Origin of the sequence: Cellulomonas endometrii (genome assembly GCF_949769265.1) — a bacterium.
GTDB classification, from domain to species: Bacteria; Actinomycetota; Actinomycetes; order Actinomycetales; family Cellulomonadaceae; genus Cellulomonas; species Cellulomonas endometrii.
The window spans coordinates 114,497-218,076 of the sequence record NZ_CATKPC010000006.1; the positions used below are offsets into that span (position 1 = coordinate 114,497).

A 103,580-nucleotide genomic window follows, 5' to 3' on the forward strand; every position below is an offset into this window, starting at 1 on the left:
GGGGTGCTCCGTCTGCTCGGTGGGATCGGTGTCGTTCCCATGCTCGACGTGCTCGATGGAGGGAGCCGCTCCTTGCGGGTGAAGGGTCGATGAAGCGATCTGGCGTGCTGTGGACAAGGCAACGCCACCGGCACGGGGGATGCACCGGTGGCGTTGCGGTCGTGGCGGTGTCACATCTCGGCGAGCAGCTGCTCCATCGTGTCGATCTCCGCGGTCTGGTCGGCGACGATCTTGCCGGCCAGCTCGAGGGCGTCCTGGTTGAGGCCGTTGGCCTGCTCCTCCTCGGACATGGTGATCGCGCCCTGGTGGTGCACGATCATCATCTCGAGGAACATGCGGTCGAACTCGGAGCCGGCGTCCTCCAGTTGCTGCATCTGGTCGTCGTCGGCCATGCCGGTGTGCCCACCGGAGTGGTCCATGCCGTCCATGTCGTCCTCGGCGCTGGGCGACTCCTCGCCCCAGGTCTCCAGCCACGACGTCATCAGGTCGATCTCGGGCTGATGCGCGAACTGGATGTCGCTGGCGAGCTGCTGCACCTCTTCGCTCTGCGCGCGGCCCTCGGCCAGGACGGCCATCTCCAGGGCGCCCTGGTGGTGCAGGATCATCATCTGCGCGAACTCGACGTCAGCGTCGTTGTGCTCCTCCGAGGTCGCGGCAGCGGACTCCGACTGGCTCGAGGTCGGCTGGTCCTCAGCTGTGTCTGCGCCGTTCGAGCAGGCGCTGAGCACGACTCCCAGAGCGAGCGACGCCGCCACGGCAGCGAACGCGCGGCTCTTCTTCGGGGACATGGGGTAACTCCTTTGGTCGGCTGTGATCGTCGCGACTCTCGTCAGGCGACGCTCTCGCTCGTCTCGGCGGCCGGGCTGGTCGTGGCGTCCTTGTCGTGGTCGGCGCACTGTTCTTGCCCGCCGCAGCAGTCCGTCATCTCGTCCTCGTCGGTCAGGGTGAACTGGCAGCACTGATCGCTCATGGTTGGTGTTCCTTCGGTTGGTCTTATGCGGGGAGGTTGGCCTGCGCCTGCTTGAGGAGCTCGTCGGGAGCGAGCCACATGGACGGGTAGTTGCCCGACCAGCGCCGGACCCCGTCGGCGTCGACGAGCACGAAGCTGTGGCCGGGAAGTCCTTCGTGCATCCCGGTGCCGAGGGTTCCGTACTGCTCGGACACGGTGCCGTCGTCCAGCAGGAACGGAGTCGTCACGCCGTAGGTGCTCATGTCCGCGGTGATCTGCTCGGCGGTGTTCATGACGATCGGCAGAACGGTGATGCCGGCCTCGGCGAACGCCGGGTCCTTCTCGATCTCGCCCATCTGCTGCAGGCAGGACCCGCACCCGGCGCCTTCGTTGAAGTAGAGGATGACCGGCGAGCCCTGGAAGTCGGAGAGGCGGACGGTGTCCCCGGCGGTGGTCTGCAGGGTGAAGTCGGGTGCGGGGCCGGCGTCCGTGGAGGTCACCTCGCGTGAGGTCAGCAGCGCCACGGTGACGACGGCAGCGACCAGGACGATCAGGAACGCGGAAGCGCTGGTCATGATGACCTTGCGTCGGCGTTCGTGCTGACGCTGGTCGTGGCGGACCTTGGCGAGGGCTGCGGCGCGCTGCTTACGGGCTGCCGTGGCGGACGTCATCGCGTTGCTCCTTCGTTGTGGTGCTCGTGGCAGCTCGCCTCGCTAGCGGGCGCACCGTCGGGCTCTGCTGCGTCGGGCCGCGCTCGGTGGGTGCGTCGACGCTCGGAGAGCGTCCCCCAGACGAACAGTGCTGCCACCGCCACCAGGGCGAGTCCGAGCAGCGGCTCGGGAACGGGCGCTGTCCAGTCCTCGAAGCGGGTGAAGATCTGCGTAAGGGTGCGCCCGATAGCCGCCTGCGCCTCGGTCCCGCGGGTCATGTCGGGGCTCCCGGCCAGGAGGATGACGGCGATGCCCATGACCGTGAACCCGATGGCAACAGCGATGTTCAGCGTGTTGGTGACCAGCGTCCGGCCGGCCACGCGCAGGCGCACGAGCCGCGGGTTCATCCACGTGCGGTCACGTAGGCGTGCCTTGTCCCAGACCAGCGCCATGACGAACAGGGGGAACACCATGCCGAAGACGTACGCGAGCCCGAGCAGCAGTCCCCCGGCGGCCGACCCGGAGAGCGCTGACAGGGTCATCACTCCAGCCAGGACGGGCGCGCAGCAGCTCGATGCGATCCCTGAGAACACGCCGAGCGCGAAGAAGCTGCCGGTGTCGCCACGTCGGGTGTCCGGTGTACGCAGTGCGCTGGGCAGCGACCACATGCGTCCTGACAGGGCGAGCGCCGCCAGACCCAGCATGAGCGCACCACCGGCGTAGTACAGCGGGGCGTGGTAGCGCGCGATTGCCCCGGCGACCATGCTGACGCCGAGCGTGATCGGGAGGAGCACGGTCGCCAGCCCGGCCGCGAACACGAACGTGAGGGGCAGGAGCCGCCAGCGCCGGTTCTTGACCGCTCCGGCGAGATAGCTGGGCGCGAGGAAGACGATGCAGCACGGCGCGAACAGCGCGACCCCGCCAGCGAAGAAGGCCGCGAGCACGCTTCCGGTGGTCAGGAGCTGCGAGCCCACGTCACTGCACCGCCACGAGCGGTACCACGACGCCTCTTTGGCGCAGGAGGTCGAGCAGGCGCCCCGCGCGCAACCGACCCGAGCTGACGAACTGCCCGTCCAGCAACACCAGCGGGCTCATCGGGGGCCGGTGTTCGGCGACCAAGCGCGCTCCTTCGTCGGAGCGGACCTCGAGGACGTCGATCGTCAGCGGCGTGTGCTCGCTGAGGCGCGCCAGGATCTGCAGAGCGTCGTCGCACAGGTGGCAAGCGGGAGATCGTACGACCGTGATGACGGGGAGGGCGTCGCTCAACGGGGCGCCGGGCGTGCTGGGCATGGTTCCACTTTCACGCCCGCTGCCTGCGCGATTGATCACGCGATCATGGAGTTTCGATGAAGTCCGGTCCGCTGGTCAGCCCTGGTGCAGTTCGGGCGGTGCGGCAGGCAGTGACACCGTGAACTGCGCCCCGCGGCCGGTGCCGTCGCTGCGCGCATGGATCGTGCCGCTGTGCGCCTGCACGAGGGCCCGGCAGATGGCGAGTCCCACACCGGATCCCCCGTGGCCCCGGTCACGGGCGCTGTCGACGCGGTAGAACCGCTCGAACACGTGGGGAAGGTGCTCGGCGGGGATGCCCTCGCCGGTGTCGCTGACGGTGAAGTCCACGGTCCCCGTCGGGGCGGTGGTAGCGCCGACGGTGACCTGCCCGTCGGGCGGGGTGTGTCGGATGGCGTTGACGATCAGGTTGTCGAGCACCTGGGCCATCCGGACCCGATCGACCCGTACTCGCGCTCGCTTGTGGACGTCGCCGGCCTGCAGGATGACGCCTGCCGCCTCGGCCTTCTCCCGTGCGGCGAGCACGGCAGCGTCGACGAGCTCGCCGGCGGCGACATCGGCTAGCTGCAGCTCCAGGTCGCCGCTCTCGGCGCGGGTGACCGCGGCCAGGTCTCGCGAGAGTCGGGTGAGCCGCTGGGCCTGATCGTTGAGGACCCCGATGGTCTCGGCGTCCATGACGCGCACGCCGTCCTCGATGGCCTCCATGTACGCCACGATCGTCGCGGCCGGGGTGCGCAGCTCGTGTGCGACGTCGGTCAGCAGCCGCTCGCGCAGGTGCGCGTCGCCTTCCAGGCGAGCGGCCATCGCGTTGAAGGAGTGCGCGAGCTCGTCGAACTCCACGCCGATCCCGGGCAGCGGGACTCGCGCGTCGAAGCGACCCGCCCCGACCTGGTGGGCTGCCCGGGACATCTGCGCGACCGATCGCCCGATCCTGCGGGTCAGTACGACGCTGACGGCCAGGGCGGTGATACCGGCGACAACCATGGCCAGCGCGAGCGCGATCGTACTGGCGGACTGGAACGCCTCCTCGATGTGCAGGTCCGCGAGCTCGTGGTCCTGGATGTTCGCGCGGACGAGGTGCTCGTGGAACAGGGCTGGCCCGACGACGGTCGCGACCACCCACGCGGTGGTGGCCGCGGCGACCAGGACCAGGACGATCGAGATCAGCAGACGTCGGCCGAGACTTCCCGGGCCGACGGTGTCGCGGGCCCTCATCCCGGACCCATGCGATAGCCGATGCCGCGAACTGTCCGTACGAATCGCTGCTGCTGGGCGGTGTCACCGAGCTTGCGCCGCACGTGAAGGACGTGGACGTCGACGAGGTGCTCGTCGCCCACCCAGCCCTCGCCCCACACGGCGCGGATCAGCGCCGCGCGCGAGAACACCACCCCGGGGCGGGACGCGAGCGCGGCGAGCACGTCGAACTCCAACCGGGTGAGCGAGATCGGCTCGCCGTCGACGTGGGCCTCGCGCGCGTCGAGGTTCAGGGTGAGACCGCCCACCACGACGGTGCGAGTCGCGTCGGGCACATCCGCGGGGACCGCCCCGGCCGAGCGCCGGGGTCGGCGCAGCATGACGCGGATGCGAGCCACGAGTTCGCGGGGGCTGAACGGCTTGGTCATGTAGTCGTCGGCTCCCACCGACAGCCCGATGAGCGTGTCGACCTCGTCGCTGCGCGCGGTGAGCATCACGACGTAGCAGTCGGAGAACGTGCGCAGCTGGCGGCAGACCTCGACACCGTCGATCCCGGGCAGGCCGAGGTCGAGGACGACGACGTCGGGGTCGACCTCCCGCAGCAGTGCAACGGCCGCGCTGCCATCGTGGCACAGAGCGACCTCGAAGCCCTCGCGTTCGAGGTACCCACCGACGACCGAGGCGAGCGCCTGCTCGTCGTCCACGACGACGGCGCGCAGAGCGACAGCGGGTGGGGTCATGCGGACATTGTGCGGAGTCGCAGACGACAGCACGAGCGTTCGACGTGCCACTTCATTGAATCTTGATCGTCGGTCGCGGCCTGAGTCGGCTGCTTCTTCACTGAACTGCAACGGGAGTCATGCGCCGCGCTTCATCCGCGGGCAGGACGCTGACCAGGCCGTCGACCGGCGGTGTCACTCGACGAACGGAACCGACGTGCGCCCCGTGCTGTTCAGCTTGTTCGGCATCGACGTGCAGACCTACGGGGTCAGCAAGGCCGGTGCCGCGCTGCTCGCCGCCCATCTCCTGGGACGCGAGTTCACGCGTCTGGGACTCAAGCGCGAGTCAGCACATGCCCTGGTGTTCTGGGCGACGGTGTGGGGATTCGTGGGCGCGAAGGTGTACTTCGTGCTGGAGAACCTCGACGACCTGACGTGGCACCACCTGGGTGGCATGGGGTTCACCTGGTATGGCGGTCTCATCGCCGGGGTGGTCGCTGCGCTCGTGGTGATCCGCCGCCACGGCCTTCCGCTCGGCACGACTGCCGGGGCTGCCGCCATCCCGCTCAGCGTGGCGTACGGCGTAGGTCGCCTCGGGTGCTTCTTCGCGGGGGACGGGACCTACGGCAAGCCGTCGGACCTGCCATGGGCGATGACGTTCGCTGACGGCGCGGTGCCCACGAACGTCCCGGTGCACCCGACCCAGCTGTACGAGACGGTCGCGGCATTCGTGGTCGCGGGTGTGCTGTGGTGGGCCCGCAAGCGCGTCCCGGGTTCAGCGTTGTTCGGGGCCTACCTGGTCCTGAGCGGGCTCGCGCGGTTCCAGGTCGAGTTTCTGCGGACCAACAGCCCGCTCGTCGCTTGGCTGACGCAGCCGCAGCTGTGGTCGCTGGCGAGCATCGGTGCAGGTCTGGTCGTCATCGTCCTCGTCGCCTCCCGACCACACGACGTCGGAGGGCACGAGATGTCCCCGGCGTCGTTCCCGAGCCGGACGGTCGACGCCTGAGCTCAGCCAGTCACACGCGCGTCAGGCGCCGTGGTGATGGCCGTGACCTCCGTACCTGTGCCGGGGGCGTGGCACACCGTCCCCGGTGGCCGTGACCATCACCACCGCGATCGCCGTCGTGAGGGGGATCGCGAGCACCAGGCCGATGGAGGAAACGGCCGTGCGGACGATCTCCGCGGCGAACTGGCCGCTCGTGAGCGTGGAAGCCAGCGGAAGTTGGTAGATCAGCAGCAGCAGCAGGACGGGCAGCGACGCGCCCGTGTAGGCGAACGCGATGGTGTACACGGTCGAGGCGATGTGGTCACGGCCGATGCGCATCCCGCCGCGGAACAGCTCGGTTCGCGTCGCGGCCGGGGAGGCTGCCCTCAGCTCCCACACGGCCGACGCCTGCGTGATCGTGACGTCGTTGAGAACGCCTACCCGGCGAGGACGAGTCCGGCGAGGAAGAGGCTCCTGAGCGACACCGCGCCCACATCTCCAAGCAGCTGGGCGAGTCTGTAGTCGTCCTCGGTGGTGACTCCCGACAGATGTGCCCAGCGGGCGCCGGCCGCGCCGAGACCCGTCGTGAGCGCGAGCCCGGCGAGCGTGCCGATCAGCGCGGTCGAGGTCCGTAGCGACAGGCCGTGAGCCAGGTACAGCACTGCGGTCATGATCACAGTGGAGGCGGCCAGCGCCACGACCACGGCGTTCTCACCAGCGAGCAACGCTGGAAGGACGTACAACCCGATCACGACGAACGCCGCCCCGAGCCCGACGAGAGCCCTGAGACCACGCCGGCCGGCGACGGCAACGATCGACGCGCCGAAAGCGAGTGCCAGCGCGCCAAGTGGGATAGTGCGCTGGAAGTCGTGCCATGCCCACACCTCGCGGTCTGCATCGGTAGCGGGATACCACTCGAGGACTACGCGCGTACCGGCACGCACCTCCGCTGGGGTCAACGTGGCGGTCGCCCACACCCGCACGGTGCGTCCGGCCTCGGAGCCGGTGGTGACGTCCACCGTGACACGCATGCAGGTGACCGTCTCCGGGATGCTGCCGTCCGAGCGTTGGTCCTCGACGGTCCCCTCGCACCGTTCCTGCGAAGTGCTGGTGACCACGCCAGAGGGGTACTGCACCTCGACGGGTTCGATGATGCGAGCGGTCGGACGCCGCTCAGTCGGCCAGGTGATGATCATCGCTGCGACGGCCAGCACGAGCATCGGAACGAGGGCGCCGGAGACGATGAACGTCAGCCGGCCAGGACGACGGCCCAACACGGGGATCCCTTGCTCCTAGCGGGTGCAGCGCCTCAGGGCGCGGCAGCCAGCGCGCGACCAGAGGGCGCGGCGGCGGGCACACGGTAGGAACCAGGAGATCGGGGGACCCCATGTCGTTGGTCCCGACCGCCCGTATCTTGATCGAAACTTCATCGTTCAACCGTGGAGACTTGACGCCCCGACCGCAGTCTTGACGTCATGCGAGGCGTCGAAGGCGGTCACCGGTTGAGGGGCTCATGGGCATGTGGTGCCAGATGAGCTCCGCCGGGTGGCTCTTCATGACTACCGCGTGGCTAGCGGTCATAGCCCTGGCCGTGTGGGGCGTCTCGCGGCTGTTCCCTGCCCGTCGCTCCAGCAGCCCGCGCGCCGCCCTGGACGAGTGGCTTGCCTCGGGTGACATCGACACCGACCTCTACCGCCGGCTGCGAGCCGACATGGATGCTGCCGCGTCGAATCCGTCGAGCGGCCCGTGGTGAGCACGGCCAGGCGGTGGTCGTGGGTCACGGCCGCACACTTGCCCATGCTTGCTGCGGCTTCCGCGGCGGCCCTTCTCGTCACGGTGATGGTCGGTCCGTCCCTGCCTGCAAAGGCCGATCCACTCGACGAGAAGGAGCAGGCGGCACAGCAACGGGCTGCAGAAGCACAGCGACAGTACGAGCTCGCTCAGGAGTCCGTCGAGGACCTGTCCGCCGACCTCGCCCAGGCGGTCCTCGCCCTGGAGGAGACCAAGGCCCGACTGCCCGCTGCCCAGGCCGCCCTCGACGCGGCGACCAGTGCAGCCGACGCCGCTCAACGTGACGCCGCCCGCGCGCAGTCGGAGCTGCAGGACGCGACCGATGTTCACGCGCAGCTCATCACCCGGATCGAGCAGGACTCCGCACGCGCCGACGACGTTCGCGCGACCGTGGCTCAGCTGGCGCGGGCGGCGTACCAGGGCGGGTCCCGTTCCACAGGTCTGGAGGTGGCCGTCGGCGCCTCGTCGATCGAGGACTTCATCGAGCGCGCGAGAACCGCTTCGACCGCGCAGCGGCTGCAGTCGCAGACGATGACCGAGCTGGCCGAGCTCGAGGCAGCCGGTCGCAGCAACGAGGTCAGGCTGGACTCGGTCGTCGCGTCGCTCGCCGAGCTGGAGGAGGCCGCAGCGGCAGAAGCCGAAGCCGCTCGAGTGGCCCTTGATGCTCAGCGTGAGCAGAGCGCGGCGCTGGAACGCGCTGTCGTCGAGCAGGCCGCTGCCACGCAGCGGATCGAGGGTCTGAAGGGCCAGGCACAGACCGAACAGGCGCAGGCGGATGCCGTGCGCGCCAGCGCGGATGCCGAGGTCGCGCGGATCGCAGCCGAACAAGAAGCTGCCGCCGCTCAGCAAGCTCGCCCCAGCAGCCCCGCCCAGCCCGCTCCTGCGGCGCCCGCACCTCCCGCTCCGGTCGCACCTCCGGCCGCGCCGCCGGCCGCGCCTCCAGCCGCACCAGCGAGCTCGTCCGGCGCGTTGTTCTCCAACCCGACGTCGATCCAGCCGATGTACGTCACGTCCAACTACGGCATGCGCCTGCACCCCATCCTCGGCTACTACCGGCTGCACGCCGGTATCGACCTGCGCACCTACTGCAACACCCCCCTCTACGCGCCCAGGGACGGCACCGTGCAGTGGTCGCAGTGGCGCAACGGATTCGGCAACCAGGTGATGCTCAACTACGGCACCGTCAACGGCCAGTCCCTCATGAGCTCCTCGAACCACCTGACGCGCTCGGTGGTGACCGCAGGGCAGGCCGTCACCCGAGGGCAGCTCATCGGGTACTCCGGGAACACCGGCCTGTCCGGCGCATGCCACCTGCACTTCGAGGTCTACGTCGGCGGGAAGACCGTCGACCCCGCACCGCTCCTGGGGCTGCGATGACCGCGGAACAGCCCAGTCCGCACTCACCAACACCGTCAGGAGGAACCATGGACGGCATCACCGGAACCACAGCCCGAATCGTGGAGATCCGCCAGCTCCTCGGCGGGTTCACCACCATGCGCACCGTCCCTTCCCAGGCCCGGTCCGGCGACGCGTTCGCCGCCGCGCTCGACGGCGCGGTCAACGAACTGGCACCGAAGAGCCCGACTGGCACCCGGAACGCGCAAGGCGTTCCCTCCGATCTGGCCGAGTACGGCAACGGCCAGATCCCCCCGGACGCGTTGCGGGAGATCGGCGACACCGGACACCGGCTCTGGGCGCCCGCCGGGCAGGCACTCGAGCGGCTCATGGCTGCCGCGGCGAGGGACGGCGTCGACTTCGGCATCACCGACTCCTACCGGTCCTATGAGGCGCAGGTCGACGTCGCGCGCCGCAAGGGCCTGTACTCCCAGGGTGGTCTGGCCGCCAAGCCCGGCACCAGCCCGCACGGGTGGGGAGTCGCCGTGGACCTGGACCTGGACGACACCGCCCAGGCGTGGATGCGCACGAACGCCGGACGTTTCGGATTCGTCGAGGACACGCCCCGCGAACCGTGGCACTGGGTCTACAAGTCGTGACTCACGACGACGCGATCGGTCAGGGGACCGGTCGAGGAGAGGAGGACTGACTCAGCCGTACCGCGAATTCTGTCGGCGCGGGCCTACGCCGCGCACGACCCTTCATCGCGCTCAGCCGCAACTGAGCGATCCGGGTGGACGCCGAGTCCTGCCACCACCCGGCTCTTCACCACACGTGGCAGGAACGGGGGAACCACCGATTGCGGGCACGTCAGTGCCCTTGGGGTGAAGCCGGTCTACGGACCGGCCGGGCGGCTCCCGCCCGAACCCGACAGCTCACCCCGCAGGCGGCAGGAGACATCCATGCCCACACGTCATGCGACCGTCGCGCGTCACCGTGCCGACGGCCCTGCACACACCGCGCTCACCGACGCGCGGATACTCGCATCCCACCAGATGGCGACCGCCGGCCGCCGGACCGGAGCGGTGTTCGCCACCTCCGGCCTCGCTGTGTCGTTGCTTGCAGCACCCGCGTACGCCGACCACGAGGGTCGCGTCGCCTCCGCGTCGGTGGACCTGTCCGCGCTGACCGAGGATGCGCGGGCCATCGTGGAGGCGGCACCGGTCGTCGCCGCACCCGCCGAGGCGACCTGGACGTTCGAGAACCCGGGCGTCACCGCGGTGACCCCGCCGCCGCCTCCGCCTGTCGTGGAGGAGGAGCCGGTCGCGGAGGAGCCGACCAGCAGGTCGCGCGCTTCCGAGCCGGAGACCGTGACGGAACCCGCACCCGAGCCGGTCGGTGCGCCCGCACCAGCCAGCGCGAACGGCAACGCCATCGTCGAGATCGCTTCCAGCCTCGTCGGTATCCCGTACGTCTGGGGTGGCACGACCCCCAGCGGCTTCGACTGCTCCGGCTTCACGGCGTACGTCTACGCCCAGGTCGGGATCTCTTTGCCGCGCACCTCCGGCGACCAGCGCTATGCCGGCGTCGAGGTTCCTCGCGACCAGGCCCAGCCGGGCGACCTGATCTGGTCACCCGGGCACATCTCGATCTACGCCGGCGGCAACCTCCAGGTGGACGCCCCCGTGCCAGGCAAGGCGATTCAGATCCGCGAGATCTGGCAGTCGAACCCGAAGTTCATCCGGGTCGGCTGAGACACCGCGGGCGAGGTCGTGACGACGTCATGGCCTCGCCCGCGGGGGTCCGCACCAGCGGACGCCGGCTGCGCCGCTCTCACGAGGCCACCTCCTCGGAATCGTCGGAAGTGTCGACCGGACGGCGGATCATCAGATCCGCCAGAGAAGACGGCAGCGCACGCGCTCCGGGGCCGCCGGCTTGAAGCCACTCGCCGAGCTTGGCCGTCGCAGCCGGACCTGCGAGCCTCTCAAACCACACGGGAGCAGCGCCCGCGGCACGGCAGACGGAGCTCGGGCGAGCAACAACCACATCCCCGCGCTCGCACTCGTCCAGACACTCCACAGTCGTCAGCCGTGCGAGCCCGGCGTTCGAGAGCCGGCGCAACCGCTCCAGCTGACCGCCAGCAAGTGGGTCCGCGCTGCCCAGCGTTTCGCCAGCGCACAAGGAACACGCTGTCAGCCCAGGGAGCGCGCTGATCTCATCGTTGGGCACCGGACGACGATACGGCGCCCGAGAGCACCCACCGGTGTCACTCTGCGCCCCAGATGCCGAGGCGTCCACCGGACGCTCCCTCGCTTGCGCTGCGCTGAAGTCGTGCACTTCGGATCAAGCGCGTGGCAGGCTCGCGGTTCCATCCGCCGGGTCCTGGGGCTCGACGTAAGGGAAGAACGATCTGGGCGAGACATGCAGAGCTGCGGCCAGCTGCCAGATCGTGGTGAGGGTGGGGTTGCGGACTCCGGTCTCCGCTTCCCCGATGTAGGTGCGTCCGACGCCGGCGGCGTGGCCGAGCTGCTCCTGGGTCAGACCCGCATCCGTTCTGATCAGCCGGAGCGTCGCACCGAAGGCGCGCAGCTGAGTCGCCTCGGGTTCCTGACGCTGCACCCGATCGACGCTATGAGGAAGCTGGCGCGGCTTCGACCCCCTATCAGTGGAGTCAACGGAGGCCCTCATTGTCTAGACGTTACAGCGTCCTGAACGCCGCCGCGGGCTTCCCGCGATGGAGCTCAGCCCTTGACGCCGGGCGACACATGTCTACTATGAGTGGAGTTAGCCACTGGTGCCGGCGCCGCCGACGATGCCAGTGACAGAGGCGTTCGCTCGATGCAGCGCCCTGGGTATGCGGGACGAGCCACGCCACCCAACGAGGGAAGGCAGCCATGCGAGACCTCGACTCTTCAGGCCGGGCACCGCGACCGTCGCGTCCGGCACGCGCCCAGGTGCGGTGGTGGGCCCCGACGTTCGCGATGGCCTCAGCCACGCTCGTCGGTGGCATCGCCTCGCTGCTCACCGGGGAGTTGATGGCGGTCCCGCTCGCGTGCTTCGCGATCGCCATCGTGGCGGTCTCGGGCGGGATCCGGGCGCGCGAGGAGTTCCGGCGCGGATGGCGCAGGGGATACGAGAGCGCCGTGCGCACCATGGTCGAGCACTCGGCGGGCCGGACGCCGGACGTGGAGGTCCGTGCAACCGTGCATGGCGACCCCACTCCTGAGCCGTGGGATGAGCACCGGCCGCTCGTGGTGCACAGGGGCGGGCGATGAGCGGCCTGCACGTCGACGAGCTCGTGCTTGCCGACGCGACCGGCGTCTGGGCGGTCCGCTCGGAGTCTCCGACGGCGTACTTCCTGGACCTGGACTCAGACCTGCTGCTGCGTGACCCGGGCCCCTGGTCTTCGTCGGGACCTGGCGACGGTCGGTGGGTGCCGCTGATGTCGGTCACGTCGCTCTTCCACGGCGACTCGGGCGTCATCAGGGTCGGCGACCGCCACAAGTACCTGTTCGACTGGGACCCCGGCGGCGCCGACTACGGGTTCTGGATCCAGCGACGCGTCAGGTCGATCGACTACGTCGAAGCCGAGGAGCTCGCCGGCCTGCCGGCCTTCCCGCAGGACGACCCGCTGTGACCGGCAACGACCGCCCGTGGTCGTTGCCGGTCCGGGTGGAGCTCGCTAGCGACGCGGTGATCCAGTTTGAGGAGACCGGCCCGGCCGGTCTCCGGTTCGCGGCGAGCCAGCTCGACCGGATGTTCGAGATCGGGCTGATGCAGCCACCGCGGACCGTCCCGCGGGAACCAGACGTGCTGGCGGGCGTCACGCTGAGCGGGGATGCCAGGTTCCTCGTGGGGCAGGTCGACCTCGGCGTCGAGCGCGGCATGGAGGTCCTCGTGCGCGGACTCGAGGCCGCGGTGGACGCGGCGACACGCGAGTACCGCGGCACGCTCGAGCCGATCGAGACCAACGACGACCGCGACGACGAGCCGATGGACGACGAGTCGATCGACGACGAGCCGTACGACGGCGAGCCCACGGGTGCGCGAGAGATCCAGATCCCCGTCGACCAGGCGGGCGACCGGATGCCCGAGCTGCTCGACGAGCTCGCACGCGGTGCACGAGTCGTGCTCGTCGATCAGGGGGTACGGGTCGCGGTCCTGACGACGTGGTCCTCGTACGTCGCGCTGCGCGAGAAGGTGGCCGCCGCCTCTGTCGCGTTCTGGACCGCGTGGCGCACCGGGGTGTTCGACGTAGCCGGCTACGCCACCGACATCATCTCGGTCCTCCACCGAGCCGACACTGCGCCGCAGAACCCCGATGACGAAGACACCGAAGAAGGTGACAGTGATGAGCCTGCGCCCTGACCCGACTCGCATCCTGGGGTGGGAGTCCGACGAGCACGTCCTGCCCGCCGACGCGGTCCTCAAGCAGTACGCCTTGGTGGCGCGCGACCTGACGGTCTGGAGGCCCGTCGTCCTCACCGATGCCGACGCCAGGGTCGCGGTGATCGTGGCGTGGAACTGGTGGGCAACCCAGCACGAACGGTACGTGTCGGCGGCCGCCGCCTGTTGGGCGCACTGGCGCACCGGGCAGTTCGACTCCACTGGATTCGCCCAAGACGTCTTGCGTGGACTGCGACCCCCGATGCACCCCACGGTCCACCCGAGCGCGGCAACCGGCTACGAAGCCGATGGCGATGACGACGCCGGTTGACCCGATGCGCCACCCCGGGCGATGGGTTATCACCACGAGCTCCGGTGCGCGGCACCTCATCGACTCCCTCGACATCGACCACGTCACCGTCACCCGCCTGACCGAGAGCACCGACCCGAGTCTGCCGGGGTTCCCGCTCGGAGCGCTGCGGCGCGACGATCAAGCTCTTCGGCTGTCCGGTGTGACGCACCTGGCCGGTTCCGCCATGACGGACGGGATCGTCGTCGGCGAGGACATGTACCTCGCCGTGGAGCCGCTCGGCCCGCGCGCGTACGCCACCGTCCGGCGCACAACGCCGGTCGTGGCGATCGACGTGCTCTCCGAGAAGGCGCCCGATGGTTGACGACGAAACCGGGCGCGGCGGTGCGGTTGCGAACTGTGACCGGGCCGAGGGGCGCCGACGCCTGCTCGACATGGACCCGTCCGGCGTGCGCGAGGACTGCGACGCGGCGGCACCGTGCGTGAGCGGTGGCCATCTCGGGAGAGTGTGCCCACGCCAGCTGACCGAACGGCAGGAATGCGCGGACGCGGTCACGAGCGGGTTCGAAGCGGCACAGATTGCCTACGCCCGGGTCCGCCACGCCAACGCCAGGGCGCTCGCGGAAGCCGCAGGCGACCTCGGCATCGACGCGCCCGAGGAACGCCGGGGCGCCCTGCGGGTCATCGTCGGGACGACCGACGGTCTCGACTTCGCGATCCACGAGCGGTGGGACATGTGCGGCATCACCGTGGACGACCCGACCGGCATTCCGGCTCAACCACTGGGTTCAGGGCCGAGAGCCGACCTGAGTCGACACGGGCAGGTCGACAACCGTCACGCGCTGTGGATCGTTGCGTCCGCGGTCCGTACGACCAGGCGTCGTAGCCGGTGCCCCCACGGGACGGCCGCCAGCGTGCGGTGCTGCGCGATCTGTGGTCAACCGCTCACCGACCCGGCGCTTCCGGATGATCCGGGTCAGCGATGAGCATCCACGACCACAGTCTCCATGAGCGCATGGTCACGGCGTGTCGGGCGTGGCTTGACTGGTGCGGTGAGCATCAGGTCGATCCGCTGGATCCTGGTGTCGCACAACTCCGTCGGGCCGCCGCGGACCTGAAGTCCGCGGGCGCGACCGGCGCACAGATCGTCGACATGGTGGACCAGGTGGGATTCATGACAGGCGTCTGGCGCACTACCGATTGGCTGGAACTGCGGCGCAGTATCTAGGCCACGCTCGCGCGCTAGGTCTCGATCTGCGCGCGGCAGGCCGGTCGTGTGCACGTCCCCGACGCGTCCCAGGAGCTCGACAGGGACATGGAGTGGACCGGCACGACGCTTGCGTAGGTCCGATACTGACGGCCCCGGCCGGCGGCACTCGGCCGGGCTACCGTCGGCTCACGCGGCGTGCGCCGGCTGTGGACGTGCGGGCCTGACGCCAGCGAGCTGGACCAGTGGACTCAGGGGCGCGCTCCCCGTCCGCGCGGGACCGAAGGGTCACAGTGGGGAATCATGTCGGTTTAATGTCGGTAACGACCCAGCGATCATCGTGTGCCAGTGTGATTAGCAATGATTGCCGAGTTGCATCACTCTCACTCACGACCCAGGCGGACATCATGTGCTGGGAGAGCGCGACCAAGTCGACTACACGCTCGCTGGGATCTCGCGGAGGGCGGCGAGGCTGACCGCCGGGTGCAACGGACGCGATCGGGCTGGACCATTCGTTTGGATCAGGAAGCGGGCGAGCGTTGCCGCGGCGTCGGCAAGTTCGGCGACCGCGTCGCCTCCGAGACTTCGCAACGTGTGCCGCACTATCCGGCCGGCGTAGTTACCGTCGATCCCGATGAGGCTCCCAGCATCGGCCCAGGTCGCCGCGCCGGCTAGGCGCGCGGTCGACAGGGACAACGTTGCCTGCCGCATCGGCAGCGCAGGCCGGCTGGTGGTGCGCCACCGCACGGGCAGGAGATCGGTCCCTGCGAGAGTCGGAATTTGTCGCGGGTCCAGCGCGATCTGAGCGAATGCATCCCGGTGCGCGCGAGCCAGTCGAGCGGACGGACGTCCGCTGCCATGCAGCCACCTCCATGCGACTGGAGCGAGTGGCGAGTGCGGTGGAAGGTGGTCCCAGACCCGAGCCTCGCCCCATCCGGGGACTCCGGCCAGCGCGTAGCCGAATGCGTCGGTGGCCGCGTCGATCGACGGGGCGAAGACGACTGGGCGCGACGCCTGAAGTGCTCCCGCGAGCTGTGCGCTGCGTGCGGGCGGCTTCAAGTACGGGCGTCGTGACCACGAGCTTTCTCGGTGAGCGGCGGCGTGCACGGCACTAGTGCCTCGTGCTGCCGCGAGGAAGACCCTGCCACCCACAGGACGTCCCCACAGTTCCGTTGCCTCATCCCGCGCCGCAGCCAGCACCTCGAACTGGTCCCAGGTCGTGAAACGGTCCGCCGGTGCGCCCTCAGATGCGTCCGCCCAGGGTGCGCCGCAGCGGCAGCGGATGTCCGCCGTGACGTCCTCCGGGTCGGAACGGCGCACGACTAGATCCGGTCGCCGGCCGCACGAGGGGCAGGAGTCCACGAGCAGCACGCGGTGGTCGGGGCATACGAACGCCCACGGCAGCTGCCAGTAGTTCCGCCAGACTGTGGCCTCCCGCAGACACTCCGGGCAGAATCGCGAGCCCGACATGAACAACCACTGCTCACGTTGGGCGTCGCGGTGCGCCGTACCCGCTCGCGATCCGGTCAGCATGCTGAGGTCGAGCGAGGTGAACGACTCCAGCAGCATCGCGCGGACCCTCGTCGGTGACAGCTCGAGCCCCCAGCTGACGCGCGCCATCGTGTGGTCGTCGAGAGTCAGCGGGATGTAGCGGAGCGTGTGGCCACCCGGACGTAGGCCGAGCCAGCTGTACAGCCGTCGCGGATGAGTCTCGAGCGTGTGGCTGGCGCGCATCAGGTAGCCCGGAAAAGACTCGCCACGCTCCGGCGGCAGGTCAACGAGCCGCACGGTTCCGGCCCTCCGGCGACCAGGTGTTCCACACGTGCTCGACAGGGGTCACTTCGGCGACGAGCCCGTCGATCCGCGGCCGAACGTCATGCATCGCAGTACGCCGCCCGGCGAGGCCGAGCGGCAACGTGGCGATGTACTGGCACGCCCAGCGTTCGAGCAGCCACTGGCGCAGGACGTCCTGCGCCTCGTTCGCCAGGGGCGGCCAAGAGCGCCGCGCGGCCGCCAGGGCTCCGTCGTCGCGAAGGACTCGCTCGGCGCGCGCTTCGAAGTCGATCTCGCGCGCGGTCATCCTGGCTCGGTACTCCTCGACCGCAGACCAGAACGCATCGGCGCGTTCCAGGTGATCGAGAAGCGAGACGAGGACGCTCGCTCGCCGGCCGAGCGACGTGGGGAGGCGAAGCGCCGCAGCGGTAGCACCCCATGCCGTGTTGTCCGGGGGCATCGCCGCGCAGATGGCGGTCAGTACCCTCCCGCGGTCGAGCGTGAGGAAGTCGACGTGACTGCGGAGGGGGGAGCCGAACTCGCTCAGCGGAATGACCTGTGGACGTCCGTGCTCACCGTCCTCGCGCAGAGACGCGGGAGACCGCCGGAGAGGGATCGGTCGCGACGTCGCGATCCGGTGTGCTGCGAGCACGCTGTCGACTTCCGCGCCGTACGGCGCGTACCGAGGGGGCGCTCCGCGGGCTGACGCTGACGTGGCCTGGCGGAGAACCGCGCGCACGACCTCCGGATCGCGAGCAGCGCGCTCTGGGGTCAGGTTCGTCAGCCGCAAGCTCGTGCCGATCAGCTCGGCGAGGTCAGGCCCTTCGCTGTTGACCATCCCGCCGGTCAGCAGTGAGGTGGCGTCTCCGTGACATCGGTGAATCCACTCGGCCCACCGCAGCACGTCTCGACAGCGGGCGGCTGCTGCGAAGCTTCCTCCGCTCGCTGCGGCGAGGAGCTCGTCGATCAGCGCCTGAACGCGGAGGTGGTCCGTGGACACGGCAACCGGGTAGGCGTCGAGGTGCACCGGGCAGCCCGAGACGCCGCTCTTGCCGTGGATGAGCAACCCTCTGGTGCGGCTCAAGTCCGCTGCCACGCTCTCGGGCGAGACGACGCGTGCGCATGATGGGCACCGGGCTCGCACGTACTCACGGTGCTTCACGCAGACGACCGAGAGTCCCGTGCGCCAGCGGACGTCCCAGTGGCGGTCGGCGACGCACGGGGCGCAGTACACGCCCCCGTTGATCAGGGATGGTGACCGGGGGTCGGCGCCGGCGGTGCCGGAATGACCGGGGCGGCCAAACAGTCCGGGTGGGAAGCGGTACATCGTCATCGCGCGTACTTCTGCGTCCGAGCACCCGAACACGCGCGTGACCGCCTCGATGACGTCGTCGTCCGGGAAGCCCGAAACATCCCGCAGGTCGCCAGGCATCGGTAGGTTGGTCCAGCGGGCGGTGGACTGCAGCAGAGCCTTGACCGACGACCACCACGCGTCGGCCACCCGCAGCAGGTAGCCCCCGAGCTGCTCCCACTCGCGCGGGTCCACGGTCTTGAGAGTCACTGGCTTCTCCATGGCCGCGAGCCGGTCTTCGGCTTGCGGATGACGGGGAGCCGGTTGATGGCATCGCCCAGAGCTGCTGCGAACCGCACGCTCGGGTCCTCGACGGCGTCGAGAGCTGCTTCCCGAAGCGCTTCGTAGGCGCTGCCGAGACGGCCGTCGGCACGCGCGTACATCTTGTCGCTTAGGTTCTCGTCCCTCAGCCAGACGGTCGGATCGCCGCGCAAGAGGTGCAGCTGGCTCGACATGGTGAACATCGCCTTGCCCCACTCGGCCCGACGCTGGGTTGTGTCCACGAAGACCTCCTCCGTGCTGAAGCGTCTCGCCCGGAGTTCGATCTGCTCGACCGCACTGATCGCCAGTGCCGACGCGCTCTCCTTCACCTTGAACAACGCGCTCTCGCTCATGGGAGCTTTGCCGAGCCAGATCAGGGTGAAGTTGAGCGAAGTGAGCAGATTCTTTAAACCGTCCGCAGTGCGCCCCGAGTCGTCCGGCTTGAGGAAATTTGCGTCGTCGATAATAAACGCGCGCAACCCGATGTGTGGTGCCCAGCAGTTGAGGTAGCCGATGATGGTCTGAGTGTTGTCACTGGCGGCGTATGTGACCTTCAGAAAATCGGCCATCGCGCGCACGATGGCGGGCTCCTTCCACAGGCGCCCGAGGGCCACGTAGCCGAACGGGTGAAACTTCGCGTCGACGCCCTTGGGGCGCGGTCCCGCCAGCGCCATGTGCCACATGTCCAGCACCTCGTACATCCCGGTGGTGGTCTTGCCGGCACCCGAGGGACCTTCGACGACAAGCGTTCTGCGGTCGGGTCCGGTTCCCTCGTTGTCTTCGAGCAGCCGCTCGATCTTGGCCCGCAGCTGGATGCTGAAGAGGCTCTCGAGTACCTGTGCGTGCCTCGTGCACTGCATCGCCTGGTGCGGGTCGGTGGTGTCGGGGTCGTCGAGGATGCACCATCCGGCATGGCCCGGTAGGTCGGGGCGACGCCAGCGCAAGGACAGGGCCTCGTGGTACTCCGGCCAACGATCGAGGTTGGTCCAGTCGAACATCACTGCCCCATGTCCCAGTGCGGCCGTCCGTCCGTCCGGTCCATCTCGTAGGCGACGTCGTCAAGTTCCCGGACCGCCTCACGGGCGAGCGCCTCGGGGTCCTGGAACCACTGCTCCTCGGTAGGCTCAGGCGCGAGCGGGTTGACGATCAGCTCGGCTCGGTCGTGCTGCGAGCGGACGAACCGATTGAACTCCAGGGCGAGCGAGCGCTCGGAGTCCTTGCTGCCGTTCCCGTCGCGCTGCTGGGTACCGTAGATGGCGGCCAGCACCCTGCTCTGATCGCCCTTGGCGAACGTCAGATCGAGGTCATGGTGCGCCCAGGCTGCGGCCTCGATGCCGTCCTGAAAGGGCACCCGCGAGTTCACAGCGAGGTCGTACGCCAGCAGTTCGTCCCAGCGCCGGGTGTACGGGTTCTCGAAGTAGATGCGCGTGGGGTCGTAGTCGTCCCACGCGATCTGGATGTCCGGCCCGGTCGGGCCGCGCCTGGTGTCCTTCAGGTTCCAGATGTTGCGGTCGTCGTAACGGACGCTTCCGTGCCTGTAGCCGAACTCCCCGAAGCGGACCAGGGCATTGCGCAGGAAGTCGTAGATCAGGTTCGGGCGCGACATGATCGACGGTGAACCGCCTCCCTGGAGAAAGCGCTCATACCGGGCTGTGGGGCTCTCGCGTTCACGAAGGTCGTTAGGATTGACGTTCCCGTCGTGTGGTCGGTTGTTGTAGTCGAAAGCCAGGCGTCGCGAGATGTCTCGCTCCAGGTCTGCGATGGAGAGCTCTGCCTGGTGCTCGGGATTCTTGCCGCGGTTGACGATATTGTTTCCTTTCGCGCCTGGGAATGCCTGAGCGTACGCGGAGAGCATGCCGTGCCACGGCTCGACGTGCGGCTTCTCGTTCCCTTGTCCGGGGTGGGTGAACTGAGAATGGATGCCCACGCGCGTGAGCTTCTCGCTGAGGTAGTAGCTGGTGAAATTGCCTCCGCGGTCCATACGCGCGGTGGATATGCCCCGCGGCGGCAATCGCCGGCCGGTGGCCGTGACGGCGCGAATCTCTTCGAACGACGGCAAGACGATCCTCCCCGGCGCGCCGTGCCAGAAGGCGCGGCCCGTCAGCGGCGTGCGGATCGCGGGGATAGGCACGTGCAGGGCCCGGAACAGGGCGAAGGAGAGGTCTCGTGCGGTCGCCGGATGGGGAACGAGCATGACCGCCATGAGGTACTTGTCGTAGATGTCGATGATGGAGATCGCGTCGACAGTGATGTACTTCGAAACGATCGATCGGGCGTAGACGTCGAGCGTCGCGACGTCCAGCTCGGCGACTTCCCCAGGCCGGGTGGCGGGGTAGGTCCCCTGTAGCCTCCCCTTCGGCCGGATGGACTGCGAGTTCCGCACCGACGCCGGCTTCTCGAGGTTCATGCCGGCCGTGGCGTACTCCCACGGCACTTGCAGGTCGTGGTCGGACAGCGCGTCGACGTCCAGGCCCTCGATCGTCGACAGGCGGACGCGGAACATGGCGAGCCGGAGTTTGAGCGGCTTCCTCGACATGCTGGGATCGCTGAGCTCCTCGCCGAGGCGTTTGGCGATCTCCAGGACCTTGGAGCCGTAGGCGGCGAGAGCGTTGATCGAGCTGAGCCTGTCGGCGGCGATGAAGCACTCGGCCCCGTCGGTCTGGAACTCGCGCACCTTCTTGTACCAGTGCTGCCACGTCCACTGCTTCACCAGGGGGTCCGGTGAGCGTTTCAGCTCTGCGACCTTCGTGAGTATCCGCCGGTGCGGGGAGGTCGTGACGTAAGGGTTGTACGGGTCATCGTCGTCGGGAACCCACTCCGGCCGGGGACCGTCGATCGAGCCGTCTTTGTCCCCGTGGATCACCTGGAGCATGTGCCCGGTCATCAGTTCGGCCACCTGCCGCTCGAGGGGGTCGACAAAGGGCAGCTTGGTCTGCCGGATGAAGTCCCGTCGTGTGTTGTTCGGCGGAGGCGGAACAGAATTCTGTGCGTGGTAGACGAACGAGTCGTACGACATGCGCTCCTGTTCGTCGCCCCGGACGACGACCGCGAACGTCTCGCCCGTCTTGCGGTCCTTGCTCATGTAGGCGTAGGTGACGGGCCCCTCGTCGTCCCTGAACACCATCCCGGGCTGGGGAACGAAGTTCTCGATCATCACGGCGCCGTCCACTCGCGGCGCGGAGGGGGGACCGGGGAGCCGACCCACACCTGGGAGTAGTCCTCGAGGTACTCGTCAGGGTCGAACGACATGTCGCGCGCCCAGAGTCGAGCGGCCGCGCGCTGCCCACCGAAGATGCCGCCGCCCTCGCGTCCGCGCAGGCCCCAGAACGATCGCGGCGGAGGACCGGTCACCGTGAACGGCGGCTCGTTCCTAAGCACGCCTCGGAACCCTTCGAGGTACCTGAGATTGCGCTGACGTGCCAGCGAGACGTCGTCGAGGCCGACTTCGTGGCGCCAACCCATGCGCTCGCACGTGAACGTCGTGAGGTCGAAGATCGCGTGCCGGCGATCCTGCAGCCAGTATCGGGCGGAGACGTTGATCAGGGTCATGACGCCGTCGACTCGCATGAGGAAGTCCGGGTAGTGGTAGAGGGCTCGCCCCGACGGCAGCGCCCACTCCAGCCGGACGACCTGGGAGTTGAGGTCGCGCACGCCTTCCCAGTCGAGCTCGCGGAGGTGCGTGCCTTCGAGGAGCGACTCGTGCCAGACCGCGTAGTACCCCGTGGGGTCGTGGACGACGTAGCGACCGACGTAGTGGCGCATGCCGCGCCAGCTGGACGGCCGGCGCACGGGAAGGAGCTCGCGCAGTGGCACATCTGCGAGGTCGACTGCGGGGACCTCGAGCGGCTCCCCGCGAAGCCGGACGACGAGCCGGGCCGTCGAGGCGATGGCGCGGAGGGCCGGGTACCGGTCCGGCCCGAGGAGAGCCTCGAACTCTGGCCATGAGCCTCGCATCGAAGGCTGCGGGACAAAGACGTTCCGCGCGCCCTTGCGGGAGACGATGAGGTCCGGTGGGTGATATACCCCCGCGTGGTCACACCATCCGAACTCGGCCATGTGCGTGCCACCGGTCCTCCACGGACGGGTCGGCGTGCAGAGTCTGCGTCCCGGGCTGTGGTGCTCCGGACGGGTGCGCCCCGATCAGGGGCGGGTAGGCCGCGGTGCGGGCCGGCCCGTTCGCGGGCCTCTCCGTGGCGTGCACTCCCTGTCCTACAGCGCGGCCAGGGCGGCGGTCAAGGGCGCGACGGACTGCGCTGTCCGCGATCTGCCGGGCCGTCGCACCGGCTCGCATCCACGCACCGTATAGACGTCGTGCGATCGGTTCGGGCGAGGTCCACTGTTCGTAGCGCGTAAACGGTGCTGCGTTACTGCAGGTCACGAATGCTTGCCGTCGTCTGGCGCGACGGTGGGACGCCCGAGGCTAGGTCGGCGTGTCTGTACGCGGTGGAGTCGTCGCCCCCTTAACGACCTCGGTCAGCGGCGCCCCGACGAGACCACCGTGTCCGCCGCCAAGGGCCAGACGTGTCGCGACCGTGGCGGAGCTCGCGCGGACGACGCGGGCTGTCGTCACGCCGGTGAGCCCATCACCGTCGCTGAACGCAGCAATGCCCACGTCTCGACCGTCTCCGACGGCATCGAGAGCAGCTTGCGTGGCTCTGTCATCGACGGCGAGCACGAGATCGACCTCCGCTGGGTCCGATTCGTCGCCCGCGAGCCGTCGTGCGACCGCGCCCGGATCGGTGCCCTCCAACAGCAAGACGTCGTCCTCGCCGATCACCACGCCGTACGTGGCGAACGCAGATCGGACGTCCGCCGCTCTCGAGCCCGCAGCGGCGTCTGCACCCACGACCACCGGGTGGCGGAACCCCGAGAAGTGGAGCACGTGGACGAGCGAGGTGATGGCCTCATGCTGCCCGTCGGTCACGACGCCGTAGGGCCCGAGTCGGTGGCCGAGCGTCGCGACGCCGCCTCCTGCGTCGGCGAAGTCCTGCAGCGCGCAGAGCACCGCGGTCTCGACATCTGCCGGTGCGCGTTCTCGGTAGTCGAGGACGACCGCGCGAGCTCGTTGGCGTTGCATCAACCGGATCAGGGGCGGGAGTCGCGAGTGCTCGCGCTGTGTCGAGGCGACAACGACGCCGAGCCGATGACTGTCGGCCTCCTTCACCATGCCGCCGTAGAGTTCGTCGGCCGCGGACAGGTCACTGACGATGAGGCCGATCAGCGCGGCGCGGCCGGCGGCCATCGCCTGGGCCGCGCCGTCGGTGACATAGCCGAGTTCCGCGGCTGCAGCGAGGACGCGGTCCTGAAGTTCTCGGCGAACCTTCCGTGTGGGACTGCCGTTGATCGCTCTGGAAGCGGTGCTCGGAGACACGCCGGCGGCAGCTGCGACGTCCGCCAGGCTCACCGCCCTCTCCATAGCGGCAGCCTACGCACGATGTTCTAGCGGCTTCGATGGGCAGGAGAGTCGAGCAGCATCACAGACATCGATCGTCTGGCCGCCGGAAGCGTCGAAGAGGTGAAGGCGCTGCTGGACCAGCTCCTAGACGACGCCAAGACAATGGGTTGGGCGACACAAGGAGCTCGGGTGTCTGCCTCGGTCGTCAACCGCCATCGCCCCGCCCGAAGAGGAGTGCGTGTGCTGTTGCGTCGTCACGCTGGTGCCAGCGGTCCTGCCGTCGATTCCCGGCGCGAGCCTCTTCCTGGGGGCGTTCTAGACCGCGGCCTCTGCCGTCGCCATTGCCGCGTCCTGACCGCCCGGTCAGCAGGTGCACTCCCAGGGTCGTGAGCGACAGCCGCCCTCGAGTCGACGAATCCGGTACCGTCCTGGAACTCGTCGGCCGCCCAGGACACGGCGTCGCTCATGCTCGCGCGCAGGTGCGGTCTTGGATCTGCCCGCCGCCGGTCAGGGCCATGGGGTACTCCCGTACCGAGCTGGCCCGAGCCGCGGCGAGCGGGTCCGCGCGGCGCAGTTCACAACGGGGTGGGCTCGGGCAGATCGTCGTCCCGGTCGTCCCGGTGGTCCCGGTGGTCCCGGTGGTCCCGGTGGTCCCGGTGGTCCCGGTGGTCCCGGTGGTCCCGGTGGTCCCGGTGGTCCCGGTGGTCCCGGTGGTCCCGGTGGTCCCGGTGGTCCCGGTGGTCCCGGTGGTCCCGGTGGTCCCGGTGGTCCCGGTCATCGCCGCGGCCCGCCGTCGCGGGCCGCGTCGCGGCTGGGCAATTCGACTCCGTGGTTCGTCAGCTCCTCGAGCAGCATCGTGACCTCAAGCGTGCCCGCGCGCCCGCGTCACCTGCGACGCTTCTGGTAGGCACGCGAGCGACGATGGCGGAGGGAGCCGATCTTGGGCCTGCGCAGCTTCATCCACCGGCTGAGCGCCCCGACGCCTGCACCCGAGTCATTTCCTAACAGGCGGCCACCGACCGGCGTCGACGTTGCTGGCGACACCGCGGCGTCGCTCGCGGCCGTCTTGTTCTCGCAGAAGCGCTGGCAGTTCCGCAAGGTCGAGAGTCGGCTCTTTCAAGAGGGCTCCTACTCGGTGACGCGTGTCTCGATCGACTGCGTCCCTCATGCGTTGCCCGGTCTGCGCTACCAACTGGACGACGTGGAACCGACCGGTCCGAACGACTCGCTCGTGCTTGTTCCGATCACGGTGATGCAGAAGGGCGCGTTGCGGAGCTTCGACATGCGTGATGGCGCGGGCAACGCCATGCCGGTGATCGGACGATCTGAGTACAGCGGACTGATGATCGAGACCCTGATCTTCGAGGTGGGCGATGCGGCGGTTGTCGGGTGCGACACCGGCGTCCTCCGCGAAGCGCTTCACGCCGTCGTCGACGCGGACCCGCACGAGGCCGGCGACGTAGCGGTCGATCTCGTCGTCGACGGCACTTATCGCGGCGTGCGATGCCTCAACCCTGAAGAGATGACCACCTATGCGGCCAACCTGATCCTGAGCTTGACCGACTCTTACGTCATGATCGCGCTGCTCCCGGAGCAGCAGGCCGGTCGCCGTCAGGTCATCAAGTACGGCCACCACTCGGTGGAGCACTTCGAACGTCCGACCTCACGCGACCATCGCTCGGGCCTGGCGCATGTGCTGCAGGTCCTGAAGGACAGGTTCGGCTTCACCACCGGACCCATCAAGCGGTTCCGTCTGGCTGCTGGCCTGGAAGCGATGAAGATCAAGTTCGATCTCAGTCATCCGGAAGGCTCGGCTTCCCATCACTTTGAGGTGGTCATCCCTGACGGCCTGCGGTGTGAACGCCTCAACATGCCCGCGGGTTACGCGCACGCAGACCGCAACACGGTCGACACCACGCCGACCGGGGTCGCGCACGCAGTCGCGGCCTACGACCGGAACCCAGACGACGGTGCGGTGGTGGAGTTCCGGGTGCCCCTGGAAGGGCTTCGCCAGACCGCCGCCGTCGTCTGTCTGATCACCAGCGCGATGTTGCTCCTGGGACTTCTGCTCCCCGGACCCCAGGACGCGCTCCTGAGCGCAAGTGATGGGGCAGCCGCGTTGCTGCTCGCGGTGCCGGCGGTCGTCTTCGCCCTCGCTGTCGGCGGAGGCGAGCACGAGATGGTCGCCTGGATGCTGCGGCCGCTTCGCTTCGTAGTCGTCGGGTGCGCCCTGCTGCTGCTGGCGTGCGCAGGCAGTATCGTCGGGGTTCTTCACGACTGGGCCCGGTATCCGATGTGGTGGGCGGGAGCGGTGGCCACGCTGGTCACCGGGATCACGCTCGCGTGGACAGCCGTCCGGGTTCTTGTCAGACGGCTGATGAAGAATCTCGGGTAGACGGCGAGAAGCAGGCGGGAGAGGTGGCATGAGCGGATCCAACGAACGCAAGGTCATCCGGGTCGAGCGACCCAGCGACCCCGGTCGCGTCGTGCTGCGGGTCTCGTCCGCCGAGGCGTCCGGTCAGCGACTGGTCGCCGGATGGCAGGGCAAAGACCGACGTCCTGACCGCATCCAGCTGTCCACCCCGCGCGTCGGCCGCTCGGCGGGCTGAGCCGGCATCCGAACCTGTGGTCCCCGCCCCCCTGAGCATCTGCCGGCGCCGAGGAACCGATCAGGCGCGCTGGCCGAGCCAAGTAGTAGGAGGCACGGCCGGTCGCCGTCGGATGCCAGACTTCGTCTCCTGCGCGTCGCCGGCGTGCCCGCTCAGCCTGCTGCTGCGCCGCGGGGGCGCGGCGCAGGCGACGCCTACCGCCGCCGGGCGCGGCTTCCTTCGGGCGCATCCGCGCCGGTAATGGCGCGGACCCGCTTCATGAACGCTTCGACGGGCGCCCTGTCATGGGGGAGGGCGAGAGCGTGGCGGCGTTCTGCCCACCCACGGTCAGCACGATCCGGGTGCGATCGCGGGCGACGTGAGCGACGAGCGCGCCAAGACTCCGCTGAGCGTGTCGCAGGTCGACGCGGTCGCCGAGCCGAACGAGGTGGTAATAGAGCTCGTTCTGCTTTCGCGCACGGCCCGTTCGTGCACGCAAGATGTCGTCGGCTCAAGGAGCGGGCCCCAGAGCCCTGACCGCCTGGCCAGCACGCTCGCCCCGGCACCCACGCGTGTTTAGGCTGACGGGTCGTACCGACGGGTTGCCACCGAGCGGCCCCAACCTCGAGGCGAAAGGCACGTGATGATCGTGGGTCGGGGGGCTGTCGCCACGGACGCCGGTGGCGCGCCGGAGAGTGCGAGCCCGACGAGCGTCGATGTCACTCAGGTCCTGAGCCGGTCCACGTTCCGGTCGCTCGCCGCCGCACAGCCCCGGCTGTCCGCCGCGCAGGCCCACGCCCTGTCGGTGTTCGCCGCTGCGGTGCCCAAGGCGACCGTCGCTGAGGTCTTCGACGCCGCGTACGCCGCGAGTGCTCGCGAGTACCGGACCGAGTACTACTACAAGAACCTGATCGTGAGCAGGATCGTCTTCGGACGCCACTCGCCCAGAACTGCGGCAGCTCTGGTCGAGCTCGGTGCCGGGGCGTCGATCGCCGACGTCGTCGTGGTCAACGGGACGACGACCGCGTATGAGATCAAGACCGACTTCGACGACTTCACGCGCCTCCCTGCCCAGCTGGGCGACTACCGTGCGTGCTTCGAGCGGACGTACGTCGTGGTGTCCGAGAGCCGCTCCGCCCGTGCCCTGATCGAGGTGCCCACCGAGTTCGGCGTGATCGCGGTCGGCGCCCGGGGGCGTCTGAGCGAGCGGCGACCAGCACGAGGGGGCCTGGACGGCCTGCGTCCCGGCGCGATGTTCCGGCTGCTTCATCAGCGCGAGGTCCTCGACGTGCTGGCGGACACGTCCGGCTACACCGTCGATGTCCCCCCGGCGAGGCTGTGGTCGCGGACCTTCGAAATCTTCTCGTCGCTCCCGGTCGACGTCGCGCACCACCACACGACCCGGCACCTGCGGCTCCGGGGGCAGCGAGCCGCAGAACTCGCGACCAAGGTCCCAGCTTCCCTGCGTGCTCGGGCGTATGACGTCCCGGTGAGCCGGGCGGCTGGCGGTAGGATCACCCGCCGACTGCAGGAAAAAGCCTCCACGCTGCTGGTATGAGTGTCCCGTCGGGATACCTACCAAGGGGGCAATCGGTGTACTTCCCTTACCTGTTCGCGCGGCAGCAGGAGCTGCTGGCTCTCCGAGCGCTCGCCGGTGAGCTGACCGGCTGGGACATCGTCCCCGTCCTCGAGCCGGCGAGCGTCGAACCGAAGGACCTGGCGCGCTGCCTGCAGGAACTCGCCACGCACGACGCCGCCTGCTACCTGGTCGTGAACCCGTCGGTGCACCGCTTCCCGGACCCGGCGCCGAGGTGGTCCGCGGCGATCGCCCCGTACCTCGCACCGCACGGCCCGGTGTACCCGGTGCACCAGATCTCGAACCCGCAGGACGTCCCGGCGCTCGCCGGTTTCCTCGCCTCCCACGGTGGCGGACGGACCGCCGTCTCGCTGCGTTCGGCGCTGATCTCGCCTCGAGCGCTAGCGGCAGCGGTGAGCGCGCTGGACTCCATTGTGTTCGTCCACGAGGGCGTCAACCACACCGCCTACCTCGACGCGCTGCCCACGGCGCAGGGCGTGCTCGTCGGGCACCGGCTGAACGTGCAGGCGCGCAACGCCGACTACGCCGGGGACGAGTGGTTCACGGACGCGAACCGCGCCTACCTCGCGGAGCGCCGCCCGGGGTACAGCGACTGCGGTCCGCTCGCACCGGACTTCAGCGAGCGAGGAGGACCGGCATCGGCGGTCGCGATCCACCTGACCTATGTCTCCGACGGCGACATCTGGGTCGAGCACTTCGTGTCCGACAGCGTGACCCTCAACGACGGAGACAACACGAGCAAGCTCGCCGAGGCGACGGCGAAGGTCGCGGCCCGGGTCGCTGCCGAGCCGACCAAGTTCGTCCGGTCGGCGGGCCTCGACATGTTCCTCCGGCAGCACGCCGCCCAGAAGCCGACGAACCTGCCCACGAGCAAGCGCCAGCAGCTGATGCATCACCTGCACACGGCCGCGGCCGCCCGCCCCGGTAGCGCCGCGGTGTCGATCGCCCCGACCGTGCCGTGACGCTCGCCTTCGACCCGTCGATGCTGATGGGTCGCCGCGCGGAGCAGTGGCTGCAGCGTGCTCGACCACGGGGGCTGTTGCCCGCGATCGCGGCGCCCGCGGCGATCCTCGCCCTCGGGTCGCATCCGACCTCGGTCCTGGGCGCGCCCGGGATGCGCCGGCGCGGCTGGCCCCAGCGTTCTGAGCCGCTGACGCGATTCGCGAGCGAGATGCGTCCGGTCGCCTACCAGGACCGGCATCCGCCGCTGCCCGAGGACAGCGACCTGCCTTGGCAGTCGCTAGCACTCGACGTGTGGGCGCTGATCGTCGACGGGTACACGGTCGCGGCCCGACGCGCGGACGTACTCGACCGGCTGATCCGGTGCGGAGCGATCGTCGAGGTGCGTTCGCTGCGCGACGAGCACCTCGCCGAGACGTGGGCAAGGACCTACGGTGAGCGCGACCTCGACCTGCTCGACGCGCTGCGTCGCCGGACGCGGCTGCTCGCGCGCGGTGCACCGGGGTCTGCGGGTGAACCACCTCGGATCCAGGTGTGGGACGACGGTCCGTACTGGGCCGGAGGGTGGCAGTAGCTCGCACCGTGCACGACTCGCGCCGGATGCGGGCGCACGTTCGGGCGCGGGGTCACACCGTCAGCGCCACCATGCGCGGCGGTACACGGTGCGGACGGGGATCTCGTTGGGGTCCATCGGTCGTTCGACGGTCACGCGGATCGTGAAGGGTGTGACCCGCTCGCGCTCGTGCTCATCGCCAAGCCGGTCGGCTTGTGCGCCGAGGCCGTGCGTGCGGAGCGTCCGTGCTGCTCCGGCGAGCAGCTCGTCGAGCCGCTGAATCTCCGCTTCGGCCGCGGTCAGCCGCTCGTGGAACGAGACAGCGCGGTGCCCGCACCACTGGCGCACGAGCTCGTGGACCGGGCGGTCGTGCTCGCAGTAGTACCGGTACTCCCATCCGGGGTCGCTGGTGTAACGGTTCCCCTGGAGGTCGGTGCGCTGCTTGCCGTTCTTGCTCGCGTCCCGTGCCTGGCGTTCGTCCTCGGTGACCCACTCCAGCACCGCTGCAGGACTCGTGCGGCACGCGGTTTCGGCGACGAGGAGTGCCGCTTCCGCGGACAACCACCAGGTGTTGTCGTGGTGGAAGCTCGGGACCGAGGCCGTGAAGTAGTCCAGAGGACGACCCGTGGTCTTCTCCAGGAGTGCGACGTCGTGGATGCCGACGCAGTTGCGCGCGTAGCCCTGGTCGACCGTGGCGGCGTCCTCGGGGACCAGCAGCTCGAAGACCACGCAGACGGCGAAGTCCCGACCCTGTCGAGTTCGTACTCTCCGATCCGCTGCCAGTCGGACATCCGCTGGTCGTATTCGGCGACCTCCACCCAGGGCCTCGGGAGCCGTTTGGGTGAGACGCTCGAGAGCTTCCCGGCCTTCTCTCCGTCGAGGAACTCGATCTCGATACGCGGCGGACGGCGCTCACGGTTGTCGGTCCTCACGAGGACGCGCTCCGACGGCGCGGCGTCTCGAGCCCGGTAGATCCACTCCTCGCCGGGCTTCACTCGTCTGCTCTCCTCGTCCTCAGCGCTCGGCGGCGAGCTCGTCGTGCAGGCGCGCCTGCGTGTCTCCCTTGGGCCCGTGCGGGTTCAGTGCCAGGTAGACGAAGCTCGGAGCCGGAAGAGACAGGTTGATCTCGGAGAGGGTCAGAGGTCGCGCCAGGCGGCGCGCGCCGCTACGTCTGCCAGGCTAACCGCCCCGTCCATACTCGGAGAGGTACGCACGGCCGGCCCCCCCGAGGTCGGTCGACGGGTTGTGAGCCGTTCTGGTGGCGCGCAGCGCGCGGCGTATGCAGATCACCCGGAAGGAGTACGTACGGCCTTCCGAGGGAGGTGACCCCTGAGGCTCCTGATGACCATGTGGCGTGTTTCGCACCTGGCGCGGGCGCGCTCTCGCATCCGGAGCGAACCCGCAGAGCGGTTTCGCCGCTGCGCGTTCGGTCAGCAGCAGGAGCGCTACGGCAACGTCTACGACATCACCGACGCGGAGGTGCGCGTGATCATCACCGTGCGTCCGCGGACGTTCACGGCGGTCGGTGGGGGCGCGGTCGTCGAGTGACGCCGCACGGGCGGTGCGGGAGGCGGGACTCGAACCCGCACGCCCTCTCGGGCACCAGGACCTAAACCTGGCGTGGCTGCCGTTTCACCACTCCCGCTCGTGCCCGTCACTCTGCCAGGAGCGGCGGGCGCGCGGTGCTCAGTCGATGCCGAGGTCCCGGCGCAGCTTCGCGACGTGACCGGTGGCCTTGACGTTGTACTGCGCGAGCTCGACGGTGCCCTCGGGGTCGACGACCACGGTCGACCGGATCACGCCGGTGACCGTCTTGCCGTACAGGGACTTCTCGCCCCACGCGCCCCATGCCTCCAGCACGGCCTTGTCGGTGTCGGACGCCAGCGGGAACGTGAGCGCCTCGGCCTCGGCGAACGCGGCCAGCTTGGCGACCGGGTCGGGGGAGACGCCCACGACGCGGTAGCCCCGGCCCTGCAGCGACGCGAGGGAGTCGCGGAAGTCGCACGCCTGCTTCGTGCAGCCCGGGGTGCCGGCGGCCGGGTAGAAGTACACGACGACGTGCTCGCCGCGCAGGTCGGACAGCGTCACGGAGCCGCCGTCGGCCGTGGGCAGCGTGAAGTCCGGGGCGGTGTCGCCGGCGGCGAGGCGGGGCATGGCGTCTCCTGCGTCTGCTGAGGTGCGGGGGCGGTTCGCGGGCGCGCGGGCCCGGCGCGGTCAGCGTACGACGGTACCGTCGGCCCTGTGACCGCACCGCGCCCCGAGACCCCTGCCGCCCGCCCGGAGCTCCCGATCCGGATGCTGAACGACCGGCTGCTCGTGCAGCTGGACGAGGACGCCGCCGAGCGCCGGTCGAACGCCGGCATCGTCATCCCCGCGACGGCGGTCGTCGGGAAGCGCCTCGCATGGGGCGTGGTGGTCGCCGTCGGGCAGCACGTGCGCCAGGTGACCGTCGGCGACCGCGTGCTGTTCGACCCGGAGGAGCGCGCGGAGGTCGAGCTCGCCGCCCGGACGTACCTGCTGCTCCGCGAGAAGGACGTGCACGCCGTCGGCACGCCGCACGAGGGCGGCCAGGGCACCGGCCTCTACCTCTGACGCCGCGGCGCCGCCTGACCCCCACCCCCGCGGCGAAGGCGCTTTCCCGCGCCGGCGTTCGCCCTCGGCGTGCTCTGTTGCGCAGCGTCTCGTGCGGGTGTTCCCATGGTCGCAGGAACGACCCGGGGGAGTGGCCGTGGTGGATGACGAGATGAAGACGGCCGAGCAGGGCGAGGCGCGTGGCACGCAGGAGGGCGCGACCGAGGTCGTGATGGACCTGCTGGCGGAGCACGTGCCGCTGACGCTGCTGGCGGACCTGGCGGTGGCGGAGCCGCGCTCCGAGGCGATCCTGGCGGCCGAGGGGCTGCCGGACGACGCCTGGTGGGAGGACGACGAGTCCCCGGGCGAGGGCGCGCCGACCGGTTCTGCCGGCACGGGCGCCGGTGCGCGGGGCCCGGAGGACGACCTGCCGGTCGACCCGGACGCCGTCGAGGACCCGCACCCGGCGTGACCTGCGCCACTGTTGGGGCGTAGAGCCGGATCTGGTTCGCGTCCCACCGCGGGAGGGTGCTAACGTTCTCAACCGCGCGCCATTAGCTCAATTGGCAGAGCAGCTGACTCTTAATCAGCGGGTTCGGGGTTCGAGTCCCTGATGGCGCACAGCAGAAGGCCCCCGATCGGCGGAGACGTCGAGCGGGGGCCTTCGTCGTCGCGGGGCGTGCGGGACGCGGGGCGCGCCGGGTGTCACGGGCCGCCGAGGTCGTCATCCACGGACGAGGTGGTCCGTCAGGAGTGACGACCTCGTGCCGCGGTGACGACCTCGTGCCGACGTGACGACCTCGTGCCGACGCGTCAGCTCGGGTCGGTGCCCGGACGGGGCGCGGCGGCGTGGGCGCGCACGTCGTCGGCGATCTGCTGGGCCTGCGCGTGGACCAGCAGGCGCAGGTCGTCGTAGCGGCGGTCGACCTCGGCGTCGGACGCGTCGCTGTCCCGAGTGGCGATCCACGCGCGCTTGGCGGCGCGGATGTCCGCGTCCGTCACGTCGATGCGCCACTCGTCCTCGGTCATGGGTCAAACGTCCCACCAGGGGCCGCCCCGCGACAGGCGAAAAGGGCGGTTTCACCCGCCTCGTGGGGGTTCGGAGGCCCGGATTCACCTGATAGCCCGCCGGGCGCCGATCCCTCAAGGACCACTGGAGTGAGGGCGGTCGCTCGCACCCGCACCTGTCGGACCACGTCCTGAGGGGCGACGATGGGTCGCGCCGCCCCACGCGGCGCACCCGAGGAACGGAGCAGGCACATGACCGAGCGGACCCAGCAGGACACCGGGGACGGCGCGTCGCAGACCGTCACGTACGACGTCGTGGTGATCGGGGCGGGCGCCGTGGGCGAGAACGTCGCCGACCGTGCCGGGCGGCTCGGGCTGTCCGTCGCCGTGGTCGAGCACGAGCTGGTCGGTGGCGAGTGCTCGTACTGGGCGTGCATGCCGTCGAAGGCCCTGCTGCGGCCCGGGTCCGTGCTCGCCGCCGCGCGGGCCGTGCCGGGTGCCGCGGAGCTCGTCGGCGGGACCCTGGACCCCGCGGCGGTGCTCGCGCGCCGGGACGAGTTCACGTCGCACTGGGACGACCACGGGCAGGTGGAGTGGCTCGACTCCGCCGGCATCGCGCTGCTGCGGGGGACCGCACGGTTCACCGGTCCCCGTGAGCTGGCCCTGGAGACCGACGACGGGGACGTCCGCGTGATCGCGCGGCACGCCGTGGTCGTGGCCACGGGCAGCGAGCCGGTGATCCCGGGGGTCCCCGGCCTGGCGGAGGCGCAGCCGTGGACGTCGCGCGAGGCGACGGCGGTCATGGAGGTGCCCGGGCGGCTCGCGATCCTGGGCGGCGGCGTCGTGGGCGTCGAGATGGCCGTGGCGTACCGGGACCTCGGCGCGGGGTGACGCTGCTGGTGCGCGGCGACCGGGTGCTGGCCGGCGCGGAGCCGTTCGCGGCGGACGAGGTCGCCGCGGGGCTGCAGGAGCTCGGGGTGGACCTGCGGTTCGGCACGTCCGCGACCCGGGTGGCGCGCGACGAGGACGGCGTGCACCTCACGGTCGAGGGACCGCAGGGCGCCGGCGAGGTGCACGCGGACGAGGTGCTCGTCGCCACGGGCCGCCGGCCGCGCACCGTCGACCTGGGCCTGGAGGCGATCGGGCTCGAGCCCGGCGGGCCGCTGGAGGTCGACGCGTCGCTGCAGGTGACCGAGGTACCGGACGGCTGGCTGTTCGCGACCGGCGACGTCACCGGGCGCACCGCGACGACGCACCAGGGCAAGTACGACGCCCGCGTGGCGGGGGACGTCGTCGCGGCGCGGTTCTCGCCGGACGACGACGGCGCCGGTCACGCCGCGGCCGAGCGGGACGCGGCGCCGTGGAGCCGCTACCGCGCGTCCGCGGACGACGTGGCGGTGCCGCAGGTCGTGTTCACGCGGCCCGAGGTGTCGTGGGTCGGGCGCACCGAGCAGCAGGCGCGGGACGCGGGGCTGGACGTGCGGGCGGTGCAGTACGCGATCGGGTCGGTCGCGGGGGCGTCCGTCGCGGCCGACGGCTACTCCGGCACCGCGCAGATCGTGGTCGACCAGGCGCGCGGCGTGATCGTCGGCGCCACCTTCACCGGCCCGGACGCCGCGGAGCTGCTGCAGGCGGCGACGATCGCGATCGTCGGCGAGGTCCCGCTCGACCGGCTGTGGCACGCGGTGCCGGCGTACCCGACGGTCAGCGAGGTGTGGCTGCGGCTGCTGGAGACCGCGGGGCTCTGAGCCTCGGCGGCCGCGACGACACGAGGGGCAGGCCCGCGGACGGGCCTGCCCCTCGTGCGTGCGTGCTGCGGGGTGCTGCGGTGGCGTCAGCTCGCGAGCGAGCCGTCGCTCGACAGCACCAGGCCGATCGAGGCCTCGCCCTGCCGGACGGCGTCGCCGATCAGGCCGAAGTCGTACGAGCGGAACTCCGTGACGGTCAGGCCGTAGGTCTCCTCGAGGCCGATCTGGCAGAACGGCCGCTCGGGGCACTCCGCGGGGCCGGCCAGCACCACGCCGCCGTCGCAGGCGGTGGCGAGGTCGGACAGGGTCGTGACGTCGTGCTCCTCGGCGAACGCGGTCGTGACCGCGAACGCGTTCTGGTCCTGGGCCGCCGACACCGCCCCGAACGTGAGGCCGGCGGCCTCGCCGAGCGTGGTCAGCGCGGCCACCGTCGCGTCGGGGTCGCCGCTCGCGACGGGCTCGGCGTCCGCGCCGTTGGCGGAGGTGTTGAGGAACTCCGCGAGCGTCGCGGCGTACTCGGGCGTCAGGGTGATCTGGCCGCTCTGGAGCGCCGGGAGGTAGGTCTCCCGGTTGCCGATGGTCTGCACCTCGGCGGTGTAGCCCGCCGAGCGGAGGACGGCGGCGTAGATCTCGGACAGCGTGGCGCTCTCCGAGAAGTTGGCGGCGCCGATGACGACGCTCTTCCCGCTGCCCACCGAGGCGTCGGCGGCCGCGAGGCCCTCGTCCTCGACGAACTGCGCGGCGACCTCCGAGGACGTCTGGCGGTCGATGTCGACGGCCTTGTTCAGCTGGATCAGCGTGTCCGTGTCGAGGGCGGCGGAGACCGAGTCGAGCAGCGGGACGAGCCCGGGGTCGGCCTGCGCCGCTGCGGCGTTCACGGCGGGGATCACGTTGTCGGCGTTCTGCAGGCCCTCGTCGTCCTCGAGCACCACGAGCTGGTCGCCCGCCACCGGCTCGCAGACGGTGCCCGACGCGTCGCCGCCCGCGGTCGGGTCGGCGGAGCCGCCGCCCGAACCGGGGTCGCCGCAGGCCGCGAGCAGGAGCAGCAGGCCCGCCGTGGCGGCGGGCAGAGCGGACCGGGCGGGTCGGCGAGGGGTGGATCGACGTGCGTTCATGTGCGGGTCCTCTGTTCTCGGGGGTGTGCGCACGGTGTTCGGTGCGGGGCGCGGATCGGATGACGCCGACGGCGCGGCGGTCCGGGATGGTCGGCCCGGCGCGGTCGCCTGCCGACGGTCGGGAGCCGTCACGAGGTGCTCGCGACGGGCTCCGGGGACGGGGAGCGGGCGGCACGGCGCCGCCGCCGGCCGGGGGAGGCCCGCATGGGTGCGGGCGTGAGCGCGCGCTGCACGAGCGCGAGCACGCCCTCGACGAGCAGGCACAGCCCGGCGACGAGCACGGCGCCGGCCACGACCTGGCCGTACCGCTGCAGGGCCATGCCCTCGACGATGATCGAGCCCAGGCTCCGGCCGCCGACCAGCGCCGCGAGCGGCACGGTGGCGAGCACCTGGGTGGTGGCGGTGCGCAGCCCTGCGCCGATCAGCGGCAGGGCGAGCGGGAGCTCCACGACGGCGAGCGAGCGCGCGCCGGACATGCCCACCCCGCGGGCGGCGTCGCGCACGTCGGCGTCGACCTCCGTCAGCCCGGTCACGGTGTTCCCGAGGATCGGCGGCAGGGCGAACACCGCGACCGCGAGGATGGTGGCCGTGGCGCCGAACAGGCCGGTGGACGCGAAGATCGTCAGCAGCGCGAACGTCGGCAGGGCGCGGGAGGTGTTCGCGACGACGACCGTGACCGCACCGCCGCGCCCGCGGTGGCCGAGCCAGACGCCGACCGGCAGCGCGACGGCAGCGGCCAGCAGCACGGCCAGCGCGCTGATGCGCAGGTGCTCGACGGTCAGCGCGATCACGCCGTCGCGGCCGGTCCAGTTCAGCGGGTCGTTCAGCCACGCCAGGGCCTCCTGCAGCACGTCCACGCTCAGGCCTCCCGTCCGCGCCGGGCCCACGGCGTCACCGCGCGCCCGGCGAGCCAGAGCAGCAGGTCCAGCACGAGGGCCAGGGCGAGGCAGAGGAGCGTCGCCGTGAGGATCTCCGCGTGGTACTGGTTGTTGCGGAACCCGCGGAACATGAGGTTGCCGAGCCCGCCGTACCCGACCACGACGCCGACGGTCACCAGCGCGACGGTGGTGACCGTCGCGAGCCGCACGCCGGCGACGATGGCGGGCAGGGCGTTGGGCAGCTCGACGGTCAGCAGCAGCCGGATCCGCCCGTAGCCGAGCCCGCGCGCAGCGTCGCGGACGCTCTCGTCCACCCCGGCCAGGCCGACCAGCACGTTCCGGACCAGCACGAGCAGCGCGTAGGCCACCAGCCCCACCAGCACGGGCGTGCGGCCGATGCCCGTCCACGGGACCAGGACGGTGAAGAGCGCGAGCGAGGGCACGGTGTACAGCACCCCGGAGGCCCCGACCACGGGCGCGGCCAGCCGTGGCTGCAGGTGCGCGAGCATCCCGAGCGGCAGCGCGATCGCGCACGCGATGAGCACGGCCTGCAGGGTGAGGCTCGCGTGCTGCTCCAGGGCGCGCGAGATGTCCGCCCAGTTGCGCTGGACGTAGTCCCACGAGAGCCACGGGTTCGGGGCGCCACCGTCTGCGGCCGCGGCGAGGCTGCCGGCGGCGGCCTCGGACAGCTGGGCTCGCGTCACCGGAGGGACGCTACCCGGCACCTCCGACACGAGCACTGCGGTTTCTGGGCGGCGCGGGTGTCGGGGGGCGCGGCTAGGGTCGTCGGCATGGCGGTCGCGATCGGGTTCCAGCACGTGCGCAAGGCGTACGCGGACGGCACGGTGGCCGTCGGCGACCTCTCGCTCGACGTGCACGAGCACGAGCTGCTCGCCCTGGTCGGGCCCTCCGGCTGCGGGAAGTCGACGACGCTGCGGATGGCGAACCGCCTGGTCGAGCCGACGTCGGGCCGGATCTTCCTGGACGGGGAGGACGTCACCGAGGTCGACGCCGTCGCGCTGCGTCGCCGCATCGGCTACGTCATCCAGAACGTCGGCCTGTTCCCGCACCGGACCGTCGAGCAGAACGTCGCCACCGTGCCCCGGCTGCTCGGCTGGGACCGCGGCCGCACCCGCGCGCGGGTGGGCGAGCTGCTGGAGCTGGTGGGGCTCGAGCCGTCCCGGTACGCGCGGCGGTACCCGCACGAGCTGTCCGGCGGTGAGCGCCAGCGGGTCGGCGTCGCCCGCGCGCTCGCGACCGACCCGCCGGTGCTGCTGATGGACGAGCCGTTCGGCGCGGTCGACCCCGTGGGCCGGCGCCGGCTCCAGGGCGAGTTCCGCCGGATCCAGCAGGAGCTCGGGACGACCGTGATGCTCGTCACGCACGACGTCGACGAGGCCGTGCGGCTGGGCGACCGCGTGGCGGTGCTCAGCCGGGGCGGGCACCTGGAGCAGGTGTGCGACCCGGTCCGCCTGCTGGCCGCCCCGGCGAGCCCCGCGGTCGCCGACTTCGTGGGCACCGGCGCGGCCGTCCGGCTGCTGGCGCTCGGCACCGTGCAGCGCGCCGACCTGCGGCCCGCGAGCCGCGAGGACCGCCACGACGGCGTCGCGCAGCGGTCCGGGCTCCGCGTCGGCGACCCGCTCGACGCGGCGTTCAGCGCCCTCGCCGCGGAGCCGTCGGGGCGCGTCGCCGTGCACGAGGGCGCGGCCGTGGTGGGGGAGCTCGACGCGCCGGGGCTGCTCGCGGCGCTGCACCGGCTGGTCGACGCGGCGCAGGACGCGCACGACACCGATGAGCGCACCGACGAGCGCACCGGCGACCACGCCGCGCACGCGCCCGAGCCGAGCGCCGGGGCGCGTGGGTAGTCTGCCGAGGGTGACCACTCGCCTCGCACTCGCCACCTGCGCCGCCCTGCCCGACCTCGACCCGGACGACGCCCCGCTCGTCGAGGCGCTCCGGGCGCGCGGCCTCGAGGTCGAGTCCCCCGTGTGGAACTCCGGGGACGTCGACTGGTCGTCCTACGACGCCGTCGTGGTCCGGTCCACGTGGGACTACACCGACCACCCGCGCGACTTCCGGTGGTGGGCGCAGCGCGTCAGCCAGTCCTCGCGCCTCGTCAACCCCGCGCAGGTCCTCACCTGGAACATCGACAAGACGTACCAGCGCGCGATGGAGGCCGCCGGCCTGCCGATCGTCCCGACGATCTGGATGGACCCCGCGCGCAACTTCAACGCACGCGCCATCCACACGCGCTTCCCGGCGTTCGGCGACTTCGTCATCAAGCCGACCATCAGCGCGGGCTCCCGCGACACCGGCCGGTACGACGCGGGTCAGACGCCGTCGCGCGCGCTCGCCATCACCCACGTGAAGAACCTGCTGAACGACGGCCGGCACGTCATGGTGCAGCGGTACCTGAAGCAGGTCGACACCGTGGGGGAGACCGCGCTGGTCTACTTCGACGGGAAGCTCAGCCACACCGTGCGCAAGGCCCCGCTGCTGGAGGGCCCGTACCGCGAGGGCGCCACGGACGGCGTCCTCTACAAGCGCGAGGTCATGACCTCCCGCGAGGCGTCCGAGGCCGAGCTCGCGCTCGGTCAGCGGGTCGTCGACGCCCTGCCCGACCTCATCCCCGGTGTCGAGCAGCCGCTCGCGTACACCCGGGTCGACCTCATCCCGGACGACCAGGGCAACCCCGTCGTGCTGGAGCTGGAGCTCATCGAGCCGTCGTTCTTCTTCGAGCAGGCACCGGAGGCCGTGGACCGGTTCGCGGACGCGATCACCCGCCGCCTCTGATCCCGCCGGGAACGAGGACGGGCGCCGTACCCGAGGGGTACGGCGCCCGTTCTGCTGGGGTGGCTAACGGGACTTGAACCCGCGACCTCCTGGACCACAACCAGGCGCTCTACCACCTGAGCTATAGCCACCACGACCCGCGGAGAACCGGGGCCGACGAAAAGTGTACCGGGTCCGCGGGGGTCCTCAGGACGCGGGCGTCGAGGCCCGGTGCGCGGCGGCCACCGACGTCGCCTCGATCTGCGCGGCGACGGCCTTGGCGGCCTTGGAGTCCGGGCCCGGCTGGGGGACGAGCAGGGCCGCGCGGTAGTAGCGCAGCTCGTCGATGCTCTCCAGGATGTCGGCGAGCGCCCGGTGGCCGCCGTGCTTCTGCGGCGACGCGAAGTACACCCGCGGGTACCAGCGGCGGGCGAGCTCCTTGATGGAGGACACGTCGATCACCCGGTAGTGCAGGTGGCCGATCAGCTCGGGCATGTCGCGGTCGAGGAACACCTTGTCGGTGCCCACGGAGTTGCCGGCGAGCGGCGCCTTGCCCGGCTCCGGCACCCACCGGCGCACGTACTCGAGCACGGTGGCCTGCGCCTCGGCGAGGGTCGTGCCCCCGGCCAGGGCGTCGAGCAGGCCCGAGGTGGTGTGCATCGTCCGGACGAAGTCGCCCATCTGCTCCAGGGCCTCCGCGGGCGGGGCGATGACGACGTCGACGCCCTCGCCGAGCACGTTGAGCTCGGAGTCGGTGACGACGGCCGCGACCTCGACCAGGGCGTCGTCCGTCGAGGACAGCCCCGTCATCTCGCAGTCGATCCAGACGATGCGGTCGGCGCTGCCGTTGCCGTTGCTGATGGTGCTCACCCGCCCAGGGTACGGGTGAGCCCGCCGGACGGGGGTCCGACGGGCTCACCGGATGGAGGTGGTGCTGCGCGGTCAGCGGAGCGTCGCGACGGCGGTGCCGAGGCCGTGGAACGCCCGCAACCGGTGCGGGCGGGCCCGTTCCGGAGGCCGGCCGCGCGTCTCGGCGGACGGTCTGGACCGGGTGCCGCGCTCGGTGCGACGACGGACGAGCGCGACCGTCTCGCGGCGCTCGCGCAGGTCCCGCTGGAGGACGTCGAAGGTGAGGGTGGGGTGCATGGTGGTGGTCTCCGTCGTGCTGCTGGACGGGGCCTGGCCGGGCCCCCGGGACTCACCGCGGTGACCCCTACGGTTCCACCGCGCGCACCGCGCCGTCACCGGTTTTTCGCCGCTCAGCGCTCGAGCACGAATCCCGAGGTCCACGACGTCTTCCCGCCCGCGGCGAGCGTCATCTGGAGGAACCCCAGCGCCTCGAGCTCGTGCGCCCGTCGCAGGGAGCCCGCGTCGACGGCGCGCAGCCCGGCGCCCTCGACGACACCTGCCAGCGCGGCCTTCGCGTCCGCGTCGTCGCCGGCGACGAGCACGGTGGTCGGCCGGCCGGCGATCGTGCCGGTGGCGAGCGTCGCGGCGAACGTCGTGTTGAAGGCCTTGAGCACGCGGGCCTGCGGGAGCCGCTCGGCGAGCTCGGCGGTCGCGGACGAGCCGGCGGGGACCACCAGCGCGTCGAAGGTGGCGAAGTCGACGGGGTTGCTGACGTCGACGACCACCCGGCCGGCGAACCCGTCGGCGTAGCGGTCGGCGACCTCGGCGAGCGCGGGGTAGGGGAGCGCCAGCACCACGACGTCGCCGGTGACGGCGTCGCCGACCGTGCCGGGGGTGACGCGGGGGTCGACGGCCGCCGCCTTCGCGGGGTCCCGGGTCAGCACCTGGACGTCGGCGCCCGCCGTGAGCGCGAGCCGCGCGACGGCCGCGCCGATGTTTCCTGCTCCGATGACGGTCACGCTGGTCATGTCTGCTCCTGGGGTCGGGGTCCGCGGCAGAGGTTGTCGCTTCAACTGAAACTACGCCCGGTCTGTTGAAGCGTCAACCTTTCGGTAGGATGGCGCCATGACCGACGACCCGCGCTGGCTCAGCGCCCGCGAGCTGCAGGCCTGGATGCGGCTGGAGGCCGTCGCCGAGCTGCTGCCGACCGCGCTCGACCACCAGCTCCAGCGCGATGCCGACCTGTCCCACTACGACTACCTGGTGCTCGCCAAGCTGTCCGAGGCCCCGCAGCGCACCCTGCGGATGAGCGGGCTCGCGGCCAGCACCAACGCCACGCTGCCGCGGCTGTCCCACGTCGCGGCCCGGCTGGAGGCGCGCGGCTACCTCACGCGCACCCGCTCCGACGACGACCGGCGCTCCACGCTGGCGACGCTCACCGAGGACGGCTGGCGGAAGGTGGTCGCGACCGCCCCCACGCACGTCGCGGAGGTCCGGCGGCTGGTCGTCGACCGCCTCACCGCGGAGCAGGTCGACCAGCTCGACGCGATCGCGCTCGCCGTCCTCGGCGCGCTCGACCCCGAGAACCGGCTCGAGGCGCAGAACCCCGTCGCCGGCGCCTCCGACGCGTGCGGGAACGAGGCGGCGGGGAGCTGACCTATCCGGCGCTCTCGCCGCGGCGCCGCGCCCGGCGGTCCCGCCACGACTGCCACACCCGCATCACGAAGGCCTTGAAGCGGTCCGTCAGGCGGCGGACCGCCGGGAACTCGGTGCCGAGGATGCCGAGACCCAGGAAGATCAGCAGCCAGCCCGGCCCAGGCAGGACGAGCAGGGCGATCCCGACGGCGACCACCGACCCGCCGACGACCGTCACCACGACCTTGTACGTCAGCCGGAGCCACGGCGTGCTGTCCAGGCGCGCGCGCAGCCGGGCCAGGGCGAGGTGCGCGCCGGTGTCGGTGCGCTCGCCGGCGGCGATCTCGGCGGCCAGGCCGTCGTCGGGCACGCGGCCTCCGGGGGTCGAGGTGTCCACGGCAGCATGACGTCCGGGACGCCTCGATTGTTCCCGGGACCGGCGGGTGAGATCCGGGCCGCCGGGCGGGCGCGGGCCGTGCGTCAGCGCGCCACGAGCTCCGGGGTGCGCGCGTCCGCCGCGGGGTGCGCCCCCGACGGGCCGCGGCGGGTCAGCGGCCCCCGCAGGCCCAGGTGCTCGCGGAGCGTCGTGCCGGCGTACGCGGTGCGGTAGGCCCCGCGCTCCTGCAGCTCCGGCACGACCCGGTCGACGATGTCGTCCAGCCCGGACGGGATGATCCAGGGGCTGATGTTGAACCCGTCGACCGCGCCCGTCCGGACGAACTGGACCAGGCGGTCCGCGACGGCCGACGGCGTGCCGACGAACCCCCGCTCGCCCGTGACGCGCACGACGAGCTGCCGGATCGAGAGGCCCTCCGCCTCGGCGAGCGACCGCCACCGCGCGGCGACCTCGTGGGTGCGGGCGCCGGTCGTCGACGTCCCGCCCTCCGCGCCGAGCTCGGCGACGACCGGGTCGTGCGCCGGGAGCGGGCCGTCCGGGTCGTAGCCGCTGAGGTCCTCGCCCCAGATCGTGCCGACGACGTGCAGCGCCGTGGCGGGGCTGACCTGGTTCCACCGGACCCAGCGGTCCTTCTCCTCGGCCTCGGCGGCGGTGTCCCCGACCACGACGGCGGTGCCCGGGAAGATCTTCACGTCGTCCTCGGGCCGGCCGGCGGCGACCGTGCGGGCACGGATGTCCTCGGCGAACGCCAGCGCGTCGGCGAGCACGCTCCCGTGCCGGCTGAAGATCACGTCCGCCGACCGGGCGGCGAAGTCGCGGCCCTGCGGGGAGTCGCCGGCCTGGAAGATCACCGGGTGGCCCTGCGGGCTGCGGGGGGTGGTGGGGTCGACCTCCGCGTCCAGCAGCTCGCCGTGCACGGACACGTGGGCCACGTCGCCGGCGTCGGCGGCGGGCCAGGCGTCCCAGATCCGGCGGGCGGTGGCCAGCACCTGCTCGGCGCGGTCGTACCGGCGGGCGTGGTCGAGGTAGCCGCCCCGGCGGAAGTTCTCCCCGGTCCAGGCGTTGTCCGTGGTCACGACGTTCCACGCGGCGCGCCCGCCGGACAGCACGTCCAGGCCGGCGAGGCGCCGGGCGAGGTCGACGGGGTCGTTGTAGGTGGTGTTCTGGGTGGCGACCAGGCCGATCCGCTCGGTGACCGCCGCCAGCGCCGCGAGCTGCGTGATGGCGTCCGGGCGACCCACCACGTCCAGGTCGTGCAGGGCGCCGCGGCTCTCGCGCAGCCGCAGGCCCTCGCCGAGGAAGAAGGCGTCGAACAGGCCGCGCTCCGCGGTGCGGGCCACGCGCTCGAAGGACGCGAAGTCCGTCTGCGAGCCGGACTCGGGGTCGGACCAGATGGTCGTGTGGTTGACGCCCTGGAAGAAGACGCCGAAGTGGACCTGCGCCGCGGGGCGCGTCAGGGGGTGCTCGGACATGGCGGGACTCCTCAGGCGGACTGCCGGGCGGACCCGGCGAGGCGGTGGGCGGGACGGGGCAGGCCCAGGTGGTCGCGCAGGGTCGCGCCGGCGCGCGGGGCGGCGGCGAGCCGGGCGGCGCGCAGGGCGGGCAGCACCTCGCGGGCCAGCACGGGCAGGTCGACGTCGAGGACCGCGGGGAGCAGCCGCACGCCGGCGACCTCCTCGGACGCCGCGAGCTCGGTGAGCAGCCGGACCAGCCCCGCCGCGTCGCCGACGTGCCGCAGGGCCCGGCCGGGCGCCGGCGGTCGGGTGCCGTCCAGCTCGGCGAGCCGCTCGCGCCCGGTGCGGTCGGCGGTGTCGAGGACGACCTCGATCTCGACCGCGGCGAGCGGTGCGCCCGGGGTCGCTCCGCGGGCCTCCCGGGCGGCGGCGAGCGCGCCGGCCACGTCCGCGCCCGCCACGCCCGCACCGCCCACGCCCGCACCGCCCGCGCCCCCGACGAGGGCCACGTCCACCAGGTCCTCGCCCGGCCGGCCGGCGGCGACGTCGCCCGCCCGCGCGAGCACCACCAGCTGGCCCTGCGGCGGCCGCGGCGTGATGAGCGGGCCCACGACGGAGAAGCTCGCACCGCGGAAGTCGACGCGGTGCACGCGGCCGCGGTCGACGTACCGGCCGGTGGCGACGTCCCGGATCACCGCGTCGTCCTCCCACGAGTCCCACAGGTCGCGGACCACCTGGACGACGTCCCGCGCCTCGCGGTCCAGGTCCGGCACCGCCGCCCGGCCGTACGCCGCGGGTGCCGCGTCGCCCGGGGTGACGGCCGCCAGCCAGCCGCCCCGGCCGGACGCGGCGATGTCGAGCGACGCGAGCTGCGCGGCGACGTGGAACGGCTCGGGGTAGGTCGTCGGCACCTCCGGCACCAGGCCGAGGGCCGTGGTGGTCCGGGACACGAACGCCGCGCGGGTGACCGCGTCCAGCCGCGCCGAGGTGGTGGCCCCGGGCGCGGCGGGCAGCACCGCGTCGGCGAAGGTCGCGAAGGTGAAGCCGGCGTTCTCGGCGCGGCGCACCGTCCCGGCCAGGCGGGCGCCGGAGACGAGGTCGGCGCCGCTCAGGCCGGTGACGGCGGCGGCCGCGGGGTGGCTGCCGGCGCCGTCGACGTCGACGCCGAGGAACAGGGGTGGGGTGGTCATGCGGTCCTCCGAGGGGCGCGCGGGTGCGGGGTGACGGTCGGTGCGGGGGCGTCGGGGCGCCTCAGAGCGCCGAGTGCCCGCCGATCCGGTGGTAGGTGCGGTCGTGGTAGACGAGCGGGGACGGCGGGCGGCCCGCGTCCCCGGCCGCGCCCCCAGCCGTGTCGGCGGCGGGGGAGCCGGCGGACAGGGCCCGCAGCGAGACCAGGTAGCTGTCGCCCACGGGCGTGCGCTGCAGCACCCGCGCCCGCACCCACGACACCGCGCCGTCGATCACGGGCTCACCGGTCGCGAGCGACGACCACCCGCCGGCGGCGAACCGGTCGATCCCGCTGGTTGCGAACCGGGCGGAGACGTCGTGCTGGTGGTCCGCGAGGAAGCTCACCGCCAGCGTCGCGGCCCCCGAGACGGCCGGCCACGACGAGGAGGTGGACGCGAGCGAGAACGCGAGCAGCGGCGGGGCGGCGGACACCGAGATGACGGACGTGGCGGTGAACCCGACCGGCTGCCCCTCGTGCCGCAGCGCCACCACGGCGACGCCCGCGGGGTGCCGGCGGAACACCGACTTGAACTCCTGGGCGTCCAGCTGCCGCTCGTCCTGCTCGGCGAGCAGCCGCTCGAGCGCCGACAGGTCCGTGTGCTCGGCGGTCACCGGGCCACCGCCACGGCCGGACGGGTGACGGCGGGGTCCGCGGGCACGCCCGCAGCGCGCCGCAGCGCCGCGCCGGACCGCAGCAGCCAGGCGTCGAGCACCGCGTCGAGGTCGGGCAGCTGCGCCTCCGTGACCGCGAGCGCCCGGGTCGGCACGACGGCGCCGAGCTCGACGAGCACCGGCCGCAGGTGCACCTCGCCGGCCAGCGCGTGCGCGGGGTTGCCGGACACGACCAGCGGGACGGCGACGACCCCGGCGAGGCCGTCCGGGCCGTACAGGTCCAGGAACGCCTTGAGCAGCCCGGTGTAGGACGCCTTGTAGACCGGCGTCGCGACGACCGCCACGTCGGCGGCGGCGAGCCGGGCCAGGGCGTCGTCGGCGGCGGGGTGCACCGGGGCGAGCACCTCGCCCGCGAGCTCCGCCAGGTCGACGGTGGTGACCGCGGGAGCGGGGCCGTCGGTCAGGTGCTCCGCGACGCGGGCGGCGACCGCGCGGGCGGCCTGGAGGGTGCGGGAGCCGGGCCGCGGGTTGCCGGAGAGGGCGACGACGGCAGGGGGACGGGACGTCATGGGGTGCCTCGCAGACGGGTCGATCACGCTTGCCGCGCGGCGGAACGGGGGGTGAGCCCCGGCCGACGGCCAGGTCATCTCCCGGAGCACCCCGCCGTGACGTGGGGTTGCTGCCCAGCAAGCCGGGGCTTGGCGCTGGGACTCGTGACCTCGGGCGGCTGTCTAGCACCGGCGGGCGCGCGGGCCGACGGTGCGCGGGGGAGTTCTCACGATCCGGGACCGTGCGTCGCCCCCGCGGTGACATCGCTCCGCCATGCGAGACGCCGCACCCGGCTCGTTGACTTCCCGAGCGCGGCGTCCCTAAGTTCCGCGGCACCGAGTCACGCCGAGCAGCACCGGCGGTGAGGCCCGGTGGTCATGAGCTCCGACACCAAGCCCCGGCTCGTCGGACGGCAACCCCCCGCGCGGGTGGGTGCCCCGGGTGAGGACCAGGCCCGCTGCCGCCGGCAGTGGGGCAACACGCGAGCCCGTCCCCCGGCGGGCGCACCGAGGAGCACGCATGAACCGGAGCACGCCGACGCCGACCGCGCGTCCGTCCTCCCGCGCCGCACGGCCCTGCGCCGTGCCCGCCGGCCTGCCGGGCGCCGTCGCCCCGCGCGCCGCCTCCTGTCGCTGTCGCTGACCTCCCGCACCCCGCCGCGCCGAGCGCGCGCAGCGCCCCGCGCGCGACCTCGCGCCGCGGCCCGCCGGTCCGCGTCCCACCGGCCGCACCCCACCGGCCGCACCCCACCCCGTCCGGCACCCCGGTCCGCGCTGCCGCGCGCCGTCCCGCCCTGCCGCCCGCGAACGGAGCCCCGCCATGCCCCCCCCCCCCCCCCGCCCGGCCCCGCCCGGCCCCGCCCGCCCCGAGGACCGGCACGTCGTCCTCGCCGTCGACCTGACGGCGCTGGGCGCCCGCCCCGGCGGCCACGGCCCGCACGGCGTGGTCGTCCCGCGCCCCTTCGACGGCGAGCGCCTGGCGCGGCTCGTGCACCGGGCCGTCCGCGGCCTGCTCGACCTGGTCCTGCTGGGCGACGCGTTCTTGCTGCACCCCGGCCGCCGGCAGGTCCCGGGCCGGCTCGACGCCGCCGTGGCCGCCGCCCGGGTCGCGCCGCTCGGCACCGGCACCGCCCTCGTCGCCGGGGTGGCGCACGAGCACGTCGACCCCGCGCACGTGGCGGGGGCGGTCCGGGGCGTGCAGCGCGCCGGGCGGGGACCCGCGGGCTGGTTGCTCTCCGGCCCCGCGCCGGGTGCGGACGAGCGCGAGTGGCGGCGGCGCGGAGGCTGCCGTGGCGGCGGTCGAGGGGAGGGGACGGGCCCGGGGACGCCGGCGCCCTGCTGCTCGACCCCGACGGCCGGTTCCGCGTCGACCACGACGGGGTGCGGTTCGCGGTGGGGCCGGGCGGCCGCCGTCCCGGTCCCGGCCCCGCGGCGGGGTGGCCTTGCGTGGTTCTCCCCGTCTCCGGTGCGGCGGGGGCCGCGTGGGCGGGGCGGCGCGGGGCCGTCGCGCGGATCGCCGTCCCGGACGTCGCGCAGGGCGCGCGGCTGCGCTCGCTCGTGCGGGACGCGGCGGCCGTCGCCGGGCGCCCGGCCGGCGCCGTGCGGGTGCTCGCCGACGTCGACGTGGCGCTCGCGGACGACCCGGAGACCGCCGCCGCCCGGCTCGCGCTCGCCCGGCCCGGGGACGGCGGCGGGACCGCCCACGCCGGCGCGCGGGTCCCGGTGCTCGCCGGGACGGGCGCCGACCTCGCCGCGCTGGCGGCCGCCTGGGTGGACGCCAGCGCGGCCGACGGGTTCGTCGTCCGCCCCTCGGCGCCCGAGGCCGACCTCGACGCGCTCGTCGACCGCGTCGTCCCGGCGCTGCAGCACGCCGGGCTGTTCCGGCTCCGCCCGTCCGCCGCGCTCGCCACCACCTGACCGGGCGCCACGCCCTCCGCCCGACCGACCCCGAGGTGATCCGATGACCACGACCGAGCTGCCGACACCGGCGCCCGCGCACCCCGACGCCGCCCACCCCGACGCCGCCCACCCCGACGCCGCCCGGCTCACCGTCCGCGCCGTCGCGCTGCACGACCCGCTGGTGCGCCCGCTGCTCGACGGCCTCGCCCACGAGTACGGCACCCGGTACGAGCGGCTGCTGACCCCGGCGCAGCTGCGCGACGAGCTCGAGCACTACGGCGCCGAGGAGTTCGCGCCGCCGGACGGCGAGCTCGTGCTCGTGCTCGACGACGGCGAGCCCGTGGCGGGCGGGGCGTTCCGTCGCCGCCACGAGCCCGAGCTCGGGGACCCCGCCCGCCTGACCCGCGCCGGCGCGCGCACCGAGGACGGGACGCCGGCGGTCCGGACCGCCGAGCTCAAGCGGATCTGGACCCACGCGGCGCACCGGCGCCGGGGCCTGGCCCGGGTCGTCCTCGCGGAGCTCGAGGCGCGCGCCGCCGCGCGCGGCTACCCGCGGATCTACCTGACGACCGGGCCGCGGCAGCCCGAGGCCGTCGGCCTCTACCGCGCCGCGGGCTACACGCCCCTGTTCGACCCCGCCGCCGACCCCGAGACGGTCGGCGCGCACGCCTTCGAGAAGTGGCTGGTGACCTCGTGACCGACCTCGCCCTGCGCCCGCCCGCAGCGCCCACCGCCCCGGCGCTCGCGGACCTGCCCGTCCGACCCGCCCGGCACCCCGGCCGGTGGGTCGCCACCGCGGGCGTCGCCGTCCTGCTCGCGATGGTCGTCAGCTCGCTGCTGACCAACCCGCAGTGGGAGTGGGACGTCGTCGCGACGTACCTCACGTGGCCGTCCGTGCTCGAGGGGGTGTGGGCGACCCTCCGGCTCACCGCGGTCGCCAGCGTCATCGGCTTCGGCCTCGGCACGGTGCTCGCGCTCATGCGCCTGTCCCGGTCGCCGCTGCTGCAGTCGGTCTCGTGGGGGTACTCCTGGGTGTTCCGGTCGGTGCCCCTGATCCTGCAGCTGCTGCTCTGGTACAACCTCGCGTACCTGTACCCGCAGCTGTCGCTCGGGGTGCCGTTCGGGCCGGAGCTGGTGGCGTTCGACACGCTGGACGTCGTCGACAAGTTCGGCGCCGCGGTGCTCGGCCTGGGGCTGTCACAGGCCGCGTACTCCGCGGAGATCGTGCGGGCGGGCATCCTCGGCGTCGACCAGGGCCAGCACGAGGCGGCGGCGGCGCTCGGCATCCCGCGCGGCCGGCAGCAGCTGCGGATCGTGCTCCCGCAGGCCATGCGCACGATCGTGCCGACCTCGGTCAACGAGACCATCGGCCTGCTCAAGGGCACGTCGGTCGTCTACGTCCTGGCGTACGGCGAGCTGTTCTACACGGTCGGCGTGATCTACGGCCGCAACCAGCGGGTGGTGCCGCTGCTGCTCGTCGCGGCGATCTGGTACCTCGCGACCACCACCCTGCTGACCGTCGCCCAGTACTACCTGGAGCGGCACTACGCGAAGGGTGCCCTGCGCACCCTGCCCCCGACGCCCCTGCAGCGGCTGCGGTGGACGCTCGCCGTCGCCGCCGGGCGGCTCACCGGCCGGCCGCTGCCGGCGGACCTGCCGCCGTCGTTCCTGGCCGCCGCCCGGCGCGGCCACCTCACCCGCACCGGCGCCCGGGACGGCGCCGCCACCCGCGACACCGGAGGCCCGGCATGACCGCCACCCTGAGCACCCCCACGCCCACCGACGCGGCACCCCTCGCCAGGTCCGCCGGCCGCACGACGGGCGGGCACCTGCAGATCCACGGCCTGCACAAGGCGTACGGCACGCTCGAGGTGCTGCGCGACGTCGACCTGGAGGTCCGCCCCGGGGAGGTCGCCGTCGTCCTCGGCCCGTCGGGCTCGGGCAAGTCGACCCTGCTGCGGCTGATCAACCACCTGGAGCGGCCGGACCGCGGGTTCGTCGCGCTGGACGGCGAGGTGATCGGGTACGCGCGTCGCCGCACGGGCCGCATCCGCCCGTCCCGTCGCCGCACCGGCGGGACGGAGGTGCTGCGCGAGCTGACGGAGCGGGACGTGCTGCGCCAGCGCACGCGCATCGGATTCGTGTTCCAGAACTTCCACCTGTTCCCGCACCTCACCGCGCTGCAGAACGTCGTCGAGGCCCCGGTGTCCGCGCAGGGCCGGCCGCGGTCGGAGGTGGAGCCCGAGGCCCGGGCGCTGCTCGCCCGGGTCGGGCTTGCGGACAAGGCCGACGCCCGGCCCCGGCAGCTGTCCGGCGGGCAGCAGCAGCGCGTGGCCATCGCCCGGGCGCTCGCGATGCGGCCCGCGCTGCTGCTGTTCGACGAGCCGACGTCGGCGCTCGACCCGGAGCTGGTCGGCGAGGTGCTCGAGGTCATCCGCGGTCTCGCGCACGGCGGCACGACGCTCGTGGTCGTCACCCACGAGGTCGGCTTCGCCCGCGACGTCGCCGACACCGTCGTCTTCATGGACGGCGGCGTCGTGGTCGAGCACGGCCCCGCGGCCCAGGTGCTCGGCGCACCGGCCCACCCCCGCACCCGCGCGTTCCTCGACAAGGTCCGCTGACCCCCGTCCGCACCCGTCCGCACCCGTCTGCCTGCACCTCCCCACCACCGAGAGGCACCACCATGCGCACGACCACCCCGAGCCGGCCGCGCCGCCGGTCCGCAACCGCCGCCGCCGCCCTGGCCGTCGCCCCCGTGCTCGCCCTGCTCGCCGCCTGCGGCGGGACGTCCGACGCCGCCGAGGGGGGCGAGGCCGGGGGTGATCTCCAGGCCGCCGCCGAGGCCGCCGGCCTGGAGGTGAACACCTCGCCGGACCAGGACCGCATCCACACCCAGGAGAACCCGGACGCGATCGCGCTGCTCCCGCCGGAGCTCGCCGCGAAGGACACCCTCACGGTCGCGGTCGGCGCGTTCACCGCGCCGCTGTCGTTCCTCGCCGACGACGAGGCCACCCCGATCGGCAACGAGACGGACATCGCGCAGCTCGTCGCCGACGCCCTCGGCAAGGAGCTCGACCTGCAGGTCAAGGCGTGGGCCGACTGGCCGCTCGCGCTGGAGTCCGGCGACGTCGACGCCGTCATCGCGAACGTCACCGTCACCGAGGAGCGCAAGGAGAAGTACGACTTCTCGTCCTACCGGAACGACCAGCTCGGCTGGCTGGTGCAGGCCGACAGCGACATCACCGAGGTCGACGAGCCGTCGGACGTCGCCGGGCTCACGGTCGCCGTCGGGTCCGGCACCAACCAGGAGAAGATCCTGCTCGCCTGGGACCAGGAGAACCAGGACGCCGGCCTGGACCCCGTGCAGGTCGAGTACTTCGAGAACGACGGCGACACGATCCTCGCGCTCCAGTCCGGGCGGATCGACGCCTCGTTCGGCCCGAACGCCAGCGCGTCGTACAAGGCCAAGGTCTCGCCGCAGGACTTCGCCGTGGTCGGCACCCTCAACGGCGGCTGGCCGGACACCGCGCAGATCGCCGTCGCGACGGTGAAGGGCTCCGGCGCGGCCGAGGCCGTGACCGCCGCGCTGCAGGGCGCGTTCGACGACGGCACCTACCAGCAGGTCCTGGAGCGCTGGGGCCTGGAGGACGAGGCCATCGAGGCGCCCGAGACCAACCCCCCGGGCCTGCCGAAGACGTCCTGACACCGGCCGCACCCCGCCCACAGTCCTCCAGGAGGAACCATGTCCGACGACCTCCAGCGGGTCCCGCTGTCCGTGCTCGACCTGGCCGTCGTGCCCGAGGGCGCCACCGGCGCGCAGGCGGTGCGCGCGGCCGTCGACCTCGCGGTCGACCTCGACCGGCTCGGCTACCACCGGGTCTGGTACGCCGAGCACCACCTGTCGCCCGGCGTCGGGTCCGCCGCCCCCGCGGTGCTGGCGGCCGCCGTCGCGGCCCGCACGGAGCGGATCCGCGTCGGGTCCGGCGCCGTGCTGCTCAGCACCACGAGCCCGCTCGTCGCGGCGGAGCAGTTCGGCACGATCTCCGCGCTGCACCCGGGGCGCGTGGACCTCGGGCTCGGGCGGGCGTTCACGCCGCCGCCGCAGCGGGAGGGCGACGCCGGCAGCCCCGCGGCCGCGCCGGCCCCGGAGCGCCCCCGCGTCGGGGCGCGGGTCGTCGACGGGCTGTACGTCCCCGCGGCGCCCCCGTTCGACGCGTCGGACTCCGTGCTGCGGGAGCGGCTGCTCGCCCAGAAGCGCGTGGTCGGGGCGTCCCGGACGCCGGCGGCGTTCCGCGACGAGCTCGAGCTGGTGCTGGGCCTGCGGGCCGGGACCTACGCCGAGGCGGACGGCACCCGGCACGTGTCCCCGCCGGTCGAGGGCGCGGCGTTCGACCTGTGGGTGCTCGCGTCGTCCGCGGGGGAGAGCGCCCGGGTGGCCGGGGAGCTCGGGCTGCCGATCGCCGCGAACTTCCACGTCAGTCCCGCCACGACGCTCGACACGATCGCCGCCTACCGCGCGGCCTTCCGGCCCGGCGTCCTGGCCCAGCCGTACGTCGTCGTGTCGGCGGACGTGCTGGTCGCGGACACCGTCGAGCGCGCCCGGGAGCTGGCGACCCCGTTCACCGACTGGGTGCTGTCCATCCGGCGCGGCGCCTCGGGCGCCGTCGCCTACCCGCGGCCCGGGGACGCCGTGCCGTGGGAGGCGCGGGACGCCGGCGAGCGGGCGCTCGTGGCCGACCGCGTCGACACCCGCGTGGTCGGGGACCCCGCGACGGTCGTCGCCCGCCTGGAGACGCTGCAGCGCGTGACCGGCGCCGACGAGCTCCTGGTCACCACCGCCACGCACGACCCCGCCGACGCGCGCCGGTCGTTCGCGCTCCTCGCCGACGCGTGGCGGCGCCCCGTCTCGCCCGCCCCCACGGCCGGCGCGGTGCCGGTCCTCGTCCCCTGACACGCCCGACCCCCTGACGAGCCCGTCCCCTGACGAGCCCGTCCCCTGACGAAGGAGCACACCATGACCAGCACCCCGCCCCTGAGGCCCGCGTCCGAGGCCGCCGCCGAGTTCGAGCGCGGCGCCCTGCTGATCGACGTCCGGTCCGCCGGCGGCCGCGCGGCGCACGGCGACATCCCGGGCGCGACCCTCGCGGACCGCACCGACCTGGACGCCCTGTTCGGGCCCGTGGGCACCCCGGTGATCTCGATCGACACCCCGGTGGTCGTGGTCTGCGGCTCGAACGCCGGCTCCGGACCGGTCGCCGAGGAGCTCGCCGCGCGCGGGTACACCGTGTCGCACGTCGACGGCGGCTTCCCCGCCTGGAAGGCCGCCGGCCTGCCCGCCACGGAACCGGCCGCCCCGGCCGACCAGGCCTGAACGCCCGGCACATCCCCCCGCACCCCCGCACCCGCAGGAAGGCACCACCATGCCCGTCGAGTTCCTCGGCATCGCCACCGCCAACGACGGCTCGGAGACCCGCGCCGCCACCACCCGCCCGTTCGACCCGGCGTTCCTGGAGCGCATCGTGCGCGCCCACGAGGACAACGGCTGGACGCGCGTGCTGTTCGCCTACGGGTCGTCCGGCCCGGAGCCGGCGGCGCTCGCGGCGTACACCGCCGCCCGGCTGCAGTCGATCGAGCTGCTGCTCGCGCACCGGCCGAACGTCTCGTACCCGACCTACGCCGCCAAGACGTTCGCCACGCTCGACCAGCTGTCGGGCGGGCGGCTGTCGGTGCACTTCATCACCGGCGGCAACGACCACGAGCAGCAGCGCGAGGGCGACACCCTCACCAAGGACGAGCGGTACGCGCGCACCCAGGAGTACATCCAGATCGTCCGGCAGGCGTGGACGTCCGCCGAGCCGTTCGACCACCACGGCCGGTTCTACGACTTCGACGACTTCCGCCTCGACACCCGGCCGGTGGACGGGCACGTGCCGACCATCTCGTTCGGCGGGTCCTCCGACGCGGCGTTCCGGGTCGGCGCGGCCGAGGCCGACATCTTCGCGGTGTGGGGCGAGCCGCTGGACCGCACGCAGGAGCAGATCGACCGGGTGCACGCCGAGGCCGCCGCAGCCGGGCGCGCGACCCCGCCCCGGATCCACGCCGCCTTCCGGCCGATCATCGCGCCCACCGAGGAGCTCGCCTGGGAGAAGGCGCACCGGGTGCTGGACCGGATCGAGGCGCGCAAGGCGGCCCTCGGCGGCGTGCTGAGCCCCCGGCACCCGGCCGACAAGCCGGAGAACGCGGGGTCGCAGCGGCTCCTGGAGATCGCGGCGCAGGGCGACCGGTTCGACTCCGTGCTGTGGACCGCGACGGCCCGGGCCACGGGCGGCGCGGGCAACTCCAACGCGCTCGTCGGCACGCCGGAGCAGGTCGCGGAGGCGCTGCTGGCGTACTACGACCGCGGTGTCCGGATCATCTCGGCGCGCGGGTACGACCTGCTCGACGACGCCGTGGACTTCGGCCGGTACGTCATCCCGCTCGTGCGCGAGGGGGTCGCCGCCCGCGACGCCGCCGCTGCCGCCGCCGCGGCCTGAGCGGGACGCGGCGTGCGGTTCCAGCTGCTCGACATCGTCTTCAACCCGCCGCACCCGGTGACCGGGAGGGCGGTGCCGCCGGCGGACCGGCTCGCGCGCACGGTGCGGCACGCCGTGCTGGCCGAGGAGCTGGGGTTCGACTCGTTCGCCGTGGGGGAGCGGCACGCCGGCGACGTGCTGTCGTCCGCCCCCACGGTGATCCTCGGGGCGGTCGCGGTGTCGACCAGCCGCATCCTGCTGTCGACCGGCGTCACGGTCCTGGCGCTGCTCGACCCCGTGCGGGTCGCGGAGGACCTCGCCACCGTCGACCAGCTGTCCCGCGGGCGGCTGGAGATCGTCATCGGCAAGGGCAACGAGGTGCTGCAGTACCCGCTGCTGGGGCTCGACGTCGGCAGGCAGTACGAGTACCTCGAGGAGAACTACGAGCTGCTCCGGCTGCTGCTGTCCGAGGAGGACGTGACCTGGGAGGGCCGGCACCGGCACCGCCTCGAGCACGCCACCACCCTGCCCCGCCCGTACGCGGGTCCGTTCCGCATCTGGCACGGGTCGGCGACGTCCCGGTTCGCGGTCGAGCTCGCGGCGCGGTGGGGCGACCCGGTCGTCACGGCGAACGCGCTCCAGCCGCGGGAGAACTACCAGGTGCTGATCGACCACTACCGCGAGCGGTACGCCGCGCACGGGCACGACCCGGCGGCGGCGTTCGTCGGCGCCGGGTCCGGCGGCCTGTTCCTGGCCGACACCACCGAGGCGGCGGTCGCCCAGTACCGGCCGCTGTACCAGGGGCAGGTGGACGCCGCTGCGCGCCGCGGGTACGGGGCGGACGCCGTCGGGAGGGCGCCGAGCTTCCGGACCCTGGAGGAGGCGGTCGAGCGCGGGCCGGCCCTGGTCGGGTCCCCGGAGCGGGTGGCCGAGAAGATCCTCGACTACCACGCGTCCTACGGGCACGTGCTGCAGTCCGTCTCGGTGAACCACCTGCTCGACCCGGCGGAGCAGGAGGACGTGCTGCGCCGGTTCGCCGAGGAGGTCGCGCCGCTCGTGAGGGCCGAGGTGACGACCGACCTGTGGAGCGCGGCGGACCCGCGCCGGGCGGCCGGGTTCACCGCGGCGACACCCGGATCCGGCATGTGAGAACCCCGCGGCGGCTCCTTGACCGGCCCCGCCGCCGCGGGTTCCCTCACCCCCGGGTGACGAGCGCCAGCACCAAGGCCCGGCTCGCTGGCCAGCAACCCTTCGACGTGACGGGGTGCTCCGGGAACGACCTGACCCGACCGCGACCGCGGGACGGGTAAGCACGGCAACGGCCGCCGGACCGCGCCCCCGCGCGCTCCGGCCCCGCGCCGGCCGGCCCCTGCCGGCGACCACCAGGAGCTCAGCATGACCACACCTCCCCGCCGGCGGGACGCCCGCTCGGGCGCCGCCGCCGCCCTCGCCGCCACGACCCTGCTGCTCGGCGCGTGCTCGGGCGGCGCGGGCGGCTCCGGCGGTGACGGCCCCACGGACGCCGCCGCGTCGGCCGAGCCCGTCGAGGGCGGCGACCTCCGGTTCGCGATCACCGTCGACTCCCGCTGCATCGACCCGCAGCAGGTCGGCAACAACGACGCGATCGCCGTGGCCCGCCAGACCGTCGCGTCCCTGACCGCCCAGGACCCGGAGTCCGGCGAGATCGTGCCGTGGCTCGCCGAGAGCTGGGAGGTCGGCGACGACGCGTCGAGCTACACGTTCCACCTGCGGGACGACGCCGTGTACGCCGACGGCACGCCGATCGACGCCGCGTCCGTGAAGACGAACTTCGACACGATCGTCGCCCTGGGCGCCACGGCGTCGCTCGGCTCGCAGTACCTGGTCGGGTACGAGGGCACGACGGTCGTCGACGAGCGGACCGTGACCGTGGACTTCGCCGCCCCGAGCGCGCAGTTCCTGCAGGCGAGCTCGACGTTCTCGCTCGGCCTGCTGTCGCCCGCGTCGGCGACGCTGACGCCCGAGGAGCGGTGCGCCGGCGACTACGTGGGCTCTGGGCCGTTCGCGGTCGAGTCGTACACGCAGGACCAGGAGGTCGTGCTCTCCAAGGTCGACGGCTACGCCTGGGGCTCGGCCGCGAACGACCACACCGGCGAGGCCTACCTCGACACCGTGACGTTCCAGGTCATCCCCGAGGCCTCGGTCCGCGCGGGCAGCCTGCAGTCCGGCCAGATCGACGCGACGGCGGCGATCAACCCCGTCGACCAGGCGCAGTTCGACGGCAACGGGTTCTGGCTCGAGCAGCGCGCCAACCCCGGCGTCGCCTACCAGCTGTTCCCGAACGAGTCGAGCCCGCTGGCGTCCGACGAGGCCGTCCGCGTCGCCATCTCGAAGGGCATCGACCGGCAGCAGATCGTCGACACCGTCCTGACCGAGCGCGACCAGGCCGCGTCCGGCGTGCTGTCCCACTCCACGCCGCTGTTCGAGTCACTCGCGGACGACCTCGCCTACGACCCGCAGGGCGCCGAGCAGCTGCTGGACGACGCGGGCTGGGCGGTCGGCGACGACGGCATCCGCGAGAAGGACGGCCAGCGGCTGTCGACGACCGTGACGTTCTGGCAGGACCCCGCGCCGCTCGAGCTGGTGCAGCAGCAGCTCCGGCAGATCGGCGTCGACCTCCAGCTCCAGCACGTCGAGATCGCGGAGTCCACGGCGATCAAGGCCGACGGGGACTTCGACTTCGACTACTACAACCTCACCCGGTCCGACCCGGACGTGCTCCGGACCGTGTTCTCCGCGAACGCCCGCAACATCAACAAGCGGGCGCCGGAGGAGGTCGACGACCTGCTCGACCGGTCCGCCGCCGCCACCGACCCCGCCGCGCGCGAGGAGCTGGTCACCGCGGCGTCGCGGCTGCTGATCGAGCACGGTCACGCCATCCCGGTCTACGAGCTGTCGACCACGATCGCCGCCGCGGAGCACGTGCACGGCCTGACGTTCGAGGGCTCCAGCCGGCTGGACTTCTACGACGCGTGGGTGGACGCCAGCTGATGGCCCGGTACCTCGTGCGGCGCGCCGCCCAGGGCCTGCTCGTGCTCTGGGCGGCGTTCACCCTCGCGTTCTTCGTCCTCTACCTGCTGCCCAGCGACCCCGCCGCGCTCGCGGCCGGCGCCGGCGGCGAGGTGCAGGACGTCGACCCGGCGCTGCTCGACGACCTGCGCGCGCAGTACGGCCTGGACCGGCCCGTGCTCGTGCAGTACGCCGACGCGCTGTGGCGGGCCCTGCGGCTGGACTTCGGGGCCTCGTACCAGTCGGGCGCACCGGCGGGGACGCTCGTCGCCCAGGCGCTGCCGGAGACCCTGAAGCTGACGGGTGCCGCGCTGGCGCTCGCGGTGGCCGGCGGTACCGTGCTCGCCGTCGCCTCAGTGCTGCCGCGCAGCCGGGCGCTGCGCCAGGCGCTGTCGGCGCTGCCGCCGCTCGGGGTCGCGCTGCCCACGTTCTTCGTGGGCCTCGTGCTGCTGCAGTGGGTGTCGTTCCGCGCGGGGCTGCTGCCGGCGATCGGCAACGACGGGTGGCGCAGCCTGGTGCTCCCCGCCGTCACGCTGGCCGTCCCGCCGGGCGCCCAGCTCGCCCAGGTGCTGTCCCGCAGCCTGCGCAGCACCCTCGGCGAGCCGTACGTGGAGACCGCCCGGGCGAAGGGCGCCGGGCGGCTGCGCGTGCACCTCGGGCACGCCCTGCGCAACGCGGCGATCCCCGCCTTCACGATGCTCGGCGTGGTGGTCGGCTCCCTGCTCGGCGGGGCGGTCGTCACGGAGACGGTGTTCTCGCGCGTCGGGCTGGGGCGGCTCACCGTGCAGTCGGTCGACCAGCAGGACGTGCCGGTGGTCCTCGCCGTCGTGGTGCTGTCCGCGCTGGTGTTCGTGGTCACCACCCTCGTCGTCGACCTGCTGTACCCGCTGCTCGACCCGCGGATCCAGTCCCGCGGTCGGCTCGGGGCGGTGGCCGCGTGAGCGCCGCCGTGTCCGGCCCGCTGGCGCGGACGACGGACGAGATCGAGATCACCGACCGCGAGGACGCGCGGTCGATCCTGCGCCGCGGCCGGGTGCGCGGCGCCGGGGCCACCGGCCCGCGGGTCGCGCGGGCCGCCCGGTACCTGGTCCGACGGCCCGGGCTGGTCCTCGCCGGCCTGGTGCTGCTGCTCGTCGCCGCGTGGGCTGTCGCACCGGGGGTGTTCGCGTCCGGCGACCCTCTGACGGGGGTCCCCGCGGACCGACTGCAGCCGCCGTCCGCCGCGCACCTGCTCGGCACCGACCACCTCGGCCGCGACGTCTGGACCCGCGTCGTGCACGGCGCCTCGCTGTCCCTGCGGACGACGACGCTCGCGGTCGCGGTCGGCCTGGTCGTGGGCTCGCTGCTCGGCCTGCTCGCGGGATTCCTGCGGGGGTGGGTGGACGACGTGGTCGGCCGGCTGGTCGACGTCCTGCTCGCGGTGCCCAGCATCCTGCTGTCGCTGGCGATCATCACGGCGCTGGGCACCGGTGCGGCGAAGATCGCCGTCGCGGTCGGCATCGGCGCGGTCGCGACGTTCGCGCGCGTGATGCGCGCCGAGGTGCTGCGCACGTCCACCTCGGTCTACGTCGAGGCGGCGCGGGCGTCCGGGTCGCGGTGGTACGCGGTGCTGCTCCGGCACGTGCTGCCGAACTCGTCCGGACCGGTCCTGGCGCTCGTCGCGCTGGAGCTCGGGGCGGCGGTGCTCGCCGTGTCCGCGCTGAGCTTCCTCGGCTACGGCACGCCGCCGCCCACCCCGGAGTGGGGGTCGCTGGTCTCCGGCGGCCGCGACTTCCTCGCCACCGCGTGGTGGCTGACGACCCTGCCCGGGCTCGTGATCGTCGCGGTGGTGCTGGCCGCCAACCGCGTGGCGCGCGCCCTCGAGACGACGGGAGACGACCAGTGACGCAGGAGGACCGGGGCACGGAGCCCGTGCTCGAGGTGCGCGGGCTGGAGGTCGCGTACCGGACGGCCGGCGGCGGGACCTACCGCGCCGTGCGGGGCGTCGACCTGACCGTCCGCGCCGGCGAGGTCGTCGCGCTGGTGGGGGAGTCCGGCTCCGGCAAGAGCACCACTGCCCACGCGGCGCTGCACCTGCTGGCCCGGGGCGGCGCCGTCACCGGCGGCACCGTGCGGCTCGCCGGCCGGGACGTGTCGCGGCTGACCGACAAGGAGCTGCAGGCGGTGCGCGGCCGCGAGGTCGGGCTCGTGCCCCAGGACCCGACCGTCTCGCTCAACCCGGTGCAGCGCGTCGGCGACCAGGTCGCGGAGGTGCTCGTGATCCACGGGCTCGCCCGGCGGGCCGAGGCGCGCCGCCGCGCGGTCGAGCTGCTGCGGCGCGCCGGCATCGACGACCCCGCCGCCCGCGCCCGCCAGTACCCGCACCAGCTGTCCGGGGGCATGCGCCAGCGGGTGCTCATCGCCGTCGCGATCGCCGCCGGCCCGCGCCTGCTCGTCGCGGACGAGCCCACCAGCGCCCTCGACGTCACGGTGCAGCGGCGGATCCTCGACCACCTGGATCAGCTCGTCCGCGACCAGGGCACGGCGCTGCTGCTCATCACGCACGACCTCGGCGTGGCGGCCGACCGCGCCGACCGGATCGTCGTGCTCGAGCGTGGGGTCGTGGTCGAGGAGGGCACCGCCGAGGAGGTGCTGCACGCCCCGCAGCACCCGTACACGCAGGCGCTCATCGCGGCGGCCCCGAGCCTCGCGAGCGAGCGGCTCGTCGCGCCGGCGTCGGTCCCGGTGCCCGCGGCGTCGACCGGGGACGGCGTCCCCGTGCTCGAGCTCGCCGACGTGCGCAAGGCCTTCCCGCTGCCGCGCGGCGCCGCGTCCCGGGCGGTGCTCGCGGTCGACGGCGTCAGCCTGCGCGTCCAGCGCGGCCGCACCTACGCCCTGGTCGGCGAGTCCGGGTCCGGCAAGAGCACCACCGCGCGGCTCGCCCTCCGCCTGGAGCGCCCGTCGTCCGGCCGCGTGCTGTTCCGGGGCCAGGACATCACCGCGACGCGCGGCGAGGCCCTGCGGCGGCTCCGGCGCGGGTTCCAGGTCGTCTACCAGAGCCCGTACGCGTCGCTCGACCCGCGGTTCACCGTCGAGCAGGTGATCACCGAGCCGCTGCGCGCCTACGGGATCGGCACCCGCGCCGAGCGGTCCGCGCGGGCCCGCGAGCTCGTCCAGGACGTCGCGCTGCCCCCCGACGCGCTGCGGCGCAGCCCTCGCGAGCTCTCCGGCGGGCAGCGGCAGCGCGTCGCGATCGCCCGGGCGCTGGCGCTGCGGCCGGACCTGGTCGTGCTCGACGAGCCGGTGTCCGCGCTCGACGTGTCCGTCCAGGCGCAGATCCTCGAGCTCCTGGTGCGGCTGCAGGCCGAGCACGGGCTGACGTACCTGTTCATCTCGCACGATCTCGCCGTGGTCCGGCAGGTCGCCGACGAGGTCGGGGTGCTGCACCACGGGCGGCTCGTGGAGCAGGGCACCGCGGAGCAGATCCTGCTGGACCCGCGGGAGGAGTACACGCGGGAGCTCGTCGCGGCGATCCCCGGCGGGCGGGTGCGTGCGGCGGTGGTGGGCTGAGCGGCCCGGCGCCGGACGTAGACTGGGGGTAGCCCGGTATCGAGGACCTCTCCGTGAGGCGACGACCCGGATCCAGCATCGGAGGGCGTCATGCCCGTCCACCCCGTCTCCAGCTCCACGTCCCTGCGCACCGGTGAACCTGTCGTGCCCGAGGCTCGTGCCGGAGGTGACGTGGGCGCCACCGGCGACGACACGCTGCGGCTCGCGTCCATCTTGGTCAGCGGACTGCCCGCGATGCTCGGGACCGACGACGAGCCCACGACGTACACGGTGCCGGTCGTGTTCACCCGCCAGGTGACCCACCCCGAGAAGACGGCGATCGAGGGCCGCGACAGCACGCAGCGGCTCGCCGAGCGCGGCTACCCGCGGGTGACGCTCAAGGTCTCCGACCGGCGCCTGCTGATCGGGAACACCACCCTGGGACAGCTGCGTGACGGCCTGGCTCACGAGCTCGTCGCCCTGCTCACCGACATCGACGGCGACCTGAGCGAGCAGCGCGGCCGGGAGGACGCCGAGGCCGTCGCGCGCGAGTCCGCCGCCGCCGACCGTGCGGCGAGCGTCCAGCACCTCGTCGAGGAGATCCGGTTCGTGTAGCGGCAGAACGCTGATCCGGCACGGCAGCGAGCCGACCCCTGCATGCCGTGGTCGACGGCGAGACCCCGCATACGCTGCGGTCATGGGCGCAGAGCAGCTGAGCTTCCGGACGACGATCGGTGTCGAGGTCAAGGGCGAGACCTGGAGCTGTGTGGAGATCCCGGACTCCGCGGAGTTCTTCGGCACCGGGAGGACGGTCCGGGTCGACGCGGCCGTCGACGACGTGCTGCTGGAGAACGTCGGCGCGATGGTGACCGGGACCGGCGGGCACATGGTGTCGCTCAGCGCCAAGGTCCGAAAGGCGCTCGGCAAGGACGTCGGCGACACCGTCGACGTGACCATCACCCCGAGGTAGCGCGGGGCGGGTGGCCGGCCGCCTGCGGAAACGGCCACATCGGCGGGCGGTCAGCGCCATGATGAGCAGATGGAACCTCGCCGTGGGCGCATGCTCACCGTGCTCACGTCGGTGCTCGTCGGAGCAGCGATCGGTTCGCTGCTCGCCCGATGGGTGTTCCGCGAGTCGGACCTGTGGTCGGTCCTGCTGATCGCAGGTGCGGCCGCGACGGCGTCCGGTGCCGGTGCGGTCTTCCGGGGTGCCCGGCGCGCGAGCCGGCCGTCGAGCTGACGCCGGACGGGACCGCTTCACGCCTTGACGTGCAGCAGCCCTGCCCGGGTGGGACACGTCTGCGACCCGCCTCCCGTGGGCGCTCACGTGTCGGGAGGGAAGTTCCGAGTGCGACGCGGTGCCCCCAGCAGGACTCGAACCTGCAACCGACGGATTAGAAGGCCGTTGCTCTATCCATTGAGCTATGGAGGCGCGTCCGGGGCGGCCTCGCGCGGCACGGTGCCCGTCCGGCGCACCAGCCTACGCGGCCGGGGCTCCCCGGTGCCGCCCTGCCCGGCGGTCTCGTGCGCTGCCCGGCCGGATTCCCGCGCAGGTCACACGGCGCGTAGGTTTGGCCGCCGTCCCCCGGACGGGCGAGGATGAGGCCGTGAGCGCGCAGGCGGAGAGCACGGCCGCGAGGGAGGTCCTCGACCGGCCGCTCGCCGCCACGTCCCTGCGGGACGCGCTCACCGACCTGCTGCGTGACGTCCGGGCCACCGGCTTCCCGCTGGAGGTGCCCGGGGTCACGGCGGACCGCGCCTCGCGCACCCGCCTGGTGGACCAGCTCGCCGACCACCTGGTGCCGCGGCTGCGCCGGCTGTCCGCACCCGCGATCGTGGTGGTGGCCGGATCCACCGGAGCGGGCAAGTCGACGCTCGTGAACTCGCTGGTCGGCACGGAGGTGAGCGTCGCCGGGGTGCTGCGTCCGACCACCCGCCGGCCGGTGCTGGTGCACCACCCGGAGGACGCCGAGCTCGTGCGCGAGCACCCCGTCACCGACGCGGTCGAGGTCGTCGAGTCCGACCGGGTGCCCCGCGGCATCGCGCTCATGGACGCCCCGGATCTCGACTCCGTCGAGGAGGGCAACCGCCGGGCCGCGCACCGGCTGCTCGAGGCGGCGGACCTGTGGCTCTTCGTGACGACCGCCGCCCGGTACGGCGACGCGCTGCCGTGGCGGGTGCTGAGCGGGGCGCGAGAGCGGGGCGCGTCGGTCGCGATGGTCCTCAACCGGGTCGACCCGGCGTCGCTGCCGACGGTGCGGGGCGACCTGCTGGAGCGGCTGCGCGGGCACGACATGCAGGGCTCGCCGCTGTTCGTGGTGCCCGATCTGGGCCCGCACGAGGGACCGCTGGACGCCGCGCTGATCGCGCCGATCACCCGGTGGCTGACGATGCTCGCCGGCCCGGACCGCGCGCGGACCGTCGTCGCCCGCACCCTGCGCGGCTCGCTGGCCGCGCTGCGCCCCTGGGTGGACGAGCTCGCCGAGGCCGTCGAGCGGCAGGCCGCCGCCGCCGCGACGATCCGCTCGCTGCTGGTCGACGCCGCGCGCGAGCCCGCCGAGGACGCCCGCCGGACCGTGCGCCGCGGCGCCGTCGCCCAGGGCGCCGCGCAGGCGCGGTGGGCCGAGCTCACGGCCCCCGGTGGCCCGCTGGCCGGGGTGGTGCGCGGCTCCGGCCGCGTCGACCGCTCACGGCGCGCGGGCCGGGACCGCGGCGCCGCCGTGCTGCCGCTGGTGCAGGACCTCGTGTCCTCGGCGTCCTCCACCCTCGCCGCCGCGGGTGCCGCCACCGAGCGGGCGCTCCGGGACGCCCTCGCGGCCGGGCCCGCGGGCGCTCCCTCCGCGGCGTCGCTGTGGTCGGCGACCGACCGCGCCGCCGACCGGCCGCGGGAGGTCGAGCGCGCCGCCCGGGACTGGGTCGGGGGCGCCGTCGAGGTGCTGACCGAGGCCACGCCGACCCCCGTGCCGCCCGGTGCCGACCGGGCGGCACGCCGCGCCGCCGCCACGGCCGCGAAGCGCGCAGCCGCTGCCCAGCGCGCGCTCGGCGACGAGGGTCTCGCGGCGCTGGCGCTCGCGGCCGCCGCGGGGCTGGAGGCCGCCGAGCGGATGCTCGTCAACCTGCTGGGGGAGCGCGGCACCCGGGCCGTCGAGACGCTGCGGGACCGGCTGGTCGAGCACGCCGCCGCCCAGGCCGACCGCGAGGGCGCAGCGGCCGCCGCGGTGCTCGACCGGCCGGAGCTCGCCCCGGACGCCGCGTCGCTGCTGCGGCTCCGCCTCGCCGTGATCAAGGGGCTGACATGACCGGGCCGACGACCGACGGGCCCGCGCCCGAGGGCCAGGGCGCGGCGACCGTCGTCGACTCCGCCGCCCCGTCGTCCGGGTCCGCCGCCGTCGCTCCCGAGCAGGACGCCCGGAGCGACACCGCCGCGCTCACCCGGCGCCTCGCGCGCCTGGACGAGGCGCTCGTGGTGGCCGGCGACCGCGTGGACCCCGCGACCGCCGCCCGCGTCCGGTCGATCGGCGACCAGGTGCGGTCGCGGCTCGCGCTCGGCGTCGACCACACCGTCGTCGCGCTGCTCGGCGGCACGGGCTCCGGCAAGTCCAGCCTGTTCAACGAGATCTGCGGCCTCGACTTCGCGGAGGTCGGCGTCAAGCGGCCCACCACCGCGGAGGCCACGGCCTGCGTGTGGGGCACCGGCGGCGACGCGCTGCTCGACTGGCTCGAGGTGGACCCGGACCGGCGCATCGAGCGCGAGAGCGCCCTCGACGGCGAGACCGAGGCGCCGCTGCGGGGCCTCGTGCTGCTCGACCTGCCCGACCACGACTCCATCGAGCCCGCGCACCGCGCCGCCGTCGACCGCCTGCTGCCGATGGCGGACCTGCTGGTGTGGGTCGTCGACCCCCAGAAGTACGCCGACGACGCGCTGCACTCGGGGTACCTGCGCCGGCTCGTCGGGCACGAGGGCGCGATGCTCGTGGTCCTCAACCAGGTCGACACCGTGCCGCCGGAGCAGCGCGACGCCCTGGTCACCGACGTGGCCCGCCTGCTCGTCGAGGACGGCCTCACCGGCGTGCCGGTCCGGACCACCTCGGCCCGCACCGGGGAGGGCATCGCCGAGATGCGGGACGCGCTCGCGGAGGTGGTCGGCCGGCAGAGCCTCGCCGCGCGGCGCGCGTCCGCCGAGATCGTGGACTCCGCCCGGCTGCTGGAGGGCGAGGTCGCCGACGCGGAGCCTCCCGCCGACGCCCTCGACGTCTCTCCCGTGGCCGTGACGCTCGCACAGGCCGCGGGGCTGCCCGCCATCGCCGACGCCGTCGCGGCCGTCGTGCGGGGCAGCGAGGACCCGCTGCCCTCGTTCGTCTCGGTCCAGCCCGGCACGGTCGCGCTGGCCCGCGGGCAGTGGGCGGACGCCGTCACGGCGCGGCTGCCGCGCCGGTGGGCGGAGTCCGTGCGCAGCGGGCTCGCGGAGACCGAGCAGATCCGGTCCGCCGCGGACGAGGCGCTGTCCCACGTGGCGGTCGTCGCCCGCCGCTCGGGGCTCGCGGCGACCCTGTCCGTGCTGGCGTTCGTGCTCGGCGTCGCCGCCGTCGTGGTGGCGGCCGTGGGCGGCGGGGTCGCGCTCGGCAGCGGTGGTCCGTCCGAGGCGGTGCGCCTGCTGTGGCCCGTGGCCGCCGGGCTGGTGGTCCTCACGGTGCTGTGCGCCGTGCTCGCCGTGCGCGCGCGCAGGTCGGCCGCGGTGCGGCGGGCGGAGCGGGTGCGGCAGGACGGGCGCCGGGCGCTGGAGGGCGTGGCGGAGCAGTGCCTCGCCGCGCCGACCCGGGCCGTGCTCGCCGACCACCGGCGGGTGCGCGAGCTCGCGGCGGGTGCGCGGCAGGGCTGACCGCACCATCACGGCGCGCTGAGCCGTCCACAGGCCGGGCTCGGTCGCGTGGTCCCCAGGGCGGCGCCGGGCCGGGCGCTCGGGGTGCGGCGGGTCCGCCAGCGTGTCGTCCACCGCCGGCCCGACCGGGTGCCGGCACGGACGAGGAGGACGCAATGGCGGTCAACGAGGTCGACCTCACGGTCGTCGGCTGGGTCGGCAACGAGCCCACCGTCTACCGGGGCGACGAGGGGCAGGTGCCCTTCACGAAGTTCCGGCTGGCGAGCACCCCGCGGGTCTACGACCGGGAGCGCGACATGTACGTCGACGCGGACACCAGCTGGTTCACGGTCAAGGTGTTCCGGCAGCTCGCGCAGAACGTCGCGGAGAGCCTGCGGCGCGGGGACCCCGTGGTCGTGCACGGGCGGCTGCGGCTGGAGGACTGGGTCGCGCCCGACGGGCACACGCGCACCACGGCGGAGCTCACCGCGGACTCCGTCGGGCACGACCTGGCCCGCGGGACCAGCCGGTTCTCGCGCACCGTGCACGAGGTGCGGAACGGGTCCGGCGGCGGCGACGGTGCCGACGGCGGTGCGAGCGACGGCGACGGGACCGAGGGCGGCGGACGGGACGGCGGCAGGCCGGCGGACGCGGGCGCGCGGGCGCGGCAAAGCGGCGTCCGCCCGGTGGTGCCGTTCGACGTCTCGGGCGCGGTGGAGCTCCCCGAGGACGCCGAGGCGCTGACCGCGGAGCCGGTGGGGGCCTGACCGCGGCAGCCGCGCGGTGCCGGCGCCGCGGTCAGCGTGCCGGGGCGTGCGGGGTCGAGCGCGCCGGGGCGTGCGGGGTCGAGCGCGCCGGGGGCGCCGGGCCGGCGGGCCGACCGCGGTGGGCCCGTGTCCCCGGCGCGCGGATCGCCTAGGCTGGGGGATCGCGACGTCGCCCGGCGCCGCCAGCCCGCCCGCGTCCCCGCGGACGTGCCGGCCGCCGCGACGTACCGGGCGCGGCACGCGCCGCGCCCCCGCACGAGACCCGATCACCGACGAGCACCGAGGCGGACGAAGAGCCAGTGGCTGAGTTCATCTACAGCATGTACAAGGCGCGCAAGGCGCACGGCGACAAGGTCATCCTCGACGACGTCTCGCTGAACTTCCTGCCCGGCGCCAAGATCGGCGTCGTCGGGCCGAACGGCGCGGGGAAGTCGACGATCCTCAAGATCATGGCGGGCCTCGACCAGCCGTCCAACGGCGAGGCGCGGCTGAGCCCCGGCTTCACCGTCGGCATCCTCCAGCAGGAGCCGCCGCTGAACGAGGAGAAGACCGTCCTCGGGAACGTCCAGGAGGGCGTCGCCGAGATCAAGGGCAAGATCGACCGGTTCAACGAGATCTCCGCCCTGATGGCCGAGCCCGACGCCGACTTCGACGCGCTGCTCGCCGAGATGGGCGTGCTGCAGGAGGCCATCGACGCGGCCGACGCGTGGGACCTCGACGCCCAGCTCGAGCAGGCGATGGACGCCCTGCGCTGCCCGCCGCCGGACGCCGACGTGACCGTGCTCTCCGGTGGTGAGCGCCGCCGCGTCGCGCTGTGCAAGCTGCTGCTCGAGAAGCCCGACCTGCTGCTGCTCGACGAGCCCACCAACCACCTGGACGCCGAGAGCGTGCTGTGGCTGGAGCAGCACCTCGCGTCGTACCCCGGCGCCGTGCTCGCCGTGACCCACGACCGGTACTTCCTGGACCACGTCGCCGAGTGGATCTGCGAGGTCGACCGCGGCCGCCTGTACCCCTACGAGGGCAACTACTCCACGTACCTGGAGAAGAAGGCCGCCCGCATGGAGGTCCAGGGCAAGAAGGACGTCAAGCTGGCCAAGCGCCTCAAGGACGAGCTCGAGTGGGTGCGCTCCAGCGCCAAGGGCCGCCAGGCGAAGTCCAAGGCCCGCCTGGCCCGCTACGAGGAGATGGCGGCCGAGGCCGACCGCACCCGGAAGCTGGACTTCGAGGAGATCCAGATCCCGCCGGGCCCGCGCCTGGGCAGCATCGTGCTCGAGGCCCACGACCTCGAGAAGGGCTTCGACGACCGCAAGCTCATCGACGGCCTGACGTTCACGCTGCCCCGCAACGGCATCGTCGGCGTGATCGGCCCGAACGGCGTCGGCAAGACGACGCTGTTCAAGACGATCGTCGGGCTGGAGCCCCTCGACGGCGGCGAGCTCAAGGTCGGCGAGACGGTCTCGATCTCCTACGTCGACCAGTCCCGCGGCGGCATCGACCCGAAGAAGACCCTGTGGGAGGTCGTGTCCGACGGGCTCGACTTCATCAAGGTCGGCAACGTCGAGATGCCGTCCCGCGCGTACGTCGCCTCGTTCGGGTTCAAGGGCCCGGACCAGCAGAAGCCCGCGGGCGTGCTGTCCGGTGGCGAGCGCAATCGCCTGAACCTCGCGCTCACGCTCAAGCAGGGCGGCAACCTCCTCCTGCTCGACGAGCCCACCAACGACCTCGACGTCGAGACCCTCGGCTCGCTGGAGAACGCGCTGCTCGAGTTCCCCGGCTGCGCCGTCGTGGTGTCCCACGACCGGTGGTTCCTGGACCGGGTGGCGACGCACATCCTCGCCTACGAGGGCACCGAGGAGAACCCGTCGAGCTGGTACTGGTTCGAGGGCAACTTCGCCTCGTACGAGGAGAACAAGGTCGCGCGCCTCGGTGCCGACGCGGCGCGCCCGCACCGGGTGACGTACCGCAAGCTCACGCGCGACTGACCCCGCGCACGAGGGCCCCGGGAGCCGCGGCGACGCCGGCTCCCGGGGCCCTGCTGCACCCGGGCCGGCGGCGCGGGCGGTGCCGCGACCGGCGGACCCACCGCCCGCCCGGCACACTGGCCCCATGGTCGACCCGCTGGACACCGCGCCCGCCGCCCCGGGAGCCGGCGGGGACGCCGCCCTCGTCGACGCGCTCGAGCGGCTGCACGCCCGCCTGCGCGACGTCAGCCTGCCGCTCGAGGTGCCGGGAGCCGTTGACGCCCGCGCCGACCGCCGGGCGGCGCTCGACCAGCTCGACGACTACCTCCTGCCGCGCCTGCGCGCCGGGTCCGCGCCGCTGCTGGTCGTGGTCGGCGGATCCACCGGCGCGGGCAAGTCCACGCTCGTGAACTCGCTGCTCGGCACCCGTGTCACCGATCCCGGCGTGCTGCGCCCCACCACGCGGGCGCCCGTCCTGGTGCACCACCCGCTCGACGGCCGGTGGTTCTCCAGCGACCGCGTGCTGCCCGGGCTGCCCCGCGTCACCGGGACCTCGGGCACCGCGGCGCACGGCACCGCGACGTCCGCTACCGCCGAGCGCGCCGCGGGCACCGACCGCGGCGCCGCCACCGAGCGCTCCGCCGCCGACCGCGCCCCGGTCGCCTCGACCGCCGCGGTCCGGCTGGTCGCCAGCGACGCGCTGCCCCGCGGCCTGGCGCTGCTCGACGCCCCCGACATCGACTCGGTCGAGGAGGCGAACCGCGCCCTCGCGACCCAGCTGCTCGCCGCCGCCGACCTCTGGCTGTTCGTCACGACGGCCGCCCGGTACGCCGACGCGGTGCCGTGGGACCTGCTGCACGGGGCCGCCGAGCGGCACGCCCAGATCGCGCTGGTCGTGGACCGGGTGGACCCGGGGGCGGAGGCCGCGGTCGCGGACCTGCGCCGCATGATGGACGCCAACGGCCTCGCGGACGCGCCGCTGTTCGCGGTCGAGGAGGGGCTGGACGCCGACGGGCTGCTGCCCGAACGGGCGGTCGGTGCGGTCGCTTCGTGGCTGTCCGACCTCGGTGGGGACGCCGCCGCGCGGCACGCGGTCGCGGTGTCCACCCGGGACGGCGTGGTGCAGGACCTCGGTCGCCGCGCGCTGCTCCTCGCGACCGCCGCCGACGCGCAGGTGACGGCCGACGCCCGCCTGCGGGACGCCGTGGCGCGCGCCTACGCGGACGCCCTCACGCAGGTCGCCGCCGCCACCTCGGACGGCGCGATGCTCCGCGGGGAGGTCCTGGCCCGCTGGCAGGAGTTCGTGGGCACCGGCGAGCTGATCCGCTCCGTCGAGCAGGGCGTGGGGCGGGTGCGCGACGCGGTCGTCGGGTTCGTCCGCGGCCGGCCCGCGCCGGTGCCGCCGGTCGAGCAGGCCATCGCGCACGGGCTCGCCGCGGTGGTGCTCGACGCCGCCGACGGTGCCGCGGAACGCACCCACGCCGCGTGGCGCGGCGACCCGGCGGGGGCGGCGCTGCTGCCGGACCTCGACCTGTCCCGGTCGTCCGCGTCGCTGCGCGCGGAGGTCGACCAGCAGATCCACGCGTGGCAGACGGACGTGCTGGAGCTGGTGCGGGAGCAGGGCGCCGAGCGGCGGGGGACCGCCCGCGCGCTGTCGTTCGGCGTGAACGCGCTCGGCGTGAGCCTCATGGTGCTGGCGTTCGCGTCGACCGGCGGGCTCACCGGCGTGGAGATCGGCATCGCCGGGGGCACGGCCGTCGTCGCGCAGAAGCTCCTGGAGGCGGTGTTCGGGGACGACGCCGTGCGCCGCCTGACGACGGCCGCGCGCGAGCGCCTCGACACGCGGGTCCGTCAGGTGCTCGCCGGCGAGGCCGCCCGGTACACCGCGCAGCTCGACGCCCTCGGCGTGGGCGGTGGCGAGGCGCTGCGGGCCACGGCGCTGACGGTGCAGGACGCCGCGCGGGCCGAGCGGGCGGGACGCGTGACCGGCCTGGGGCCCGAGGGTGAGCAGGTGCCCGCAGGTGCCCGGTCGCTGAGCGGTGCCCGTGCGCTGCGCGGTGCCGACGCGTGGCGCGCGGGGGGTGGGGGCGGCGACGTCCGCGAGCGCCGCGACGGCGAGCAGGAGGGCCGGGCCCCGTCGCGGCCCGGGTTCTGGCAGCGGCTGCTCGGCCGGGGGGACCAGGGATGAGCCCGTCGCTGGCCGACCGCACCGGCGCCCTCGCCGCGGCGCTCGACGCGGGCGAGGGCCGCCTGCCCGCGCCGGTGCTCGAGCGGGGCCGTGCGGTCGTCGACCGGGTGGGCGATCGAGCGGGGCTGTCCGCCGAGCACACCGTCGTCGCCCTGGCCGGCGCCACCGGGTCGGGCAAGTCGTCGCTGTTCAACGCGGTCGTGGGGCAGGAGCTCGCGCGTCCCGGCGTGCAGCGGCCCACCACCGACGAGGCGCTCGCCGCCGTGCGGGGTGCGGGCGCGGAGCCGCTGCTGGACTGGCTGGGCGTCCGGCGGCGGCACGAGCTCCCGGAGCCGGCGCCGTCCGGCCGGTCCGTCGCGCGGGGCGGCGTGGTGCTCCTGGACCTGCCCGACCACGATTCCGTGGTCCGGGAGCACCGGCTGCGCTCCGAGCACCTCATCGAGCGCGTCGACCTGCTGGTCTGGGTGGTGGACCCGCAGAAGTACGCCGACGCGGCCCTGCACGAGCGGTACCTGCGTCCGCTGTCCCGGCACGCCGACGTCGTGGTCCTGGTGCTGAACCAGGCGGACCGCCTGGCCCCGGCCGAGGTGGACGCGGTGCTGGGCGACCTGCGCCGGCTCGCGGCCGAGGACGGTCTGCCGGGGGTCCGCACGCTCGCCGTCTCCGCGCGCACCGGCCAGGGGATGGACGCGCTCCGGGACCTGCTGGACGACGCCGCCGACCGGCGCGAGGCCGCGACGCGGCGCCTCACGGCGGACGTCGAGGTCGCCGCCCGGGCCGTGCTCGACGCCTGCGGGGAAGCGCGGGGCGGCCGGCGCGGCCGGGACGGCCGGACCCCCGGCGGGCTCGACGCGCTGACGGACGCCCTCGCCGACGCAGCCGGGGTCCCGCTCGTGGTGCAGGCGGTGCGCCGTGCCGCCGTCCGCCGCGCGACCGCGAAGGCGGGCTGGCCGCCGGTGCGGTGGCTGCAGCGGTTCCGCCCGGACCCGCTGCGGCGCCTGCACCTCGGTCGCGCGGACGGCGGCGCGGACGTCAGCGACCGCACCTCGCTGCCGACCGCCGGGCCGGCCACCCGCGCGGCCGCCGCCTCGGCCGTGCGGCGCTTCGTGGACGCCTCGACCGCGGGCGTGCCGGACGCGTGGGCCCTCGCCGTGCGCGACCGCGTCGGCACCCAGGACCTCGCGGACGACCTCGACCGGGCCGTCGCCGGCACACCGCTGCTCGCGGAGCGCCCCGCCGCCTGGGCGCGCGCGGTCGGCGTGCTGCAGGCGGTGCTGCTCGCCGCCGCGGTCGCGGGCGCGCTCTGGCTGACGGCGCTCGCCGTGATGGCGTACCTGCGCCTGCCCGAGCCCCGGACGCCGGAGTGGGGGCCGTTCCCCGTGCCGACCGCGCTGCTGGCGGGCGGCCTGCTGGCCGGGGCCCTGCTCGCCGTGCTGTCCGCGGTGGTCGCCCGGGCCGCCGCCGCCCGGCGTGCCCGGCTCGCGCGGGTCCGCCTGCACGACGCCGTCGAGCGGGTGGCCCGGGCGCGGGTCGCCGGGCCCGCCGCCGAGGTGCTGGCCGACCTGACGACCTGCCGGGACCAGGCGGCCCGGGCGGCCGGGGACCGCAGGCGCTGACGCGGCGGTTCCCCGGCGCACGCCCCGCCGGTTCCCCGCGCACGCCCCGGCGGGTGCAGGATGCACGGGGGCCGGCGTCGGGTCGGTGCCCGGTGCGAGCGACGGAGGACGGATGACGAGGCTGCGGGTCCCGGTCCAGCTGCGGTGGTCCGACATGGACGCCTACGGCCACGTGAACAACGTCGAGATGCTGCGGCTGCTGGAGGAGGCGCGGATCGAGGCGTTCTGGGCGCACCCGGCGCCCGCGGCGGGGGACGCGGCCGCCCCGACGGACCGTGAGGCGTGGCCGACCGCCGTGCTCGACGCCGGACCCGGCGCCCGGACCGCCACGCTCGTCGCCCGGCAGGAGATCGAGTACCTGCGCCCGCTCGGCTACCGCCGCACCCCGGTGGTGGTCGACATGTGGATCGGGCACCTCGGCGGGGCGAGCATCGAGGTCTGCTACGAGGTGCACGACGACGTCCCGGCGGAGGGTGGCGCGGGCCCCTACGCCCGCGCGCTGACCACGCTGGTGCTCGTGGACGCCGCGACCGGCGCGCCGCGGCGGATCGGCGACGTCGAGCGCGCCGCGTGGTCGCCGTACGTCGAGGAGCCGCCGACGTTCCGGCGCCGCGGCCGCTGACGGGCCACGGCGCGGGGTGCTGACGGCGCCTACCGGTCGCTCCGCGCCCGCTCCGCCGTCTCCGCCGCGCGCGCGATGTTCCGCTGCATCCCGCCGAACACCACGCCGTGGAACGGGTACACCGACCACCAGTAGAGCTGCCCGAACAGCCCGTGCGGGTGGAACACGGCCCGCTGCGCGAACGTGGTCGGCGGCGTCGTCCAGCGGTCGCCGCCGTCCGCGGCCGTGCCCTCGGTGGCGTCGCCGCCGGGCTCGACGCGCAGCTCCAGCCACGCCAGCCCCGGGACGCGCATCTCCGCGCGCAGGCGCAGCATCCGGCCGGGGTCGACCTCCTCGACCCGCCAGAAGTCGACCGCGTCGTCCACGACGAGCCGGCGCGGGTCCCGGCGCCCGCGGCGCAGGCCCGGCCCGCCGACCAGGCGGTCCAGCAGCCCCCGCACCCGCCAGGCCAGGGCCCAGGAGTACCAGCCGCGTTCGCCGCCGACGGCCTCCAGCACCCGCCACAGGGCGGCCGGGGAGGCGTCGACGACGCTCTGCCGCTCGTCGACGTAGAGCGTGCCGCCGGCCCAGTCCGGGTCGGACGGCAGCGGGTCGCTCGGCACCCCGGGGACGCCGGCGGACGACCAGCGCGTCGTGACCTGCGCCTCGCGGACCCGGGTCAGGGCCAGGCGCAGGGCCCGCTCGAACGCGATGAGGCCGTGCGGCGGGTCGGGGACGTACTCGGCGATGTCGTGCTCCTGGCACACGACCTCGTGCACGAGCGACTCGACCAGCGGCCGCGCGAGCCCGGACGGCACCGGCGTCACGAGCCCCACCCAGAGGCTCGACAGCCGCGGGGTGAGCACGCCGACCCCGACGATCACCCGCCGGGGCAGTCCGGCGACGCGCGCGTAGCCCTGCATCATGTCGCGGTAGGTGAGGACGTCCGGCCCGCCGATGTCGAACTCCCGGCTGACCTCGCGCGGCATCGACGCGGACCCGACGAGGTAGCGCAGCACGTCCCGCACGGCGATCGGCTGGATGCGGTTCTCGACCCAGCGCGGGACCGTCATCGCGGGCAGCCGCTCGGTCAGGTACCGCATCATCTCGAAGGACGCCGACCCGGACCCGAGGATCACGGCGGCGCGCAGCACGGTCGTCGGGACGCCGGAGGCCAGCAGGATCTCGCCGACCTCCTTGCGGGAGGCCAGGTGCGGCGACAGGTCCTCGACGTCGGGGGACAGCCCGCCGAGGTAGACGATCCGGCCGACGCCGGCCTCGCGCGCCGCGCGCCCGAACGTCAGCGCGGTCGACCGGTCCCGCTGCTCGAACCGGCTGCCGGTGCCGAGCGAGTGGATGAGGTAGTAGGCGACGTCGACCCCGTCGAGGGCGGCGCGGATCTGCCCGGGGTCCGCCGCGTCGGCCTGCGCGACCTCCACGGCGCTGAACCACGGGCGGCCCCGGAGCCGCTCCGGGCGCCGGGCGATCGCGCGCACGCGGTACCCGGCGGCCAGCAGCTCGGGGACCAGGCGGCCGCCGACGTAGCCGGTCACGCCGGTGACCGCGACGAGCGGCGCGTCCGGTCGCGGGCGGCCGTCCGGGCCGACGCCGGGCACCAGGCCGGTCAGCGTGCGGGCCACCGGCTCGGGGAGCAGGTCGGCGGCGGTCGCGGCATCGGTGGCCGGGCGGGTGATGCGGGGCTGCTCAGGGGCGTCGGGCACGTCCGCAGTCTGTGCCGCGGCCGGGACGCGCGCATCCGGGGGTGCCATGATCGGCGGCATGGGGCAGCAGGAGTGGGGCGAGGTCGACGACTACCTGGTGACGACGGTGGTCCACGAGGACGAGGTGCTGGCGGCGGCGCGGGCCGCGGGGCGGGCGGCGGGGCTGCCGGCCATCGAGGTAGCGCCGAACCAGGCGGCGCTGCTCGCGCTGCTGTGCCGGATGAGCGGCGCCCGCCGGGTGCTGGAGCTCGGCACGCTCGCGGGGTACAGCACGCTCTGGTTCGCCCGGGCGGTCGGCGAGGAGGGGCACGTGACGACGTGCGAGATCGACCCGGCGCACGCCGCGGTCGCCCGCGCGAACTTCGAGCGCGCCGGCGTGGCGGACCGGGTGCGGCTCGTCGAGGGTCCGGCGGCGGACTCGCTGCAGGCGCTGGCCGACGCCGGCGAGGAGCCGTTCGACCTCGTGTTCATCGACGCCGACAAGCCCGGCAACCCGCGGTACCTCGAGGCCGCGGTCGCGCTGTCGCACCCCGGCACGGTGATCGTCGTGGACAACGTCGTGCGGCGGGGCGGCGTCGCCGACGCGGCGTCGCAGGACCCGGCCGTGCGGGGCTCGCGCGCGGTGCTGGAGGCCATCGGCCGGAACCCCCGACTGACCGCGACGGCGCTGCAGACCGTGGGGTCGAAGGGGTGGGACGGGTTCGCCCTGGCGGTCGTCGGCGACTGAGGCGCGGGCCACCGGTCAGCCGAGCAGCGCGAGCGTCTCCTTCTCCGCGACCGCCTGCGAGCGCGTCGGGCGGATGGTCCGGCCGTGCTCCCACAGGTCCACGATCCGCGGGTCGATGTACGACGCCCGGCACACGGCGGGCGTGTTGCCGAGCTCCTCGGAGACCGCCTTCACGACGCCCGCGACGACCCGCCGGCGTGCCCGCTCGGACCGGGGCGGCGCACCCGCGGCGGCGAGCCCCCGCGCCGCGAGGACCGTGGCGTGCCAGGTGCGGAAGTCCTTCGGGCTCGCGTCGCCGCCGAGGCGGCGCTTGACGTCCGCGCCGACCTCCGCGCTGGTGATGTCGTGCCACCCGTCCTCGTCGCGCCACGCCAGCAGCTCCGGGCCGCCACCGCGCCGGCGCAGCAGCGTCCCGATCAGCTCGGCCACCTGGGCGTCCTCGACGACGACGTCCCGGACCTGCCCGGACTTCGCGGGGTAGTGGAACCGGACGGCGGTCTCCTCGCCCGTCGCCTCCTCGGTGAGCACCTGGACGTGCTCGCGCCGCAGCGTGGCGAGGCCGTAGGAGCCGTTGCGCTGCGCGTAGCCCTCGCCGCCGGCCCGGAAGTACGCGAGGTCGAGCAGCCGGAACGCCAGCGCCAGGGCCTTCGCCCGCGGGAACCCGGGCAGGGCGAGGTCGCGGCGGACCGACCGCCGGGCGGCCGGGAGGTGGCGGGCGACGTCGAGCACGTGGTCGTGCTTGAGCTTGTCCCGCCGCCGGCGCCACTGCTCGTGGTACAGGTACTGGCGGCGCTGCGCGTCGTCGACGCCGGCGGCCTGGATGTGCCCGTTCGGCCACGGGCTGATCCACACGTCCTGCCACGCCGGGGGGATGGCGAGCGCGACGATGCGGTCCAGGTGCTCGGGGTCCGTGATCCGGGTGCGACGGTCGGTGTCGAGGTACCAGAACCCGCGCCCGGCACGGCGCCGGGTCCACCCCGGGGAGTCGATCCGGACCCGTCGCAGCCTCACCACCGGGACACTGTGCCCCGGCGCCCCCGGCCCCGCCAGCGGAGCAGGGTCAGGCCGGGACCCGGACCATGCCCTCCTGCGCGATCGTCGCGACCAGCACGCCCTCGCGGCTGAACACCCGCGTGGTGCCCAGGCCCCGGCCGCCCTGCGCGGTCGGGCTGTCCTGGTCGAACAGCAGCCAGTCGTCGACCCGCACGTCCCGGTGCCACCACATCGCGTGGTCGAGGCTCGCGACCGACAGGCCCGGCGTCAGCCACGACAGCCCGGCGCGGCGCAGGACGGGCTCGAGCATGATCTGGTCGCACGCGAACGCGAGCACCGCGCGGTGCAGCAGCTGGTCGTCGGGCAGGGCGCCCTTCGTCCGCATCCACACCCGCTGGTGCCCGTCCGGGCGCGGCGCGGGGCCCAGGTACAGGGAGCCGCCGACGTGCCGGACGTCGAACGCGCTCTCGTGCGTCCAGAACCGGGCGAGCGGGTGGTCGAGGTGACCCATCCGGTCCATCGCGGACTCGACGTCCTCGGGCGCCGGCACGTCCGGCATCGGCTGGGTGAGCTCGACGCCCTCCTGGTCCTCCTGGAACGAGGCGATCATCGACAGGATCGGCTCGCCGTCCTGCGACGCGTGCGTCCGGCGGGCCGAGAAGGACCGGCCGTCGCGCAGCCGCTCCACGGCCAGCTCGATGGGGCTGGCGATGTCGCCGGCCCGCAGGAAGTACCCGTGCAGCGAGTGGGGGAGGCGCCCGCCCGGGACGGTGCGGCCCGCGGCGACGAGCGCCTGGGCGACCACCTGACCGCCGAACACGCGGCCGCCCGGCTTGGGCAGGCTGTGGGCCGTGAACCGGTCGGCGCCGTCGGCGGCGGCCACGTCGAGGATGCCGAGGAGCCCGGCGATCGGGTCGGCGGCGGCGGACAGGGGCGTGGGGTCCTGCGGCGCGGTGGGCGCGCCCGTCGGTGCAGCGTCGGTCACGCCCGGAAGGATCTCACGAGCGCGCGGCACCCATCGGTCCCGCGGTGTTCACCAGTGAGTGCGCGGCGCGCTCCAGGTAGTCCCAGAGGGTGGCCTCGTGCAGCGGCGGCAGGCCGAGGGTGTCGACGGCCGCGCGCATGTGCGCGAGCCAGCGGTCGCGGGCGTCCGGGTCGACCGCGAACGGCATGTGCCGCATCCGCAGCCGCGGGTGCCCCCGCTCCTCGGAGTAGGTGGTCGGGCCGCCCCAGTACTGCTCGAGGAACATCGTCAGCCGCCGCCGCGCCGGTCTCAGGTCCTGCTCGGGGTACATCGGCTGCAGCACCGGGTCGGTCGCGACCCCCTCGTAGAAGGCGTCGACCAGCCGGGCGAACGTCTCGTGCCCGCCGACCGCCTCGTAGAACGACTCGCGGCGCCGGGCCTCGGAGGACCCGGGCTCGGCGGGCGCGACCGTGGCGGGCAGGGCCGGCGTGGGGTCGCGGGGGCCAGGGGGAGCGGGGTGCCGGCCGGGCGCGGCTCGGGAGTCGAGGGCTGGGCGGTCATGGGAAGAAGTCTCGCACTAGGCTGACGGCAGCAGGTCGCCCTCCCGGCGACCGCGGGGGCAATCCGCACGGACGGCACGACGGGGGTTCGATGAGCAAGGCAGAGCAGATCCTGGTGGCGCTGGGCGGCGGCGGCAACGTCGTCGACCTGGAGCCGTGCATCACCCGGCTCCGGGTGGAGGTGACGGACCCGCAGCAGGTCGACGAGGACGCCCTCAAGGCGACCGGCGCGTTCGGCGTGGTGCGGTCCGGCCGCATCGTGCAGGTCATCGTCGGCCCCGAGGCCGACAACCTCGCCGCGGAGCTCGACGGCCTGCGCTGACACGCGCGCCGCACGACGAGGCCCCGGGTCCCCGCAGGGACCCGGGGCCTCGTGCGTACCCGGCCGGGCCGGATCAGTCGGTGGTCGTGCCGCTCGTGACGGCCGCGCCGCTCGTGACGGCTCCGCCCCCGGCGAGGCGCTCGCGGTGCGCGGCCAGGGCCTCCCGCTGCCCGGCGAGCGGCACGTCCGCCGCCTCCAGGGCCTCGCGCACGGCGATGCGCAGGGCCCGCGCGACGGCCCACTGCCGGGCAGGGGCAGTGCGCTGCGTCACCTTGACCGTGACGGCCTCGAACGTGAGGTCCTCGGCGGTGCTCACCGTCGCGGTGCCCTCGATCGACGGGCCGAGCTCCGGGTCCTCCGCGAGCCGCGCCGCGGCACCGACCAGCAGGTCGCGCACCTGGTCCAGGTCGGCGAAGTAGTCGACCTTCACCTCGACGACGGCGTTCGCCCAGCCCTGGGTCTTGTTCCCCACCCGCAGCATCCCGCCGTTCGGGACGTACCAGAGCGTCCCGTCGGCGTCGCGGATCTTGGTCACCCGCAGGCCGACGGCCTCCACGGTGCCGCTGGCGGGCCCGGCGTCGACGACGTCGCCGACGCCGTACTGGTCCTCGAGCAGCATGAACAGCCCGGACAGGAAGTCCTTGACCAGGCTCTGCGCGCCGAACCCGAACGCGACGCCCACGATGCCGGCCGACGCGATGAACGGCGCGATGTTCACGCCGAGCTGGTCGAGGACGAGCAGCACGACGATCGACCCGATGACGACCGCGGCCGTCGACCGCAGGACGGAGCCGATCGTCCGGGCCCGCTGCGTCCGCCGGACGTTCGCGACCGGGGTGACCTTGCGCAGCGCGGCGGCGACCTCGGTCCCGCCGAGGGGCCGCGCGATGCCCCGCTGCAGCAGGGAGGTGCCGTCCGCGATGTGCTCGGTCACCGCCTTGATCAGCCGCCGGACCACCAGCAGGGAGATCCCGCCGATCACGATGATCAGCGCGATCCGCAGGCCGGGGCCGAGCAGCCAGGTCATGAGGGCGTTCGCCCCGTCGATGGCGGCGGCACCGGGGTCGGTGTCGCCGGCGGCGGGCAGCACGGTGGGGAGGAGCGAGGGGATCACGCGACCACGCTAACGAACGGCGCGGGGTGCCCGCCGCCCCCGCCGCGCCGCCCGACGCGACCCGCACGGAGCCCGCACGCGACGCGCACACCCGCCGCGCTCCAGGCGGCGACCTCCGCGCCGGTCGACGCGGGTGTCGCCGTCGAAGATCGTGAACAGGGTCGCCGGGTACCGGACGCCGTCGACCACCCGGTGGTACGGGGAGTACGACAGCAGCCAGTCCAGCTCGCGCGGCGTGCCCGCGTCGCCGTACTCGTCGGTCCAGGTCACGCCCAGCCCGAACCGCTGGTACCGGACCATGTCGAGCAGCGGCGCGGAGCACACCACCGCGGCGAACGTCCCGGGCTGCTGCGTGAGGGCCGCGCCGACGAGCAGCCCGCCGTTCGAGCCGCCCCAGCACGCGAGCCGGTCGGTGGTGGTCCAGCCCTCGTCGACGAGCAGGGTGGCCACCGCGTGGAAGTCGTCGAACACGCGCTGCTTGTTCCCGCGGCGTCCCGCGCGGTGCCACTGCTCGCCCTCCTCGCCGCCGCCGCGGAGGTTCGCGACGACGTACACGCCGCCGGCCTCCACCCACGCGAGGGTGGTCGCGGAGTACGCGGGGTCGAGCGAGATCTGGAAGCCGCCGTACCCGTAGAGGATGGTCGGCGCGGGAGCCAGGGGCCGCCCGTCCGCGTCGAGCGCGTCGGCCCGGGCCACCACGAACGCGCGCACGGCGGTGCCGTCGGCGCTGGTCGCGACGACCCGCTGCACGCGCACCTCCGGCAGGTCGGCGACCGCCCCGGGAGGCGCGGCCCACAGCGATGTGCGCCCGGTCGAGGCGTCGTACCGGTGCACCTCGGTCACGGTGGTGTGGTCGGTGTACGTGAACCACACGTCCGGCCCGCCGTCCGGGCGCGTGACGAGCCCGCCGATCGAGCCCAGCCCCGGCAGGTCCACCGTGCCCGCCGCCCCCGGCAGGCGCTCGCCCGACGCCGGGTCGTGGACCGTGACCTCGCTGACGGCGTGCCGGCGCCAGGAGGCGAGGACCTGCCGGGGGGCGGTGTCGTCCCCGCCGCCGTCCGTGAACGCCACGTCCTCCAGGACGGCCTCGGGGTCCTCCGCGAGCAGCGTCCGCCAGTGCGGCACCGCCGGGTCCTCGGGGTCGGTCACCGCGAGGCGGCCCCGGTCGGCGTCGAGCGTCGTGTGCACGTAGAGGCGGCCGTCGCGGCCGACCCACGCGCCGACCTCGGCGTCGTAGCCCACCGCGACCTCGCGGAACGCCGGGACGGTGCCGGCGTCCGCGGCGTGCAGGTCCGCGATCCAGACGTCCGTGCGCGGGGCGGTCCCGGCGGACGCGGAGACGATCAGCCACCGGCCGTCGCGGGAGACCGAGACGCCGTAGTAGTTCGTCATGTCCAGGCCGTCGCCGAACACCTCGAGGTCCTCCGCGGGGTCGGTGCCGACCACGTGGCGCCAGACCCGGCGGTGGTACTGGCGCTCGTCCTCCGGCAGCAGCTCCGGCGCGAGCCGGCGCACGTAGAACAGCGAGCGGCCGCCCGGCTCCCACGCGACGGGCGAGTAGCGCGCCCGGTCGACCGGCCCGTCGACGAGCTCGCCGGTCGCGACGTCGAGCACGTGCAGCACGCTCTCCTCGGTCCCGCCGTGCGAGACCTGGTACGCCAGCAGGTCGCCCTCCTTGCTGGGCTGCCACGCGTCGAGCGTGGTGGTGCCCGCCGGGTCGAGCGCGACCGGGTCGACCAGCACGCGCTCCCGCTCGGCGCCCGGGACGTCGGGGTCCGGCTCCGCGACCACGACCACCGCGTGCTCCTGCTCGCCCGTGCGGCGGCTGAAGAACCGGCGGTCGCCGCGCCAGGCCGGCGTGCCGACGAAGCCCGCCCCGAGCAGCTCGCCCAGCCGGGCGGTCAGCGGGCCGGTCGCGAGCGGGCCCTCCGCGAGGCCACCGGACGTGACCCGCGCCCGGTACGCGGCGTACAGGTCGTCCTGCGCGGCCGACCACGCCTCCGTCTCGTCCGCCGCGGCGTCCTCCAGCCAGCGGTACGGGTCCGCCACGCGGCGCCCGTGCAGGTCCTCCACGAGGTCCAGCCGGCGCGCGGCCGGGTAGCCGGCGGGAGCGGTCGGGGCGGGTGCAAGGGGCGCGGCGGGGTCGGCGGTCATGCGCGCCACCCTACGGCGCGGCGCGCCGCCACCCGCCGTCGTCCCCGCGCTGGTCGGTGGGGCCCGGGCGCCGTCGCGTCCCCTCTGGCAGGATCGGCACGTGGCCGCACCGACACCGCCGTCCGAGTCCCTCGTCCGCCTCGCGGAGGCGCACGGGATCACCCCGCAGTTCGAGTCGTTCGCCGGCGAGATGCAGCAGGTCGACGCGCCGACGCTGGTGGACGTGCTCGGTGCGCTCGGCGTGGACGCCACGTCGCCGGAGCGCGTCGAGGTGGCCCTCCAGCACGCCGAGGACACCCCGTGGCGCCGCGTCCTGCCGCCCGTGCTCGTGACGCGGCAGTCCGAGCAGACGCACGTGCCGGTGCACGTCACCCATGGCGACCCCGTCCGGGCCTGGGTCGAGATCGACGCCGCCGAGGGCCGCGGCCGCCGCGCCGCCGGTGCGGTCACCGAGCGCGTCGAGCTCGAGCAGGCCGACGTCTACCTGGACCCGCGGACCGTCGACGGCCGCCAGGTCGGCCGCGCCACCTTCGTCGTGCCGGCGGGCCTGCCGCTCGGCTGGCACCTGCTGCGCACCAGCGGGCCGTCGGGCGAGGCCGCCAGCCCGCTCGCCGTCACCCCGGACCGCCTCGACCTGCCCGCGGGCCTCGCGGACCCCGACGCGCGCCGCGCCTGGGGCCTGATGGTGCAGCTGTACTCGGTGCGCTCCCGGCAGTCCTGGGGCGCCGGAGACCTGCGCGACCTCGCGGACCTCGCGTGGCTGTCGGGGCACGAGGCCGGCGCGCAGTTCCTGCTGATCAACCCGCTGCACGCCGCCGAGCCGGTGCCGCCGCTGACGCCGTCGCCGTACCTGCCGACCACCCGGCGGTTCGTGAACCCGCTGTACCTGCGCGTCGAGGACGTGCACGAGACCGCGTACCTGTCGTCGGCCGACCGCGCGCTGGTCGAGTGGTCCGCCGAGCAGGCCCTGGCGCTCGACTCCGACGACGGCCCCATCGACCGCGACGTCGTGTGGGCGGCGAAGAAGGCGGCGCTCGAGGTCGTGTTCGCCGTCCCGCGCACGCCGGCGCGGCAGTCCGCGTTCGACGACTTCCGCCGCCGCGAGGGCCGCGGGCTCGAGGACTTCGCGCTGTGGTGCGCCCTCGTCGAGAAGCACGGCCCGCCCCCGTGGGGCGCGGACCTGCGCGACCCCGCGTCGCCGGGTGCCCTGCGGGCGCGCACCGAGCTGGCCGACCGGGTGCAGTTCTTCTGCTGGCTGCAGTGGCTGGCCGACGAGCAGCTCGCGACGGCCCAGCGCACCGCGCACGAGGCCGGGATGTCCCTGGGCGTCATGCACGACCTCGCGGTCGGCGTGCACCCCGCGGGCGCCGACGCCTGGGCGCTCGGCACCGTCCTGGCGCGCGGCGCGTCGGTCGGCGCGCCGCCGGACATGTACAACCAGCAGGGCCAGGACTGGTCGCAGCCGCCGTGGCACCCGGCGGAGCTCGAGCGCGTCGCGTACCGGCCGTACCGGGACATGCTCCGGACGGTCCTGCGGCACGCGGGCGCGGTGCGGATCGACCACATCATCGGCCTGTTCCGGCTGTGGTGGATCCCGCAGGGCAACAAGCCTGCCGACGGCACGTACGTCCGGTACGACCACGACGCGATGATCGGCATCCTCGCGCTCGAGGCGCACCGCGCCGGGGCGGTCGTGATTGGGGAGGACCTGGGCAACGTCGAGCCGTGGGTGCGGGACTACCTGTCCGAGCGCGGCGTGCTCGGGACGTCGATCCTCTGGTTCGAGAAGGACGGCGAGGGCCGGCCGCTGCCGCCCGACGCGTACCGCCGCCTGGCGCTGGCCTCCGTCACCACGCACGACCTGCCGCCGACCGCCGGGTACCTCGCCGAGGAGCACGTCGCGCTGCGGGAGCGGCTCGGTCTGCTGACGGAGCCCGTGGAGCAGGTGCGCAGGGCCGCCCGCGAGGAGCGCGAGACCATGCTCGCCGTGCTGCGCGAGCACGGGCTGCTCGGCGACGACCCCTCCGAGCGCGAGGTCGTCGAGGCGCTGCACCGGTACGTCCTGCGCACCCCGAGCGTCCTGGTCGGCGTCTCGCTCGCCGACGCGGTGGGGGAGCGGCGCGCGCAGAACCAGCCCGGGACGGACAACGAGTACCCCAACTGGCGGGTCCCGCTCGCGGACGGCGCCGGGAGCCTGGTGCCGATCGACGACCTGTTCGCGAACGCGCGGTTCCGGTCGCTCGCCGCGGTCCTCGCGGAGGGCTGAGCGGCCGCTACGCTCGCCCGCATGACGCCGTGGCCGCCCCGCCGCGTCCGCGTGGTGGGCAACAGCGGCGCGGGGAAGACGACCTTCGCGCGGGCGCTCGCGGACCGGCTCGGCGTCCCGCACCGGGAGCTCGACGAGGTGTTCTGGGGCCCGGGGTGGGTGCACAAGGACCCGGAGGCCGGGCGGGAGATCCTGCGGGAGTTCCTGGCGGCGTCACCCGGCGGCTGGGTGGTCGACGGGAACTGGAACACCGCGCGCGGCGGGCTCGCCGACGACGTCGACCTGCTGGTGTGGCTGGACTACCCGCGGTGGCTCGTCATGGGGCGGGTGGTCCGGCGCACGCTCGTGCGCGGTGCGCTGCGCCGTGAGCTCTGGCACGGGAACCGCGAGGACCTGCGGTCGCTCGTGCGCCGCGAGCCGGACCACAACATCGTGCTGTGGTCGTGGACGCAGCACGCCGCCTACCGCGAGCAGTACCGGCGCGTCGCCGCCGCGAGGGCCGTGCCCGTCGTGCGGCTGACCAGCCCCCGCGCCGCCCGCCGCTGGCTGGCGGCGCTCCCGGCGGGCTGAGCACCGCCGGGAGCGCGCCGCCGGGAGCGCGCCGGGACGTCCCGTCAGGCCTCGTGGTAGTGGCGGTCCGCGGCCTGCGCGGCGAGCGTGCGCCGGACGCCGTCGCGGGCCTCGACCACCAGGCGACGCAGCGCGGGGGCTGCGTCCGGGTGGGCGGCCAGCCACGCGTCGGTGATGCCGGGCACGTCGGCCTCGGCGTCGTCCGCCAGCTCCGTCGGGTACAGGCCCGTGATGATGTTCTGCGCCATCTCGCTGGTCCGGTCGGCCCAGACCCGCTCGAGCGCCTCGAAGTACGGCGCGACGAACGGGCGGAGCAGCGCGCGGTCGTGCACCCGGCCGAAGCCGTTGATCGTCGCGGCCTGCAGGGCGTTCGGCAGGGAGTCGGACTCCACGACCGCGGCCCACGCGGCGGCCTTGGCCTCCGCGGTGGGGATCGCGGCGCGGGCGGCCGCGGCGGCGCGCTGGCCGGTCGCGGTGGGGTCCGCCTCGAGCTGCGCGTCGATCTGGTCGGCGCCCGCGCGCCCGCCGGTGACCAGCGAGGTGAGCAGCTCCCAGCGCAGGTCGGTGTCGATGGACAGGCCGTCCAGCCGGGTGCCGCCGTCCAGCAGCGCCGCGACCGCGTCGAGCTGCTCGGGGGTGCTCGCGCGGGCGGCGAACGCCTTGACGAGCTGCAGCTGCGTGTCGGAGCCGCCGGCCGCGTCGGTCGCCAGCGTCCAGAGCGTGTCCGCCGCGGCGACCTCGGTCGCCCGGCGGTGCTCGGCCGCGACGTACAGGTCCAGCGCGGTGTGCAGCTGCCGCAGCAGCACGAGCACGACCGAGGAGTCGGTCTCGTGCGCGATGTTGTTCAGCAGCAGGTCCACGTAGTCGCGGGCCGGCGTCTCGCCGTCGCGGGTCGCGTCCCAGACCGCCGTCCACACGAGGGTCCGCGGCAGGGAGTCCGCGAAGCCGCCGAGGTGCGCGACGGCGGTGGCGAGCGACCGCTCGTCCAGGCGGACCTTCGCGTAGGCGAGGTCCTCGTCGTTGAGCAGCAGCAGGTCGGGGCGGCGGGCGCCGACCAGCTCGGGGACCTCGGTGCGCTCGCCGTCCACGTCGAGCTCCACGCGGACCGTCCGCTCCAGGCGGGGGCCGTCCTCGCCGGTCACGACGTCGTAGCCGCCGACCACGAGGCGGTGCGGGCGCTGCACCGGGTGCGTCGACGGCACCTCCTGCCGGACGGCGAGCGCGGTGATCCGCTCGACGCCGTCCGCGCCGACCTCCGAGGCGATCTCGGGGCGCAGCAGGGTGACGCCGGACTGCTCCAGCCAGAGCGACGACCACGCCGACAGGTCGCGGCCGCTGGTCGCCTCGAGCTCGGTGAGCAGGTCCCGGAGCTCGGTGTTGCCCCACGCGTGCTTCGCGAAGTAGGAGCGCACCCCGGCGAAGAACTGCTCCTGGCCGACCCACGCGACGAGCTGCTTGAGGACGCTGGCGCCCTTGGCGTAGGTGATGCCGTCGAAGTTCACCTCGACGTCCTCGAGGTCCCGGATGTCCGCCGCGATGGGGTGCGTGCTCGGCAGCTGGTCCTGGCGGTACGCCCAGCCCTTCTCCAGCGAGGAGAACGTCGTCCACGCCGTCGTCCAGCGGGTCGCCTCGGCGGTCGCGAGGGTGGAGGCGTACTCGGCGAACGACTCGTTCAGCCACAGGTCGTCCCACCAGCGCATCGTCACGAGGTCGCCGAACCACATGTGCGCCAGCTCGTGCAGGATCGTCACCGCGCGGCGCTCGACCGTCGCCTCCGGCACCTTGGACCGGAAGACGTAGGACTCCAGGAACGTCACCGCGCCGGCGTTCTCCATCGCGCCCGCGTTGAACTCCGGCACGAAGAGCTGGTCGTACTTGGCGAACGGGTACGGGAAGGCGAACTGCTCCTCGTAGAACGCGAACCCGGCGCGCGTGATGTCGAGGATGTTGTCGGTGTCGAGGTGCTGCGCGAGCGAGCCGCGGCAGTACACGCCCAGGGGGATCGTGCGGCCGTCGCTGCTGGTCAGCTCGCCGTGCTCGTGGTGGTACGGGCCCGCGACGACCGCCGTGATGTACGACGCGATGCGCGGGGTCGGCTCGAACGTCCAGGTCGCGACGCCCTTGTCGGCGCCGCCGTTGCGGTTGCTGCCGCCCTCGACGGGCACGGGGTCGCCCACGGCGGGGGAGTTCGACACCACGGCCCAGTGCGCCGGGGCGGTGACGGTGAACCGGAACGTCGCCTTGAGGTCGGGCTGCTCGAACACCGCGAACACGCGCCGGGAGTCCGCGACCTCGAACTGCGAGTACAGGTAGACCTCGTCGTCGACCGGGTCGACGAACCGGTGCAGGCCCTCGCCCGTGTTCATGTAGGCGGCGTCGGCGACGACGAGCACCTCGTTCTGCTCCGCGAGGCCGTCCAGCCGGATCCGCGACTCCGCCACGACGTCCGCCGGGTCGAGCTCCGTGCCGTTGAGCACCACGCGGTGCACGGCCGGCGCGATGAGGTCGAGGAACGTGCTCGCCCCCGCCTCGCGGCTCGTGAACCGGACGGTCGTGGTGGACGCGAACGTCGCCGGGCCCGTCGTCAGGTCCAGGGCGACGTCGTACGACTGCACGTCGACCAGCGCGGCCCGGGTACGGGCCTCGTCGCGGGTCAGGTTCTCAGCGGGCACGCGGATGTCTCCTCGGGTTCGGGTCAGGCGGCCGTCGCCGCATCATTCCACCAACCGGCGGGTGCGTGCGCCGCGCGGGCGCTGTCCGCGGGCGGCCCCCGCGAGCGGGCCGTCGCGCGCCGCACACCGCCGCCCGGGTGACAGCGACCCCCCGTTCCGGGGCATGATGGCGGGCGCGGCTGTTCCGTCCGGGGTGGCCGCCGCCCGCAGGACCCGAGCACGACCCCGAGCACCACCCGCACCGCCCGACCGCAGCAGCCGCCCCGTGAGGAGCCCCTCCGTGACCGACACGCACGCGCCCGTCGCACGCGACACCGCCGACTTCTGGTTCGACCCCGCCTGCCCGTGGGCGTGGATGACGTCGCGGTGGATGGACGAGGTGCAGCGGGTCCGGGACGTCGACGTGCGCTGGCACGTGATGAGCCTGTCGGTGCTCAACGAGGGCCGGGACCTGCCCGAGGAGTACCGCGCGCTGATGGATGACTCCTGGGGGCCGGTGCGGGTGCTCACCGCCGCGAAGGAGCTCTACGGGGCCGAGCACCTCAAGCCGCTGTACGACGCGATGGGCACCCGGCGGCACCCGGGCGGCCGCAAGGACACCTCCGCGATCATCCGGGAGGCCCTCGACGAGGCCGGCCTGCCCGCGTCGCTCGCCGCGTACGCCGACACCGACGAGTTCGACGAGCAGCTGCGCGGCTCGCACGCCGAGGCCATCGCCCTGGTCGGCGACGAGGTGGGCACGCCCGTGGTGGCCGTGAACGGCACCGCGTTCTTCGGCCCCGTCATGACGCCGGCGCCGAAGGGCGAGGACGCCGGGCGGCTCTGGGACGGCTTCGTCCTCGTCACGGGCGTCCCGGGCTTCTACGAGCTCAAGCGCACCCGCACCAAGGGCCCCGTCTTCGACTGAGCGGCACCGGTCCCAGAACGATCCGGCGGGACGCGGGCGACGTCGCCCGCGGACCGCTCCCCACCGGGAGGTAGGACATGGCAGCCCTGGCGAGCTTGAGCCGCGGCATGAAGATCTTCCTGACCGTCGACGCGCTGCTCCTGATCGCGCTCGTCCTCGTCGCGATCTCCGTGCTCGGCGGCGGGTCCGACCAGGCCGGTGACGAGCCCGGCGGCGGGTCGAGCCCGTCCCAGAGCGCCGGGTCGGGCGCCACCGACGGGGCGACCGACGCCGGCGCGCAGTCGTTCGCGTCCCCGACGGGCAACATCTCGTGCACCATGTCGCCCGACGGCGTCACGTGCTCGATCGCGAACAAGCAGTTCGACGTGCCGGCCGCCGAGGGCTGCACCGGCACCACCGGGCACGTCATCGTGCTCAACACCTCGGACGGGCTGACCACGCCGTGCGTCGAGGGGCCCGCCCCCGCCGTGGCCTCCGCCGACGTCCCGGTGCTGGAGTACGGCAGCTCGCAGACCGTCGGGCCCTACACGTGCACGAGCGCGTCGAACGGCATGTCCTGCGTGGTCGACGAGACCGGCGAGGGGTTCCGCGTCGCGACGGCGGCGCTGACCACGCTGCCGTGACCACGCTGCCGTGACCACGCGGCCCTGACGCCGCGCTGACCCCGCCGCCCTGACGCCGACGGCCGCGCCCCGGGGACCTCCCCCGTGGCGCGGCCGTCCGGCTCAGGACCCGCGCGTCACCAGATCCGGACGCGCTCCTCGGGGGCGAGGTACAGGCCGTCGCCGGGCTGCACGTCGAACGCGGCGTAGAACTCGTCGACGTTGCGGACCACCGCGTTGCAGCGCACCTCGTCGGGGGAGTGCGGGTCGACCGCGAGGCGGCGGATGATCTCCTCGTCGCGGCCCTTCGCGCGCCACACCTGCGCCCAGCCGAGCAGCACCCGCTGGACGCCCGTGAGGCCGTCGACCTCCGGGGCCTCGTCCAGGGACGTGCCCAGGGCGATCCGGTACGCCTTCAGCGCGATCGAGAGGCCGCCGAGGTCGCCGATGTTCTCGCCGATGGTGAGCGCGCCGTTCACGTGGTGCGAGCCGTCGAGCTGGGCCGGGGAGAAGCCGTTGTACTGCTCGACGAGCGCGGACGTGCGCTTCTCGAACTCCGCGCGGTCGCTCTCCGTCCACCAGTCCTCGAGGCGGCCCTGGCCGTCGTACTTCGAGCCCTGGTCGTCGAAGCCGTGCCCGATCTCGTGGCCGATGACCGCGCCGATGCCGCCGTAGTTCACGGCGTCGTCCGCGTCGGCGTCGAAGAACGGCGGCTGCAGGATCGCAGCGGGGAACACGATCTCGTTCATGCCGGGGTTGTAGTAGGCGTTCACCGTCTGCGGCGTCATGAACCACTCGTCGCGGTCGATCGGCTTCCCGATCTTGCCGAGCTCGTGGTCCTGCTCGAACGCCGACGCCCGGCGGACGTTCCCGACGAGGTCGTCGGCGCGCAGCTCCAGGCCGGAGTAGTCGCGCCACTTGACCGGGTAGCCGATCTTCGGCGTGAAGGCGTCGAGCTTCGCGAGGGCCTTGGTCTTGGTCTCCTCGCCCATCCAGTCCAGCGCGGTGATGGACTCGCGGTACGCCTCGACCAGGTGCGCGACCAGCTGCTCCATCCGCTCCTTGTGCGCCGGCGGGAAGTGCCGGGCGACGTAGACCTCGCCGACGGCCTCGCCGAGCACGCCCTGCACCAGGGAGACGCCGCGCTTCCAGCGGTCGCGGAGCTCCTGCGCCCCCGTCAGCGTCCGGCCGTGGAAGTCGAAGTTCGCCTCGACCAGCTCGGACGACAGGTACGGCGCGCGGGAGGTGATCGCGTGGTACGCCAGCCACGCCTGCCAGTCCTCGACCGGCTCGGAGGCCCACAGCCCGGCGAACGTCGTGGCGAAGGACGGCTCCCGGACCACCAGGTCGTCCAGCGCGCCCGCCGGGGCGCCGAGGGCGCGCGCCCACGCGGTCCAGTCCAGGCCGGGCGCGGTGGTGGCGAGCTCGGCGAGCGTGGTCGGGTTGTAGGTGAGGTCGGCGTCGCGGTCCTTGACGACGTCCCAGTGCCCGGCGGCGATCTTCGTCTCCAGCGCGACCACCCGGCTCGCCGCGTCGTCGGCCGCGGCCTCGTCCGGCGCCCACCCGCCCAGGCGCAGCATCCGCGCGACGTGCGGCTGGTAGGCCGCCAGGACGGACGCGTACTGCTCGTCGCGGTAGTACGACTCGTCGGGCAGGCCCAGGCCGGACTGGTACAGGTAGACCACGTACCGCTCGGGGTCCTTCGCGTCGTTGTCGACCCAGAAGCCGGTCCCGCCGGCGGCGCCGGTGCGCTGCAGCGTGCCGAGCGCCTCGGTCAGGGCCTCGCGCGTGGTGGCGCCCTCGATCAGCGCGAGGTCGGGGCGCAGCGGCTCCGTGCCGGCGGCCTCGACGGCGTCGGTGTCCATGAAGCTCGCGTACAGCGCGCCGATCTGCGCCTGCACCCCGCCCGCGCCGGCCTGCTCCGCGGCCTCGGTGATGATGTCGCGGACCTGCTCCTCCGCCTGGTCGTGCAGGGCCCGGAACGAGCCGTCCATGGCGCGGTCCGCGGGGATGACGTGCTCGGCGACCCAGCGCCCGTTGACGTGGGCGTAGAGGTCGTCCTGGGGCCGGACGGCGGGGTCGAAGGCCGAGGTGTCGATGCCGCTGCGGGTCATGGTCGGGGGAGGTCCCTTCTGCCGAGGCGGTGCGCGAGCGCGCGCCACGAGCCAGCCTAGGACCCGCCGCCGACGCGCGGTCGCCGGTTCGCCGGCGGGACGTCCGCGCGCCTCCCGCGCGGTGTGCGGCAGGATGGCCCCATGCGTATCCATGTCGCCGCTGACCACGCCGGGTTCGAGCTGAAGGTCGCCCTGGTCGAGCACCTGCGCGCCGCCGGGCACGACGTCGTCGACCACGGGGCTCCCGAGTACGACCCGCAGGACGACTACCCGGCCGTGTGCTTCGCGGCGGGCGAGGCGGTCGTGGCCGACCCGGGCAGCCTGGGCGTCGTCATCGGGGGCTCGGGCAACGGCGAGCAGATCGCCGCGAACAAGGTGACGGGCGTGCGCGCCGCGCTGGCGTGGAACCTCGACACCGCGCGGCTGGGCCGCCAGCACAACGACGCGAACGTGGTCGCGATCGGCGCCCGGCAGCACTCGGTGGACGAGGCCCTCGAGCTGGTCGACGCGTTCGTCGCGGAGCCCTTCAGCCAGGACCCGCGCCACCAGCGCCGCATCGACCAGCTCGCGGCGTACGAGGCCGCGCGCGCCTGACGCGACCGCCCCTCAGAACACCCAGGGGCACACCGGCGCGACCGGCCAGCCGAACGCCGTCGACGCGCGGTGCAGCGTCTCGGCGCGGCCCGTGACCAGCCCGGCGCCGGCGAGCGCGGCCAGCGACCGCCCGCCGAGGTAGGCCGCGCCGAGCTCGCGCACGTCCAGCTCGAGCTCGGCCGCCCCCGTCGCCGGCTCGACCCGGGCGGCGTACGTCCCGTCCGCGCCGGCGTCCCCGGTGGTCAGCCGCCACGCGCCCGTGTTCCCCGGCAGCAGCGGGTCCCGCACGCCGAGGACGACGTCGACCGGGGCGGCGTACCGGCGGGCGGCCAGCGCCGCGGGGACGTCGAGCAGCCGCACCCACAGGTTGTCGCTCAGCTTCGGCACCGGCCTGCGCGTGTCGACGAGCAGGGCGAGCAGCGGGTCGTCCACGGCGAGGATGCCGGTCGTGACGGTCGCGGTCAGGTCGAGGTCCAGCAGGAACGACCACAGCCGGTGCGCCGCGGCGGCGTCGACGGCCGCCGACGACCGGACCTGCACGGGGTACTCCGGGCCGCCGTCGCCCCAGGTCTGCGTGCGGCGCACCAGGGCGTAGGCCCGCGGCTCGCCCGCGGCGTCGTGCACGGTGACCAGGCGGGCGGGCTCGCCGCCCCGGCGCCAGGCGGGCGGGTCGGCCACGGCGAGCCGGCGCAGGAGGTCCGAGCCACGGGGCAGCCACCCGGGGCGCCCGGTGCCCGCCGCGACGTGCACGGCGTCGACGAGGCCCTCGTGCGCGGTGGGGTCGAGCGTCGCGAACCGCACGGTCAGCTCCTGCGACCCGGGGACGTCCCGCAGCGCGGCGCCGCGGGGCACCGTCAGCCGCAGGTGGTCGCTCGCCGACCCGTACCCGAACCGGCCGTAGATCCCGGGCTCGGCGGCGAACAGCGCGGAGACCGGCTCGCCGCGCTCGAGCGACCGCTCGACGTGCGCCCGGATCATGGTCGCCAGCAGCCGTCGTCGCCGGTGGTCGGGCCGGACGCCCACCCAGGTGAGGCCCGCGCACGGCACCTCGCCGCCGGGGACCGGGAGCGAGAACGCGTACGAGCCGTGCACGGCGACCAGCTCGCCGGCGTCGGTCTCGACCCCCAGCGCCCGGTCGAGCGGGACGGCGAACGGCGCGGCGGCGTCCGTGGCGGGGTCGCGGTCGCCCTCCGCGAACGCCAGGGCGTCGACGCCGCGGTACTCCTCCAGGCGGTCCTCGGTGATCTCGGTCAGGCGGTAGCCGTCGGGCGCGGTGGTCATGGGGCCATCCTGTCGGCCAGCGGTCGCGGGCGGCACCCCGTTTTCGCAGGTCGGTGCCGTCGTCCCGCCGTCGCGTCATCCTGTCCAGCGCGGGCGCCCCCGGTTACCCTCACGACGTGACGCCCCCGGTCCCCGCGCCCCCGCCCTCGCGGCGCCGGCGTGCGACGAGCGCCCTCGAGCAGCTCCGGGCCCTGCTGCACCGGTGGGGGCTGGGCTCGCAGCAGGCGCTGACCACCCTGCTCGTGGGGCTGACCGTGCTGGCGTCCGCCGGGATCATCCACGCCCGGCCGTGGGTGCCGCCGTCGACGTTCATCCTCATCGAGCTGCTCGGCGCGTTCCTGCTGCGGCTGCGCGGGATGCTGGTGCTGTGCGTCGCGATCGTCGCGCAGGTGCTCGGGATCGCGTTCGCGGGGCTCGGCGAGTTCACGCCCGGGACGTACCTGCTGCAGGGCATCGCGATCGCCGCGCTGCTCGCGTTCACGGCGCACCGCGAGCGCCTGGGCCTGCAGGGCGCGCCCGGGGACCTGATGATCGTCGACCTGCGTGACCGGCTCGCCGCGCACGGGCAGGTCCCGGCGCTCCCGCACGGCTGGCACGTGGAGACGGCGATCCGGTCCGCGCACCGCGAGGCGTTCTCCGGCGACTTCGTGGTCAGCGCCGCCCGGGAGCACGGCGAGCTGCTGGAGATCGCGCTGGTCGACGTGTCGGGCAAGGGCCAGGACGCGGGCGTGCGGTCGCTGCAGCTGTCCGGGGCGCTCGCGGGGCTGATCGGCCAGCTGCCCAGCGCGGACTTCCTGCCCGCCGCGAACGCGTACCTGCTGGGACAGGACTGGGACGAGGGGTTCGCGACGGCCGTGCACCTCACCGTCCGGCTGGCGACGGGGGAGTACACGGTGGCGTCCGCCGGCCACCTGCCGCCCGTGCACCTGCACGCGGGGTCCGGGGTGGTCGAGCTGCTGAGCGGGCCGGGCGGCCCGGTGCTCGGCGTCGTGCCGAGCGCCCGGTTCCCCGTGCTGCGCGGCACGATCGACCCGGGCGACTGCCTGCTGCTGTACACCGACGGGCTGGTCGAGACCCCCGGCGGCGACCTCGACCTCGGCATCGACCGGCTGCGCGGCGCCGCGGAGGACGTCCTGGCGACCCGGCGGGGGGACGCCGAGGACGTCATCGCGAAGATCGGGGCCGGCGAGGGCGACGACCGGGCGCTCCTCGTCGTGCGGCGGGGCTGAGCGGGCGTGGACGAGGCGTACCTCGAGGCGGTGCTCGACCTGGTCGAGGCGATCCCGGCCGGCCGCGCCATGACGTACGGCACCGTCGCGGAGGTGGTGGCCGACCGGTTCGTCGCCGAGGGGCTGCCCGCGCGGGGCGGGCCCCGACAGGTGGGGCAGGTGATGTCGCGCGGCGGCTCCGGGGTGCCGTGGTGGCGGGTGGTCAACGCCGCCGGCGCGCCTCCCGCCCACCACGCGCGGGCCGCCCTGGAGCACCTGCGCGCCGAGGGGACCCCGCTGAACGCCGACGGGACCCGGGTGGCGCTGCGGCGCGCGATCTGGTTCCCGGACGACTGACGACGACGGCCGCCCGAGCGGGAGCCCGGGCGGCCGTCGGGCCGTGGTGCGGTCGCGGTCAGTGCGCGACCAGGACCTCCTGCGGTGCGGCCGACGGCTCGGCCGACGACTCGGCGGCCGCGAGGCGGGCGGCCCGGTCCGCGCGGGACCGGAACAGCAGCGCGGCGAGCACGGCGCCGCCGGCGAAGATCCCGGCCGACCACGCGTACGCGGTGTCGAAGCTGTGCAGCGCCGCCTCGGCCATGACCTCGGGCGTGGCGGGGGCGTGGTCGAGGACGTACGCCGTCGCCGCCGTGGTGGCGAGGGTGTTCAGCAGCGCGGTGCCGATCGCGCCGCCGACCTGCTGGCTGGTCGACACCAGCGCCGAGGCCGCACCGGCCAGCCGGGGCGGGACGCCGAGGGTCGCGAGCTGGAACGACGCCGGCATGATCGAGGCCATCCCGATGCCCATGAGCACGAGCCCGGGCAGCACGCGCACGTAGGAGCTGTCGGTCTCCAGCGCGGTGAACGTCAGCATCGCGGAGGCCGCGAGCAGCATGCCGATCGGCACGAGCACCTTCGGCCCGAACCGCGGGATCAGCAGGTTCGACTGGATCTGCGCCGTGACGATGATCGAGACGATCATCGGCAGGAACGCGACACCGGTCTGCATCGGCGTGAACCCGAGCGTCGACTGCAGGTAGTACGTGAGGAACAGGAAGACCCCGAACATCCCCGAGCCGGCGACGAGGATCGCGAGGAACGAGGCCCCGCGGTCGCGGTCCAGCACGACGTCGAGCGGCAGGACCGCGTTCGCCGCCGTGCGCTGGCGCAGGACGAACCCGACGAGCAGCAGGACGCTCGCCGCCAGCGGCACCCAGGTCAGCGGGGCGTCCCAGCCCTGCGGCTCGGCCTGGGAGAACCCGAGCACGAGCGAGAACAGGCCGAGCGAGCCGAGCAGCACGCCGGGCAGGTCGAGCCGGTGACCCGCGGCGCCGCCGGTGCGCGGCAGCAGCACGGCGCCGGCCACGAGGGCCACGGCGGCGATCACGACGTTGACGTAGAGGTTCCAGCGCCAGTCGAGGTTCTCGGTGAGGTAGCCGCCGAGCAGCAGGCCGATGGCGCCGCCCATGCCGGCGATGGCGCCGAAGATGCCGAACGCGCGGCCGCGCTCCTTCGGCAGGGTGAACGTGGTGGTCAGCACGGAGAGCGCCGCGGGGGCGAGCACGGCGCCGAACGCGCCCTGCAGGGCGCGGGCCCCGACCAGCAGCTCGAACGTCCCGGCGGCGCCGCCGAGCGCCGACGCGACGGCGAACCCGACGAGGCCGATCAGGAACATGCGGCGGCGGCCGAACATGTCCGACAGCCGCCCGCCGAGGAGCAGCAGGCTGCCGAAGGCGAGGGCGTAGGCGGTGACGATCCACTGCCGGTCGTTGTCGCTGAAGCCGAGCTCGGCCTGGGCGGACGGCATGGCGATGTTCACGATGGTCGCGTCGAGCACGACCATCAGCTGGGCGAGGGCGACGGTGGCCAGGACGAGCCAGCGGCGGCGGTCGGAGTGCACCGGCGCTGCGGGAGCGAGGGGCGATGCGGGCGAGGACATGGAGCTGCTCCGGGAAGGACGTCGGTGTGGGATGCACCGACCGTAAACCAAGACCGACCAGTTTCGAAACCCCTCAGTCTCGATTTGTTTCCGGCTGACGTGGCAGGCACAATGGCGGGGACGAGAGGAGCTCGTATGACCGCGCGCGACGACGCCGCCGTGACCGAGCCCGTGCCGGACGCCGCCACCGAGCCGACCCGCCGGCCCGGACGTCGGCGCGACGACTCCAAGGACGACGTCATCCTCCAGGCCGCGCGCGAGCTGCTGAGCGAGCGCGGCTACGACGGCATGACCATGGACGCCGTCGCGGAGCGCGCCGGGGCGGGGAAGTCCACCGTCTACCGGCGCTGGCCGTCGAAGGTGCAGCTCACCGTCGACAGCCTGCTGTGCAGCAAGCAGCTCACCATCGACGAGGTCCCCGAGACCGGCTCGCTCCGCGAGGACCTGCTGACCATCTTCACGATCGCCAGCCGCATGAAGAACGACGAGCTCATGTCGGGCGTGTTCACGGCGATCCGCGACGAGCCCGAGGTCCGGACGGTGTTCCACGAGCAGTTCGTGCTCGGCCGGGTGCGCCTCGCCCGCGCTGTGCTCGAGCGGGCCCGCCTGCGCGGCGAGACCGGTCCGGACGTGGACCTCGACATGCTCGCCGCCGTGGCTCCCGCGATGGTCCACTACCGCAAGGTCGTGGCGCACCTGCCGATGGACGCGGAGTTCGCGGAGCGGCTGATCGACAAGGTGATCCTGCCGCTGGCGACCGGCAGCATCACGGCCGCCCCCGACCCGGCGCTGGTCGCGGGCGCCCGGTAGCGCACGGACGTCCGCACCGCCGGAGGCCGGAGGTCAGAGCAGCGCGCGGCGGCTGCTGATCACGCCCGTGTCGAAGCCCGCGAGGTGCAGGCCGCCGTGGAACCGGGCGTGCTCGATCTTCACGCACCGGTCCATCACCACGGTCAGGCCCGCGGCCTCGGCGCGCGCCGCGACGTCCTCGTGCCACGACCCGAGCTGCAGCCACAGGCCCTTCGCGCCGACCGCGAGGGTCTCGTCCAGCACGGTCGGCAGGTCGTCGTGCCGGCGGAACACGTCCACCAGGTCCGGGACCACGGGCAGCGCGTCGAGCGAGGGGTAGACCGGCTGCCCGAGGATCTCCTTCTCGCGCGGGTTCACCAGGTACACGTCGTACGGCGCGCTGGACAGCAGGTACGTGGTGACGAAGTACGACGCGCGCGCGGGGTTGTTCGACGCCCCGGACGACCGCGATCGACCGGGTGCGGCGCAGCGCGCGAGGCGCTCCGGAGCGCTCGGGCCCTGCCAGGTGCGGGCGGGGGCCGGGGACCGCGGGGGTGGCCGGGGTGCTCATCGGGTGGCCTCCGGGAGGGTGCAGGCGTCGGCGCCCAGGCCGGTGACGGCGGCCCCGACGGCGGGTGCGGCGGGGACGGCGGCCGGCCGCCGCCGGGGCCGGGCCGACGCCGGTGCCGCCACCGGCGCCGGTGCCCGCGCCGCGGCGGTGGCCGCGGTGAGCGCCTGGTCGAGGTCCCAGAGGATGTCCTCGGGGTCCTCGATGCCGACGCTGATCCGCACCAGGTCCTCGGGCACTCCGGCGGCGGCGAGCTGCTCGGCGGACAGCTGCTGGTGGGTCGTCGAGGCCGGGTGGATGACGAGGGTGCGGGCGTCGCCGACGTTCGCGAGGTGGCTGGCGAGCTGCAGGTGCTCGATGAACCGGCGCCCCACCTCGCGGCCCTCGCGGTCGGGGGTCGCGGCGAGCCGGAACGCGAACACCGACCCCGGCCCGAGCGGCAGGTAGTGGGCGGCGCGCGCGTGGTGCGGGTGCGACGACAGGCCGGCCCACTGCACCGCGGTCACGCGCGGGTCGGCGTCGAGCCACTGCGCGACGGCCCGGGCGTTGGCCAGGTGGGCGTCGAGCCGCTGCGGCAGCGTCTCGACGCCCTGGAGCAGCTGGAAGGCGGACTGCGCGGACAGCGACGGGCCGATGTCCCGCAGCTGCTCGGAGCGGAGCTTGGTGAGGAACCCGTACTCCCCGAAGTTCTCCCACCACTTCACGTCGTTGTACGACGGGACGGGCTCCGTCATCTGCGGGAACTTGCCGTTGCCCCAGTCGAACCGCCCGGACTCGACGACGACGCCGCCGAGCGTGGTGCCGTGCCCGCCGAGGAACTTGGTCGCCGAGTGGATGACGATGTCAGCGCCGTGCTCGATCGGCCGCACCAGGTACGGGGTCGAGAGCGTGGAGTCGACCACCAGCGGGATGCCCGCCGCGTGCGCGACCTGGGCCAGGCCGGCCAGGTCGGCGACCTCGCCCGAGGGGTTCGCGACGACCTCGGTGTACAGCACCTTGGTCTCGGGGCGGATGGCCGCGGCGTAGTCGGCGGGGTCCGTCCCGGGCACGAACGTGGTCTCGACGCCGAACCGGCGCAGGGTCACGTCGAGCTGCGTCACCGTGCCGCCGTACAGCTGCGCGGAGGCGACGACGTGGTCCCCGGCGCCGACGAGCGCGGCGAACGTGATGAACTCCGCGGCCATGCCCGACGCGGTGGCCACGGCGCCGATGCCGCCCTCGAGGGACGCGATCCGCTCCTCGAACGCCGCGACCGTCGGGTTGCCGAGGCGCGAGTAGATGTTGCCGTACTTCTGCAGCGCGAACAGGTTCGCGGCGTCGGTGGTGTCGTTGAAGACGAACGACGTGGTCTGGTAGATCGGCACCGCGCGGGCGCCGGTCGCGGCGTCGGGGATCGCCCCGGCGTGCAGGGCGCGGGTGCGGAAGCCGAAGCGGTGCTCGTCGGGCGCGGTCATGCGGGGGTGGCCTCCTCGGCCGTGAGGTGGGGTGCGGGCGCGGCTGCCGTCACGGTAGCCGCACGGGGAAGGAGCGCGGCGACCTGGTCCACCGCCCACGGGTTCTGCAGGGACGTGACGTCGCCGAGCGGCCGGCCGTCGTGCAGGTCGGCGAGCAGGCGGCGCAGGATCTTGCCCGACCGGGTCTTGGGCACCTCGGGCACGACGAGCACGTGCCGCGGCTTGGCGACCGGCCCGATCTCCCGGGCGACCTGCGCCCGGAGGGTCTCGCGCAGGTCCTCGGCCGCGGCCCGCCAGGCGGCGACGTCCTCGACCGGCCCGGGCGCGACCGCGGGGACCACGAACGCCGCGACCGCCTGCCCGCCGACCGCGTCCGCGACGCCCGCGACCCCGGCCTCGCCGACGGCGGGGTGCGCGACCAGCGCGGACTCGATCTCGATGGTCGACAGCCGGTGCCCGGCGACGTTCACGACGTCGTCCACGCGCCCGAGCAGCCAGATGTCGCCGTCGGCGTCCCAGGAGGCGCCGTCGCCGGCGAGGAAGTACCCGTGCTGCGCGAACGGCCGCCAGTAGGAGTCGAGGTACCGCTGCGCGTCGCCCCACACCGTGCGCGCCATCCCGGGCCAGGGCCGGTCGATCACCAGGTACCCGCCGGACCCCCGCGGCACCTCGGCGCCGGCGTCGTCCACCACGCGGGCCGACAGCCCCGGCAGCGGGCGGGTCGCGGAGCCCGGCTTGAGGGTCGTGACGCCCGGCAGCGGCGCGATGACGGCCGCGCCGGTCTCGGACTGCCACCAGGTGTCGACCACGGGGGCGGTGCCGGCACCGAGCTGGTCGCGGAACCAGACCCACGCCTCGGGGTTGATGGCCTCGCCGACCGTCCCGAGCAGCCGGATGCTCGACAGGTCGTGCCCGGCGGGCAGGCCGTCCGGGAACCACGTCATGAAGGTCCGGATGAGCGTCGGCGCGGTGTAGTAGACGGTGACGCCGTACCGCTCGATGACCTCGAGGTGGCGCTCGCGGTGCGGGGTGTCGGGCGTGCCCTCGTAGATGACCTGCGTGAGCCCGTTGCTCAGGGGGCCGTAGATCTCGTAGGTGTGCGCGGTCACCCAGGCGAGGTCCGCGGTGCACCAGTGCACGTCGTCGGGCTTCGCGTCGAACATCGCCCAGTGGGTCCAGGACGCCTGGGTGAGGTAGCCGCCGGTGGTGTGCACCAGGCCCTTCGGCTTCCCCGTGGTGCCCGAGGTGTAGATGATGAAGAGCGGGTGCTCGGCGTCGAAGGCCTGCGCCTCGTGCACGGGGGACGCGGTGTCGACGACGTCGTGCCACCAGACGTCGCGGCCCTCGGTCCAGGCCACCTCCTGACCGGTGCGGCGCACGACCAGGACGTGCTCGACGTGGTCCAGGCCGTCGACCGCGGCGTCGGCGGCGGACTTCACCTCGACGGCCTGCCCGCGGCGGAACTGCCCGTCGCTGGTGACGAGCAGCTTCGCGCCCGTGTCCTGGACGCGGAACCGCACCGCCTCCGCGGAGAAGCCCCCGAACACGAGCGAGTGCACCGCGCCGATCCGGGCGACCGCGAGCGTCACGATCAGCGTCTCGGCGATCACCGGCAGGTAGACGACCACCCGGTCCCCGGGCCCGACGCCGAGGTCGGTGAGGGCGTTCGCGGCGCGGGAGACCTCCCGCTGCAGGTCGGCGTACGTGTACGAGCGGCGGTCGCCGCGCTCGCCCTCGGCGTGGAACGCGACCCGGTCGCCGCGGCCGGCGGCCACGTGCCGGTCGACGCAGTTCACCGCGGCGTTGAGCCGGCCGCCGACGAACCACTGCGCCTCCGGCACGGTCAGCTCGCCGTCCGGCCCGGGGACCGCGGGGGACCAGGTGTGCGCGGTGTGCCAGGGCTCCGCCCAGTCGAGGCGCCGGGCGGCGTCCTCCCAGAACCCGACCGGGTCCGACGCCGCGCGGGCCAGCAGGCGCGCGTGCTCGTCGGGGCCGATGTTCCAGTCGCCGGCGGGCGCGGGGAACGCCCGGGTCTCGGTCTGCAGCGCGTCGATCGTCGCGCCGGTCGTCACCGTGCTCGTCATGCCCACCTTCTCAGCAGCGACTTCTCGGCCAGGCCGATCAGCGCGTCGGTCGTCTTGCCCAGCAGCGCCAGCAGGACGATCGCGAGGATCATCCGGTCGACGCGGCCGTTGTTGCCGGAGTCCATCAGCAGGAAGCCGAGGCCCATCGACGAGGCGATGAGCTCCGCGGCCACCAGGAACAGCCACGACTGGGCCATCGCCAGCCGCAGGCCGGCCACCACCGACGGCACCGCCGCCGGGAGCTGCACCGCCGCCAGCAGGCGCGGCCCCCGCAGGCCGTACGCGCGCCCGGCCTCGACCAGCTGCGCGTCGACGTGCCGCAGCGCGGCGACCACCGTGGTGTAGACGGGGAAGAACGCGCCGATCGCGATCAGGGTCAGCTTGGACTCCTCGCCGATCTTCATCCAGAGGATCAGCAGCGGCACCCACGCGAGCGACGGCACCGCGCGGATCGCCCCGAGCGTCGGCTCGAGCAGTGCGCCGGTCAGCCGGGACAGGCCCACCACCGACCCGATCGCCAGGCCGAGCGCCGCGCCGATCAGGAAGCCGAGCACCACCCGCTGCGTCGAGATCGCCACGTACGGCCCGAGCAGCCCGCGCTCGGCGAGGTCGACGGCCGCCGTCCACACCGACGCCGGGCTGGGCAGCTGGTACGGCGCGACCAGGCCCGACGTCGTGACCACCTGCCACACGACCAGCAGGGCCACCGGCAGCACCAGCCCGAGCGCGAGCCGCACCGGGCGCCGCGCCAGCGGGCCCGACCCCGGGCGCGGGAGCACCGACGAGCTGAACGGGTTGAGGCCGGGCAGGGCGCGGCCGCGCGCGTCGGTCACCGGGGCGCTGGTGCCGGTCACGGTCACCGCACCGCTGAGCGACGGGGACATGGCTGCTCCTCGTCAGTCGGCGATGCTCGACGGGTCGGCGTCCTTCGCGAACGTCGGCTCGAACAGCTCGTCCAGGGCGGTGTCGATGAGGTCCTGGCTCGCGACGTCGCCGGACTCGACGAAGATCGGGCCGACGACCTCGAGCACCTCGCGCTGCGCCTCGCCCGGGACGGGGTCGATGTCCAGCGTGGTGCGCTCGGTGATGACCGTCTCCGCGACGGCCGGGTCGATGCCGGCGACCTCCGCGAGGATGCTCGCCACCTCGCCGGGGTTCTCCTGGGCCCACGCGCGCGCCTTCTCGTACGCGTCGACCACGACCTGCGCGAGGTCGGGGCTCGCGTCGAGGAACTCCTGCGTGGCGTTGAGGAACCCGTAGGTGTTGAAGTCGACGTTCCGGTACAGCAGCGTCGACCCGGCGTCCGCCTCGCTCGCCGCCATCAGCGGGTCCAGGCCGGACCAGGCGTCGACGGAGCCGTTCTCCAGGGCGGCCTTGCCGTCGGCGTGCTGCAGGTTCTGCACCTCGACGTCGGCCGGGTCGACGCCCGCCTCGTCGAGGGACTGCAGCAGGAAGAAGTAGGGGTCCGTGCCCTTCGTCGCGGCGACCGACCGGCCGGCCAGGTCCTCGACGCTGGTGATGTCCGAGCCGGCGGGCACCACCAGGGCCGCCCACTCGGGCTGCGAGTAGATGTCGATCGTGCGGATCGGGGAGCCGTTCGAGCGGGCGAGCAGCGCCGCCGAGCCCGCGGTGGAGCCCACGTCGATCGCCCCGGCGCGCAGCGCCTCGTTCGCCTTGTTCGACCCGGCGGACTGCACCCACTCGACCGTGACGTCGTCGCCGAGCGTCTCCTCGATCCAGCCCTGGTCCTTGATGACGAGGCTCAGCGGGTTGTACGTCGCAAAGTCGAGCGTGAGCGTGTCGGCGCTCCACCCCTCGGCGGCGGCGTCCGCGGCGTCGGGGGCGTCGGCCTGCGCCTGCGCCTCGCCCTCGCCGGCGACGCAGCCCCCGAGCAGCAGGGTCGCGGCGAGAGCGGCGACGCCGAGGGAGAGCGGTCGGCGGGCGGTCGGACGGCGCCACGGGGCGGCGGTGCGGGTGCGGTTTCGGGTGGGGCGGGCGGGTGGAGCGGGCGGTCAGATCGCGTGGTGCAGGTCGGGGTCGTGCCGGCGGTGGTGCGTGGCGACGCCCAGGCCGTCCAGCAGCTCCGCGCGGAGCTCGGCGAGCCGGCTGTCGGCGCGGTCGCGGGGACGCCGGCCCGGGACGTCGATGACGGAGCGGATGGACGTGCCGGTGCGCTCCGGCGAGCCGAGCAGCACGACCCGGTCGGCGAGGTACAGGGCCTCCTCGACGTCGTGGGTGACCAGAAGCACCGTCGTGGGCCGGCGGGCGTGCACGTCGAGCAGCAGGTCCTGCATCCGCAGCCGGGTCAGGGCGTCGAGCGCGCCGAACGGCTCGTCGAGCAGCAGCACCCCCGGCCGGCGGGCCAGCGCCCGGGCCAGCGACGCGCGCTGCGCCATGCCCCCGGACACCTGCCGCGGCCGCAGCCCCGCGGAGCCCGACAGGCCGACCAGCTCCAGCAGCCGGGCGACCTGCTCCCGGGCGGCCGCTCGCGGGGTGCCGCGCGGCACGCCGAGGGCGACGTTCTGGGCGAGCGTCCGCCAGGGGAGCAGGCGCGGCTCCTGGAACGCCACCGCGGTGCGCGGGTCGTAGGGGGCGACGGGCTCGCCGCCGAGCCCGAGCGATCCCGCGTCGGGGGCGTCCAGGCCGGCGACCTGCCGGAGCAGCGTCGACTTGCCGCACCCCGACGGGCCGATGACGGCGACGACCTCGCCCGCGGCGATCCGCAGGTCGACGCCCGCGAGCACGGGCCGGGGACCGGTCGGGGTGGCGAACGTGCGCGCGACGCCCCGCAGGTCGACGGGCAGGGCGGGGGCATCGGTGCCGGCGGCCGGCGGGGCCGAGGTGGTCGGTGCGTGCGTCATGGGGGTTCCCGGGACGTCGGGCCACCGGTGGGA

102 protein-coding genes, 4 tRNA genes, 2 pseudogenes and 4 riboswitches are annotated in these 103,580 nt (G+C 73.9%); of the genes and pseudogenes, 57 read left to right on the forward strand and 51 right to left on the reverse strand.

The features are described from left to right. Window positions 1–170: 170 nt before the first annotated feature. From QNH85_RS08790 to QNH85_RS08820, 7 genes are all read right to left on the reverse strand, one after another. Window positions 171–788, reverse strand: a complete 618-nt coding sequence (locus QNH85_RS08790; protein ID WP_282945813.1) for a DUF305 domain-containing protein — start codon at window positions 786–788, stop codon at window positions 171–173. A gap of 41 nt (window positions 789–829) precedes the next feature. Continuing rightward, entirely contained in the window at window positions 830–970 is a 141-nt protein-coding gene (locus QNH85_RS08795; protein WP_213281868.1) for a hypothetical protein, read from the reverse strand. A 23-nt stretch (window positions 971–993) separates the two neighbouring features. Beyond that, window positions 994–1,620, reverse strand: coding sequence for a peroxiredoxin family protein (locus tag QNH85_RS08800; RefSeq protein ID WP_282945815.1), 627 nt, complete (start codon window positions 1,618–1,620; stop codon window positions 994–996). Beyond that, on the reverse strand, window positions 1,617–2,573 hold the full coding sequence (locus QNH85_RS08805; protein ID WP_282945817.1) for a cytochrome c biogenesis CcdA family protein: 957 nt from the start codon (window positions 2,571–2,573) through the stop codon (window positions 1,617–1,619). Before QNH85_RS08805 ends, QNH85_RS08800 begins: the two co-directional genes overlap by 4 nt. 1 nt (window position 2,574) lies before the next feature. Continuing rightward, window positions 2,575–2,889, reverse strand: a complete 315-nt coding sequence (locus QNH85_RS08810) for a thioredoxin domain-containing protein (RefSeq protein WP_213281871.1) — start codon at window positions 2,887–2,889, stop codon at window positions 2,575–2,577. A gap of 75 nt (window positions 2,890–2,964) precedes the next feature. Further along, complete coding sequence (locus QNH85_RS08815) at window positions 2,965–4,005, reverse strand: sensor histidine kinase (RefSeq protein WP_282945819.1); 1,041 nt, start codon at window positions 4,003–4,005, stop codon at window positions 2,965–2,967. 92 nt (window positions 4,006–4,097) lie between these two features. Then, window positions 4,098–4,820: a response regulator transcription factor gene (locus tag QNH85_RS08820; protein ID WP_213281873.1), complete on the reverse strand. Its 723-nt coding sequence runs from the start codon at window positions 4,818–4,820 to the stop codon at window positions 4,098–4,100. 205 nt (window positions 4,821–5,025) lie between these two features. On the opposite strand from QNH85_RS08820, the gene QNH85_RS08825 reads away from it, so the two are divergent. Next, window positions 5,026–5,805 (forward strand): prolipoprotein diacylglyceryl transferase, encoded by a 780-nt coding sequence (locus QNH85_RS08825; protein ID WP_282945820.1) that lies wholly within the window; start codon window positions 5,026–5,028, stop codon window positions 5,803–5,805. Window positions 5,806–5,826: 21 nt separating this feature from the next. Here QNH85_RS08825 and QNH85_RS08830 read toward each other — a convergent pair whose 3' ends face one another. Both QNH85_RS08830 and QNH85_RS08835 read right to left on the reverse strand, forming a co-directional pair. Next, on the reverse strand, window positions 5,827–6,183 hold the full coding sequence (locus tag QNH85_RS08830) for a YibE/F family protein (protein WP_282945822.1): 357 nt from the start codon (window positions 6,181–6,183) through the stop codon (window positions 5,827–5,829). A 38-nt stretch (window positions 6,184–6,221) separates the two neighbouring features. Beyond that, window positions 6,222–7,061, reverse strand: a complete 840-nt coding sequence (locus QNH85_RS08835; RefSeq protein WP_282945824.1) for a YibE/F family protein — start codon at window positions 7,059–7,061, stop codon at window positions 6,222–6,224. A gap of 520 nt (window positions 7,062–7,581) precedes the next feature. Here QNH85_RS08835 and QNH85_RS08840 point away from each other — a divergent pair. The 3 genes from QNH85_RS08840 (at window position 7,582) to QNH85_RS08850 (ending at window position 10,664) form a co-directional block, all read left to right on the forward strand. Further along, window positions 7,582–8,952: a peptidoglycan DD-metalloendopeptidase family protein gene (locus QNH85_RS08840; protein WP_282945826.1), complete on the forward strand. Its 1,371-nt coding sequence runs from the start codon at window positions 7,582–7,584 to the stop codon at window positions 8,950–8,952. 47 nt (window positions 8,953–8,999) lie between these two features. Continuing rightward, window positions 9,000–9,569 (forward strand): M15 family metallopeptidase, encoded by a 570-nt coding sequence (locus QNH85_RS08845; RefSeq protein WP_282945828.1) that lies wholly within the window; start codon window positions 9,000–9,002, stop codon window positions 9,567–9,569. A gap of 129 nt (window positions 9,570–9,698) precedes the next feature. Beyond that, window positions 9,699–9,873, forward strand: a riboswitch (cyclic di-AMP (ydaO/yuaA leader). Between the two features lie 92 nt (window positions 9,874–9,965). Then, the gene (locus QNH85_RS08850; protein ID WP_282945830.1) at window positions 9,966–10,664 is read left to right on the forward strand and encodes a C40 family peptidase; all 699 of its coding nucleotides are present in this window, start codon (window positions 9,966–9,968) and stop codon (window positions 10,662–10,664) included. Window positions 10,665–10,743: 79 nt separating this feature from the next. On the opposite strand, the gene QNH85_RS08855 is transcribed toward QNH85_RS08850, so the two are convergent. Both QNH85_RS08855 and QNH85_RS08860 read right to left on the reverse strand, forming a co-directional pair. Further along, window positions 10,744–11,139 (reverse strand): hypothetical protein, encoded by a 396-nt coding sequence (locus tag QNH85_RS08855; RefSeq protein ID WP_282945832.1) that lies wholly within the window; start codon window positions 11,137–11,139, stop codon window positions 10,744–10,746. Window positions 11,140–11,253: 114 nt separating this feature from the next. After that, window positions 11,254–11,529 carry a helix-turn-helix domain-containing protein gene (locus QNH85_RS08860; RefSeq protein ID WP_282945833.1) on the reverse strand — a complete coding sequence of 92 codons (276 nt, stop codon included), beginning with the start codon at window positions 11,527–11,529 and terminating at the stop codon, window positions 11,254–11,256. 362 nt (window positions 11,530–11,891) lie between these two features. On the opposite strand from QNH85_RS08860, the gene QNH85_RS08865 reads away from it, so the two are divergent. The 7 genes from QNH85_RS08865 to QNH85_RS08895 all read left to right on the forward strand — a co-directional run bounded on the left by QNH85_RS08865 (window position 11,892) and on the right by QNH85_RS08895 (window position 14,834). Continuing rightward, entirely contained in the window at window positions 11,892–12,185 is a 294-nt protein-coding gene (locus QNH85_RS08865) for a hypothetical protein (protein ID WP_282945835.1), read from the forward strand. Then, window positions 12,182–12,547, forward strand: a complete 366-nt coding sequence (locus tag QNH85_RS08870) for a hypothetical protein (RefSeq protein ID WP_282945837.1) — start codon at window positions 12,182–12,184, stop codon at window positions 12,545–12,547. Before QNH85_RS08865 ends, QNH85_RS08870 begins: the two co-directional genes overlap by 4 nt. A 173-nt stretch (window positions 12,548–12,720) precedes the next feature. Then, window positions 12,721–13,278, forward strand: coding sequence for a hypothetical protein (locus QNH85_RS08875; RefSeq protein WP_282945838.1), 558 nt, complete (start codon window positions 12,721–12,723; stop codon window positions 13,276–13,278). After that, a complete protein-coding gene (locus QNH85_RS08880; RefSeq protein WP_282945840.1) occupies window positions 13,262–13,627 on the forward strand; it encodes a hypothetical protein in 366 nt (121 codons plus the stop codon). Before QNH85_RS08875 ends, QNH85_RS08880 begins: the two co-directional genes overlap by 17 nt. After that, window positions 13,605–13,970, forward strand: a complete 366-nt coding sequence (locus QNH85_RS08885) for a hypothetical protein (RefSeq protein ID WP_282945841.1) — start codon at window positions 13,605–13,607, stop codon at window positions 13,968–13,970. Before QNH85_RS08880 ends, QNH85_RS08885 begins: the two co-directional genes overlap by 23 nt. Further along, complete coding sequence (locus tag QNH85_RS08890) at window positions 13,963–14,592, forward strand: hypothetical protein (protein WP_282945842.1); 630 nt, start codon at window positions 13,963–13,965, stop codon at window positions 14,590–14,592. The genes QNH85_RS08885 and QNH85_RS08890 overlap by 8 nt, the downstream gene beginning before the upstream one ends. Further along, complete coding sequence (locus QNH85_RS08895; RefSeq protein ID WP_282945843.1) at window positions 14,589–14,834, forward strand: hypothetical protein; 246 nt, start codon at window positions 14,589–14,591, stop codon at window positions 14,832–14,834. Before QNH85_RS08890 ends, QNH85_RS08895 begins: the two co-directional genes overlap by 4 nt. Window positions 14,835–15,248: 414 nt before the next feature. Here the strand turns inward: QNH85_RS08895 and QNH85_RS08900 are convergent, their stop codons facing one another. From QNH85_RS08900 to QNH85_RS08930, 7 genes are all read right to left on the reverse strand, one after another. After that, window positions 15,249–16,601, reverse strand: coding sequence for a TniQ family protein (locus tag QNH85_RS08900; protein WP_282945844.1), 1,353 nt, complete (start codon window positions 16,599–16,601; stop codon window positions 15,249–15,251). Beyond that, complete coding sequence (locus QNH85_RS08905; RefSeq protein ID WP_282945846.1) at window positions 16,588–18,147, reverse strand: hypothetical protein; 1,560 nt, start codon at window positions 18,145–18,147, stop codon at window positions 16,588–16,590. Before QNH85_RS08905 ends, QNH85_RS08900 begins: the two co-directional genes overlap by 14 nt. Continuing rightward, complete coding sequence (locus tag QNH85_RS08910) at window positions 18,144–19,196, reverse strand: hypothetical protein (RefSeq protein ID WP_282945848.1); 1,053 nt, start codon at window positions 19,194–19,196, stop codon at window positions 18,144–18,146. The genes QNH85_RS08905 and QNH85_RS08910 overlap by 4 nt, the downstream gene beginning before the upstream one ends. Further along, a complete protein-coding gene (locus QNH85_RS08915; RefSeq protein ID WP_282945850.1) occupies window positions 19,196–21,355 on the reverse strand; it encodes a hypothetical protein in 2,160 nt (719 codons plus the stop codon). Before QNH85_RS08915 ends, QNH85_RS08910 begins: the two co-directional genes overlap by 1 nt. Further along, window positions 21,352–22,254 (reverse strand): hypothetical protein, encoded by a 903-nt coding sequence (locus QNH85_RS08920; protein ID WP_282945852.1) that lies wholly within the window; start codon window positions 22,252–22,254, stop codon window positions 21,352–21,354. Before QNH85_RS08920 ends, QNH85_RS08915 begins: the two co-directional genes overlap by 4 nt. A gap of 364 nt (window positions 22,255–22,618) precedes the next feature. Further along, a complete protein-coding gene (locus QNH85_RS08925; protein WP_282945854.1) occupies window positions 22,619–23,602 on the reverse strand; it encodes a LacI family DNA-binding transcriptional regulator in 984 nt (327 codons plus the stop codon). A 454-nt stretch (window positions 23,603–24,056) separates the two neighbouring features. Beyond that, entirely contained in the window at window positions 24,057–24,371 is a 315-nt protein-coding gene (locus QNH85_RS08930) for a hypothetical protein (protein ID WP_282945856.1), read from the reverse strand. Window positions 24,372–24,533: 162 nt separating this feature from the next. Here QNH85_RS08930 and QNH85_RS08935 point away from each other — a divergent pair, with 162 nt between their 5' ends. The 5 genes from QNH85_RS08935 to QNH85_RS08955 all read left to right on the forward strand — a co-directional run bounded on the left by QNH85_RS08935 (window position 24,534) and on the right by QNH85_RS08955 (window position 29,312). Further along, the gene (locus QNH85_RS08935; protein ID WP_282945857.1) at window positions 24,534–25,988 is read left to right on the forward strand and encodes a hypothetical protein; all 1,455 of its coding nucleotides are present in this window, start codon (window positions 24,534–24,536) and stop codon (window positions 25,986–25,988) included. 28 nt (window positions 25,989–26,016) lie between these two features. Then, window positions 26,017–26,202, forward strand: coding sequence for a hypothetical protein (locus tag QNH85_RS08940; protein WP_282945859.1), 186 nt, complete (start codon window positions 26,017–26,019; stop codon window positions 26,200–26,202). Window positions 26,203–26,986: 784 nt separating this feature from the next. After that, window positions 26,987–27,739 (forward strand): sce7726 family protein, encoded by a 753-nt coding sequence (locus QNH85_RS08945; protein WP_282945861.1) that lies wholly within the window; start codon window positions 26,987–26,989, stop codon window positions 27,737–27,739. A gap of 35 nt (window positions 27,740–27,774) precedes the next feature. Next, the gene (locus QNH85_RS08950) at window positions 27,775–28,740 is read left to right on the forward strand and encodes a sce7725 family protein (protein WP_282945863.1); all 966 of its coding nucleotides are present in this window, start codon (window positions 27,775–27,777) and stop codon (window positions 28,738–28,740) included. After that, a complete protein-coding gene (locus QNH85_RS08955; RefSeq protein WP_282945865.1) occupies window positions 28,737–29,312 on the forward strand; it encodes a hypothetical protein in 576 nt (191 codons plus the stop codon). The genes QNH85_RS08950 and QNH85_RS08955 overlap by 4 nt, the downstream gene beginning before the upstream one ends. A 60-nt stretch (window positions 29,313–29,372) precedes the next feature. Here the strand turns inward: QNH85_RS08955 and QNH85_RS08960 are convergent, their stop codons facing one another. Next, on the reverse strand, window positions 29,373–30,020 hold the full coding sequence (locus QNH85_RS08960) for a hypothetical protein (protein ID WP_282945867.1): 648 nt from the start codon (window positions 30,018–30,020) through the stop codon (window positions 29,373–29,375). Window positions 30,021–30,632: 612 nt separating this feature from the next. Here QNH85_RS08960 and QNH85_RS08965 point away from each other — a divergent pair. Then, the gene (locus tag QNH85_RS08965; RefSeq protein WP_282945869.1) at window positions 30,633–30,839 is read left to right on the forward strand and encodes a hypothetical protein; all 207 of its coding nucleotides are present in this window, start codon (window positions 30,633–30,635) and stop codon (window positions 30,837–30,839) included. A 14-nt stretch (window positions 30,840–30,853) separates the two neighbouring features. Here QNH85_RS08965 and QNH85_RS08970 read toward each other — a convergent pair. Continuing rightward, a tRNA-Leu gene (locus QNH85_RS08970) sits at window positions 30,854–30,936 on the reverse strand. Window positions 30,937–30,977: 41 nt separating this feature from the next. Next, the gene (gene bcp, locus QNH85_RS08975; protein ID WP_282945870.1) at window positions 30,978–31,445 is read right to left on the reverse strand and encodes a thioredoxin-dependent thiol peroxidase; all 468 of its coding nucleotides are present in this window, start codon (window positions 31,443–31,445) and stop codon (window positions 30,978–30,980) included. A 141-nt stretch (window positions 31,446–31,586) separates the two neighbouring features. Here bcp and QNH85_RS08980 point away from each other — a divergent pair, with 141 nt between their 5' ends. The 3 genes from QNH85_RS08980 to QNH85_RS08990 all read left to right on the forward strand — a co-directional run bounded on the left by QNH85_RS08980 (window position 31,587) and on the right by QNH85_RS08990 (window position 32,483). Beyond that, the gene (locus QNH85_RS08980; protein WP_282945989.1) at window positions 31,587–31,883 is read left to right on the forward strand and encodes a GroES family chaperonin; all 297 of its coding nucleotides are present in this window, start codon (window positions 31,587–31,589) and stop codon (window positions 31,881–31,883) included. 139 nt (window positions 31,884–32,022) lie between these two features. Further along, on the forward strand, window positions 32,023–32,334 hold the full coding sequence (locus tag QNH85_RS08985) for a hypothetical protein (RefSeq protein WP_282945871.1): 312 nt from the start codon (window positions 32,023–32,025) through the stop codon (window positions 32,332–32,334). Window positions 32,335–32,410: 76 nt separating this feature from the next. Continuing rightward, window positions 32,411–32,483: transfer RNA gene (locus tag QNH85_RS08990), tRNA-Lys, on the forward strand. 192 nt (window positions 32,484–32,675) lie between these two features. Here the strand turns inward: QNH85_RS08990 and QNH85_RS08995 are convergent. Then, a complete protein-coding gene (locus tag QNH85_RS08995; protein ID WP_282945873.1) occupies window positions 32,676–32,891 on the reverse strand; it encodes a hypothetical protein in 216 nt (71 codons plus the stop codon). Window positions 32,892–33,122: 231 nt separating this feature from the next. Here QNH85_RS08995 and QNH85_RS09000 point away from each other — a divergent pair. After that, window positions 33,123–34,618: pseudogene (locus QNH85_RS09000) on the forward strand (dihydrolipoyl dehydrogenase family protein). 86 nt (window positions 34,619–34,704) lie between these two features. Here the strand turns inward: QNH85_RS09000 and QNH85_RS09005 are convergent. The 3 genes from QNH85_RS09005 to QNH85_RS09015 all read right to left on the reverse strand — a co-directional run bounded on the left by QNH85_RS09005 (window position 34,705) and on the right by QNH85_RS09015 (window position 37,300). Further along, the gene (locus tag QNH85_RS09005; protein WP_282945875.1) at window positions 34,705–35,733 is read right to left on the reverse strand and encodes a glycine betaine ABC transporter substrate-binding protein; all 1,029 of its coding nucleotides are present in this window, start codon (window positions 35,731–35,733) and stop codon (window positions 34,705–34,707) included. Window positions 35,734–35,861: 128 nt separating this feature from the next. Continuing rightward, on the reverse strand, window positions 35,862–36,590 hold the full coding sequence (locus QNH85_RS09010) for an ABC transporter permease (RefSeq protein ID WP_213282772.1): 729 nt from the start codon (window positions 36,588–36,590) through the stop codon (window positions 35,862–35,864). A 2-nt stretch (window positions 36,591–36,592) separates the two neighbouring features. After that, the gene (locus tag QNH85_RS09015) at window positions 36,593–37,300 is read right to left on the reverse strand and encodes an ABC transporter permease (RefSeq protein ID WP_282945991.1); all 708 of its coding nucleotides are present in this window, start codon (window positions 37,298–37,300) and stop codon (window positions 36,593–36,595) included. Between the two features lie 102 nt (window positions 37,301–37,402). Between QNH85_RS09015 and QNH85_RS09020 the strand changes: the two genes are divergently transcribed. Together QNH85_RS09020 and QNH85_RS09025 are read left to right on the forward strand one after the other, a co-directional pair. Beyond that, the gene (locus tag QNH85_RS09020; RefSeq protein WP_282945878.1) at window positions 37,403–38,476 is read left to right on the forward strand and encodes an ABC transporter ATP-binding protein; all 1,074 of its coding nucleotides are present in this window, start codon (window positions 37,403–37,405) and stop codon (window positions 38,474–38,476) included. A 10-nt stretch (window positions 38,477–38,486) separates the two neighbouring features. Then, window positions 38,487–39,404, forward strand: a complete 918-nt coding sequence (locus QNH85_RS09025; RefSeq protein ID WP_346016305.1) for an ATP-grasp domain-containing protein — start codon at window positions 38,487–38,489, stop codon at window positions 39,402–39,404. Between the two features lie 55 nt (window positions 39,405–39,459). On the opposite strand, the gene QNH85_RS09030 is transcribed toward QNH85_RS09025, so the two are convergent. The 4 genes from QNH85_RS09030 to QNH85_RS09045 form a co-directional block, all read right to left on the reverse strand. Continuing rightward, window positions 39,460–39,535, reverse strand: a tRNA-His gene (locus QNH85_RS09030). A 55-nt stretch (window positions 39,536–39,590) separates the two neighbouring features. Next, window positions 39,591–40,193: an oligoribonuclease gene (gene orn / locus QNH85_RS09035; RefSeq protein ID WP_428830385.1), complete on the reverse strand. Its 603-nt coding sequence runs from the start codon at window positions 40,191–40,193 to the stop codon at window positions 39,591–39,593. Window positions 40,194–40,325: 132 nt separating this feature from the next. Then, window positions 40,326–40,529, reverse strand: a complete 204-nt coding sequence (locus tag QNH85_RS09040) for a hypothetical protein (RefSeq protein ID WP_282945880.1) — start codon at window positions 40,527–40,529, stop codon at window positions 40,326–40,328. Window positions 40,530–40,642: 113 nt separating this feature from the next. Then, window positions 40,643–41,260, reverse strand: a complete 618-nt coding sequence (locus tag QNH85_RS09045) for an NADPH-dependent F420 reductase (protein ID WP_282945882.1) — start codon at window positions 41,258–41,260, stop codon at window positions 40,643–40,645. A gap of 97 nt (window positions 41,261–41,357) precedes the next feature. Between QNH85_RS09045 and QNH85_RS09050 the strand changes: the two genes are divergently transcribed. Then, window positions 41,358–41,888, forward strand: coding sequence for a MarR family winged helix-turn-helix transcriptional regulator (locus QNH85_RS09050; RefSeq protein ID WP_282945884.1), 531 nt, complete (start codon window positions 41,358–41,360; stop codon window positions 41,886–41,888). Window position 41,889: 1 nt separating this feature from the next. Here the strand turns inward: QNH85_RS09050 and QNH85_RS09055 are convergent, their stop codons facing one another. From QNH85_RS09055 to QNH85_RS09075, 5 genes are all read right to left on the reverse strand, one after another. After that, a complete protein-coding gene (locus QNH85_RS09055; RefSeq protein WP_282945885.1) occupies window positions 41,890–42,237 on the reverse strand; it encodes a PGPGW domain-containing protein in 348 nt (115 codons plus the stop codon). Window positions 42,238–42,347: 110 nt separating this feature from the next. Then, on the reverse strand, window positions 42,348–43,736 hold the full coding sequence (locus tag QNH85_RS09060; RefSeq protein WP_282945886.1) for an NtaA/DmoA family FMN-dependent monooxygenase: 1,389 nt from the start codon (window positions 43,734–43,736) through the stop codon (window positions 42,348–42,350). An 11-nt stretch (window positions 43,737–43,747) separates the two neighbouring features. Continuing rightward, window positions 43,748–44,908 carry an LLM class oxidoreductase gene (locus tag QNH85_RS09065; protein WP_282945887.1) on the reverse strand — a complete coding sequence of 387 codons (1,161 nt, stop codon included), beginning with the start codon at window positions 44,906–44,908 and terminating at the stop codon, window positions 43,748–43,750. Between the two features lie 61 nt (window positions 44,909–44,969). Further along, the gene (locus tag QNH85_RS09070; protein WP_282945889.1) at window positions 44,970–45,557 is read right to left on the reverse strand and encodes a flavin reductase family protein; all 588 of its coding nucleotides are present in this window, start codon (window positions 45,555–45,557) and stop codon (window positions 44,970–44,972) included. Beyond that, window positions 45,554–46,126 (reverse strand): NAD(P)H-dependent oxidoreductase, encoded by a 573-nt coding sequence (locus QNH85_RS09075; RefSeq protein WP_282945891.1) that lies wholly within the window; start codon window positions 46,124–46,126, stop codon window positions 45,554–45,556. Before QNH85_RS09075 ends, QNH85_RS09070 begins: the two co-directional genes overlap by 4 nt. 20 nt (window positions 46,127–46,146) lie before the next feature. Further along, window positions 46,147–46,276: riboswitch (SAM riboswitch) on the reverse strand. 203 nt (window positions 46,277–46,479) lie between these two features. Beyond that, a riboswitch (SAM riboswitch) is annotated at window positions 46,480–46,592 on the forward strand. A gap of 959 nt (window positions 46,593–47,551) precedes the next feature. Here QNH85_RS09075 and QNH85_RS09080 point away from each other — a divergent pair. From QNH85_RS09080 to QNH85_RS09155, 16 genes are all read left to right on the forward strand, one after another. Then, window positions 47,552–48,022, forward strand: a complete 471-nt coding sequence (locus QNH85_RS09080; protein ID WP_282945892.1) for a hypothetical protein — start codon at window positions 47,552–47,554, stop codon at window positions 48,020–48,022. A gap of 43 nt (window positions 48,023–48,065) precedes the next feature. Continuing rightward, window positions 48,066–48,701, forward strand: a complete 636-nt coding sequence (locus tag QNH85_RS09085) for a GNAT family N-acetyltransferase (protein WP_282945893.1) — start codon at window positions 48,066–48,068, stop codon at window positions 48,699–48,701. Then, on the forward strand, window positions 48,698–49,756 hold the full coding sequence (locus QNH85_RS09090; protein WP_282945894.1) for an amino acid ABC transporter permease: 1,059 nt from the start codon (window positions 48,698–48,700) through the stop codon (window positions 49,754–49,756). Before QNH85_RS09085 ends, QNH85_RS09090 begins: the two co-directional genes overlap by 4 nt. Then, window positions 49,753–50,625, forward strand: a complete 873-nt coding sequence (locus QNH85_RS09095; protein ID WP_282945895.1) for an amino acid ABC transporter ATP-binding protein — start codon at window positions 49,753–49,755, stop codon at window positions 50,623–50,625. The genes QNH85_RS09090 and QNH85_RS09095 overlap by 4 nt, the downstream gene beginning before the upstream one ends. A 62-nt stretch (window positions 50,626–50,687) precedes the next feature. Further along, window positions 50,688–51,707 (forward strand): ABC transporter substrate-binding protein, encoded by a 1,020-nt coding sequence (locus QNH85_RS09100; RefSeq protein ID WP_282945897.1) that lies wholly within the window; start codon window positions 50,688–50,690, stop codon window positions 51,705–51,707. A 39-nt stretch (window positions 51,708–51,746) separates the two neighbouring features. Next, complete coding sequence (locus QNH85_RS09105; protein ID WP_282945899.1) at window positions 51,747–52,955, forward strand: LLM class flavin-dependent oxidoreductase; 1,209 nt, start codon at window positions 51,747–51,749, stop codon at window positions 52,953–52,955. Between the two features lie 63 nt (window positions 52,956–53,018). Beyond that, window positions 53,019–53,375, forward strand: a complete 357-nt coding sequence (locus QNH85_RS09110; protein WP_282945901.1) for a rhodanese-like domain-containing protein — start codon at window positions 53,019–53,021, stop codon at window positions 53,373–53,375. 49 nt (window positions 53,376–53,424) lie between these two features. Next, window positions 53,425–54,537, forward strand: a complete 1,113-nt coding sequence (locus QNH85_RS09115; protein WP_282945903.1) for an LLM class flavin-dependent oxidoreductase — start codon at window positions 53,425–53,427, stop codon at window positions 54,535–54,537. A 12-nt stretch (window positions 54,538–54,549) separates the two neighbouring features. Then, window positions 54,550–55,665, forward strand: a complete 1,116-nt coding sequence (locus tag QNH85_RS09120) for an LLM class flavin-dependent oxidoreductase (protein WP_282945904.1) — start codon at window positions 54,550–54,552, stop codon at window positions 55,663–55,665. 55 nt (window positions 55,666–55,720) lie between these two features. Continuing rightward, a riboswitch (SAM riboswitch) is annotated at window positions 55,721–55,835 on the forward strand. Between the two features lie 76 nt (window positions 55,836–55,911). After that, a complete protein-coding gene (locus QNH85_RS09125) occupies window positions 55,912–57,546 on the forward strand; it encodes an ABC transporter substrate-binding protein (protein ID WP_282945906.1) in 1,635 nt (544 codons plus the stop codon). Continuing rightward, on the forward strand, window positions 57,546–58,505 hold the full coding sequence (locus QNH85_RS09130) for an ABC transporter permease (protein WP_282945907.1): 960 nt from the start codon (window positions 57,546–57,548) through the stop codon (window positions 58,503–58,505). The genes QNH85_RS09125 and QNH85_RS09130 overlap by 1 nt, the downstream gene beginning before the upstream one ends. Beyond that, window positions 58,502–59,449 carry an ABC transporter permease gene (locus QNH85_RS09135; RefSeq protein WP_282945909.1) on the forward strand — a complete coding sequence of 316 codons (948 nt, stop codon included), beginning with the start codon at window positions 58,502–58,504 and terminating at the stop codon, window positions 59,447–59,449. Before QNH85_RS09130 ends, QNH85_RS09135 begins: the two co-directional genes overlap by 4 nt. After that, window positions 59,446–61,113 (forward strand): dipeptide ABC transporter ATP-binding protein, encoded by a 1,668-nt coding sequence (locus QNH85_RS09140; RefSeq protein WP_282945911.1) that lies wholly within the window; start codon window positions 59,446–59,448, stop codon window positions 61,111–61,113. The genes QNH85_RS09135 and QNH85_RS09140 overlap by 4 nt, the downstream gene beginning before the upstream one ends. A gap of 90 nt (window positions 61,114–61,203) precedes the next feature. Then, on the forward strand, window positions 61,204–61,707 hold the full coding sequence (locus tag QNH85_RS09145; protein ID WP_282945913.1) for a hypothetical protein: 504 nt from the start codon (window positions 61,204–61,206) through the stop codon (window positions 61,705–61,707). Between the two features lie 82 nt (window positions 61,708–61,789). After that, window positions 61,790–62,062, forward strand: coding sequence for a DUF1905 domain-containing protein (locus QNH85_RS09150; protein WP_282945915.1), 273 nt, complete (start codon window positions 61,790–61,792; stop codon window positions 62,060–62,062). 69 nt (window positions 62,063–62,131) lie between these two features. Next, a complete protein-coding gene (locus QNH85_RS09155; RefSeq protein ID WP_282945917.1) occupies window positions 62,132–62,332 on the forward strand; it encodes a hypothetical protein in 201 nt (66 codons plus the stop codon). 119 nt (window positions 62,333–62,451) lie between these two features. Here QNH85_RS09155 and QNH85_RS09160 read toward each other — a convergent pair. Beyond that, window positions 62,452–62,524, reverse strand: a tRNA-Arg gene (locus QNH85_RS09160). A gap of 175 nt (window positions 62,525–62,699) precedes the next feature. Between QNH85_RS09160 and QNH85_RS09165 the strand changes: the two genes are divergently transcribed. From QNH85_RS09165 to QNH85_RS09195, 7 genes are all read left to right on the forward strand, one after another. After that, window positions 62,700–64,391: a dynamin family protein gene (locus QNH85_RS09165; RefSeq protein WP_282945918.1), complete on the forward strand. Its 1,692-nt coding sequence runs from the start codon at window positions 62,700–62,702 to the stop codon at window positions 64,389–64,391. Beyond that, window positions 64,388–65,971, forward strand: coding sequence for a GTPase (locus QNH85_RS09170; protein WP_282945920.1), 1,584 nt, complete (start codon window positions 64,388–64,390; stop codon window positions 65,969–65,971). The genes QNH85_RS09165 and QNH85_RS09170 overlap by 4 nt, the downstream gene beginning before the upstream one ends. Before the next feature lie 155 nt (window positions 65,972–66,126). Beyond that, a complete protein-coding gene (locus QNH85_RS09175; RefSeq protein WP_282945922.1) occupies window positions 66,127–66,717 on the forward strand; it encodes a single-stranded DNA-binding protein in 591 nt (196 codons plus the stop codon). Between the two features lie 299 nt (window positions 66,718–67,016). Then, window positions 67,017–68,699: an energy-dependent translational throttle protein EttA gene (gene ettA, locus QNH85_RS09180; protein WP_213281807.1), complete on the forward strand. Its 1,683-nt coding sequence runs from the start codon at window positions 67,017–67,019 to the stop codon at window positions 68,697–68,699. A gap of 124 nt (window positions 68,700–68,823) precedes the next feature. Beyond that, window positions 68,824–70,866 carry a dynamin family protein gene (locus QNH85_RS09185; protein ID WP_282945925.1) on the forward strand — a complete coding sequence of 681 codons (2,043 nt, stop codon included), beginning with the start codon at window positions 68,824–68,826 and terminating at the stop codon, window positions 70,864–70,866. Then, entirely contained in the window at window positions 70,863–72,482 is a 1,620-nt protein-coding gene (locus QNH85_RS09190) for a GTPase (RefSeq protein WP_282945927.1), read from the forward strand. Before QNH85_RS09185 ends, QNH85_RS09190 begins: the two co-directional genes overlap by 4 nt. 112 nt (window positions 72,483–72,594) lie before the next feature. After that, complete coding sequence (locus QNH85_RS09195; protein ID WP_282945928.1) at window positions 72,595–73,104, forward strand: acyl-CoA thioesterase; 510 nt, start codon at window positions 72,595–72,597, stop codon at window positions 73,102–73,104. 29 nt (window positions 73,105–73,133) lie between these two features. On the opposite strand, the gene QNH85_RS09200 is transcribed toward QNH85_RS09195, so the two are convergent. After that, a complete protein-coding gene (locus tag QNH85_RS09200) occupies window positions 73,134–74,804 on the reverse strand; it encodes an SDR family oxidoreductase (RefSeq protein WP_428830383.1) in 1,671 nt (556 codons plus the stop codon). 58 nt (window positions 74,805–74,862) lie between these two features. Here QNH85_RS09200 and QNH85_RS09205 point away from each other — a divergent pair, with 58 nt between their 5' ends. Then, window positions 74,863–75,531 (forward strand): O-methyltransferase, encoded by a 669-nt coding sequence (locus QNH85_RS09205; RefSeq protein ID WP_282945929.1) that lies wholly within the window; start codon window positions 74,863–74,865, stop codon window positions 75,529–75,531. Window positions 75,532–75,546: 15 nt separating this feature from the next. On the opposite strand, the gene QNH85_RS09210 is transcribed toward QNH85_RS09205, so the two are convergent. From QNH85_RS09210 to QNH85_RS09220, 3 genes are read right to left on the reverse strand one after another with little or no spacing between them, the layout of a single operon-like run. Further along, a complete protein-coding gene (locus tag QNH85_RS09210; RefSeq protein ID WP_282945930.1) occupies window positions 75,547–76,545 on the reverse strand; it encodes a DNA topoisomerase IB in 999 nt (332 codons plus the stop codon). Between the two features lie 46 nt (window positions 76,546–76,591). Further along, entirely contained in the window at window positions 76,592–77,509 is a 918-nt protein-coding gene (locus tag QNH85_RS09215) for an acyl-CoA thioesterase (RefSeq protein WP_282945931.1), read from the reverse strand. A gap of 13 nt (window positions 77,510–77,522) precedes the next feature. Further along, window positions 77,523–77,969, reverse strand: coding sequence for a globin (locus QNH85_RS09220; RefSeq protein WP_282945998.1), 447 nt, complete (start codon window positions 77,967–77,969; stop codon window positions 77,523–77,525). Between the two features lie 170 nt (window positions 77,970–78,139). Between QNH85_RS09220 and QNH85_RS09225 the strand changes: the two genes are divergently transcribed. Next, window positions 78,140–78,370 carry a PTS sugar transporter subunit IIB gene (locus tag QNH85_RS09225; RefSeq protein WP_213281815.1) on the forward strand — a complete coding sequence of 77 codons (231 nt, stop codon included), beginning with the start codon at window positions 78,140–78,142 and terminating at the stop codon, window positions 78,368–78,370. A gap of 73 nt (window positions 78,371–78,443) precedes the next feature. Here the strand turns inward: QNH85_RS09225 and QNH85_RS09230 are convergent, their stop codons facing one another. Together QNH85_RS09230 and QNH85_RS09235 are read right to left on the reverse strand one after the other, a co-directional pair. Further along, a complete protein-coding gene (locus QNH85_RS09230) occupies window positions 78,444–79,484 on the reverse strand; it encodes a mechanosensitive ion channel family protein (RefSeq protein WP_282945934.1) in 1,041 nt (346 codons plus the stop codon). Window positions 79,485–79,493: 9 nt separating this feature from the next. Further along, window positions 79,494–81,638, reverse strand: a complete 2,145-nt coding sequence (locus QNH85_RS09235) for a prolyl oligopeptidase family serine peptidase (RefSeq protein WP_282945936.1) — start codon at window positions 81,636–81,638, stop codon at window positions 79,494–79,496. A 100-nt stretch (window positions 81,639–81,738) separates the two neighbouring features. Between QNH85_RS09235 and malQ the strand changes: the two genes are divergently transcribed. Both malQ and QNH85_RS09245 read left to right on the forward strand, forming a co-directional pair. After that, window positions 81,739–83,904 carry a 4-alpha-glucanotransferase gene (gene malQ / locus QNH85_RS09240; RefSeq protein WP_282945937.1) on the forward strand — a complete coding sequence of 722 codons (2,166 nt, stop codon included), beginning with the start codon at window positions 81,739–81,741 and terminating at the stop codon, window positions 83,902–83,904. Between the two features lie 21 nt (window positions 83,905–83,925). Next, the gene (locus QNH85_RS09245) at window positions 83,926–84,474 is read left to right on the forward strand and encodes a P-loop NTPase family protein (protein WP_282945939.1); all 549 of its coding nucleotides are present in this window, start codon (window positions 83,926–83,928) and stop codon (window positions 84,472–84,474) included. A gap of 44 nt (window positions 84,475–84,518) precedes the next feature. On the opposite strand, the gene pepN is transcribed toward QNH85_RS09245, so the two are convergent. Continuing rightward, complete coding sequence (gene pepN, locus QNH85_RS09250; RefSeq protein ID WP_282945941.1) at window positions 84,519–87,146, reverse strand: aminopeptidase N; 2,628 nt, start codon at window positions 87,144–87,146, stop codon at window positions 84,519–84,521. Between the two features lie 280 nt (window positions 87,147–87,426). Here pepN and QNH85_RS09255 point away from each other — a divergent pair, with 280 nt between their 5' ends. Together QNH85_RS09255 and QNH85_RS09260 are read left to right on the forward strand one after the other, a co-directional pair. Then, a complete protein-coding gene (locus tag QNH85_RS09255; protein WP_282945943.1) occupies window positions 87,427–88,053 on the forward strand; it encodes a mycothiol-dependent nitroreductase Rv2466c family protein in 627 nt (208 codons plus the stop codon). Between the two features lie 77 nt (window positions 88,054–88,130). Further along, window positions 88,131–88,676 (forward strand): hypothetical protein, encoded by a 546-nt coding sequence (locus tag QNH85_RS09260; RefSeq protein ID WP_282945945.1) that lies wholly within the window; start codon window positions 88,131–88,133, stop codon window positions 88,674–88,676. A 116-nt stretch (window positions 88,677–88,792) separates the two neighbouring features. On the opposite strand, the gene QNH85_RS09265 is transcribed toward QNH85_RS09260, so the two are convergent. Next, entirely contained in the window at window positions 88,793–90,769 is a 1,977-nt protein-coding gene (locus QNH85_RS09265) for a M13 family metallopeptidase (RefSeq protein ID WP_282945947.1), read from the reverse strand. A gap of 141 nt (window positions 90,770–90,910) precedes the next feature. Between QNH85_RS09265 and QNH85_RS09270 the strand changes: the two genes are divergently transcribed. Next, window positions 90,911–91,363, forward strand: coding sequence for a ribose-5-phosphate isomerase (locus QNH85_RS09270; protein ID WP_213281822.1), 453 nt, complete (start codon window positions 90,911–90,913; stop codon window positions 91,361–91,363). 12 nt (window positions 91,364–91,375) lie between these two features. Here the strand turns inward: QNH85_RS09270 and QNH85_RS09275 are convergent, their stop codons facing one another. After that, the gene (locus QNH85_RS09275) at window positions 91,376–92,644 is read right to left on the reverse strand and encodes a GNAT family N-acetyltransferase (RefSeq protein ID WP_282945964.1); all 1,269 of its coding nucleotides are present in this window, start codon (window positions 92,642–92,644) and stop codon (window positions 91,376–91,378) included. A gap of 116 nt (window positions 92,645–92,760) precedes the next feature. On the opposite strand from QNH85_RS09275, the gene QNH85_RS09280 reads away from it, so the two are divergent. Together QNH85_RS09280 and QNH85_RS09285 are read left to right on the forward strand one after the other, a co-directional pair. After that, a complete protein-coding gene (locus QNH85_RS09280; protein ID WP_282945966.1) occupies window positions 92,761–93,873 on the forward strand; it encodes a SpoIIE family protein phosphatase in 1,113 nt (370 codons plus the stop codon). Window positions 93,874–93,879: 6 nt separating this feature from the next. Further along, complete coding sequence (locus QNH85_RS09285) at window positions 93,880–94,209, forward strand: MGMT family protein (protein ID WP_282945967.1); 330 nt, start codon at window positions 93,880–93,882, stop codon at window positions 94,207–94,209. 58 nt (window positions 94,210–94,267) lie between these two features. Here QNH85_RS09285 and QNH85_RS09290 read toward each other — a convergent pair whose 3' ends face one another. Continuing rightward, complete coding sequence (locus tag QNH85_RS09290) at window positions 94,268–95,791, reverse strand: MFS transporter (protein WP_282945969.1); 1,524 nt, start codon at window positions 95,789–95,791, stop codon at window positions 94,268–94,270. Between the two features lie 135 nt (window positions 95,792–95,926). On the opposite strand from QNH85_RS09290, the gene QNH85_RS09295 reads away from it, so the two are divergent. Then, window positions 95,927–96,601: a TetR/AcrR family transcriptional regulator gene (locus QNH85_RS09295; protein ID WP_282945971.1), complete on the forward strand. Its 675-nt coding sequence runs from the start codon at window positions 95,927–95,929 to the stop codon at window positions 96,599–96,601. A gap of 33 nt (window positions 96,602–96,634) precedes the next feature. Here QNH85_RS09295 and QNH85_RS09300 read toward each other — a convergent pair. The 6 genes and pseudogenes from QNH85_RS09300 to QNH85_RS09325 all read right to left on the reverse strand — a co-directional run. After that, window positions 96,635–97,114: pseudogene (locus QNH85_RS09300) on the reverse strand (CoA-binding protein); the annotation flags it as partial. 33 nt (window positions 97,115–97,147) lie between these two features. After that, complete coding sequence (locus tag QNH85_RS09305) at window positions 97,148–98,602, reverse strand: O-acetylhomoserine aminocarboxypropyltransferase/cysteine synthase family protein (protein WP_282945973.1); 1,455 nt, start codon at window positions 98,600–98,602, stop codon at window positions 97,148–97,150. Further along, a complete protein-coding gene (gene acs / locus QNH85_RS09310; protein WP_282945975.1) occupies window positions 98,599–100,686 on the reverse strand; it encodes an acetate--CoA ligase in 2,088 nt (695 codons plus the stop codon). Before acs ends, QNH85_RS09305 begins: the two co-directional genes overlap by 4 nt. Continuing rightward, window positions 100,683–101,570, reverse strand: coding sequence for an ABC transporter permease (locus QNH85_RS09315; RefSeq protein WP_282945976.1), 888 nt, complete (start codon window positions 101,568–101,570; stop codon window positions 100,683–100,685). The genes acs and QNH85_RS09315 overlap by 4 nt, the downstream gene beginning before the upstream one ends. A 12-nt stretch (window positions 101,571–101,582) precedes the next feature. Further along, window positions 101,583–102,584, reverse strand: coding sequence for an aliphatic sulfonate ABC transporter substrate-binding protein (locus QNH85_RS09320; protein ID WP_428830386.1), 1,002 nt, complete (start codon window positions 102,582–102,584; stop codon window positions 101,583–101,585). 114 nt (window positions 102,585–102,698) lie between these two features. Then, a complete protein-coding gene (locus QNH85_RS09325; RefSeq protein WP_282946002.1) occupies window positions 102,699–103,547 on the reverse strand; it encodes an ABC transporter ATP-binding protein in 849 nt (282 codons plus the stop codon). Window positions 103,548–103,580: the final 33 nt, after the last annotated feature.

Excerpts from the sequence above, each read along its gene's own strand:
- QNH85_RS08820 (WP_213281873.1), bottom strand. The coding sequence starts at position 4,820 with ATGACCCCACCCGCTGTCGCTCTGCGCGCCGTCGTCGTGGACGACGAG.
- orn (WP_428830385.1), bottom strand. The coding sequence starts at position 40,193 with ATGACGGGGCTGTCCTCGACGGACGACGCCCTGGTCGAGGTCGCGGCC.
- QNH85_RS09110 (WP_282945901.1), top strand. The coding sequence starts at position 53,019 with ATGACCAGCACCCCGCCCCTGAGGCCCGCGTCCGAGGCCGCCGCCGAG.
- QNH85_RS09260 (WP_282945945.1), top strand. The coding sequence starts at position 88,131 with ATGGCAGCCCTGGCGAGCTTGAGCCGCGGCATGAAGATCTTCCTGACC.
- QNH85_RS08840 (WP_282945826.1), top strand. The coding sequence starts at position 7,582 with ATGCTTGCTGCGGCTTCCGCGGCGGCCCTTCTCGTCACGGTGATGGTC.
- QNH85_RS08870 (WP_282945837.1), top strand. The coding sequence starts at position 12,182 with ATGAGCGGCCTGCACGTCGACGAGCTCGTGCTTGCCGACGCGACCGGC.
- QNH85_RS08790 (WP_282945813.1), bottom strand. The coding sequence starts at position 788 with ATGTCCCCGAAGAAGAGCCGCGCGTTCGCTGCCGTGGCGGCGTCGCTC.
- QNH85_RS09100 (WP_282945897.1), top strand. The coding sequence starts at position 50,688 with ATGCGCACGACCACCCCGAGCCGGCCGCGCCGCCGGTCCGCAACCGCC.
- QNH85_RS09040 (WP_282945880.1), bottom strand. The coding sequence starts at position 40,529 with ATGCACCCCACCCTCACCTTCGACGTCCTCCAGCGGGACCTGCGCGAG.
- QNH85_RS09065 (WP_282945887.1), bottom strand. The coding sequence starts at position 44,908 with ATGACCACCCCACCCCTGTTCCTCGGCGTCGACGTCGACGGCGCCGGC.
- QNH85_RS08885 (WP_282945841.1), top strand. The coding sequence starts at position 13,605 with ATGGCGATGACGACGCCGGTTGACCCGATGCGCCACCCCGGGCGATGG.
- QNH85_RS09290 (WP_282945969.1), bottom strand. The coding sequence starts at position 95,791 with ATGTCCTCGCCCGCATCGCCCCTCGCTCCCGCAGCGCCGGTGCACTCC.
- QNH85_RS08920 (WP_282945852.1), bottom strand. The coding sequence starts at position 22,254 with ATGGCCGAGTTCGGATGGTGTGACCACGCGGGGGTATATCACCCACCG.
- QNH85_RS09295 (WP_282945971.1), top strand. The coding sequence starts at position 95,927 with ATGACCGCGCGCGACGACGCCGCCGTGACCGAGCCCGTGCCGGACGCC.
- QNH85_RS09275 (WP_282945964.1), bottom strand. The coding sequence starts at position 92,644 with ATGACCACCGCGCCCGACGGCTACCGCCTGACCGAGATCACCGAGGAC.
- QNH85_RS08865 (WP_282945835.1), top strand. The coding sequence starts at position 11,892 with ATGGCCTCAGCCACGCTCGTCGGTGGCATCGCCTCGCTGCTCACCGGG.
- QNH85_RS08995 (WP_282945873.1), bottom strand. The coding sequence starts at position 32,891 with ATGACCGAGGACGAGTGGCGCATCGACGTGACGGACGCGGACATCCGC.
- QNH85_RS09185 (WP_282945925.1), top strand. The coding sequence starts at position 68,824 with ATGGTCGACCCGCTGGACACCGCGCCCGCCGCCCCGGGAGCCGGCGGG.
- QNH85_RS09095 (WP_282945895.1), top strand. The coding sequence starts at position 49,753 with ATGACCGCCACCCTGAGCACCCCCACGCCCACCGACGCGGCACCCCTC.
- QNH85_RS08980 (WP_282945989.1), top strand. The coding sequence starts at position 31,587 with ATGCTGAACGACCGGCTGCTCGTGCAGCTGGACGAGGACGCCGCCGAG.
- QNH85_RS09085 (WP_282945893.1), top strand. The coding sequence starts at position 48,066 with ATGACCACGACCGAGCTGCCGACACCGGCGCCCGCGCACCCCGACGCC.
- QNH85_RS08890 (WP_282945842.1), top strand. The coding sequence starts at position 13,963 with ATGGTTGACGACGAAACCGGGCGCGGCGGTGCGGTTGCGAACTGTGAC.
- QNH85_RS08910 (WP_282945848.1), bottom strand. The coding sequence starts at position 19,196 with ATGTTCGACTGGACCAACCTCGATCGTTGGCCGGAGTACCACGAGGCC.
- QNH85_RS08850 (WP_282945830.1), top strand. The coding sequence starts at position 9,966 with ATGGCGACCGCCGGCCGCCGGACCGGAGCGGTGTTCGCCACCTCCGGC.
- QNH85_RS09325 (WP_282946002.1), bottom strand. The coding sequence starts at position 103,547 with ATGACGCACGCACCGACCACCTCGGCCCCGCCGGCCGCCGGCACCGAT.
- QNH85_RS09205 (WP_282945929.1), top strand. The coding sequence starts at position 74,863 with ATGGGGCAGCAGGAGTGGGGCGAGGTCGACGACTACCTGGTGACGACG.
- QNH85_RS08800 (WP_282945815.1), bottom strand. The coding sequence starts at position 1,620 with ATGACGTCCGCCACGGCAGCCCGTAAGCAGCGCGCCGCAGCCCTCGCC.
- QNH85_RS09245 (WP_282945939.1), top strand. The coding sequence starts at position 83,926 with ATGACGCCGTGGCCGCCCCGCCGCGTCCGCGTGGTGGGCAACAGCGGC.
- QNH85_RS09195 (WP_282945928.1), top strand. The coding sequence starts at position 72,595 with ATGACGAGGCTGCGGGTCCCGGTCCAGCTGCGGTGGTCCGACATGGAC.
- QNH85_RS09265 (WP_282945947.1), bottom strand. The coding sequence starts at position 90,769 with ATGACCCGCAGCGGCATCGACACCTCGGCCTTCGACCCCGCCGTCCGG.
- QNH85_RS09190 (WP_282945927.1), top strand. The coding sequence starts at position 70,863 with ATGAGCCCGTCGCTGGCCGACCGCACCGGCGCCCTCGCCGCGGCGCTC.
- QNH85_RS09050 (WP_282945884.1), top strand. The coding sequence starts at position 41,358 with ATGACCGACGACCCGCGCTGGCTCAGCGCCCGCGAGCTGCAGGCCTGG.
- QNH85_RS09115 (WP_282945903.1), top strand. The coding sequence starts at position 53,425 with ATGCCCGTCGAGTTCCTCGGCATCGCCACCGCCAACGACGGCTCGGAG.
- QNH85_RS09130 (WP_282945907.1), top strand. The coding sequence starts at position 57,546 with ATGGCCCGGTACCTCGTGCGGCGCGCCGCCCAGGGCCTGCTCGTGCTC.
- QNH85_RS09225 (WP_213281815.1), top strand. The coding sequence starts at position 78,140 with ATGAGCAAGGCAGAGCAGATCCTGGTGGCGCTGGGCGGCGGCGGCAAC.
- bcp (WP_282945870.1), bottom strand. The coding sequence starts at position 31,445 with ATGCCCCGCCTCGCCGCCGGCGACACCGCCCCGGACTTCACGCTGCCC.
- QNH85_RS09045 (WP_282945882.1), bottom strand. The coding sequence starts at position 41,260 with ATGACCAGCGTGACCGTCATCGGAGCAGGAAACATCGGCGCGGCCGTC.
- QNH85_RS09175 (WP_282945922.1), top strand. The coding sequence starts at position 66,127 with ATGGCGGTCAACGAGGTCGACCTCACGGTCGTCGGCTGGGTCGGCAAC.
- QNH85_RS09075 (WP_282945891.1), bottom strand. The coding sequence starts at position 46,126 with ATGACGTCCCGTCCCCCTGCCGTCGTCGCCCTCTCCGGCAACCCGCGG.
- QNH85_RS09145 (WP_282945913.1), top strand. The coding sequence starts at position 61,204 with ATGCCCGTCCACCCCGTCTCCAGCTCCACGTCCCTGCGCACCGGTGAA.
- QNH85_RS08895 (WP_282945843.1), top strand. The coding sequence starts at position 14,589 with ATGAGCATCCACGACCACAGTCTCCATGAGCGCATGGTCACGGCGTGT.
- QNH85_RS08880 (WP_282945840.1), top strand. The coding sequence starts at position 13,262 with ATGAGCCTGCGCCCTGACCCGACTCGCATCCTGGGGTGGGAGTCCGAC.
- QNH85_RS09125 (WP_282945906.1), top strand. The coding sequence starts at position 55,912 with ATGACCACACCTCCCCGCCGGCGGGACGCCCGCTCGGGCGCCGCCGCC.
- QNH85_RS08965 (WP_282945869.1), top strand. The coding sequence starts at position 30,633 with ATGACCATGTGGCGTGTTTCGCACCTGGCGCGGGCGCGCTCTCGCATC.
- QNH85_RS08845 (WP_282945828.1), top strand. The coding sequence starts at position 9,000 with ATGGACGGCATCACCGGAACCACAGCCCGAATCGTGGAGATCCGCCAG.
- QNH85_RS09270 (WP_213281822.1), top strand. The coding sequence starts at position 90,911 with ATGCGTATCCATGTCGCCGCTGACCACGCCGGGTTCGAGCTGAAGGTC.
- QNH85_RS09235 (WP_282945936.1), bottom strand. The coding sequence starts at position 81,638 with ATGACCGCCGACCCCGCCGCGCCCCTTGCACCCGCCCCGACCGCTCCC.
- QNH85_RS09150 (WP_282945915.1), top strand. The coding sequence starts at position 61,790 with ATGGGCGCAGAGCAGCTGAGCTTCCGGACGACGATCGGTGTCGAGGTC.
- QNH85_RS09020 (WP_282945878.1), top strand. The coding sequence starts at position 37,403 with ATGGCGGTCGCGATCGGGTTCCAGCACGTGCGCAAGGCGTACGCGGAC.
- QNH85_RS08810 (WP_213281871.1), bottom strand. The coding sequence starts at position 2,889 with ATGCCCAGCACGCCCGGCGCCCCGTTGAGCGACGCCCTCCCCGTCATC.
- QNH85_RS09105 (WP_282945899.1), top strand. The coding sequence starts at position 51,747 with ATGTCCGACGACCTCCAGCGGGTCCCGCTGTCCGTGCTCGACCTGGCC.
- QNH85_RS08930 (WP_282945856.1), bottom strand. The coding sequence starts at position 24,371 with ATGACCGGGACCACCGGGACCACCGGGACCACCGGGACCACCGGGACC.
- QNH85_RS08795 (WP_213281868.1), bottom strand. The coding sequence starts at position 970 with ATGAGCGATCAGTGCTGCCAGTTCACCCTGACCGACGAGGACGAGATG.
- QNH85_RS09170 (WP_282945920.1), top strand. The coding sequence starts at position 64,388 with ATGACCGGGCCGACGACCGACGGGCCCGCGCCCGAGGGCCAGGGCGCG.
- QNH85_RS09060 (WP_282945886.1), bottom strand. The coding sequence starts at position 43,736 with ATGTCCGAGCACCCCCTGACGCGCCCCGCGGCGCAGGTCCACTTCGGC.
- acs (WP_282945975.1), bottom strand. The coding sequence starts at position 100,686 with ATGACGAGCACGGTGACGACCGGCGCGACGATCGACGCGCTGCAGACC.
- QNH85_RS09005 (WP_282945875.1), bottom strand. The coding sequence starts at position 35,733 with ATGAACGCACGTCGATCCACCCCTCGCCGACCCGCCCGGTCCGCTCTG.
- QNH85_RS09315 (WP_282945976.1), bottom strand. The coding sequence starts at position 101,570 with ATGTCCCCGTCGCTCAGCGGTGCGGTGACCGTGACCGGCACCAGCGCC.
- QNH85_RS09155 (WP_282945917.1), top strand. The coding sequence starts at position 62,132 with ATGGAACCTCGCCGTGGGCGCATGCTCACCGTGCTCACGTCGGTGCTC.
- QNH85_RS08940 (WP_282945859.1), top strand. The coding sequence starts at position 26,017 with ATGAGCGGATCCAACGAACGCAAGGTCATCCGGGTCGAGCGACCCAGC.
- QNH85_RS09305 (WP_282945973.1), bottom strand. The coding sequence starts at position 98,602 with ATGACCGCGCCCGACGAGCACCGCTTCGGCTTCCGCACCCGCGCCCTG.